The following is a 100,594-nucleotide window of genomic DNA, read 5'->3' as shown; positions in this document are numbered from 1 at the left end:
ATCTGAAAACAAGTATAGCTGTTGACGTTGAGAAGTTCATTGTAACTGGTTTTAAGATTTCAGGTAAACCAGTGCATGATGCAAAACATGCATCGTCATTACTTAGACAATGTCACAAAAGGAGAAAAGCTGATTGTTATCTGATGGATAAAGGATATGATTCTGAGAAGATACATACTCTAATCAATGAAGAATTGAAAGCAGAAGCCATCATACCTGTAAGATACAGAAAAAGGAAGAAGATCAAAGGGAAATGTTCCAGATTGAATATCTGGAACTCCCATTAAATCTGTGATTTAATGGTATACCGTCGTAAAATGAGAGATGAGTTTGATGAAAATGTCTACCATTACAGAAACCTGGTAGAGACGATGTTTTCTGTTTTGAAAAGGAAATATGGGGAAGAACTGAAGGCAACAAAATACAGAAATCAGGCAAAAGAGGTCAAGTTCAAATTATTAATCCATAATATAGACAGGGCAACTTCTATTTCAGTAATTATTCAAATGAGGATTTCTACAGAGCCATTATATCTATGAATGATATGGAGATGGTAATTTGAACAAGAATACAATCGAATGGATAATCATCGGAATTATATTTGTAATAATAATCACAGTAGCATTTTATATGGGTCAACTACTATGGGGTGTAGGTGCAATAGCTATTGTTTTCTGGCTTTTCATGTTATCTGACTGCCTTCAACGAAGCACAGAAAAATTTCCGCGAGCAGGAGAATATGAGAAGTTAATCTGGTCAATCGTCCTAATTTTCTTGAATTTTATAGGTGCAATACTTTATTACTATATGGTCAAGCTACAGGATAATACTATAAAAATCTCCGAAGATTCGACTTATTGAAAAGTACAAAGAGACTGTGATAAGAAAGGAATTCTATAGAGCCGAAGTTTCTCTAACATTTGAAGGGAGAGCTCTCGGTTGAAGCCGAATATCCGGTGATGATTGAAATCACTAGAAAAGAAGCATAAATGGGATGTCTATGAATGATAGTAAAAATCTAAAGTTCTGACCATTGCCCGGTAGGCATTACTCTTACAAATAAAGATTCAGTACAAAATCAATGTTTACCTTTTACGTTTTGTGATAATCGATCCCGGCGTTATAATATTGTTATTGTTGCTTACAAACCGGCATTCCACACACAACAGTAATCCTACTCGACTAATCAAATTCACTTTATGGATCATTTCATCTTTTGTAGTAGTTTTGACAATCTTGTAGTACGTGATGGGAAGCACTGGCGCTTTCAAATACTCTGGTTTTTCAGGAATATATCTGTTTCAGCGATTCCAGTTGTTAATTGAAGTGATGAACATCCATATATCAAGTTAAATTGAATTAGGGCAAATAATATATACCATTACGTCGAATGAGAATTTGCAATGTGGAGTTTCGATGAATATTAACCAACCACAACTCCACATTGGCCCAGAGGCAGGCTCAAGTTTGTTGTTTACAGTATATAAGCGTAGCTTTGCCTCTGGGGTAGATTGAAAGAGGTAAGAAGAAATGAACAAAAATAAACTTGGAACGTTGTTTGTGGCAATGCTAATATTGGGCGTTGCATTTACACCGGCAGTATGTGCAGCTGAAGAAAACGATTTTCAGCGATCGTTGTTGAAATTCAATGATTCCGGCAAAAAGAAAGTTATCACTTCTGAATTTAGTATTAACAGCCACAATGGATTGCACAATATTCAAAATGGATCAATAGTTCACTATTCATCTGATGGAAGAACGACTGTTTTTGATTCTGAGGGAAAACAGTCCTTCTTTGCAATTGCTGAAGAAACTGGTAATATTTCCACACCATCTGGAATGAAAGCAGCAACACATGTGTTTGAAGTTCCATCTGGATCTGAGATTAGTACAAAAGAAAACATTACTAATGTTTACCAAAATGGAGTAAAAATCCTCACTGTAATCAATGATGACAATAAAAAAACTGAAACAATTCCAGCTTATACTGGATGGCTTGAATACTCAGTCGATAGAAATGTTGATGATCTTTCAATGTTTAGAGCAGATTGGATCGTTCCTTCAGAGCCTTCAAACCCAGACGATGATGCAATAAACTTCCTTTTTAATGCAATTGTACCTTATGGAGAGAGTGGGATCATTCAACCTGTCTTAGAGTGGAATCAGGCAGGTAGCGATCGATGGACTGGTGCATCATGGACTGGTGCAAATGGTGTTTATTTCCATAGCAATAGGATTAATGTTGATGCTGGTGACACGATTGAAGGTCTTATGCTATGGGATGATTACCATAATAGATGGTACATTGGCTTTGAAGATGTTACGGACAACAATTTTGTGTACATATACTCTACAGATGCTGATGATACAAATCTTGATGTTTTCACAACACTGGAAACATATAATGTAGATGACAACGCTGACTTGCCAAGTGATACAACTTTCTACAATATGTTGTTCAAGGATGAGAATGATAATACAATCACCGTTTATTGGGATGAAAAGTATGGTTCTGGTATACCTTCTGCCATTAATGGATTAGATGTTGTCATTTATTCATCATCTCAAGTCAAATTGAGAACATAAATTTAAAATAAATTAATATATTCAAGGTAATGAAGATAAAAATAGTTTCATCATCTCTTATATTTTTGATAATTATAAAATTAAAAAATAAAGTAGACAAAGAGAATATCGGAGGAAAAGAACTTGTTTACAGATTTTGTTTGTACTAAAAATATTAAATTTAATGTTATTTGTCTGACTATTTTTTTGCTTATCAGTAGCTTCGCTGGATGTATAGGCCCTGAATCAGTTGAAAAATCTTCTCAGATATCAAATGGTGTTGATACATCTGTAAATGAAGAAGTGGAGGATTTAGATATTAATTACTCTGCGATTGAAGTACTTCCACCTTATGATGAATCGGAGTCTGAATGGCTCAAAACAGATCCTTCTAATATAGCCAAGATTGCACTCAATGACATCCGTGCGAGACAGGTAATTCAGGAAGGAGGAACAATTATGGGTGTGGTTTATTCCTGTCATCCAACTCCAGAGGATTATGACGGCCCAGGATGTGCTCCTGCTTTAAGAATTAGATCAGGAAACAAGATAATTGATTTCTTAATTGATGAAGAAAAAGGAGTAGTCGTTGAGACAGTTACAGAGATAAGACAAAATGGTTCTACTGTTAGTATAGATTGAAAGCTTTGTTCAGTCATATATTGGATATTACATTATTTACTCATATGAAGATTCTACTGATGGGTAAGAAGTTATACAAATCTTGCACATGATACAAAACATGCAAGAAAATTATTAAAACAATGCCACTAAAAGATAAAAGCTGATTGATAAAGGATATGATTCCGAGAAGATACATGCTCTAATAAATGAAGAATTGAAAGCAGCCAGCATAATCCCTGTAAGATGCAGAAAAATGAAAAGATCAAATGAAAATACCGTAGAAAAATGATAAATGAATTTGATGAAGAGATCTATCATTACAGAAATCTGGTAGAAACGATGTTTTCTGTTTTGAAAAGGAAATATGGGGAAGAACTGAGGGCAAGGAAATAAAGAAATCAGGTGAAAGAGATCAAGTTCAAATTATTAATCCATAATATAGACAGGGCTATCTCTATTTCAGTAATTATTTAAACGAGAATTTCTACAGAGACCGTTTACCTTTTACGTTTTGTGATAATCGATCTTTCATCTTTTGTAGTATCTTTGACAATCTTGTAGCACCTGATGGGAAGCACTGGTGCTTTTAAATATTCTGGTTTTTCAGGAACATATCTGTTTCAGCGATTTCAGTTGGTAATCGAAGTGATGGACACCCAAATGTCAAGTTAAATTGAGTTGGGGCAAATAATATATACTATCACGTCGAATGAGAATTTACAATGTGGAGTTCCAATGAATGTTAACCAACCAGAACTCCACATTGGCCCAAAGGCAGGCTCAAGTTTGCTGTTAACAGTATATAAGTGCAGCTTTGCCTCGGGGATTAAATACAAGAGGTGAAATAATGCGAAATTTAAAGATTGGATACTCAATAGTATTGGCAGCAATATTATTGGTAAATCTGGCACTGATACCCGTATCAGCCACAGTAAATGACAGTAAAATGGAGAATGAAACTTCGGATATTCCGGAATTTGAAGAATGGGTAAAACCCATGGATCTTTCGGAATACAACGGACATAAACCTCAGGTAAAACAGGAACCTCTGTCGCCGGAGGAACTCGAAAAAACAAATCCTTTCATAATTGCCTTGAATGAATCGGAAAAAAAAGAACTCAATAGTATTCCTAAAGAAACCACATCCCCGAAAGCAAAATTCGAATCAGGCGGGCAGATTTCAATTAATATACCTGCAAAGGCAACGCAACTGTCTGAAAGTGAAGATAAGACAAGATCAGATCCTGATGTAAAAATCACGGAAATAACTTATCAGTGGTATTGGGTACAGGACACCACATTCAATAATTACGTTACCATCCATAATTACGGCACCTCAACTGCAAGCGGAAAAGTTCTCTTCTGGTCAGCAGAAGATGGCTATGGTTACTACAAATCATTCAGTAATCTGGCTCCAGGTTCCAACATGACAGTAACTGTTCCCTTCCAGCCAACAAGTACGCAGAGTTCCATAGGTATAAAACCTATTGCTCTTGAAGTGCGGGTTGATCCGGATGATACATCTACTCATTTTGTATGGATGCCGTATGATGGAATTGAAAAATACAATAATGATGCAAATCATCTAGCTGATCCTGATAATGGAGTGAACCTGAATACAAGTGATATTTACCACTTCCCATTCAATGAAGGCTATAATATCATATTTGAAGCTGCAGTTGCAGGGGATAACAGTACAACCCCCTATGATACTGCAAACCAAATTACAGATTATGTTTATGATGTTATGCATTATGATGAAGAAATGGTCATAAATAGAAGTTATACTGCTTCCGATTTATGGGTAATTAGTCACACAAATGCCAGTGGGTACTATATTGGTGTTTGTGACGAGTATGCTACCCTTTTTAATGCATTTAATAGAGCGCTTGGAGTACCTTCCAAACAGTACTATATGAATATGACTAACACTTCAGGGAACAGAAGTGCACATGAAATAGCAGAAATTTGGGATGGGCAGGAATGGATACACTCTGATCCAACATGGAAATCCTTTGACAATCCAGACATCTACATTTCCCAAAATTACTCAAGCATGTATTTCTGGAATCTAAAGGACGCAGATGATGATCTTGATCCGAGTGATCCCAGTGGAGACGGATTGTTGCATTACAAATTCGATTTTGACAGAGAATATTTGGGATTGTTGAACAAGTATAATTAATAATAGTCAAAATGCAGAGTAAATCTTGAATAAACACAGATCTGAAACTTCTGTGTTTATTCGTGTTTATTTCAACGATTGAAGCTATCTTATCTACACTTTTTCCTAGGTGTATGCATGAAAAAAATAGAACTAATCATAGCCTATCTACTTATAATAACATTGGTAGTTACGCCTGCGTTTGCCGAAGATCTCACTCCTCCTCCTGGAGATGGTTTTAGTAGAGCAGAAATCTTTCGTTTACAACATATGTATCTGATAGAAGAAAATCAAGAAATTATGGATTTTATAAATACATTTGGGATCAGTGATTATGAAATAGCATATATTAACCGTACTCATAGATACAAATACATAATTCCAAAAGGAAATTGTTCGAAAAAACTAGTATTTCTTGAAATAAGTAAAGGAAGCGACGAAAAATGGAAAAGAGAGATTGTATGGGTCCGGCAGATAGGGATGAATGAGACGATTCCTTTTGAACCATCAGGTCCTCTGGATGATTTTTTCACTGCTCATCCCGAGGCTGAAAATAATGATACGATAGTCTCTTTTATCAACTCCTATGATCCACGGAAATGGAAAGAAACACCTACAGACATGAACCAGACTTCTTCACTGGTTTATCTGGTAGCCGACAGGGATGTTTTCAGGGAACTTATGTTCATGGAACAAAAGGGCAATATCAGCTGGGTCAAGACATTCAATGAGTTACAGGTATCCGTGGATAAGGAACAGGCACTCCATATAGCTGCAAAGGAGATGAATTCGTCGGTGTCTCCGGTAGATATCCATGTTGTATTCCGGGATTCACATCCTTTCTGGGTTGTGACTTACATAACAGGTCCCGCTGTCACTACCTTTTATATCGATACTGATGAAGGTGAAATTTACTATTACCTGAAGGATGCAGAGACTGATGAGCCGGGGCAATCTTCATACAAAGTTCCCGGTTTTAGTGGAATGTTTACTTTGATTGCATTTGGAGTGTCTCTTTGGATAGCAAGGGAAAGGGGAAAGAGTTGATTGTGTTTATATATTAATTACACTCAGTGATTGATCTCATGAATAGTCTTGATTACAAGTAATCCAGAAATAATAACGTAGAATCTGAATTATTATCTGAAAAAATAGACAAAAAAAGAAGTTGATGCATAGCCTTGAAAAGCTATGCATCATATACTTGTCTTTACTTTACATTCCACCCATTCCTGGTGGCATTCCACCGCCGCCCATTCCTGGTGGCATTCCACCGCCACCCATTCCTGGTGGCATGCCGCCTTCGCCACCGCCGCTTGATGGGGATGGGTTGGAGGATGCAATTACATCGTCGATCCTCAGGATCATTATGGATGCTTCTGCTGCAGCATTGATTGCCTGGGTCTTTATTCTCAGGGGTTCAACGACACCTGCATCCCACATATCAATGACTTTTCCACTGTAGACATCAAGACCGGCGGTCTTGGCGCCCTTTTCATGGTGGGAGCGAAGTTCTACAAGCATGTCGATTGGGTCCAGACCAGCGTTTTCTGCAAGGGTCCTTGGAATAACTTCAAGGGACTCTGCGAATGCTTTAACTGCCAGCTGTTCCCTGCCGCTGAGAGATGACGCGTAATCCTGCAGCTGGAGGGCCACTTCTACCTCTGGACCGCCGCCGCCGGATACGAGTTTTTCATCCTCTATGGCTACACCGACTACGCGCAGAGCATCATGGAGTGCTCTTTCAATATTGTCGACTACATGTTCGGTTCCGCCGCGCAGGAGGATAGATACGGATCTTGGGTTGACACAGCCGGTAATAAAGACCATGTTGTCGCCAGCAACCTTCCTTTCTTCCACAACTTCGGTCTTTCCAAGATCATCTGCGGTCATTTCCTCGATGTTGGTAACCAGTTTACCACCAGTGGAACGTACGAGTTTTTCCATGTCACTCTTTTTGACACGTCTGACTGCAAAGATTCCTTCCTTGGCAAGGAAGTGCTGCGCCATGTCATCAATACCTTTCTGGCAGAAGACAACGTTTGCACCGCTTGCGACGATTTTGTCTACAAGTCCTTTTAGCATCTTTTCTTCCTGATCAAGGAAAGACTGGAGCTGGTCAGGAGAGGTGATGGATATTTCCGCGTCGACTTCAGTTTCTTTGAGTTCGATGGCACTGTTGATAAGTGCAATCTTTGCATCGGTGACTTTCTTTGGCATGTTGGAATGTACACGCTCTTTGTCAAGGATCATACCTTCAATGAGTTCTGAATCCTCTATACTGCCACCGACCTTCTTTTCAACCTTTATATTGTCGATATCAATTGTCTGGCTATCAGTCTTGTCTGCAATGCTTGCGACAGCGGATACGGCGATTTCGCTGAGTACATCTTTGGAAGCCTCTGCACCCTTTCCTGTCATGGCAGTATTGGAGATGTTTATCAGGGTGTCCTTGTTATCGATTGTAACATTCTGTGCAAGTTCCTTGAGCAATTCGCCAGCTTTCTCAGCTGCCATCCTGTATCCGGATGCGATGATTGTTGGATGTACATCCTGCTCGATCATGTCTTCTGCCTTTTTGAGCAATTCACCGGTGATTACAGCAGCAGTGGTTGTTCCATCTCCTACTTCATCATCCTGGGTTTTGGAAACTTCCACGATCATCTTGGCAGCAGGGTGCTCGATATCCATTTCCTTGAGGATGGTCGCACCGTCATTTGTGATCACTACGTCACCAAGGGAGTCTACAAGCATCTTGTCCATTCCCTTTGGTCCGAGTGTAGTCCTGACAGCTTCAGCCACAGCTTTTGCAGCCATTATGTTGTTGCTCTGGGCATCCCTGCCCCTGGTTCTCTGATTTCCGTCTCTTAAAATAAAAATTGGCTGTCCGCCAGCCATCTGTCCTGCCATTACTTTTACCTCCGTATTATATACATCAAATTGATATTCCCTGCATTATACAGGTCGTTTGTACATGTTTGTGGTTCTATATAAATGTTGCTGCAATGGAAGATCCCTTAGTCTATTGGAAATTACATTCAAAAAAATAATATAATAAAAAAAAGAAAATCAGCGAACAATGGCTTTCTGGGATCTTCTTTTGAATCTCCTCTTTGTACCTGCAGAAGAATATCTCTGTGCAGGTGCAGTGTGTGCCTTGTTAGCTTTGGCTTTTTTAACTTTGATTGTGTTGCCTTTGCGTCCCTTAATTTTTACCCATTCAATACTTCCGGTTTTGCCCATAATTATCACTCTCTATGATATTGATTATTTGAATATGTGGATTACTTTAGAGGGAATGCTAGTTATTAAAGGTTGCGGAAAAAAAGAAGTGAGGATTGTTTATCCTCACTGAGTGCCAAGTACTTCATCGTACTTCTCAGGATGCTCTGCGAGCCAGTCGGCTGCAGCCTGTTGAGGAGATTTTCCTTCATCGATAGCGATCATTATTGATTCGATTTCGGATAGGTCCATCTCAAAATTCTGGATGAGCTGATAGAATTCGGGCCTGTCTTCTGCAAAGCCGGTTCTGGTAAGAATAATCAGGTCATCGCTTCCTCCATATATTCCCTTTGGGTCCTCAAGGAATTTCAGCCCTTCCATGCGGGCAAAGGTCCAGTGTGGTCTCCAGAGGGTTGCAACAATCCATTCCTCATTGTCAACTTTATCCTGGAGTGTTGTGGCCATTCCTACAGTACTGCTGGAATAGAGCTCATACTCTTCCAGATTATACTCTTCCATAACGGTTTCAGTATTTTGCATTATGCCCGCACCCGGCTCAATACCGGTGATCTTGCCGTCAAATTTGCTGGCATTGCCCTGTAAATCCTCAATTGAAGTAATGCCGGCGTCATAAACATAATCCGGAACTCCAAGACCACATTTTGCACCTGTAGCTACAACCTGTGCCTTATTCAGATTGTCACCGTATTGTTCCCAGTAGGGACCCTGTGTAGCCGGCAGCCAGGCAAGGATAAGGACATCCACATCACCCTGTGCAGTTGCCTGATACAGACCACCCAGATCAGCGGATACAGTTTCGTATTCATAGCCTCCCTCATCAAGGATGTGCAAAAATACATTTCCAGTTGCACGTGAGTCATCCCACTGGACGACTCCAATTCGTACTGGTTCTTCTGTAGTCTCTTCACCAGGAGTTTCATCGCTCTGGGAGGTGCAACCTGCACCGATTAAAGCGATTGCCACTATAAGGCATGCTAATATTGAGGATTCTGATTAACGTTCCTCTTGCCTAACTTGAATGAATTTTGTTCCTATTATTGCTCTATTGTCCTGTTTTCCATGCAATTTCCTGAAATTTATGCTTATTTTTAGATAGCTTCCGCTCTCAGGCTATCACCTTTTTTCTTTTTAATGTCCTCATTTGATGCAAATTGAAACAAAACGCCGTCATCATCATTTTCAGATTTACTCTTTTAACCGTCGTAACCATCACCTTTCCCGCTCTGAAGACGCCTTTTGTCACCGCATACACCCTTTCACAAGGCATCCTCTTTACACTAATCCTGTCATTACGCATAATCTGCCTGATATTCAACGGTTTACCTCTCACCGCTCTTTGCATCGTTGCTGCAAATCCCTTTGCCTCAACTCCAAAATATCCCTTATCCCTATACACAACTTCTCCCTTTTCTGACAGATCGACTTGAGAATCATGTACTGATGCCACAGTCGTTTCAAACCTTCGAATCAATTCATTTTCCTTATCAATAATCGTATGCAGTTTGTATCCAAAATATGATTTGCCATGTTTTTTTGACCAATTTCCATCCCTGCTTCTTCTTGTTTTCGCTTCATCTCCTCTCAACTTATCCTGATTGGCATGTCCAGGTTCTGCAACAATAAAGGTTGCATCCTGAATCATTCCCTTCTTAATTTCCAATCCTCTACAATCGATCTGTCTTTGTAGTTCTCCCCAGATTTGCTCTTCAAGTTCCAATTTTGTAATCCTATCCCTGAATGCCCATACAGTTGTGTCATCAGGTATTCGTTTTGGAAACCCCAGGAATTTTCTGAACGAAATGCGATCAATGCATTGTCGTTCAAGTTCTGGATCAGAAAGGCCATGCCATTGTTGTAATACAAGCATTTTGAACATCATTATAACATCATTTTCAGGTCGACCACCTTTGTCTGTCCTGTTGATATACATTGATTCCAGAATGGGACGAAATGTTTTCCAGTCGATCAACTTATCAATTTCAGATAGTTTGTCACCAGCAGCTACCAAACGGTCATATTCCTGTTTCAGAGTGAAATTACTGAATGTACTCATGCAAGTAAATTTATCTTGATTAAATATAAATATTGTTGTTTAGTTTGGCTGGTAGAGGGGAGTTAATCGGAAATCTCTATTTTCAAAAGCTTATATCTCAAACTAATCACCTCTTTTTATTCAAAAATAAAATAGATGGCACGATAAAAAAATAGGAATAAAGGTTAAATTACCCTTATTCAGTTCCAAGCCATTCATTAACTTTATCGGGGTTGTCGTTAACCCATTTCTCAGCAGCTTCTTCGGCACTCATGCCCTGGTCTATATAGGACATGACCTTTTCATTATCGGCAACAGTCCATTTGAATCTGGTGAGTATTTCATATGCTTGAGGTTTGTCTTCTTTAAGGTCTGGTCTTGCGATGGTCACAATATCGTCTGATCCATAGACATCTTTTGGATCATCCAGATATTTCAAATCCCAGCGTGCAAATGCCCAGTGTGGATTCCACAGGGTTACAACGATTGGTTTTTCATCGGTTATGGCACTTGTAAGTGCGGATGTCATTCCAGGGCCACTGCTGGCTTGCAGGGTGTATCCGTCAAGACCATATTCCTGAATGGCTTCTTCGGTTTGGGACATGATACCTGCACCAGGGTCTATACCGGTTATTGTGCCTCCAAACTTTGATTCATTACCTTTGAGTTCGGGGATTGTATCAATATCAACATATTGAGGTACAACAAGTCCGGTTTTGACATTTGGCGTATTTACATTGACTTTTTCAATCTGGTCTCCATATTGTTCCCAGTAGTTTGACTGGGTGTTCGGTAACCATGCACATACTGAGAAATCAGCATCACCATTTGCGATAGCCTGGTACATTATACCGGCTGCAACATTGTTGAGTTCAACTTCATATCCAGCTTTCTGGAATACTTCCTGAACTACATTTGTTGTTGCAACTGCACTTGCCCATTGCACATATGCAATTGTTACACTTTTATCTTCGACCTGTGTCTGGTTTCCATCACCAGTATCGCCTTCGTCTCCCTGCTGGGCACAGCCTGCAGCAAAGAGGGAAAGCACTAACAGAATTCCTACTAAAATTGCTTTGTATTTATTATCCATATTTTTAATTCCTCCTGTGTGATTGGATAAAAAGAATGAAGGCTCTGGCACTTACTTTGGTGTAAGGTGCTGTGTGAGCCTGTCAAGGACAATTGCTATTATGACAATTCCAAGGCCTGCTTCGAATCCAACTCCTATATCAACCCTCTGGATTCCTATCAATACCTGGTATCCAAGGCCACGGGCTCCGATCATTGAAGCAATAACGACCATTGAAAGGGCAAGCATTATGCATTGGTTAACACCGGCCATTATTGTCTTTAAAGCTACAGGTATTTCTACCTTGATAAGTTTTTGCCATGGAGTTGACCCAAAAGCATCGGCAACTTCTACCAGTTCTTTGGGAACCTGGGTAATTCCAAGGGTTGTAAGCCTGATTGCAGGGGGCATGGAGAAAACAACGGTTGCAATCATACCCGGAACATTACCAAGTCCAAAGAAGATAACTGCCGGGATAAGGTAAACAAATGAAGGCATGGTCTGCATAAGATCTAGAATAGGTCTCAGTATCCTGTAAAGAGTTTCACTTTTTGCTCCAAGTATACCCAACGGAATACCTATTATTAGGGCCAGTGCAGCAGACGAAATTACAAGAGCAATGGTCTCCATGGAGTATTCCCAGAGATCCATACTCAGTATCACTATGAATCCAAGGCCAGTGCCTAAAGCGAGTTTCCAATCCTTTCGCCCAACTACGTATGCAATAGCTGCAATAATCACAACAAACAAGAGGGGAGGCACTGCCATCAGCACATCTTTGAAAATATCAATGATAAATCCAAAGAGGGCACTGAATGCATCAAGGGCGAAGCCAAAAGTATCACTAATCCAGTAGACTGCAGATTCGACAACGCTGCCTATGGGTAATTGTGGTACTATCATTGTGTTACCTCCTCAACTTGTTCTTCATCATCCTCTTCTGTGGTCTTAAGTGCAGCAAGAATACTGCCTCTGACAACCACGCCTACAAGTTTGTCATTTTCATTAACAATCGCAATTGGCTGGTCAGTTTCCGCCCGGATTGATATAAGATCTTGAAGCGGAGTATCCATTGTAGTTTTCGGGAATTCCTTTATGATTACATCTTCTATGGTCTTTCCGGCTTTCTGTGCCCGGACCGCATCATCGACTTTCAGGAATCCCTGAAGACGCTTGGCTTTATCCACCACGTATATAGAGGATATGCCGTGCTTTTCCATGAGTTTCAGGGCAACTTGTAGACCGGATTTGAGTGATACAACCGGGTCAGGCCTCTTCATTACATTCTCAGCAGTAAGGATCTTAGTTTTGTCCACACCGGCAACGAACCTGGATACATAATCGTTCGCAGGGTTTGAGAGGATCTCTTCAGCAGTCCCGATCTGGGCAATTTCTCCATCTTTCATCAAGGCAATACGGTCACCGAGCTTGAGGGCCTCATCAAGGTCATGTGATACGAAAACAATTGTTTTCTGCATCTTTTCCTCAAGTTCAAGCAACTCGTCCTGCATCTCACTGCGGATAAGCGGGTCAAGGGCACTGAATGCTTCATCCATTAAAAGTATCTCAGGATCTGTTGCAAGGGCTCTCGCAAGTCCGACCCTCTGCTGCATACCTCCACTCAACTGGGATGGTTTACTGAATTCATGACCTTTCAGTCCAACAGTTTCTATTGCGACTGATGCCTTTTCATGTCTCTCCTCCTTTGAGAAATCCTGTATTTCAAGACCATAAGCAACATTATCAATGATGGTTCTGTGTGGCAAAAGGGCGAAATTCTGGAAGACCATGCTGATCTGCTTTTCCCTGATCAACCTGAGTCTCTCACTGGAGGCCTTTGTAACATCCTCATCGCCAATAGTTATCAATCCGGATGTGGGTTCAATGAGCCGGTTTAGGCAACGTAGAAGAGTTGACTTACCGGAGCCTGAAAGGCCCATAAGTACAAAAATTTCTCCTTCATACACATCAAAACTCACATTATACAGTCCTACGGTCTGGCCAGTCTTGTTGAAGATTTCATCTTTTGAAAGACCTTCTTCAACATAGGACAAAGCTTTCTTTGGATGCTTACCAAATATCTTCGTTAAGTTGCTAACTACAATTTTCTTCATTCTTTCCTCAGAAATAAAAATAACCCCTTTTTTTTTATAGGTTATTTAGTAAAAGATTATAACAATCTTTTTTGTAAACATACTTCAATATTAAACAGGGAATAATCGTTTGGAATTCAAATTATAAATGGCTTAATTCTTTTTATACTTTATGGTGATACATTTTCTATGAAAAAATGGCGCTATCTGCTGAAAATTCCAGTCTATGTGAATGATTATATATTGTCAGGGACCTCTTTTAGCATTAAATGTCACTTGAACCGATTCACATAAAAGCCATACAAGAAATCGCATCCGGTATTGAAATGGATGTAGAGCAGGAAAATGAAGATAGCGATGCTAATGATCTTCTTGATTTTTTGAAAGAACTAAAATACGGCTCCAGAATTGTTTTGAAATCCATCGGGAGGCTATACAGGGGAAAGGTAGACATGGCCCGAATGTCACAATCAAAAGACCCTGTTGAAAGAACTCTTTCTTCTGATAGTGGAAGCACCAACACTTTTTTCTTTGATTCGGGGCTTGCACTGGATTTCTGCCATTGTGCGATGGCTTCCTCGCCAAGCGATCTTGATATCCATTCCAAAAGAACAATAGTTGCTGCTACTTATTCCTCTTCTGCAAATGTTACTATCAACACTTCACAGGACTGGAGATTATTTGATAGGGACAATGGCAGAAGTCGCCTGGTAAAAATTGAGGCAGGTCTGCTGGAGACCAGGGAAAAACGCCTCGTTCACAATATTGCTCTTTACCTTTCCGAGTCCGAACATATTCTCTGGATGAAAGATATTTTTACAAAAGAGGATTTTTTCATAATGGATGGACCCATATATCCTAAACAGCTAATGTACTGGATGGTTGTCCCCTCTGAAGAAGTCAGAATAAGATATGACCCCTCAGCATTGAAAATATTGCAAAATTATATTGACATCATGGATCATGCAATGGATAATAGTATTCCACTGGTAGGATTTGTGAAAAATCCTGAAGATATGCAGATCGTACAAACGCTTAAAAAACAGGAAATGGATCTGGATATACCCTGGCTGGTAGATGCCCAGTTTTTCAAAAACGTCCTTCATCCTTCTGCTGAAGACTCACGCAATTGTATTACGTATACAAACTGGTTCATACAACCCAACCAGTTCTATGAGAATATGCTCCAGACCACAAGTCCCTTGATGGATAGTTCTCTTTCCCACAAGTATGCTGCAGAGGATTATGCATTAACATTTTTTGTAATTTATGTTCCTGCTATGAATGTTCTTTTTAAAGTAGAGTCTCCTTATGGTCTGACAAAAGATGATGATATGAGGCACCTGCTCACCCGCAAAGTATTATATGACATTTCAATAGGCGGTATCCCACCGACACTCTCCAAGGTGGATTCGATAGCAAAGATACGCACAAAAGAAAGGAAACAGATTCTTGGGCAATTCAGTAAACTCAGGGTTGATACGAAATACAACGATATACGCTGGAGTGATACAGATGGATAATGATGACGACATACTTGCTTATGCCACAGGTAATAAAGGGGGCAATGTATCCTCGAAAGAACCGGTTGAAGATTTTGAGGAATATGTTCCTGATACAGTGGATAATCCGGATGGGTCATCCTTTGATAATGCGCTGGGTACAATTACAACAGGAATTGACCCGCTGGAAATAACTGAATCAGGTGCACGACTTACTGGTTATATTACTTCTTCGCACAGGCCGAATGTCAGGCTTGGTACATATGTACTGGTTCCCTACGGAGATGAAGATCTGTTTGCAAGGGTCTGGAAACTGCAGTACCTTCAGGAATTTGAAGTTGATGATGCGACAGAGTTGCATTCCCGGCGCATGTTAAAGGCCAATAATACCAATGAGATAGATTACAAATTCCTTGCATATCTTGACCCTCTATGTATCCTGTCTCCAGCAAAGGCAGGCCTAATGCGTCGCATGGCCGACAGGCTCCCCCGCCCCAATACTCCAATACTACCGGTTTCTGAAAAACTCAAGATCCAGACAGGTCTCAACATTCCGACTGAAGGTATTTTTCTGGGACATTTGAGTGTGGGGGGTGAACTTGTCAGGACACATGCTTCTCCTCCAACAGTTGCCTACTATCTGCGCAACGATTATTCAATGGGTGATCCTCTCATGTTCCGTCATATGCTGGTGTGCGGAAGTACCGGTACGGGAAAAACCTTCCTTACAAAAAATATTCTGCGTCAATTCCTAGCATCGGATAATCAGTATCTTGTAAGGGGTGAGCAGGGCAGGAAGAAAAACCCATGTCTTGTGATAATGGATCCGCAGGATGAATATTCCCAGTTGTTTGAAGAAAATGCGGATATAGGATATGCCGATGAAGTAACCTTTGCAGAAGAGGGCGTCTTGCATGGAGGACATCAGGATACAAGGACATTCCTGGCAAGTGTGGACGGCCAGTCCTATCCGGGTAAATCCCGTGCACAACAAATGGAATTTACAATTCCTTTCGAACTTGTAAGGAATAATTCCTGGTTGATATCAGCAGCTGAATTGACGGAAAACCAGTATATAGGCCTTGAGCTGTTGCTTGAGGATTATTTCAAGACTCCTGCAAATCATACCTATCAGGGATTTACAGTTTTCATTGCGGATGAAGGCACACGTTCTGTTTATGTGGATAGTGGGAAAATCCATGAATCCTCCTATGATGCCATTGTGCGTAAGGTCAAAAATCGCTCTTTCAGCAGGGTATTCGACCAGCCGGCAAAACCGATAACCGAAATACTTGATGAGGTTTTCAAGCCTGGCAGGGTCAGTGTATTTCCGACTGAATATATAAATAATAGCCGTATCAGGGACCTCATTACTCTCACCTTGATGACAATTGTAGTGGATAACAAACTCAGTACATCAGGCAATGATTCTGTTAAGAAAACTCCCGTATTACTGGCTCTTGATGAAGCACACAGGTATCTTTCCGGTGCGATGTCGGCTCATTCAAGACGTATCGTATCCAGATTTGCAGATGCAGCAAGGCAGGGGCGCAAGGAAACACTTGGTCTTTTCCTGATTACCCAGGATCCACAGGATATCGATGACACCGTGCTCAAGCAGATAAATAGTCGGATCATTCTCAATCTCTCAAACGACAATGCCATAAATGCATTAAATGTTCCACTGGAATTTGAAAAAAGGATTCCTTATCTTCGCAAGGGACAGATGATAATTCAGAGTCCGGATAACAGTGATATTGTGGAGGTCACCGGCCTGCATAAATGTGTGGTAAAACACGCCTGATCAGGCACAGGGGAGGGTGATCCCGAAAATGCTCCCCTTTCTATCTTCCCTGTCTTCAACACCAGTCTGGCCGCCATGTAGTTCCGTTGTCTTTTTTGCAATTGCAAGTCCAAGCCCGGTTCCTTTTATACTGACAGATGACCCTGCTCTTTCGAATCTTTCAAATATGACTTCTCTTTTATCATCGGGTACTCCCTCCCCTCATCGATGAAACGTATTTTCCACATATCATTGTCTTCAGAGATTTCTGATTAACTCCTCCCCTCACCCAAACTAAATAACAATATTTATATTCTATCAAGATAAATTTAATCATACGAATACCTTCAGTAATTTCACCCTGAAACACAGAATATGACCGTTTGATAGCTGCTGGTGAAAACTATCTGAAAGACAAGTTGATTGACTGGAAACCATTTCGTCCCATACTGGAATCAATGTATATCAACAGGACAGACAAAGGTGGTCGACCTGAAAATGATGTTGTAATGATGTTCAAAATGCTTGTGTTACAACAATGGCATGGTCTTTTTTGATCCAGAATGAACGACAATGTATTGATCGCATTTCATTCAGAAAGTTCCTGGATCATGTTGAATCAGAGATTTAACAGGAGTTGCAGATTTTCAATCTGCAACATTTTCCAAAACGAATACCTGATGACACAACTGTATGGTCATTCAGGGAAAGGATTGGAAATTAAAAAGGGAATGATTCAGGATGCAACCTTTATTGTTGCAGAACCTGGACATGCCAATCAGGAGAAAATGAGAGGTGATGAGGCAAAAACAAGAAGAAGAAGCAGGGATGGGAATTGGTCAAAAAAAGGAGAAGTGGTGTATAGGGATAAGGGATATTTCGAAGTGGCGGCAAAAGGATTTGCAGCAACGATGCAAAGAGCGGCAAGAGGAAAGCCACTGAATATCAAACAGATTATGCGCAATGACAGGAGTAGTGTACAGAGGATGCCCTGTGAAAGGGTGTATGCGGTGACAAAAGGCGTATTCAAAGCGGGAAAGGTGATGGTTACGGCGTTTTGTTTCAATTTGCATCAAATGAGGACGTTAAAAAGAAAAAAGGTGGTGGACTGAGGGCGTAAGCTATCTAAAAATAAGCAGATATTTCAGAATAATTGCCCGGGAAACAGGCTAGTAGAGTAATAATAAGAACAAATTTTATAGAAGTTCTGGAAGAGGAACGTTTATCAGAATCCTCCGCATTATATCTGATAGGAGGGAATAAGAGTGATATTCAAATTCCAGAAGCCAAGCAACAATACAAAAACCAACATAAGGGCTATCCAGTCGTTTTTTTTCATTTTTAATTCGAAAAGGGATGTCCTGTAGTTGCCCTGATAACATCTGCTTTCCATTCCCATAGATATATCGTCCATCATCCTGAAGGCTCCCCTGAGCAAAGGTATCGCCAGTGAGACCAATCCTGAAATCCTCTTTTGCCTTCCCAGCCCCCTGCAGAGCTGTGCCTGGTATACTTCTTTCAGGAACCTGTTCAAAACAGGAACCAGATGAATGGAGAGGGACATCATGGTGGCAATTTCAAACGAAGTCGCTCCTAAGACCTTGCCGGACAGGGGGCGAAGTAGCCTTTCAATTCCCGCAGTCATATGAGCAGGAGAAGTCGTAGCCGTCAACAGGGAGGCAAATTGTATCAAAAGAATAAAACGCCCCACAATCCTCAGGCCCTCAAAAAGGCCTTCTGTGGTGGCTGAAAACCCATACAAATCTATAAAAATATTCCCGGGTATCAGAAATAGCTGGAATATAAAAATTAAGATTAAGAAGGGGGCAATTGGACGAAGGTTTCGCAGCAGTGCAATCCGCACAGACGAAAGATCGTACAAAACTATGAAAAATGCAAATAGCAGGACCAGACCTGTAAGATGCAACCTGAAGATCAAAATGCTGGTCAGCATCGTAGCTATTAGTTTTGTGCGGGGATCAAGCTTGTGCAAGAAGGAATCTCCGGGGACAAAACTCAAAAAATAATCAGGCATTATCCACATCTCCGGTTTCTAAGTATTCCAATTGCTTGATTGCACTTTTCACTGTAAACGTAGCCGGGTTCACTGGTAAACCCCTTGCATGCAGCCTCTTCATCAAAGCGGTTATAGGCGGTAGAGGAAGACTATCATCCAAAAGGTACTGCTGCCTTTGACCATCAAAACAAATTATTCCATCCCGCAGGTAGATAATTCGCGGAGCTACTCCCAGCAGTTTATCAAGGTGATGAGAAATTACGATGATTCCTAATCCCATATTCTGCAAGGTCTGTAGAATATGAGGGAGGCGCGTTTTTCCCTTTGTATCAAGCCCTGCAAAAGGTTCATCGAGCACCATATATCGGGGAGACTGGGCAACTATTCCTGCCAGAGACACCAATTTCTGTTCCCCTCCACTAATCCCGAAGGGAGATGCTTCAAGGAGGGATTTATCCAGACCCACTATATTTACTGCCTTGTTGACCTGCCTTTCAATATCCCTTCTATCAAAACCAAAATTAGAAGGACCAAAAGCAATATCATCATAAACCGTTTTTTCAAAGAGTTGTCTGGAAGAATGCTGAAACAGGACACCTACCATTTCTCTGACTTTTTTAACATGGAATGGACAACCATCAATTTGCACAATACCTTTGTCCGGTTCTAGCAGACCAACAAGCAGACGCAACAAGGTTGATTTGCCCGCGCCTACAGGCCCCGTCAACCCCACGATTTCACCGGGTTTTATGCACATGGATACATTTTGTAAAACTAAATTTTGCCCGTATGAAAAATTCAAATTCTTGACTTCAATTGCCAGATAGATTCCTCCAGTGTATTAACATCAGGGTTTGAAACATCGATCTCTTTCAGACCATTATTCCGCAGCCACAGGGCAAGTTCAGTAAGAGGAGGAATTGAAATACCGGAGTTTGACACAGCAGGGGAATCAAAAAACAAAGAGGATTTGCCATCATAAACAATCCTGCCCTTTTCAAAAGCTATAACCCTTTCAGCAAGATGTACCTCCTCCAGATTGTGAGTGACCATTATTATCGTCTTGCCCTTTTCATGAAGCCTGGCAATGGTTGCAAGCACCTGTTGTTTTGAGAGGGGGTCCAGCATGGACGTTACCTCGTCAAATATCACACATTCAGGCTCCATGACAAGGACACCTGCAAGGGCTGCAAGTTGCATCTGTCCGCCGCTTAGTTCCAGAGGAGATTTGCCGGCCAGATGGGATATCCCCAGCTCTGCAAGAGAACGATCTGTTTTGTTACGAATTGCTGATGAAGGGTAGGCCAGGTTCTCAAGACCAAAAGCCACGTCTTCCTCTACAGTGGCACCTACGAATTGGGTCAGAGGGTTCTGGAAAACCATACCAATTTTCCTGCGTATAGCAGTTAGATTGGAGATAGTAAATGTATCCATATCCCACACTTCCACCATACCTTCATCCGGCAGCAGTAAACCATTCAGATGTCTGACAAAGGTAGACTTACCACTACCGTTACCGCCTACTACGGCAACGAATTCACCGCTGTCAATCGACACATTGATGCTGTCAAGAACACGTTGATTTTCTTTGAAACCAAAGCTTAAATCTTTAATCTCTATCATACCAAAGATTCCGTCTTGAGGTAGCGATAAATAATGGTCGCGGCTGCAATCTTGATGATAGCTCCCGGGATAAAGGGAGCAACACCTAATACAAATGCTTCCTGCACCCCCAGGGAGGCCACATACATCAGCTGGAAATAGCCGGGAACGTAAATAGCAATCATACCGACAAGAAAAATGGCCACCATACCGGCAATGGATCTGTTCTGGAATTTCTCAAAGAGGTAACCAATTACAAGCGCTGCCAGAATAAAACCAATGATATAGCCCCCTGTGGGACCAACCAGCACACCGAGTCCGGAACTGCCCCCTGAAAACACAGGTAACCCTACAATACCGAGTAAAACATAGATGAACATACTTAGCATACCCCATCGAGCACCCAGTACCGCCCCTGCAAGAATTACAAATAATGTCTGCAGGGTAACAGGTACCAAACCCACCGGAATACTGATGTAAGCACCTACGGCGGTCATGGAAGCAAAAAGGGCTGCATAGACCATTTTCCTGACTGGGGGATCGGATAAATCATTGCTGTTAACCATGTGCTCTCAATGGTTAACAATATTTTTAAATTTTACCCTGAAAAGTAATCACATTAAAAAAAAAGAAGGTGATAGAAACCACCTTATCTTACATATCCATGTCCATATCAGGCATTTCGGGGGATGCCTGATTGGAGTGAGGAGATGCTGCAACAACGTCATCGATTCTAAGAACCATGACAGCTGCTTCTGTGCCGGCGTTAATTGCCTGTGTCTTGGCACGGAGGGGTTCGATTACATCGTTTTCCCACATGTCAACAATTTCACCGGTATATACATTAAGCCCCATTCTCTTGTTGCCTTCTTCGTGCTTGGAACGCAGTTCAACAAGTTTGTTTATTGGATCATAGCCTGAGTTTTCAGCAAGGGTCTCAGGAATTACTTCAAATGCTTCTGCGAATTTGGCAACTGCAAGCTGTTCCCTGCCACTGAGGGAAGATGCATACTCACCAAGACGCATGGAGAGTTCTACTTCCGGAGATCCGCCGCCTGCAACTACTTTGCCGTCTTCCAGAGCCACAGCGACTACGTGAAGAGCATCGTCAATTGCATGCTGGAGAGAATCTACAACGTGCTGGGTACCCCCATGAAGGATTATTGAAACAGCTTTCTTTTCCCTGCATCCTGTGACATAGGTCATCTTGTTGCCTTTTATATCACGTTCTTCTACAAGTTCTGCAGAACCCAGGTCATCGGCAGTAATTTCATCGATATCCTGAATATTGGTTGCACCGGTAGCTTCACAGATACGATCCAGATCGCTCTTTTTGAGCCTCTTGGCGGCATATACGCCAGCCTTTTCGAGGTAATATTGTGCAAGGTCATCGATTCCTTTCTGGCAGAATACAACATTTGCACCGGAATTCAGAATCTTGTCGGTCATCTGTTTGACCATCTTTTCTTCCTGGTCCAAAAACATCTGCATCTGATCCGGGGAAGATATCTTGATCTCGGCATCCATCTCGGTCTTTTTGAATTCAACCGGAATACTGAGGACAAGGATTTTTGCATCCTCTACCTTTTCGGGCATATTGGGATGTGTGCGGGCTTTATCAAGAACAAGGCCTTTTACAAGTTTGGACTCACCAACACTTTCACCAGCCTGCTTTTCTATCTTGATGTCACTTACATCTGCAACATAGCCATCATCCGTTTCTTCTCCTATGAGAGATACGGCTTCAACGGTAAGCTCTGCAAGCATTTCCTTGTGAGATTCTGCACCTTTGCCGGTAATTGCGGTTTTTGCCACTTTTTTGAGGGCTTCAGTATCGTCACGGGAAATATCTATACTTATACTTTTTACGATTTCAACCGCCTTTTTGGATGCCTGCCTGTAACCTGTTGCAATAATTGTGGGGTGTACACCTTTCTTGAGAAGTTCCTCTGCCTTGGAAAGGAATTCACCGGCCAGTACGGCTGCTGTTGTCGTACCGTCTCCGACTTCATCATCCTGGGTCTTGGCCACCTCAACGATCATTTTGGCCGTGGGGTGTTCAATGTCCATTTCCTTGAGAATGGTTGCACCGTCATTGGTGATTACCACATCACCCATTGAATCCACAAGCATCTTGTCCATACCCTTGGGACCAAGGGTAGTACGGACTGCGTTGGCAACTGCCTTGCCTGCCAGAATATTGTTGCTCTGGGCATCTCTGCCCCTTGTTACCTGACTTCCGTCTGCTAAAATGTATATCGGCTGTCCTGCCAAACTTTGACCTCCTTATATAATTATGATCCAGTAAATTGCATCAAGAAAAGAGCACTATGTACTCTCAACCTGTTCGTTCTAGATGATTGAACTTCTATATAAAGGTTGCTTGAACGATTGAGAAAAAGATATCGAAAATATACAGGAGACGGGTACAGTATTAACTAATATCTTATAAATAAGAAGGGGTAAAGTAGAGGAGAAGGCCTGATATGCCTACAACCGATGGTATAGGTATTTCTGAGCTACTTCCCGGCAATATTCAGTCTTCAGTCCTTCATTCCCTGCAAGTAAACTGTTTCCACAACCCCTAGATTGTCAACTACCCCTCCCTTATGGAAGGTGCTTGAATGTCAATTAAGCATTCGTCCGGGTGGCTGACAAGCACCCCTGAGATTCCAGGATATACCTGTAATCCCGTGTTTTGTGTTCAATATTCATTGCACCGATTAGGTTAGGTCTGCATTAGTTTCATAACCACATTTTTCACATCGGAAAGATAATCGATTATGATTATTCTTAGATGTGTGGTTACACCGAATACATGTTTGAGACTATTAGTAGAAATGACAACAAAAAAGGGAGATACTCATCAGAGGCACCACCGAGTAGGGTTTAATTAACCCACACGGAAAAAGTGCCTCCGAAAAGTACAATGTACGTCCCGACTGAGACTTGAACTCAGGTCTAAGGCTCCGCAGGCCCCAAGGATATCCGCTACCCTACCGGGACACTCATTGACTTGGGTTCCTAATTATCTTCTCGAATATAAATGTTTGGTGGTAAAGCGTTAAACCACCAACAAAAGTTAAATCCATCAAGCATGTGATTGATAGAACATGACAATGACTATAGGCCTTGCAGGAAAGCCAAATGCAGGCAAATCAACATTCTTCAAAGCCGCAACCATGGCAGAGGTGGATATCGCCAATTACCCATTCACCACCATTGATGCCAATCGTGGGATCACCTACGTTCGCACAACCTGCCCGTGTATCGAGCGGGAGAAAAGATGTGGTAACTGTGAAGACGGGATACGCTTTGTACCAATCGAGATCATCGATGTGGCCGGTCTTGTGCCCGATGCCCACCAGGGTCGCGGGCTGGGAAATGCCTTTCTGGACGAACTGAGCCAGGCCCAGGCAATCATTCACGTAATTGATGCCTCCGGCGCCACAGATATAGAGGGCAACCCTGGCGATATCGGCAGCCATGATCCCCTGGAGGATGTCGATTTCCTCAACAGGGAGATTACCATGTGGATGAAAGGTATCCTGTGTCGCAACTGGGAACGCCTGGCACGCAAAATAAAAGCAGAGAATCTAAAGGTAGAGGAAGCAATTGCAAACCAGCTCATGGGAGCCGGGGTCTGTGAAGAACATGTGAACATAGCAATAGACCAGCTCGGCAAACGCGAATATATCAAATGGGAAGATGAAGATATGTGCCAGCTCTGTGAGTACATCCGACTGCTCAGCAAACCTGTCATCATCGCCGCGAACAAACTGGATGTAGCCCCACCGGAAAATGTCGAAAACCTTGAAAAACTTGAGATTATAGTCGTACCCACAAGTGCTGCAGCCGAATTGGCCATCCGAAATGCGGCCAGTACCGGAGCAATTGATTACAAACCAGGTGATGAAGACTTTGCCATAGAGGGAAGCGACCTGAGTGAAAAACAGATAAAGGGACTGGAAAAACTTAAAAATTTCGTGGTATCCCGCAAACCCCATGGATGTGGAGTACAGGAATGCATCAACCGGGCAGTCTTTGACCAGCTCGACCTAATTGTAGTTTACCCTGTCGAAGATGAAGGGCACTGGACCGACAAGAAAGGTCGCATGCTTCCTGATGCCTACCTGGTCAAAAAAGGATCCACTGCGCATGAACTTGCATACAAGGTGCATACCGACATTGGGGACCGTTTCCTTTATGCTGTAGACGGGCGCACCCGGATGAGACTCGGAGACAAATATGAACTCAAGGACGGAGATGTTATAAAGATAGTCTCAACTGCCAAATGACATCTCAGAAGGAGGGCTTCGGGTTGCTACATAAATTGTACGAAAACCATCTCCTGAAAAAAATACAACAGGAACATCAAAATCCACCTTCCTCTCTTGCAATAGTCCTGCCTGAAACAGATCTACTCCAAAAAAATAGTAGCCAAAAAACACTCCAATTCATAAACTGGTGCCAGGAGTTTGACATCAAGAAAATCTATTTTAATGTGGATATTCTGGATGAAAAAGCCGATCTCAAAAACAAGATGATTTACAGATTGGTTCAGGTCATTGAAAGAATATGCGTCAAACTGCCCCCTAAAACAGGCTATGACGTATATGGAGAAGACGGCAGTACATTACTCACAAAATCCGGAAAAGACCCCAGTATCATTTTTGTACTGGGATATGGCGGAAAAAAAGAGATTACCTCTTCTGTCAGGACAATCCTCTGTGATGTCGAAAAAGGAAACATAGAACCGGAAGATATTGATGAAAATATTCTGGAATCCCATCTGACAATAGAAGGAGAACCGGATTTGATAATACGCTCGGGAGGAAGACATCTTTCAGATTTCCTTATATGGCAATCCGTCTATTCAGAACTGTATTTCACAGATATTAACTGGAACCGTTTCAGGAGAATTGATTTTTTACGCATTATCAGGGATTTCCAGAAAAGGAAACGCCGCTATGGAAAATAAGGAAGTGTTTACATGGTAGCCTATGCTGTAATTGTCTGCACCAAATGCCGCTTGCAATGCCAGGTTACAGAAGACCGGGGTCAAAAAACCATAAAATGCCAGAGATGTGGTGCAACCTTGCAGTTTCGTAAATTGAGGAAATTCCACAGGACAGAAATACTCGATGAAGCAATAGCGGCACGAACAGCTCTTCAGGCACAGCTACAGGGATCCGATTCAAAAAAAGTCAGCCAGATTCTATCAGATGCAAGCATTGATCAGCTCCAGCCAAGCCCGCCTACTCAAAAAAGATCTGCAAATCCTTCTAAATATATCATAAATGCTCTTGAAAAACAGGAAAAAATTCAGATCAGACAGTTATTCCAGATGGCTGAAGAGGCAGGTTTTGAGAGAGAAAAAATCGAAAAAACTCTTGAAAACCTGAAAAATTCGGGAGACATCTACACCCCCGGTAAAGGCTATCTAAAACTTGCCTGACTTGGAACATGCGAACAGGGTGGCATAAGTTATATTTAGGGAAAATACATAATAGGGTGGTTCAGACAAACCGTTTTCGACCTGCCCTTAAATAAAAATCCTGGATGTAAGGTATCAAAATGTCCGACAATACACTTGATATAATAGAACTTTTGTTGACGGCCCAGATATACAACCAGAATCAAGTATTGGATGTCAACGACCTTCCAAAACCCATAAGGAAGCACTACTGGAAAAAAGAGGCCAAAGGAGTACCCCGACCCATTCATGTATCCCTCACTGACGTGAATAAACTGTATGGAGAAAGTGAAACTAAAAAAGTATTAAAGGGCCTTCCCTTCGTAGAAATCGATGAAGTTGGTTACAAGATCAAATTAACTTCTCTTGATATGGCCATTAGCTGGTTCGAAAAACAGGACACTTTCAGTCGTATCGAAGAAAATCCTGCACTGGCCTATTACTTTGAGAAAGCTGAAAAAGAAGGAGTCAGCTACAGTAAAACACGGGACAGCACCAAACCCAAGGAAGTAGACAGGGAATGGATAGACTCCCTCAAAGCCGAGGTAATGGAGGAAGAAGGCGGGGAAGATATGCTCAAACTGGCACAACTCCTGGCCCCGGAAGATATACAACAGGGCATGTCCGAACTAATCCTCACAAAAAAACAGAAATCCGAAGTTGACAAGATAGTCAAAGCCATCAAATTTAGGGATTACCTGAAAGAAATTGGGCTGTACGATGTGGGCAAGGTATTGCTGGTTGGTCCCCCGGGCACCGGGAAAACATCAGTTGCAAGAGCACTCTCCGAAATGTTATCCATTCCTTTTGTTGAAGTAAAATTATCCATGATTACAGACCAGTATCTTGGTGAAACAGCAAAGAACATTGACAGGGTATTTGAACTGGCAAAAAAACTCAATCCCTGCATTCTTTTTGTGGATGAATTCGACTTTATTGCAAAAACCCGGACCTCGGATGAACATGCGGCCCTGAAAAGAGCTGTCAACACACTCCTCAAGGCAATCGATGAAATAAGTCTAACAAGGGACGGAGTACTCCTGATCGCTGCTACCAACCATCCTCACATGCTGGACTCAGCTGCATGGAGAAGATTTGATGAAATACTTGAATTCCCTTTTCCGGATTATGAGATGAGGAAAAATATCCTTGACATTGTCACAAGGCATATCGAAGGGGACTTTGACACTGCAGCAATTGCCGAAATTACAGAAGGTTATAGTGGATCCGACCTGAGAGTGGTAATCCGGGAGGGCGTCCTGGATGCCCTGCTAGAGGAGCGTCGGGAACTCAGTAACAAAGACCTTCTTGATGCAGTGGAATCATTCAACAGTCGTTCACATATAAAATCCGAAAAATACCTTCAGCAGTATGACAGGGTGTCTTAAGTGAAAGTGACATTACTGGGCACAGGAGATGCTCCCGGTACACCGGTTATCGGCTGTAACTGTCCCACCTGCCAGGATGGACAAAAGGGTGGGAAAAGCAACCGTCTCAGATGTTCTATTCTTGTAGAATCAAAGACCGGTACAATTTTGCTGGACACAGGGCCCGACCTGCGCCAGCAATTGCTTGAGCACAATATAAAGCACGTGGACGGAGTGATATGGACTCACGGTCATTATGATCATTTTACCGGTTTTGGGGAATTCCACAGGGTGCAAAGGAAGGTAGATGTATACGGGCTTGCTGAAACCCTTGACTACATCCTGGAATACCTGGCTTTTTTGAAACCCAGGAGAAACAACGTAAAAATCAATGAGACCTTTGAAATTATAGGGCTTAAGGTTACTCTTTTTGAAGTCAAGCACAGGCCGGTGAGCAATCCTGTAGGCGTAATCATAGAAGAAGATGGTAAAAAAGTGGTATTCACGGGAGATTGCGAAGGGCAAATCCCTCAAAAAAGTCTTGAATTGATTGACAGTCCTGACCTTTTGATAGCCGATGCAATTGTACCGGATTCAGATGTGTTGCATATCAAAAAACATATGGATGCAAAAGATGCACTGGAACTTGCCCAAAAGATAAAGGCAAAAGAAGTCGTTTTTACCCACATGAGCCACTTCTTCAAACCCCATTCTACCGCAGCACAGAAATTCCCTATGGGATACGATGGAATGCAATTTGTGATATAACCTTCAACGATTTTTATCTTTTTTCCAGTTTTCTTCTGCTATCCGTATCGTTTCATTCAGTTTTTTACGATTACGCAGATAATTCCCAATGACCAGAAGCACGCCTACACCAAGTATTGATGTACCGATCAGCAGGTTACGGGGTGCATCTTCTGAATAATATTTGAGATAGAGAGTCTTAAACTTAATATTTTCTTGCTCTTCTTCATCGGAAGGTAAAAAACCTTTTGCCATAGAAGACAATGATGAAGAAGTATTCTGACGTAGGTTATCCCAGACAAGTACTTCCCTGCCCTGTTCATCGACATACCTGGAATCGGGTGCTGGTTCAACCTTCCCTATAAACTGGTTGCCTGTTGTATACCCTTCTGGAAGGACCACCCTTACAGTGGAAAGGTGTGATGGTACATACATAAAATCCTGCCCCATAGGCACCTCCATTGTATAGGCCACAAACCCTGTAAGACTTTGATTGAAGGAAATTACCTGTTTGGTCTGCCCGGACTCGGATTCTTCAGAAAGGGTATAGTCTATCGAATCCATTGGACCCGAGGTGGACAACTGTCTGACTGTTGCAGCTGGGTTACCGTTATATCCTCCCGGTTTGGCCACAATTACAATGTTTGAAAGTACATCGGTACCTGGATTTGTAATATCTTCCAGGGGAACTACCTCAAGACGATCTACATTCTCAAGTACATAAACCGCTTTTACAGGTGAATCGGGGAAAAGGTAGAAAGTAGTCGTATTAATTCCGCACTCACATGAAACATTAGCAATGAACGGGTCCAGTGTATACTCCGATGCATTGGCTGTTTCAGTGGTTTCATCAACAGGTATAATGTCATCGATGCAACCACTAAAATAGATGGCTGAAGTGAGAATCAGAAATAGGACTACCACTTGTTTTCGCATTATACTATCCACCGACAGATTATTTAAAAAAGTTATCGGTGTCCAAGAAAGGAAGGGATTGCCCCTTCACTCATTCTTCGACTATCGTAAGGAAAACACCCATGCTTTCAAGGGCTGCAGCAACCTCATTATAGGCTACATAGAGTTCCTTCTTCTGGGCACCCATTTCCGATACAGGAGGTTCCGAGGCAAACCAGATCTCTTTATCTGTGGTACCACGTGTTATGGATACGCAGGAAAGCATATCCGCCTGTACAAGGCGATATACAGAATTCATACCGGTAGGAGTTAGCCAGGCAACGTAGGAAGAGCGCAGGGATTCAACGAATCTGTGCCAGTTCACGGAAGCCGAACTTTCCAGCCGCACATGCAGATGTGCTCTTTCACCGGCGAGTTGCTCATCGATTTTCTTGAGGAACTTCTGGAATTTGGGATCGTCGTCCTCAACTGTAACTGTTGCTTCAGCTGCCAGGTTCTTTGCCTCTTCCTTGAAGAAGGGAGCAAGATTGACAGCACTGGATGGTTTTGTTAACAGGGATACTCCGAAAAAGGCAACTGCACTAAGGCCCATGCCAGCAATGACACCGTGGTTCATCAGGACCGGGTGAACCGTCTGGAGATATGCAGGAGCCATTGGAGCTGTCATGTAAATATCATACACAATCAGGCTTATCTGGACGACTGCACCTACAATAAGGCCTGCCATGGCACCTTCCTTGGTAGCACGCTTCCAGTAAAGACCTCCCATCAATGGGAAGAAGTAGGAAGCACTGGCAATGTATGTGGCTATATGAATAGCTTCAAGGATACTGGTAATGAAAAACGAACCCACAGTAGCTGCAAGGACTATAAAAAGTACACTGAGCCTGTTAACCGCAAGCATCTGTTTCATGGTGGCATCCGGTTTAATGAAACGTTGATAGATATCACGGGACACACAGGATGCACCGGAAGTTGCAAAGGTATCCGTACAGGACATAGCAGCAGCAGCAAGGCCTATCGCACTCAGGGCAATAACCAGCTGGGAAAAGTTTTCAAGCACAAATACAAGCAATGCCGGTTCTGCCTGAGCCATTCCCATAGGGAAACCTGCAGCCGGTATTTCCGGGTAAATGGAACTCAGAGCGATAGCAATTACCGCACAACCCGCAAATACAATTGTTATCAAGAGGGTACCCAGAAGCATTCCATTACGTGCGGATTTAGAATCACGCGCAGCCCATACTTTCTGCCAGGGGTCCTGCTCGGTGATCCAGCCGGGAACGATTGCAAACAAAAATATCAATACCATCGGGATTCCGATAGACAGCGGATTCCACCAGCCAGAAGAGACACTGGAGAATAATTCGCCTGTATTGGCAGGGGCATCAACAGCACCACCTGTAGCTGCTCCTACAGCAACAATTGCGATGACTATAGTGAACACAGAAAGGAAAAGGAACTGCACCACATCGGTCCAGACAACCGCACTAAGACCTCCTAAAGTAACATAAACAGAGACTGCCAGAGCAACAATCAGGGCTGCATACAGTGGATCAAAACCATAGAATATCTCAAGTACGAGAGCGAAACCTTTGATATCAGCCACTGCAAAAAGAATCATGACGATAGTAATTATAATACCTATCGGCGCCCTGATTGCCGCACTGTAACGTTGCTCAAGTAATTCTGCCTGGGTTATTGCAGGCAGATTCTTTATCTTCTTCACAAAGATAGCAATTATCAGAAGAGCAAGAATGTTGGGAGCCACAAATCCCCATATAGATCCCATTCCCTGCAGCATGAAGAATGCAATAACTGAAAGCAGGCCTCCTGCCGTCAACCAGGATGCTGCTGAGGAGAATCCTACACCGATCGTCCCGATACGTCTGCCGGCAAGCCAGAAATCGGTTACTGTGTTTTGTCTTTTGGTAAAATACCAGCCTATACCGATCAGTCCAGCTAAGTAGACTGCCAATAATATCAAGAATAATTGAGAACTTTCCATAATAATACCTCCAATCTTATGAAGATTTACTAAATAGCATCGGCTTATTGATGGTACATAGATGATTTAGTATATAAACCTTTTAAAAAAAAGCCCACTGGCGACACCCATATAAGTTCCCTTTCAAAACAAAATGTTATGAAAATAATTACCCTTACAACAGATTTCAAGGATCTCTATCCTGCCTCCATGAAAGCGGTTATCCTGAACATGTGCGAAGATCCAACATTCATCGACCTGACACATGATATAAATCAGGGAGATATATTATCTGCGGCTTTTGCCCTTTACACCACCACACACTTTTTTCCTTCAGGTACAATCCATCTGGCAGTGGTGGACCCCGGGGTCGGTACCGGCAGAAAAGCTATAATTGTACGCGCAGCAAATCAGTACTTTGTCGGACCGGATAACGGACTGCTCATCCCTGCTGCCCGACGGATTGGCGATGTTGAGGTTTTCGAGATTGGAGAAAAAGCCATGCTGGACAAAATATCCAATACATTCCATGGCAGGGACATATTCGCCCCTGCGGCCGGTTTGCTGGCATCTGGCCATGAAGCAGAGGATATAGGCCAACCCATAGAAACCTTTGAAAAACTTAATTTCGGAAAAGCCAATGCATCTGTGGACAAACTTTATGGAAAAGTCCTATACATCGACAGTTTTGGAAATGTAATAACAAATATTCCGACAAAGATGCTGGAAGACTTTGCCAGACCTGCAGAAAAGTTAGTAGTTAAGGGAAATATAGCGTCTTATTCCCTGACTTATGGCAGAGTACAAAAAAATGAATTGCTGATCCTTACAGGCAGCCACAGCTTTCTGGAAATAGCTATCAATGGTGGAAATGCTGCGCAAAGACTGGATATTACAGGTCATCCGGAAATCCGGATAGAAAAATGATCACATCCATTCGTAATGACGCAACGCCTCCAGATTGTAATCATACAGTAAGCTGTTTTCGGCATAACCGAAGAAAAGGCATTTATCGCATTCATTCACGATTTTTGTCATGGTCGCTGTACTTGCCTCCCAGGCATTTTCCACACCCTTTCTGATATCAGCAAGGGGTTGGCGATGAACCCGGCATGTTTCCACCATACCATCACAACCCACATTCAGTATAATATCAGGAGCATGGCATTTGAAAGATGGTTTTCTGTTACGTACCATTTTGAGATAGGTTAGGGAATTAATAATCGGATAGCCCTGTGATTTCATCTCTATCAGTGAATCCAGAGCTTTGCGATATGCTTCACGGTCTTTAACCTCCATGTTCTCCCATACATCATCCTTAATATTTTCAAATTCATACAGAGGTTCAAAAGAAATCCTGGCACCAATTTCTGCTGCAAAATACACAAGGTCGGTTAGTTCATCCACGTTTTTAGAGCTTATAACACAATTCAACAGAACAGGACGTTCCATTATCTCAACACTTTTTTTGATCCCGGGAAGGATGCGGGATATATCGATGCCCCTTATCTCTCTGTAACTTTCCAGCCCGTCTACCGAAATAGAAAGTAAATCAAGGTTTGAAAGATCAGGCAGGCGTTTTTCCAGAAGCAGACCATTGGTTACCAGAGAAGTCATTATGCCTTTTGAATGAGCATGTTCCAGAATAGCAGGAAGATCTTCCCGAAGGAGAGGTTCCGTTGTCCAGGCATTGTAGACACCTATACCAAAATCTGCAGCCTCATCAAGCATTTGGGCAATTTCTTCAAATGTCATCTCTGCTTTTTCTTCCTGCCAGTATTCACAGAAAGGACATTGCATATTGCAACGGGAAGTTACACCGTGTGACAGAACATAGGGACGCCTACGTATTTTCATTTGCCATATCGGATGAAGGGTAGACACAATCGAGAAACGGGACATTGACCACAACCTTGTTGGTCAATACAGATAAAGTCGACTGTTTATTTTAAAAAAGTAAAAAGATGTCCGCCGTAGCGGACAAAGTGAGGAAATTATCCAAAGAGTGCACCAAGACCGGCCATGCCGCTCTCTTCTGCCTCGTCTTCGTCCTCTTCTTCCTCAGCCTCAGCTGCCTCTTCTGTAGTTTCAGCAGGTGCTGCTGCTGGTGCTGCTGCAGGTGCTGCTGCAACTGCTGCGGTGCTCATAGCTTCTTCGATGTCTACATCTTCAAGAGCTGCAATGAGAGCTTTTGCACGTGCTTCGTCTACATCGGTACCTGCTGCCTCAAGGACAGCTTTTACTGCATCTTCAGTAACATCTTTTCCAGCGTTGTGGAGTAAAAGTGCTGCATATATATATTCCATTGTGAATCACCTGTAATTAATCTTAAATCTCATCCGAAAAGTGCTCCAAGACCGGCCATACCGTTCTCTTCTGCATCCTCTTCTTCCTCTTCTACTTCTTCCTCAGCTGCTTCTTCAGCAGGCTGTTTTTCAACTGTTGTAGCCGCACTTTGTGCTGCTGCACCCAGAACGGATTTGAGATCCTCGTCCACTGCATCTTCATTGTTTGCAGATACAGCAGATGCGAGTGAAATCATCTGGGAATGTGCTTTTCCAAGCAGGGAATCCATGATCTCTGGTTCCAGTACTGTTGCATTGATACCAAGGTTTATTGCTTGGGAAGATGCCTTGGAGATCAAAGTACTGATCGTAGCGGTTGTTGGGTATGCTACATTGACTGCCAGATTGAACGCCTGTCTGGATGCTGCGGCAATGTCGGAGAAGTATTTATCATTGTCAATTGCCAGTACATCGGGAGTATAGATCGAACCATCTTCAAAAACTGCATGAAGGTCAAGTCCCACTTCTATAGGGAATATCTCAAGCCTTGCAAGCATTGAAGCAAGCTTCTGGGATACTACATTACCCTCTTCTGTAACAACCTTGCTTTGGCTGACTACAACTTTACCGGCATCGATGGCTGCCGGGATTCCAGCACTCTGGAGATCTCCGAGAATGGGACCCGGCGGGAAACTGGTTGGACCTTTTTCCACCTTTATATCCTGAGGAGCAATAGCACCTGCCTTTATTGGCGAAGGGGTCTTGCTCTGCTCAAGCAACTTATAGAGTTTGAAAGGATTCTCATTGGTGAAAATTAGTGCACATTGTTGATTAAGATAATCAATCATTTCAGAACAATCTTTAGAGGAGCCTTCCAGTGCCCTGTTGACAAGAGTGTTCCTGGATACTTTGAGGACTGCCACATCTTTCAGTTCACGTCTCATAGCCTGGAGTTGTTTGGCCGGGATACCTCCCACACCTACAATACCAAACAATGGATATTTTTCGATGAGAGCCTTTATATCCTCTATTTCCTGTTTTTTCCATTGAGGGATATGTTCACTGTGGTGAAGCTCTTCTTCCATCATACCACCCTCAAAGATTTGCCCATTGTGGTTGTAACATATATGGACTTGAGATTCTGTTTTCCTTTATCAAGTACAGACTCAACCCTGTTCACAATGTTTTCAATATTCTCTGCAATTCTTTCTGCATCCATGTCCCTTCTTCCCACTGCAACGTGGAAAGTGAGTTTATCCTTGGAACGAATGCGAATAGAATTCTTAGAGGATTTAATCATGTCCGCCACGTTTTTATCTGGCGTAAGTGGGACAGGCATCTTACCTCTGGGACCGAGAATTGCACCAAGGGTTTTACCGATAAGTGGCATGTACTGCACTTCAGCAATGAAGAAGTCACATTCATTAGCAATGGAACGTGCGCGACTTTTGTCATCTGCGAGGTCATTAATATCTTCCTCGGTGAAAACATAGTCACAGCCCGCTTCCTTTGCCTGAAGGCCTACTTCACCCTTTGCAAAAACAGCGATCTTAAGGTCCTTTCCAAGGCCATTGGGTAAATAAATTTCTTCATCTACACGATATTTGGGCTGGCTCATGTCAAGGTTTTTTAAATTGATGGCAAGATCCACACTTTCCGCAAAATTGCGCTGTGGGGATTCCTCAAATAACCTTTCGACTGTGTTTAATATAGATTCTTCTACCATACTTACCTCCCGTAGTGATCATCAGCCACAAAGGCCTCCTACGGAACGATTTATTGTCATCTATACGGGCTCACCAATATAGGACAATTATTTTTAAACCTATCGGTCAAATGAAAAGCATGGGGTTACCATGCTTCAGAGGCAAGTGCCTCATCAAATTTACCTTCATCAATTGCCTTCTGGCAATTCCGGGGATCCATTCCTTCACCGGTAACTCCCATTGGTACACATGTACCGAGAACTTCCTTGATGGCTGATTTCATTTCATAGGAAAGGAGGTCGTCCTTTTTCATACGGGCTATCTTGGCAAGCTGAGTGATACTGAGATTTCCTACAATTTCACTGCCACCTTCTTCACCTGCACCCTTGCTTATACCAGCTTCCTGAAGGACAAGGGCGGCGGTTGGAGGAGTCCCTACTTCGATCTCCACACTTTTATCATCACCCACAATGACCTTTACAGGAACCTGCATTCCATTGTAATCACTGGTCTTTTCATTTATAGTGTCAACAACTTCCTTAATGTTCACACCCAATGGCCCGAGAGCCGGACCCAATGGAGGACCCGGGTTTGCTTTACCGCCGGGAACCAATGCTTCAACAACACTTGACATTAATCATCACCTTTTAATTTTGATTGAAATAATTATTTTTAATTGGCTTTACTCATCTTCTTTGCGGAGTATTCTCACTGTATCCCCACGAATAGTAATGGGGATAGGTACCACAGCATCGAAAAGCTCGACAGTGATTTCTTCATGTCCTTCATCAACACGCTTGACACGTGCTTTTTCTCCCTTGAAAGGACCTGAAGTAACCTCTATGATCGCGCCTTCCGTGATTCCTGTAACCGTTGGTTTGGGAGTCAGGAAATGCATGATTTCTTCCATGCTCGATTGACCCTTCACAACGGCCCTTGCGTGGGGAACCGTCTGAATAGCCTGTTCGACCTCACCTGAATTCGAAGATTCCGCAAGTACATAACCCTTAAGCTCATCCGGTGCAAGAAGGGCCCGTATATCCAGATTCTCCTTTTTGGCCACTTTGGCCAGCATTCCGGCAACTGAGCGTTCCTGATTTGCAGTCGTCTTTATCACGAATATAGCGCTATCTTCACTCATAGAGTTACACCCATGTCGGCAATTCGGTCAGCAATATATAGACCACAAAGCCAACAAAGCCGATTGCTACAATCCCTGCACCTGCAACTTTTGAGATCATGAGGAACTCTTCCCGGGCAGGCTTTCTGGAAAGTTTCAGCACCCTGTAATAGGACTTCAGGATCTGGCTGACACTGCGATTGTTCATTGCTGATTTTAATATGTTCTCTGCCAAAATATCCACAACCGATAAACGTTGAATAATTGGTATGAAAGTAGTTAAAGTAAAATTATGCTATAAAACTATAGCGCCACTCACATAACCTTATATGCAAAATATCTTTCGACTGGAGGAATATGATATCCAAAATAGAAAATGCAGGAAATCATCCCACAAAGTCTATTCCATATCTCCTTGTAACGTTCTTTGCTCCGCCCGGGCCATATATTTGCGGTGATTTGACACCAGTCACAACTATCATTGTGCGCACTGTGTGTTCCAGATCCGGATCGACCTGTGCACCCCATATGAGTCTTGCACCAGGGTCTATCCTGCTATAGACTTCCTGAACTACTCCTTCTGCTTCTGAAACAGTCATGTCCTGACCACCGACAACATTAACAAGTGCAGAGGTTGCACCGGAGATATCCACGTCAAGAAGTGGACTGCGTAATGCTTTCTGTACGGATTCACTGGCCTTACTATCACCATCAGCCTCTCCCAGACCGATCATGGCAACGCCACCGTTCTGCATGACGGTACGTACATCGGCAAAGTCAAGGTTAACAAGACCGGGTTTGGTTATCAGTTCGGTAATTCCCTTTACAGCCCTCATTAACACTTCATCCGAAACCTTGAATGCGGCCTGCAAAGGCAAACGTGGCACTACTTCCAGAAGTTTGTCATTGGGTACTACAATTACAGTATCGGCAACATCCCTGAGTCTTTCCAGTCCTGCTTCAGCATTGGTACGGCGCACCTCTCCCTCTACTGCAAAAGGCAGAGTTACAACAGCAATGGTAAGAGCACCTGCATCCCTGGCAGCCTCTGCTACCACAGCTGCGGAACCGGTCCCGGTACCTCCACCAAGCCCTGCTGTGATGAATACCATGTCGGTACCCTCGACCACTTCAGTGAGTTCATCAATACTTTCAAGTGCAGCATCCTCTCCAATTTGAGGGAGACTGCCGGCACCCAGACCACGGGTCTTTTTCTTGCCGATCAGTATCTTATTATCACAACTAACATCCAAGAGGTGTTGAGCATCAGTATTGAGGGCTACAAGTTGTGCTCCCTTAATTCCCTCATTCGTCATCCTCTGGACGCTGTTCGAACCTCCTCCGCCACATCCAATAACTTTAATATTGGTATGCATACCTTTCAAAACTGCTTCTATCTCCGCATTGACATCCTTCGGTTCCGATGCTTCGGCACTTACTTGTCTTTCTTCTGCTGAGCGAGCTAATGCCTCTTCAACAATGGATTTCATACTCAATTTCCTCCACGAGCACAAAGATAATCATGAATTCAACGAATCATATTTTTCAGGACAAGATCTTTTGTAATTGTCTCATGAACCATATCCGGATGGATAATATTTCCATCAACCTCAACAGGAATTCCCCTGGCAAGTTTACCAAACAGAGGTCCTCCGGGAACGCCTATACTCTCCGCTTTTATCGGATTGAATTTCCGGTAGGTAAGATACAATAGATTGTCCTCTCTAATATACTCAATTTCATAATGTTCTTTTAGTATTTTAATGCATTCATCTATAATCTGAGTCTGCAAGTCTTCTGCATCTTTCTTTTCAAATAACAGGAAAGAACCTCTATACGTTCCGTTGTCCCTCTGCAGATATACAAGCGGAAATTTCTGCAGCATATTCAGGAAACTGTCCGGGTTACTCTTCCAGGTATAGTGGACAAGTCTTTCATCTATGACCAATTCAACTGGATCCGGGACTACATCGGGTGAAGAATTTTCCAGATCATTTCTGAGAACATCTGTAAATAACGGTGGTGTAGTGGGCTCTATGCCCCTGGATCTTATCAGGATATTCTTGAAAATAGCCCAGGGGATATTTCCAATCTGCTGAATATCACTCTCCCTCAAAACCAGCAGCCCATTTTGCCGGGTAAGGTCATGCAGATGCTCTTTGTCAGAAGAAGAAATGGCTTTCCTGTCCATATAAACAAAATCCGCACCCGACTTACCCACTGCCTGGCTAAAAAGAGATTCATCAACAAATTCCAGCTGGTAGGAAGGAATATTATGGCCAAAGGTCACATTATTGCTAAGAACAATCTCAGATTGTCTGGCTGCATAATGCCCACCCCCAAATCCCAGAGCTATTGGCAATTTCCGGGAATTGAAGGTAAGTATGGCCCGGGCAAGTACTTCTGCGGCCCCTTTATCATCCCACTGCGCGGGACCACTGCCAATCTCTGCATAGATGGAAGGAACTTGCAGGTCTGTAGGCCCGTGATGTGTGGATTCCATAGACACATCATAATCCATACCTGCAGAATAGGACTGTATCTGCATCAGTAAAGGTTTCAGGGCAGAGGAATAAGCAATTGAAAGTTTTCCGGGATAGCCACCAAATTTTGCCTCCGAAGGATTGCCTGTAAAGTGGGCGGTAAGAAGTTTACGGCCATCATCACTTTTATGTTTGGAAGCAAAAATGAAACATGAAGGAAGAAATCCAAGTTGGCCCAGTTTGTCGTCCAGTCCATCCTGAAAGATATGGTGGATGGAAACTTCCACAAGCAGGAACTTTCCGGATTCATATATGCTGGTTATATCCTCATAAAGAGGCTCAAAGGATTGCTTTTCCCATTCCTCCATTTCCAGAAGGCGGGACATTATGTTCATACTCGCAGCATCCATACTGGAGCATACAATAGTTGGTTTTGAAGTTGATATTTGTGACATGATAACAGACCGGTTATAATTTATTTAGAAGCCATCTTTATACCTTACCCTTTTGCCTGACAGATCTTTTTCAGGTCAAACACCCATCTGCTGACACCACGTGCTACATTGCCGCATCTTCGCACACCAATTATTTCGTAACCTGCATCCTGAAAGGCTTGTTTTGATTTTTCGATATCTTCGGCTACCTTAAAAGTATAGAAATGCATCACACCTCCTTTTTTCAAAAGGGGAGAGAGTAAAGAAAAGAAATGATCCTGCCCATAAGGAGTAGGAACTATGAGCCTGTCAAACTTCATGTCAAGAATAACCGGAATATCCCGGGCATCTGCATTTATGGGATAGATATTTCCCTTAAAGTTATTCAACCGTATATTCTCGGCCAGCCAGTGACATGCATGCCGGTTCTTTTCGATACAAAAAACACGTATATCCCTTATAGCAGCAGGGATTGCAAACGGACCCACCCCACAAAAGGGAACCAGTACATCTTCCCCGGGAAGAACCAGGGATGTTACCCTGTGCCTTTCATAACCCAGCCGGGGATTGAAAAATACTTCCGAGAGATCCAAACGATAGCGATATTTGAATTCGCCGTGTGTGGTTACAGTACTGCCACCCAGCAAACTTTCAAAATCTGAAACACGATGATCGCCTTTGACCCGACTTACTTTGTTAAGTACAGTCCGGATATTGCCCCTCATGGATACAATTTTTGTTGCAATCATTTCAGAATAATCCCGCAGCTCAGGAGGAATACTGACAATTGCAATGTCACCCACCACATCAAATCGATTAGGGATATATTCTATAAGGTCTGCAGGAACTTCCGTTTCCACAAGAGTTTTGAGACTGGTTTTACTCATGTTTTCACTTGACTATTAAACGATGATTACTTATTTAAATTAATTAATTCAATATTGTCAAGAGGAGCGGATTTAATATGCCAGTTGCAAAATACAAAGGAGTCGTACTTGCAGATAGTAATGCTACCGAGAGAGTGGAAGGAAATCATTATTTCCCACCGGAATCGGTCAATATGGAATATTTCAGAGACAGCGATACAGTAACTGTCTGCCCCTGGAAAGGCAAGGCCAGTTATTATGATATTGTTCTCGAAGACAGCACACTGAAGGACGGTGCGTGGAATTACCCGCAACCAAAACCTGCAGCATCAAACATTAAAGGATACCTGGCCTTTGATACAAGAGGCGGAGTGGAAATTACCGACTGATTCAAGCATTTTACCTCCCTGATGATGAAATTTTAACCTTAGATTTGTTTAGAAGGATTTCAGGGATCGGATGTGCATGAATTCGTAAAAGCCAAAATCAGACAGCTCCCTGCCGACCCCGCTTTGCTTCATACCCCCAAAGGGCATGCATGCTTCCGGATTGAAGAAACCGTTTATCCCGACAACTCCTGCCTGAATCCTTTTTCCGATTTCCAGCAGGTGAGCTGAATCACCTCCCCAGATACTTGCACCCAGCCCATAGGGAGTGGCGTTTGCGACCTTTATCGCTTCAGCTTCATCTTTCACGGAGATCAGAGGAGCAACAGGGCCGAACGTTTCCTGACGCATTACATCCATATTAGCAGTTATTCCGGAAAGCACAACCGGTGAATAGAAAAATCCCGCACCTTCAATCAGTCCACCGTCAAGTTCAACCTTTGCGCCTTTTTCAATGGAGTCTGCCACCTGAGAACCCAATCTGTGCATTTCTTCTGCCCGGACAAGTGGACCTATATCTGTATCCTCTTCCAGCGGATCACCTATCTTCATACTACGCGTTTGCTCAATGAAGTGTCTTTTAAATTCCTCCATCAAAGACTCTTCCACTACAAAACGCTTGGCAGCAATACAGGTTTGACCGGCATTGATAAATCTCGCAGCAACCGCTGCCTTTGCAGCCTTCTGTACGTCAGCTCCTTCAAGGACAACGAAAGGATCACTACCTCCGAGTTCAAGCACGTATTTCTTCAGGGATGAAGCCGCCTCCACAGCCACCCGGCGTCCGGCTTCAGTTCCACCCGTAAAGGACACAGCGGCAATTTTGTCGGAGGAGATCAGGGATGAAGCTGTCTTGCCATCAATCAGGAGAGTTTGGAATACACCATCCGGCAATCCGGCCTGCTGCATTATTTCTTCGATTTTCAGGGCACATGCCGGTACTCTGGATGAATGTTTGAGCAGGATGGTATTACCACCGGCCAGAATATGGGAAGCCGCACTGAGCACCTGCCAGAAAGGAAAATTCCAGGGTTTTATGCACAGAACCGGACCCATCGGTTCAAAGAATACACTGGAATAGGTTGCATCGGTATCTTCCACACGTGACTCCATCAGGGAAGGTGTCCTGTCAGCATAGTAATCAAATGTCCGGGCACATTTTTCAATCTCGCCCAATGACTGTTTGATGGGTTTTCCCATCTCCCGGGTGATCAGCTGTGCACATTCCTGCTTGCGCCGGCGCAGCACCTTCGCAACCTGCCGCAGATAATCACACCGCCCATAGACATCAAGGGATTTCCACTCCAGAAATGCCTGATATGAGTTTTCAAGGCTGTCCCGGACATCTTTTGACCTGTACATCGGGAAGGATTCTACCAGCTCCCCGGTTGATGGATTGATTGATTCCATGGATGGCATGCAGAAAAGTATGTATTTGCAATATAAGGAACTTTGCCAACCTTTAGTTCTTCTTGTTATTTATGTCACAATATCTTCTGCTGGCTTCCGAACCCAGACTGCGCCGGTAATCCGATCGAATCTGCTTTCTGGAAGTCCTGACCATCAATTCTTCCACTTCCTCTTCAGAAAGGCATTCTTCGGTATCATTGTTGTGAGTTGGTGCATCGGACATGATTGTTTCGATTTGATCCTGTGAAATATTATAGTTTTTGGAGGAACTTTGATAAAATATAATAACTGTATATGGTTACAATACCTATAAATCCTTCCACATCCCATCCAAATAACTATGCAGCAGTTACTCGACACGGCTGAAAAGATCCGTACAATGGAGATTCGCGGGGCAGGCAGGATTGCCGCTGCAGCTGCTAAGGCACTGCGGGATTATGTGGAAACACTGGAAACTTCGTCCTTTGAAGAATTTGTAGCGAAAGTAGAAAAAGCCAAATCCGTTCTTATTGAAACCCGACCCACAGCTGTCTCCCTGCCCAATGCGGTAATGCTGGCGGGCAGTTATAATGCAGAAACTGTGGAAGAAGCACGCAGCCAGATCCTGGATAACGCCACAGAATTTATCCGAAACGCCGACACAGCCCTTGATAGCATAGGGGAGATCGGTGCTAAACGCCTCCGTGACGGGGATACAGTCATGACCCATTGTAATTCCCACGCAGCCCTTGCAATCATAAAAACCGCACACAACCAGGGAAAAAGAATAAAAGTTTATGCAACCGAGTCCCGCCCTCGCAGACAGGGATTCATCACAATAAAAGAGCTCAGTGACGCCGGAATAGACACAACCCTCATCGTAGATTCCGCAGTGCGATATACAATGAAAAATGTGGACACTGTCATTGTGGGTGCAGATTCAATTACCGTAAATGGTGCTCTTGTTAATAAGATAGGTACATCACAGCTGGCCCTGGCAGCCCATGAAGCCCGTGTAAACTTCATATCCGCAGCCGAGACCTACAAATTCAGCCCCTCTACCCTTTTTGGCGACCTGGTGGAAATCGAGGAACGCGACCCTGAAGAAGTCATTTCCAAAGACAAACTTGGTGATATGCCAGATGTAAAAATAAGCAACCCTGCCTTTGATGTCACACCATCAGAATACATTGACCTGATCGTGACCGAAGCGGGAGCATTCCCCCCACAGATGGCTTATGTGATAATAAAAGAACACCTGGGCTGGAAACTGGATAAAATAGGATGAATCAATCCAGTTTTCCCACAGCCGCCAGGTACACCACGAAATGTTTGTCCCCGTCAAGACCAAGCAGGGAATTCAGTTCATCATCCTTAAAAGCTGCAACTGCACAAACACCACAATTTACCGTCTGCGATGCAAGATAGAGATTCTGGCAGACATGTCCCGCATCCAGATGCAAATAACGGTAACCCCTCTCACCATATCGCCAGGTCATCCTTTCAGAAATAGCAACCCATATGAAAACAGCCCCACAGTTACGCACGAAAGGCTGGTCCAGACAGGCACGGGCCACCTTTGCCATAATGTCCTCATCCTGTTGTTCCTCAACAATCGAATGTTCCAGGGCAAGATAGCGGTACAGACCCTGCTCCAACCCTTCCACATTACCAATCGAAAGATAGGTTTCAAAAGCATGTCTTGCGCCCGCTGAAGGAACGGTACGGAAAGTGGCCACATCATTTACTGCTTTTTTTATCCCCTGAGTGGCCCAAAGCAACCAGGCAAGATCCTGCAGGGAAATGGAAGAATCTGTGAAATTCCTTACACTGCGACGGGTTTCAATTGCCCTTTTGAGATTAACTGAATCCGTTTCCAAACCGCCAATTTCGGGAAAGGATATCAGGGACTTGTCTGCACCTGGTGCTATTTCGAGAGGCGGAGGGGAATGGCCCAGCATCTGAGGAGAGGGGTCCAATTCACCAAATTTGGTTGCATCCATGAAATTCCTGCCTACTCCTGTCATCCAATACACCTTCAATACGCAAGTTTGCCAAAGGGAGATTTTTCATAGTAACTCACAAAACTCTCGGCAATATTATCATTCTGTACTTTCGAGCCAAATAACAGGTTTGTGATAGAGGGTTTGTTCACATAGTAGATAGTGGGTTCTCCTTCAATTCCCCCCATATCAGCAGCCCTATCGATAGCATCATAGAAATTGCCGTACTCATCGATAAGCCCTATACGTTTGGCAGATACACCTGTGTAAATTCTCCCGTCTGCTATATCCTTTACTTCACTGACCGTCATATTGCGTCCCTGGGCCACATCCTGTACGAAAAGATTGTAATTTTCCATTATTACACGATCTGCATATTCTTTCTCTTCGTCAGTTAGACCGCGCCATGTTCCGCCCATATCCTTGAACTCACCTGATTTAGCAACATGGTAATCGATGCCTTCTTCCTCGTAATAAGCAGACATGTTACGGAAGGTCCAGATTACCCCTATGCTACCTGTCATAGTATTTCGATTTGCAACTATCAAATCGGTACTTGAAGATACATGATAGGCAGCACTGGCAGCCACATCTCCCATGGAAGTTACAACCGGCACACCTGCCTGCTGGGCTTTTCTTATCTCCGTATTGATTTCTTCAGAGGCTGAGCCGGAACCACCACCACTGTTGATCCGCAACACAATGGCTTTTACACTATTGTCATCAACTGCCTTACGTATACTTGCACAAATATTCTCGGATGTAGCATACCCCAGTCCTGAAGGGACACTACCGGTCAGCATTGTACCCTGGATATAGATTACAGCCACCCTATTATTGTCGGGATAAAAATCCCCTCCGGCTGAATAATATATTATTGCAAAACTCGAACCGATTATCAAAAACAGGACCGCAATAAGGGCGGCATACTTACCAAAGTTACTTTTTTTTTCAGGCGGTGTATGGGGAACATCCATCCGGCCTTTGCCAGGTTCATCAGGAGGGGACAAAAGAGGCGATCCGGATACGGGCTGTTCCTGCACAGGCTCTTCATACGGATCATCTTCTAATTCCGTATAAAATGATTTATCACTGCCTGCAAGAAACCGCTCATTGCCCGATAAACTTTCGCCCTCTTCATTATTGGTGGGATCGTTTTCGTTCATTGTATTCCTCGATATAAAAGCAAATATTCTCCTGAATATTCAAATACCTTCTGACACGCCTTACCTTCCTTAAGACAGGGAGCGAAATGTATTTTATAATTGTCACCTATCCATTGCAAACACATTGTTACCGATAATATTGATACAAACGGAGAAATAACATGTCACGCTTTTCACCCGATAAACCCATACTTGTGACCTGTGGATTACCCTATGCCAACGGAATGGCTCACATCGGTCACCTAAGGACCTACATCCCTGCAGACATATTTGTACGCTCATTAAAAAAAATGGGCCATGAGGTTACATTTGTTTGTGGTTCGGATACCCATGGCACCCCCATCGTCTTCAATGCTGAGGAACAGAATACTACTCCTCAGGCTCTGATCAAGAAATACCATACCCATTTTGATGAGACATTCAAGTCAATGGGTATCGAATTCGATGCCTTCGGTACAACCGATGACCCAACAAACCATAACCGCACTCATGATATAGTGAACCGTTTAATAGAAAACGATTACGTATATCCCAAAACTATAGAGGTTGCATATTGCGCCGGATGTAATCGATTCCTCCCCGACAGGTATGTGGAAGGAGAATGCCCGCACTGCGCAGAAAGTGCCCGGGGTGATGAATGCGATCAGGGATGCGGAAAACATCTGGAACCCGGAGAACTCAAAAATCCCGTCTGTACCATCTGTGGCGGGGTTGCCGAGTATAAGGAACAGGAACACTTCTTTTTCAAATTATCCCAGTTCAATGATTATTTGCTTGAATATCTTGACAAACTTGACGGTACATCCAATGCCCGCAACTATGCCCTGGGATGGGTAAAACAGGGACTTGATGACTGGTGCATTACCCGCAATCTCGAATGGGGTGTCAAGTTCCCGGGGCGTGATGACCTGGTCGTCTATGTATGGGTGGATGCACCTATAGGCTATATCGCCTTCACTGAAGAATGGGCAAACGCAACCGGTGACAGCTGGGAAAAATACTGGAAAGATGATGGTGAAATAGTACATTTTATCGGTGGTGACATAATCTACCATCACTGTATATTCCTGCCTGCCATGCTCAAAGGTGCTGACTATTCACCCGCCTCATCTGTGGTAGCATCAGGTATGGTAAAGATAGAGAACAAAACCTTCTCAAAAAGCCGTGGTTATGTTGTATGGGTCGGTGATGACTACATGGAACAGGGTTTCCATCCGGACCTGTTGCGTTATTATCTGGCAAGTTACACATCCCATACCAAAGAACTCAATTTCTCCTGGAAGGTATTCCAGGAAAAAACCAATACAGAACTTGTAGGAGTCTTCGGCAATTTCCTCTACCGCACATTGCTCTTTGCCTACAAGAACTTCAAGGCCGTTCCCGAAGGAAAACTGGATGATGAAGTCATGGAAACCATCCAGAATACCATTGATAAAGCAAGTGAGGCAATGGAAAAGTATGAGTTCAAGAAATATGCAGACAGCGTGATGACCCTTGCTTCCTATGGAAATATCTATTTCCAGTCCAGAGAACCCTGGAACCTGGTAAAAGAAGACAAAGAAGAATGTGGCCGCGTACTCAAAAACTGCATGCAGATCGGCAAAGCCCTTACTCTGCTTTATGAACCTCTGATACCTGAAAAGGCCGGAAATGCCTGGAAACAGCTCGGTATGCAGAGCAATGTACACACAGCACTCTACAGCCAGGGTACCGTGCCTGTTGAATCGGGTACACCCCTTAGCAAACCCTCCATCCTTTTCAAGAAAATAGAGGATGAAACCATCGAAAAGATGGAAGCCATTGCATCACAGCGGGTCAGAGAAGCCAATGAAAAACAAAACCGCAAGAAAGGAGAACAAATAATGACAGATAGCGAAGAAATCACCTTCGAAGATTTCGGTAAACTCGATATGCGTGTAGGAACCATTGTCGAAGCTGAAAAGGTCGAAAAGGCCGACAAATTACTCAGGCTCGAAGTTGATATCGGAGAAGAAACGCCACGCCAGATAGTTGCCGGAATTGCCCTGACCCATAGCCCCGAAGAAGTAAAGGGCAGACAGGTAATCGTACTGGCCAATCTCAAACCTGCCAAACTCTGCGGTGTCAAATCTTTCGGCATGGTGCTTGCCGGAGTGGACGAAGACGGTGGTGCAATTCTGCTTGCACCGGAAAAAGAAGCAAAGAATGGAACCCAGATTGGATGATGGAGTTTATTCCATCACCAGTTCCAGATAGGACTTACGGATGGAATCTTCAGGTTGCAGGCCGAATTTTTCCATCATCGCAAAAATGCGTTTTTTACTTTCCTCCATATCAGCATCAGAGATTATCTCAAACTCTATGAACTGACCCAGGGAATCCACCTCGTCCAGACACAGGGTGATGTCACCTATTTTGAAAACATCCCTCACCTTCTGGACCCTCGCAGTTTCTTTGAAACCAAGTCTTTCCAGAATCTGTATCATGGCTTCTGCTTCCACAGGAGTCTGGATTTCCTCACGACTTTTGGTGGTATCATCGAGTTTTTTACCCTTGTAGGTCAAAACCTGCCTGTCATTAACAGAACGTATACGCAAAGCTTCGTCCGTTTCTGCAAAATCGCAGTGCGGAGCATTGTAGTAAATATCAAAATGCTCCTCTGCCTCCAGGAATTTTGCATCAAGCCCCTCAAGAACTTCACGGGCATAAGACAGGTCGATACGGGATTTTACTTCTACCTCAAGCATCTCATCACGCCGGTGTGAATTTAGTACCGTAATGGAGCATACCTTTATCCCCGCTTTCACCCAGTTTGCGGAACACAGGTCTTACCTTCATACCGACTTTCACATCCCCTGGTTGTGCTATGATCTGGGATGTAAGACGTGGACCTTCTTCCAGTTTCACAATACCCAGCACATAGGGTGTCTGGTGTTCAAACCCTTCAGCTGCTGAATGGATTATCGTATATGTTACAAGTTCACCTTTGCCGCTGAACTTGTATTCCTCCATCTCCCCGTTCCTTCTGCAAAACGGACAGGTAGTCCTCGGAGGATAATAGTATTCATCACAGTTTCTACAATGGTTACCTACGAGATTATATCTCTGTACCTGCTGTCTCCAGAATCTTGCAACAGACATCTAGAATCACCTCTCCCTGCCTAATATATGTACAAGTGCAGTCGCACCGGACCCTCCTACATTATGGGCCAGTCCGATCTTTGCACCCTCTACCTGTCTTTTCCCTGCCTCTCCACGAAGCTGGTTGACAATTTCTGCAGCCTGTTTGATACCGGTAGCACCCACAGGATGACCACATGCCTTCAAGCCACCGGAAGTATTTACTGGGATCTTGCCACCAATCGCGGTATTGCCGTCTTCAACAAATCTGCCACCCTGTCCTTTCTTGACAAATCCAAGATCTTCGATGGCACATATTTCTGCAATGGTAAAACAATCATGCACCTCTGCCACATCGATATCATCCGGTCCGATTCCTGCCATCTCATAGGCTCTTTTTGCAGCATAGACACTCGCATCAAGAGTGGTAATGTCGCGGCGGTCATGCAGGGCTATAGTATCACTTGCCTGTCCAGACCCCTTTACGTATATCGGAGTGTCGGTGTATTTGTGGGCTTCTTCGGCAGGAGCCAGCACAAGAGCGGCTGCACCGTCAGTAATCGGAGAGCAATCAAAGATGTGCAAGGGGTCAGCGACCATAATGGAATTAAGCACTTTATCCACTGTGATATTATTCCTGTACTGGGCGATTGGATTATTGGTACCATTCTTATGATTTTTCACAGCAACCTGTGCGAGCTGTTCACTGGTTGTTCCGTATTGCTGCATATGCATACGGGCTATCATGGCATACAGACCCGGGAAGGTGGCACCCATCATGCCCTCCCACTCCCGGTCAGCTGCTGCCGCAAGGGCTGAAGAAGCGCCAACGGAGGAAACGTCTGTCATTTTTTCAACGCCTGCAGCTACCACTATATCATTGTAACCGGATGCAACGGACTGTATCCCCTGCCTGAAAGCCAGTCCCCCTGAAGCACAGGCGGCCTCCACACGGGTGGAAGGAACATGCAAACCGGCTGCCAGACCGGAATAATCAGCGATCAGGGCACCGATATGTTCCTGTTCAACAAACTGTCCGCCGCTCATATTACCGACAAACATACTGTCGATACTTTCTCCACCAACTCCGGCATCCTCAAGAGCTCCGACTCCAGCCTCAACAACTATATCACGGAAAGAGCGCTCCCACATCTCACCAAATTTGGTAGTATAACTTCCGATAATTGCAACGTCTCTCATTTTTATACCCTCATGCACGTTTTATCTTGCCTTTATGCTTTGCATACATTGCATAATCCATGTAGACAGGATTTGCAAGCAATTCCTCTACCAGGGGAGCTTTATCCCTGATCTTATCGATCTTATCCGTTACCCTGAAACTGAAGGCATCTGCCCCTGCACCCGAACCAAAGGCTGTGGCAAATATCCTGTCTCCAGGCTTTGCCTGATCAAGAGTAGCTGCAATACCCATCAGGCATGAAGCGGAATAAGTATTACCCAATCTTGTGACCACAAGGCCGGGAGCAATTTTTTCCTTACTGAATCCCAGCATTTTTGCCACCCTGGAGGGGAACTTACCATTGGGTTGATGGAACACTGCATAATCGTAATCCTCAGCTGAAGTGCCAAGTTTATTCATCAGACCTTTTGCGGCACCCAGGACGTGTTTGAAATAACCGGGTTCTCCGGTGAAACGTCCGCCGTGTTCGGGATAAGGCATACCTTCACGCCTCCAGAAATCAGGAGTGTCAGTCGTGAAAGAATAGGTATCTTCGATTATTGCCACCATTTCTTCTTCTTTGTTGCCTATAATATAAGCCGCACCGCCAGCAGCAGCGGTATATTCCAGTGCGTCCCCGGGTGCACCCTGTGATACGTCCGAACCTATCGCAAGCCCCAGATCTGCCATACCGGATTGTACCAATCCCATGCATGCCTGCATACCGGCACTTCCTGCTTTACAGGCAAATTCAAGATCCGCTGCAGTCATCTCAGGGGTCGCTTCCACCGCTTCAGCTACTATTGTACTGGTGGGTTTGACCGCATAGGGATGACTTTCAGATCCTGTATATATTGCCTCGATCCTGGAAGGATCAAGGCTGCTGCGACAAATTGCAGCCCTTGCAGCCTCGACTGCAATTGTTACAGTATCCTCGTCCAGATCCGGGACAGATTTTTCATTCACCATGAGGCCTGCACTGAGTATATCTGCATTATCACCCCATACCTTTGCTATATCCTCCACTTTTATCCTGAATTTGGGGATATATGTACCGTATGAAACAATCCCTACGCTCATTGCTTAAATCACCTTTTGATCAAAAATAAATATCATTCCATTACCTGGTATTGACTGTAGTGTTTTAATGCCTCGATCAATTCATCAAGGTCCATAGTCGTTGCCAGCAAAGGGATCCTGTCAACTTCTGCCATTTTTTTGGCCATTGGATCCACCTCCCTGATACTAAGCCCATGCAGAACCACTGCTGCGGGTTTCAGGTTTGTGACCCTGATTGCTACCATGGGGGATTTCCCTGTAGACACTTTTGTGAATATCATGGCACGTTCTGTGCTCCATCCATAAAGTTTCTGGAATTCATGGGAAGACAGTTCAAGAATTGCCTTCTTGCTGTCTACCACCGTAAAACCATACAGGGGTTTTTCCACACCCCGGTTGGCCACATCCGCCTCGATAAGAGTGGCCAGTTTTGCAAGCTGCATTGGATATGTGTATTCGTAAGTTGCATAGACCGCTTTTGATACCTGATCACTGTACAGCATGCCTTCATAGGCATGTATCTTGTGGCCTCCGCTTTCTGAATCAATATTTATCAGAGCATCCACAATCTTGCTAACGATAAGGGTTCCCGGAGACTTTCGCCTTCCACTTTCATAGTCACTTATCACAGATGGCGAAACACCCAGATATGAAGATATATCTGTCTGGGCTATCTCGAAATTGAGTCTCCATTTTTTCAGAGCCTCCCCGGGCTTATCCGAAAGAGTGATCTCACCAGCCATTTTTTCAGCCAGGCGATGACGTAAGTTTTCCTTTGATGCATCCTCGGTCATGTGCTACAATTACTTCAATACCAGCATGCATATATATTTAACGAATGCCGATTCGTCTATTGCCGATGCCCAGACATTCATTCAACTTAAATATTATGCAATTTGTTAACTTCTAAATATGTGTGCAATGTTCTGCGAAACAAATTCCAATGTTTCAGAAGTAGTCCTCTACACGAAATGCCCCCGAAAGATATACTTTGCCAGCAGGAATGAAACAATAGCAGATGACATTAAAAAACCTTACATCCGTCATTTACTGCTAAAAGAACTGGCTCTTTCCTGTGCAGAGGTTGCCAGATCAAAACAGGAAATACTCCCAATGCTGCAAACGCGGGTAGAAGAAATAGTACAGGAAATAATTACCATCTATTCCGACGAATTGGAGGACATTGATGAAAACCAATTCAAAGATGCTGTGGAAGATGTATACGAAGCGTTACCTGCAATAGCAGCCAATTTAAAGAACCTATCCGATGAAGAAATGATTGAACTCATAACACCCGTTGAAATCGAACCCCTGATGCATTCGGACAAATTAAACTTAAGTGGTGCACCATCGGCAATCGTCTTTCATGATGAACAGAAGATGCCTCTGCTCATAAAGAGCGGTAATGCTCCAGAGCAGGGTGTTTGGAAAAATGATCGGATACCTCTGGCAGCTTACTCCATACTTGCAGAAGAAAGATACGACCAACCGGTAAATTCCGCAGTGCTTTTTTATGCCTCACAGGGACAGGCAAGACCTGTGAAAATACGACCAGCCGAGCGCAGAGAGGTGCTCAATATCCTCAAACGGATCGAAAAGATAAAGAACGGAAAAATGCCACAGGCAAAGCGGGGAAAACTGTGCGGATACTGTCCCTACGAACAAATGTGCCAATCACAGGGCAACTCCCTGGCTTCAAAGTTCTTCTGAGAACGACCACAATATTATTTAACCAGTACAGGATTTCCAGCATAGATGTCACAACCTGTATTCCATGGAGATTTGCTGCTGCAATGGTGCCACAGCTGCAATGTACCGGTTCTTGGTAAAAAGTGTGCCTGCGGGGATGAATGTGTTAAAGTGAATGTTACACCCCCGGGAGATATAAGACCGGCTTTTTTGCACGATATTAAACACATAAACCGAATATCAAAACAACAATTCAACAACCCGCTTCTTGACACGGAAAGGGTAGTGCTACTCAACAAGGCACCCTACGAAGACCGCATGGATGAGATTATTGTTGATGGCGAAGTAATTGCAAGCATACGTTATGAGATCGGCAAACTTGAATGGGTACTTCTTCCCCGGCTGGAAGCCGGTCGCAGAATTTTGGCAGGCACAGAAACCCTTACAGGTTACGTGACCATTGAGGAAGATGTGAAAAAATTCCTGCACAAAGGTGCAAACCTGCTTGCTCCGGGAGTGCTGGATGCTGACCCGGGGATACAGAAAGATGACGAGGTCATAATAATAACCCCTGCGGGAGAAGTCGTTGCCACCGGGCGTGCCCGAATGAATGGCCGGGAAATGATGGAAGCCAAAAAAGGCACTGCAGTCAAACCCAGGTGGAAAGCGGATACTACTTTAAAAGTCCATGACAGAAAACCTTCAGGCTGGGCCGATGTTATCCGGGCAAACCGATTCATTATGGATGGAGCAATTGCAGAAGCCCACACCTTTATCCAGAAAACCATTGAAACAAAGGATCTGCCTATCTCCGTATCTTATTCCGGAGGCAAGGACAGTCTTGCAGTGGTCCAGCTTGTGGATGAGTGCGTCAGAGATTATGAAATGATGTTTGCCGATACAGGGCTTGAATTCCCTGAAACACTGGAAAACATCCGGCATGTGGGAAATTTATATTCAAAAGATGTCAAATCCATAAGTGTGGGGGATGCCTTCTGGGAATCCTTAGATGCATTCGGCCCGCCTGCAGTGGAAATGCGATGGTGCTGCAAAGTCTGTAAACTCGGCCCCATAAGCCGGTTGATAGAGGAGAATTACGAAAAAGGCTGCCTGACCTTTGTGGGCCAGCGCAAATATGAATCCACCACCCGGGCCCGTAGTAATCGTGTCTGGAAAAATCCCTGGGTGGGCAACCAGACCGCAGCCTCACCGATACAGGACTGGACTGCCCTGCACATCTGGCTCTACATATTCATGAATGAACTGCCCTACAACCCTCTCTATGAGAAAGGGTTTGACAGGATGGGATGCTGGCTGTGTCCCTCGTCTTCCCTGGGGGATTTGAAACGCCTGAAAAAGACACATCCCCATTACGAAGAAAAACTGATGAAACATTTGTACGCCTATGCCGGGAAAACCGGCATCGATAAAGAGTGGGCCGATTATGGGTTCTGGAGATGGAAAACTCTTCCTGCCAACATAAAAAAAATAGCTGAGGAACTGGGAATTAATACCTCTCCCACAAAATACGACCCTACCAAATTGACATTCACCTCAAGTGTGGGCCATCGGCCCTGCACCACCGGCGAAATGACAGCTGAGGGAAGTTTCTCCACAGCACTTGATATGGAAAAAATAAGGAAAAGCGGCATGTTGCTTGCTATTGGTGAGGTGAAGTATACAGACGAGATGGCAATGATAACCCGGAAAAAAGATACAGCACAGGTCTTTGCCACAGGGTCGGTAAGAGTCAGGGCATCCTCCAAATCCGATGCCGGAAAACTCCTCAAGGATACGGAAAACTCAATACGCCGGGCCATGGGCTGTACGGGTTGCGGGGTGTGTATCAGCAAATGTAACCGCAATGCAATCCGGATTAAAAACAAAATTGCCTATATAGGGGATAAGTGCACCCACTGCGGCAAATGTATCGAGGTCTGCCCTGTGGTGAAATTTGTACGGGACTGAAAAAGGTTGATATAATTAAAGAGGAAGACATACATTTCTCTGTATGGAACTGACATGATCGATGGTTACATCGACACCATATGCAAGAGCCATGTTCTCTTTTGTAATTACTTCTTCAGCAGTCCCCTGGTCTATGAAATCATTCTCAAGCATTATAGCTACCTTCTTCGAGCCTATAAAACCATGATCCGGAAAGTGCGTGCTCATAATTACAGATGTTCCCTGAGAGGCAAGTCTTTCAATTAGGTTCAGGACACGTACCTGATTCCCGAAATCCAAATGGGAGGTAGGTTCATCCAGAAGCAAAATTTCCGGCTCCTGTGCCAGAGCCCTTGCAATAAGAGCAAGCTGTCTTTCGCCACCACTTACTTCTGTAACAGGCCTATCCCTCAAATGAGATATCCCCACTTTATTGATGGCATTCTCAGCTATTGTGAGGTCCTTTTCCCCAGGGGAGGAGAAGAAGGGAAGATGAGGTGCTCTTCCAAGCATTACAAAATCCAGTATAGAAAAGGGAAATACCGATTGATCTGACTGTGGAACGTAACCTATCTTTTGAGCAATCTCTGTTCTGCTCATCGAAGAGATGTCTTTTCCCTCAATAAAGACGCTGCCCTCACTTAATTTCAATACATTGCCAAGGCATTTTAGCAGTGTTGATTTACCAATCCCATTGGGACCAAGTATACATAAAGTCTCACCCTTTTTTAAAAAAAAGGAAATATCCTCAAATACATTCTCCTTACCACCATACGAATACGAAGCATTGTCTACCCTTAATATCATGACCAACCAACCTTCTTTTTTTGTAAAAGATAAGCAAAAAATGGTGCCCCTATCAGTGCCGTAAGAACTCCCAGAGGAATTTCTATACTCATTAATGTCCTTGCGAGGTCATCTACGACCAAAAGAAAAGATGCACCGAGGAAAACTGACATTGGTAACAGTTTTTTGTAACTTGGACCAACCAGCATCCGCGAGATATGGGGTACTACAAGGCCTACCCATCCAATAATACCGCTGATACTAATTGCAGAAGTAGTGACCAGAGTCGCACAAATAACGATCAGTATTGTCATTTTCTTAGTATCTATACCCAGTGACCTGGCTTCTTCCTCTCCCAAAGAGATAACATTGATGCGCCACCCAATAAGAATGAGAACAAGCATGCCGGCAAGAATTGCAGGTGAAGCATAGATTAGATCCTCGACCCTGACAGATGAGAGACTTCCCATAAGCCAGAATACCATCTCAGGAAGTTTATCATATGGATCTGCGACATATTTTACCAGTGAGGTCAGAGCAGTGAAAACTGCACCTACAATAATACCTGAAAGCACAAGGACCAGTGTGACCGTTGCCTTGCAGGACTTGCTGAGGCTGTAAGCTAGAAAAGCTGCAAGTATTCCAAAAGAAAATGCCATTAACTGGATAACAAATATATTCTCACTTATCAGGATACCCAGGCAGGCACCAAATCCAGCCCCGGATGCCACTCCTAAAATATAGGGAGATACCAGCGGATTGCGGAAAAGGCCTTGAAAAGAAGCTCCGGATATAGATAATCCAGCCCCTACAAGCATAGCTGCAATTATCCTTGGAAGACGTATCTGAAATATGACAGTTCCCACATTTGACGGCTCCACATTTCCTAATGATAGAAGCCAGAAAATAATGCTAGTCATTATAGTTTGTGGAGGGATTGAATACCTTCCCATAAAAAGGGAAAGTACAAAGAGAAATATCATAAGGAAAAATGCGAGGAATATCTGTGTATTACCCTCAGAGATTCTCTTATGAATCCCCAATTTCAAACCTGTGATTCTTCCAATATCATATGACATTTATATCTCATTTCCTAAAATCGGTTCGATAAAGTGGGGTCATTGCCTGGATGAAACACTGTAAAAAGACCTGTTGTGCCTTGAAGAATCAAAGGACACACCATAGAACCTTTTATAGAACTGATTTGCCTCTTTATCAATATCAAAATTAAAAATATCAGGATGTAACTTATTTGCTATGTACATCAGCCCCAATATCCATCTAGGACTTCCGAAATCCCATAATGGACGAAGACCGTATATCCTCCTGTTTTTTAGGGCATCTGCAGATAGGCCATGTTTTTTACAATAGGCGTATGAATCGGAAACCGGGGTTGAAAGGAAGCCTGATATGAATATGAACTCAGGGTTCATCCCGACAAATTCATTATGAGAAATACCAACCCCGGGTTTTCCCTCCCTGTCGATCAGCTTGTTTACACTTTCCCCGCCTGCAGCTTCAACAAGATTATTCTCAATTCGCTCCCCATTGAGTGCAAAAAGGGGATATCCCATACAATAATAAACCCGTGGCCTTTCAATGTCATTTGTCACAGACCGTATGAAATCCAGTTTCTCCCTCATATAAGCCACAAGTTCCATTCCTTCCTTATTCTTGTCTGCAAGGGCGGCAAAATGCTCAATTACATCAAAATAGGAGTCAAGGTCCTGAGAACTGGTATGAAGCTGCTCCAAATATCCTGTTTCCATGACATTGGCCCATATTTCTGCAAGTTCATGATCATCTTTTATCCCAAGGCAGACAAGAATAGCATGGATCATCTCCAGCGCCCGGGTGATCCTGTATCCTCCCATAAATCCCGGTTCATGATGAGAAACTTCACTTACTTCTCCTCTGAATAAACCCGCAGTAGAACATTTACACCCTCCTTGAGGCAGGTAGGATAAAGTACGTGAGCCCATGGGACCAAAGAACTCCCTCTGGAAAATGATTTTACTGCATTCTGGACATACCGTGTTCAAATGATCGGTACCCGGAGAATTGAAAAGATACACATAATTTAAGTGCTGGCTTAATTTGTCACACAGACCTTCACTTTCCCTTATCGTTGGTTCGATCTGAGGGGCTGCATCTCCAAAAGGTACAAACCTCATAACCTGAAACGGTATATCCCTTGAAAGGGAGGAAACAAATTTTGCAGTATTTATGACTTCATCCTCTGAACCCTTGATGTAAATGGTAGAAACCTCAACATGAACATCACTTTCTTTGAGTAATTTCAGATTCCTGAAAACAGGCTCAGAACCTCTGGCACCGCACGAAATATACCTTTCATCTGAATAACCCTTTATACCGATATTTACGAAATCTATCAAAGGGATTAGTTCTTTCAATGCGTTTTCGGTATAATATCCGTTAGTGGAGCAACCGATTAAAAGATTGTTCTGCCTGGCCTTTTTAGCAAGGTCCCGGAATGTAAAATAGGAGACAGCCGGATCATTGAGACAAAAAACAATTCCTATGCAGTCTTCATCAAGGGCTTTATTGATAACGTTCTCATTGCTAATTCCACTTTTTTTATTAGTGGAAAGAAGACGGGATGCCAGGATCTCCGAGATGCAGCCTTCACATTTGAAATTGCAGCCAACGGTACAAACCTGCAGAAACTTACCCCGCGGATAGAAATGGAGGAGGGGGACTGTCTCAATGGAAACCGGAAACATTGTGAAGTAGTTGTTTGGAAATCTCTCGATGATCTGACCATTTTTGTTGATATACATACGACATTGACCACTCTTTCCCTCTGCAAGATCGCAGCCAATTTCACATATGTTGCACTTCATAGGTCAGTCCACCTTATTGAAACATATCCAGAAACCGGATTCATCATCTATGATCCTGTAATGGTCAATTTCAGCAACATGCAGTGCTTTTTTAAAAGAATCCAGATTGGTCTTGTTCAATCTTTTTTCGACACACTGTGACCATGCAGGGTCCCTTTTTTCCATGGCCTGTGTGATCTTTGACTTAAGTTGCGCTGTGCCGAAACCGCCTCCAATATAGGCCATACCACCGGGTTTTAGTACACGATATATTTCCCTGAAAGCTAGGGACACATTCTGCCAGAAGAATAGAGAACCGCGGCTTACGACCAGCTCAGCAAAACAATCGTCAAAAGGCATATCATGAATGTCACCGAAAATAGGGATCACGTTTTCGTTCAAATCACACGATTCAATCTTTTTCTTTGCTATAGCAAGCATTTTTTCAGAAAAATCCATTGCATAGACCTTGCCATCGACAAGCTTACTAAGGGCTATCGCAAGTGATGCAGGTCCGCTGCCCACATCTATGAAAGTCCCGCTCATGATCTGGCATCTGTTGGTTATCTGCTGTGAAATAACAGGATATATAGGAGCAAAGATATTGGCAGCAATATCTTCGAAATTTTCGGCATATTCATCATGAAACCCAACTTGACCAGTTACTTCATCTGTCATTAAATTGCACCTTCTTCGTCTGAGACTATCGGCAAAATTTTAATTTCCTGCTGCAGCCGGGTTCAATAACCCATCGATCTCATCTTCCGACAGTTCATAATGATAGAACTCTGAATAGAATTCCTTTACATGGCCCCTGAGATCAAGATCGCTGAACTCTTGAGGGTAGAGCACTTTAGCTGTCCAGGGAATGCCGATTATCCTGTTAATACCCGGAGGCCTGTCAAACCAGCAAAAAGGAGCATCAGGGTAAAGATATACCTCATCGTTTTTTACCGCAGTGATGTCCTGCCAGAGAGGGTCTTCATATACATTTTTGTAAAAATTAGGGTCACCTGTGATGATAACCTCTGGATCCCATTGTAATACCTGTTCGATGGATACCTCTGATCTTCCATAACCCTGTTCAATGGGACATTCTGCTACATTGATACCACCACATATCTCTATCAACTGACTGTGCGGAGAACCTTGCGGATCCGTAAGCAGACCATTGGTACCTTCTGCATAATAGACACTCTTCCTTTCATCTTCAGGTATTTGTGAGACCTTTACAGTGACATTGTTAAGTGTTCTTTTGTAAAAAGAGATCAATTGACCTGCTCTCTCTTCTTCTCCGAGAACATACCCCATGAATTTGATTGACTTTGCATATGCCATAGCATCAATTGTCGATTCAATACCCACAACAGGAATAGTACCGAATTTTTTCTGTCTTTCATTGATGGTAGAATTAACATCCCCTCCACTGTTGTAGCCTTCAAAGATGATATCGGGACCCATGGATATTATGGTTTCATAATTTCCATCCTGCTTACCAAACCAACCGCCAATCACAGGAAGGGCCTGATACTCAGGTTTCAGATATGTTTGCGACCCCTGAGGCATAAAATTCCAGCCTGCTAATTTTTGCGGAGCCAGCATGTAGATAAGCATTGTTGCAGGAGGAGAAGTGGCAACTGCCTTGTCAACGTCAGCCGGGATTTCAACGGTCCTTCCTGCCATATCAGTTATCGATCTTGTGCTCTGTGCAGAAACTTCCTCTTGATCAACACATGCGCTTGTGCATACAGCAAACAAGATCACAAATATCAATAGAATATACCTGAATTTTTTATGCATGAGAGTTCCCCTATGATGAAATTGTTTTATTTCCATAACATGCGACGATATGTTCGGATGAACATAACGATACATAAAGTTTTCTTAATTCAGCGAAGTTACTGCTAATTCCATAGAAATTTCTGACAGAATCACGCATAACCAAACTGGTTATTCTGAAAAAATAACAGGAAAACTCAATACACCGGGCTCTGGGCTGTATGGGTTGTAGAGTGTATATCGGCAAATGTTCTCACAATGCAATACAGGATAAAAACAAAATTACCCATATCGGGATAAGTGCACCCACTGCGGCAAATGCATAGAGGTGTGTCCTGTGGTGAAATTTTCTGAATAAGAGCCTGATTTTATGATGAAGATTCAGATGGCACCACTTATTACAAGATACAGATAAGTTCCACCCAAAAATACCGCCAACCAGAGAACCAATTCAATTCTCATATATCTTTTACTCTTCCAGCTCCACCTATTGGTGACAAATAAAGCTCCTAATGCCAACGTTATGATACCCAACGAACCATGGACTAGAACTAATGGTGGAATTGAACCTGTGCCAATTATAGAAAGATAAGCAGAATAGGCCATATACAACACAGATAGTATTGCCAGAGAATAGCCAACATTGATTATCTTTCCATGTTTTGATATTCCTTCCTTCATGGATGTGCTCTTTTTCAAAGCAATAAAACCTATAATAATCAGCAATAAGGCTACTATTTGCAAGATCAATGAAAATACACGAAGTTCAGACATTGTTAATCCAAGTATGATGACACCCCCCACTAAGTACCAAACTGAATCTATTTTATACATAGGATTACCAGCCCAGAGATTATAAGTTTTTGGAGAACAATAGTTAGTAGAATTAATCACTAATTTTGTAGCATTGGGTTAATTAGTACCCAAAAATACAGCAAAAACCGGATATAGACCTGAAAAGGTAGGCTTACATATGACTATCCCTGAAAAGAATTACAGAATTCTGGAAGAAAAGGCCACAGAACTTGGGGCAAAAAGTGTCAGACTGATACCTGCAGAAAATATAATTGTTGAGAACCGGACAATTCTGAAGTGTATATTTGGATGCAATGGTTACGGCAGTCAGGTATGCCCTCCTTTTATACCGACAGTGGATGAATTCAGGCAAATGCTGATGGAGTACAAATGGACCCTGCTTGTCGACTGGAAATCAGACAATCGGTTTTCCAGGGAAATAAGTGAGAATTTCATTAAATACATTGTCACTTCCCCTGAGGATGAAGAAACCAGACAGCAACATCAGGAAACATTAAAGACTGTAATGGAGGAACGCAAGGAAAGAATCCAGCCGGGAAGTATAGAACTTGAGAAGCTCGCCTGGAAACTGGGATATAATACTGCTCTTGCCACTTTTCCGGGCATGTGCACATGGTGTGCCAACAGCGATTATACCGATGTCAACTGTGCAAGTTCCCAGGGAGAATGCCATCATCCGACCATTCGCAGACCCTGCCTGATGGGGCTTGGTGTTAGGCTTGACAAAACACTGGATAAACTGAGCATACCTTTCCAGAAATTCCCCATGAACGATACAATCCCCTCCCAGTATACGTTGATATTGCTGGATTAATGGTCAAATATTTACTACACCCCGAAGAGACCAGAACCTTTATTAGTAATATATTACAACCTGACTTGGTGATTTTTTGGTGAAAAGGGCATTGCTGAGCGTTTCCGACAAAACGGGAATAGTGGATTTTGCACGCGGGCTCAAACAACTTGATATAGAGATCATTTCAACCGGAGGCACGGCACGTATGCTCCGGGATGCAGGAATAGAAACAATTGACGTATCAGAGATCACCGGATTTCCTGAGATGATGGGAGGCAGGGTAAAGACACTCCACCCAAAGATTCACGGTGGCCTGCTTTGCCTGCGGGAAAATCCGGAACACGTCAGCGACGCTGAAGACCTTTCTATTGAACTTATCGACATGGTGGCCGTAAATCTCTATCCCTTCGAGATAACCATATCCAGAAAAGGGGTTAATCTGGAAGAGGCCATCGAGAACATTGATATCGGCGGGCCCTCCATGCTCAGGTCGGCTGCCAAGAACTACAAATCTGTTACAGTGCTGAGTGACCCGCAAGATTACGGACATATTCTCAAGGAACTGCGCTCAAGCGGAGTAGTCTCACAGGAAAGCCGGGAAAGAATGGCAGTCAAGGCATTCCGTCATACTGCAAACTATGACAGTACAATTGATACATACTTAAGCCGCACCTTACTGGGAGAAGATACCCTGCGGCTTAATTTCACAGGTGGCAGAGAACTGCGTTATGGAGAGAACTGGCATCAGGAAGCATTATTTTTCTCCCAGCCAGAAATAGAGGGACCTGCCCTTGCAAACTGTCGCCAGCTGCATGGCAAGGAACTATCTTACAACAATTATGTGGACGGGGACAACGCCCTCCAGACGGTCAAGGAATTGGGACACGAAAAACCTGCAGTATGTATCGTCAAACACAATAATCCCTGTGGATTGGCAACCGGAAACACACTCCTGCAGGCCCTGCAGGCTGCCTGGGACGGTGATCCGATATCCGCCTTTGGAAGTATCATATGCACCAATGTCGCGATGGATCTCGAATCCGCCAAATTCCTCAAGGGCAAGTTCGTGGAGATCATTATCGCTCCGGAATTCAAACACGATGCACTGGACTTTTTGAAGAGCAAGAGCAAGAATTTGCGCCTGCTGGAGCTGCCTTCATTCAATGAATCCTTTGATGCGGAATTTACCTACAAGTATATTACAGGAGGAATGCTCAAACAGTCCCGCAATATCGGATTGTACGAGAAATGGGAATGTGTCACCGAGACCGAGTATCCCGAGGAGAAAAGGGGGCTGTCCGAATTCTGTATTGCAGCCTGCAAATGTACCAAATCCAATGCTGTCAATCTTTCATGGGAATATGAGGATGGGTGCTACATGATGCTGGCAATGGGTGCCGGCCAACCCAATCGTGTGGATTCCATCCGCAAATTATGTGCCACCAAGGCAAGGGAAAACCTGAAAGAGATCTATGACAGGGAACAGCCTGAAATGGACTTTGAGGAGTACTGCAACAATATTCTCTCAGAATGTGTCCTTGCTTCTGATGCCTTCTTCCCCTTCGATGACAGCATCATCCATGCCGCCGAAAACAATATCAAATATATTGTCTCCCCGGGCGGCTCAATCCGGGACAATGAAGTTATAGACACCGCCAACCGGCTGGGCGTCTCCCTCGTATTTACCGGAATGAGGCACTTTTTGCATTGAAAAAATCAGTGGGAATTATCCCACGATATTTTTACCCTTGACGAGCGACCCACCTGAACCAGCTCGTCCCCTTTTTTTTCCAGTATTTCTTCCAGATGGGAGCGCAGTATCTGTTCCTGCTCATTAGTGGCAATCTTGTAATGGGGTTTGTAATGCTGAACCGCCTCATCCAGGGAAGAAAACCGGGTCTCATGTATCAATTCAAAATTTTCCATGTCCGGATAGATTCCCATCCTGTAGAGCACATTGTAGAGCACATCACATTTGGGAGAGGGATAATATTGTCTGCCGTGTAACTGCGGCCAGATACGTGAATAATTCTTATCCCAGGAGGTCGCACCTGCAAACCAGTAGATGTAAACCTTGCCACTGCTTAACTGCTGGATCTTTTCAATAGCCTCCCTGATATCGGGCACGTGCAGAGAATAGGACGCTACAATTACATCATAAGGAGAATCCAGTTCCTCCAGGGACGCGTCCTCCCAGTTTTTCTGGATACATGTGACATTGTTGAGATGGTAATGTTTGATATTTTCCTTCAGGACTTCTGTCATCCCTTCAGCCGGCTCCACTGCAGTTACATGGGACACCCTTTGCGCCAGGGGAATTGCCATTGAACCCGGACCGGCACCTATGTCCAGTATCCGGGAATCGCTGTCATGCTTTATCTCCCGCAGGGTCTTTTCCAGCCGTTTACCACTTTTGCGGGAGGATTGCCAGAAGCGTCTGGCATTTTCATAGGTGCCCCAGCGATCCGGCTGTTGAACCTGTTCATCCGCCTCGTTATGCAATTTCATCTGCTCGATCCAGACATCTGCCCAATCAATCTCATCATACAACATGCATGTGAAAAGGAGAGAAGAAGTAAAAAAGATTGGGTTTTATTCCTCGTAAAGGTAGCCGCCGGAGCGCCAGGCATTGAAACCGGCTTCCATATTATAAACATCACAGTAGCCCGCATCCAGAAGAATATTCGATGCCGTCACACTCCGCCTGCCACTGCGACAGTAAACAAGAATCGCAGTATCCGAAGGCACCTCATCCAACCGGTTTTCCAGTTCAGAAACAGGGATCAGGTAGGAATTCTCCAGGTGACCGTCATCATATTCGGACTGGGTACGTACATCCAGAATGAAAACATCCCCTGTCTCAATCAGATTGAATGCTTCTGCTGCAGAAACATCGGAATAGTCACAGGTTTCAGGTTGTGGTGTGGTGTTGTCAGATTCCTGCTGTACACATCCGGCCATAGTCAGAGTTACCAGTACACAAAGTAACACAATAATTGTATTTTTGTTCATAATTCATTCCCGCCTGCAAAAATAATCCCCATCAAGCGCAAACTGATGATAGACATAACAGTCATTACACATACATTCCTGTCGGGTCTCACCGGATGCAGGACCCCGCACACAGAACATATAACCTTCACCCGGATAGGATGGACAATCCTTGCATAAACAGGCCTTGGAATGATGATACGATGGACAGACACCGAAATATTTGCCCAGCCCCTGTCTCAATTCTTCCTGATCTGCCACCTGCAAACCTCATTCAGTTTTTCTTGCAACTACGCCGAGATGATCGATATGCAACGGTGCAAGTTTCTGTTTCTTGACAAGTTCCAATTTTGAATTATCTTGCTCCAGTAATGTTTTGAGCTGCTGTTTAAAAACCGTATCAGGTTTTGCAGTGGAATCCACACTCCGGGCCTTGATGCTCATCAACAGGTAACCGCCGGGTTTGAGGAAGTGCTGCACATTGGACAGGGCAATGGATGCCTGGTCCGGCTGGGCCACATCCTGAAAGACCACATCAACAGGCTCCACAACATTTGCATAGGACCCGGGTTTGGAAGCATCGGCAAGCAGAGGGATTATATTTGGCCTTTCTTCGCAGATAGGTAACATGTCCCGCATTGTACGGGGTGAGAATTCCACTGCATAGACCACTCCCTGCTGCACAATATCCGAAACATGACTGACAGTGGTACCTGTAGCCGAGCCCAGGTAAAGCACCTTCGATGTGTTTGTAAAGGGCGAGGGAAGTTTTTTGAGCAGCATTGCCGCAAGTTTACTTCTTTTGGGCTCCCAGACACGGTACTCTGTCTGTTCAACCTGCACCAGGCGTTCCCCGTACACTTCAAGTCCGGGAGAAAGATTTCTGGTAGCAAGGAACCTTTTCTTGCCCTGCTGTAGCGTGAAAATGTTTTCATGGAAGGTTTTGGCCTTCATTTATTCCCCTCCCTGATGGATCGGACCTTACGATCCAGTTTTTCTTTAATTGCAGGATTCAGCTGGCCGGAAAAAGCATCCACCCTGCTTGCAATACTCAGGCTTGAAGCAAGAGCACGGGCCATTTTTCCCCGGATTTTGGGATGGGAATTCTTGATTAAAGGATGATTGAAAATAATACCGTGTTTGGGAGAAGTAGCCTTGCCCCTGAGATGTTTGAATAAAGCCTGGTTTGCACCCATTACCTGAATGGTGCTTGACGGCATCCGGGAGAGAGATTGCAATCCGCCGGCCATACTGATCAATCGAGCACCCAGATTGGCTCCTGCAACCTCCTCCAGATTGGGAGCGAGTTGTTCCATGTTTTTGTGAATATAGGCTTCTATCACATGACGCCTCTCATACAGAGAAGTGAGATCCGCTGCAAAAGCCTTTATGATAGTTCCGTCCTCTGCATCCATTTCCATACCCACAGACGAGCGGGCAGTCTCATGGAACTGCGAATCCTGCGGCAGGTCCTGCCTGAGCCCGTTTTCAGCTACGAACTTGGCCAGGTTTTCGGTAAGCATGCCTGCTTCGGGAAAATGCTCGCCGTACCATATGCCCAATCTCTCAGCCAGCAGGTTGGCCGCCTCGTCAATATCATCCAGTGCTTCCACGGCATGGATTATTCGCAAATCCGGAGAATAGGAGTTCTTTATCTTAAGCCGCGTGGCTGCAATACAGGTTTGCTGCAACAGGGAATAATATTCAGTTTCCCCTGCTGCGAATCCGCATTCAATGGCATTTTGAACGGGATCAAAACCTGCCGGCGGGATTTGTTGGGGATCTGTCTGAAAGACAAGCAATCTTTCTGCCAGCTGCTGCACATCCTGCGTACAGGGACTGCACTCAGCCACATTTCCATCTTCATTGATTTCAATATCTGCAAACCAGGTTTTCACATTCAAGGTTAATCCATCCTGATATCCGCACCGGTGTTATTGGGAGTTGTAAGCAAAACCTTGCCTCCTATATTCTCATCCAGGAATTTTTGCATTTCCCGGACAATACGTTTTCCCTGAATTTCATTTTCAACAAAACCGCAAATTGCAGGCCCAAAGGAACTCATCCCGACACCATGGGTACCGGCCATTCTCATCTGTTCAATTACGTCTTGCACCTGCTGGCTCTGCAGAGAGATCTCTTGCTTTTTGAATCCCAGTGTCTGCAGACTATCAAGTGCACTGCCGAAGTTCTCAATATCTTTTTCAATAACTGCCGGAATCATTTGCATCAATACGATGTGGGAGATCGTCTGTACATCCTCCAGGGGAACAGGACAGACCTGCCTGAAAATATCCACTTCCTGTGCATCATGCGCTCCCTGCCTGTCAGGAAGAGCCAGCACTATGGGCCAGTCCGGAAAGTCATGTCTGAAAACTACCGGAGCGGGAGGGGCCGGACTGGCAGAGGAGGGAGAAAAAGCACCTTTATCAGAAAAACGATGTCCACAATCCACAAGGAAACCGCCTTCCTCAAAAGCCGCCACACCAATTCCGGAAGTACCACCCCGGCCCACTTTTTGGGCCAGATGTCTGACCGAAAGGCCCAGTTCGAAAAGTTCGTTGATCGCAGCCGCAGTACACAAAGCCACCTGTGTGCCCGAACCCAGGCCTACATGGGCAGGCATGTCCTCATCAAGATAGATACTGATTCCTTCTCCTTCAGGCAGCAGGGCAGAAATCGCAGCTCGCACTTTGTCGTACAGTAATGAGCTGCCGGTAATCTCTACTTGATCACTTTTTTCAGCAGTAAGATGAATGTGGGGATACTGCAGACTAACCCCCACTCCCCCATCAACCCGGCCCAGGGAAGCATTGAGGTCAATCAGGGAGAGGTGCAGCCTTGAAGGGGATGTGATCTCGATCATAGTACCTTGGAACTAATTCACAATCATATATATATGTGTCAGGACAACTCTTCCATATCCGAAAAGAAATTGAGCAGGGAATATTTCACTTTGCCGGGTTCCACATCAAGGAATTCCTTTCTCTCATCTTCGGGAAATGAGGGGTATACCGAATATTTTCCCAGTCTTTTAACCGAATCCGTCATGAACCTGCCATCCAGCAGTATCCTGACACCGTAATCGGTCGGTGAACGTACCACTCTGCCCATGGCCTGTCTGATCTTGCGTATCGTGGGAACCTGTACAGCATACTCCCACCCGGCACCATAACCGAATTCATGATCATAGGCAGATTCCACCGCATGCATCCTGTCATTCAGGGCCGAATAACCTACACCGACCACCACAACAACCCGACCCCGGCCATTGCGGTAATCCACTCCTTCACTGAGGGTACCCCAGAGATAGGTGAAAAGGACAGCTTTGCCTCCCTGCTCTCCTATCTGGAAGAATTGTTTGCGTATATCCTGGGCAGATACCCCGGTTTCATCAAGGAACAGTTCGACATCAAGCACACCATCGAATTTGCGGAAATAGCGTTTTGCCTCAAAAGCATTCGGGAAAAAGATGATCACATTGCCCCCGGCATTTTCAATCGTATCCTGTAACACCTGTTCTAATATATGCAGATTCTGAGGATCGTCCCGTATCCGAGAATACTGGGGAGGTACGGATACTGCGAGGGTCAATCTGCGTTCTTCAGGAAATGTCAGACCATAGGCCAGATCGCATGTCTGCCGTGTGATGCCCAGGGTGCTTTTGATCATATCAAAGGGACGCAGGGTTGCAGACATCAGGATTGCCGAATAGATTGAATCCAGCAGCGGACCTGTAACGTTTTTCGGGATACAGGTGAATAGTTCCAGCCGACCGTATATCTCCCCACCCTGATCCCGGCGGACATTGAGTACGGGATAATAATTCTCATTGTTGCAGAGTTTGAGATACTGGGAGAAAAATTCTGCTGTGGGTTTTAAGTGGGACCTTTTCAGGATCGGAGTCTGGCCCTGTTTGTATTGTTCATGATAGGCATTATCCAGTAAACCTCCCACTTCAGCAGCAATCCCTAGCAATTCCTGTACCTGTTTTTCCTCCCCATAACCGGTCTCTTTCATCCGCCTCATAAAACGGGCATATACCACATCATTTCTTTCATAGGGGTCACTTATGCGTATATCGTACCAGTTGCGCCCCACCCGCTGGCGTTCCCCAAACTTAAAACGGTTATCATAGGTATCCCTGACCACTTCCAGGAGAATGGAGAGCACGGCTTCCACATCCTCAACCGGCATGGAGGTGAAAAGATCACTTTTTTCATTGGCATTGAGTTCAGCCAGGGCACTTTCAATGGCATGTTCGGTCAAAGTAATGGATGAATGAGATCTGGCAGCGTTTTCTATATTATGGGCTTCATCAAATATCGCAATGATGTCTTCGGGTTCTTTGTCCATCCAGCGCAGCATTGTGGAAAATATCTTATCATTGAGGATATGATGAAAATTGGCTATGACAAGGTCGGCATTTTTCAATTCCCGCTTGAGAAGTTCATAACCACACATGCCGTTCTCAGCGGCGTAATCATTGACCTCTTCGGGATCGCGTACATCCTGGAAAAGCCACTTCTGGAATTTTTCATCCTCTGCCCTTAAAACCTCATACAGGGGATCACATGAACGTTTTCTCAGGGAACTAGCTTTTTCCTCGAGTTTTTCCCGCTCCTCATCGACAGCATCCCTCAGAGAAGCATGCGCCGCTTCGCCCGAGGATTTATACTCGTCCCAGGCAGCCTTCGATTCCTGTTTTTTGAGATTTATTTCCTTTTCGATCTCCATGAGATCGTAGGTATTATCCCGTTTGGCCTCGCATTCATCATATCCCTGTTTCAGGGGACACATGCCCATCTTACCCTTGAAAACAAGGACCTTGATGTCATGGGTACGCTTGATCTGGCGGGCTTCATCTATGAACTGTAACATCTGTTGATGGACATTTGTGGCAATGAACACGGTTTTGTCCAATTGTTTTCCCACATGCAGCGAGGGAACCAGAGCACTCAGGGTCTTCCCGGTCCCGCAGGCTCCCTCAAAAAGCACCAGATTTTCTTCCAGCAGGGAGCGGTGAATTTTCTCCATTGCGTCCTTCTGGTTGGGATAACATTGCTCCAGGGGGAAATACTGGATATAATTGTCAGGGGTGCTCATGGCTTTCCCTAAAGCTCCTCCTATTAAAAAGATATTGGATTGGAAGTTAATGTGTGTCAGGAAGCGGTCAGGGTTTCTTCTATGATTACTGTGTTGGTGGGCGTATGTATGATTTTTACAGTTATCTGGTCACCTTTTTTCAGGGAGCATGCCCCGTTGTTAATGCGAAACATCATCATTTCCCCGGCAGAAAATTCTGCCTCTTTGATTGCACCGGCAAGCCCACTTACCCCTTTATCTAACATTCCGGTCTCCCCTTCAATATTGGAAGAGTCAAGTGAATTCTGTACAGGCAGACCAACAATACGGGCATGTTTCCCGCAAACTTCAGTGGCATCCACCACAACCTCCATATCAGAAACTGTAATAGACTCCCCGCCTTCATGATAGAGATATACTTTTTGATCCACAGACCCATCCACATCACGTACCAGTTCCCCACTTGAATGTGCCACAAACGGTGCAGGCTCCTGCATTTCAAAGGCTGTGGCAAAGAAGATCAGAGTGACTCCAAGAACAATAGTTATGGCAATCATTAACATGATGCCGACAACAGGAGAAATTGCTTTTTCATCTTTCATTGTATCATATATCCAAATTGAGAGTGTGTTTACAATATCATTATATTACTCCAAAATAAATATATCTGTTAAATTTAAAAGATTCTGCAATCATTCCGTACTCATACGAAGTAAGAGTGAAATCAGATGCTATAAATCCTAATCGATAACTTTTTATTTTAGTTATTTAATGATAGGATGAAGTCTATTAAGACGTTAAAATCAACAGGAGAGACGATATATATGGTAGCAATAATCAATGTTGACGAATGTATAGGTTGCGGAACATGTGTGGACGAATGTCCATCTGAAGCAATCTCAATGAACGATGAAAACATTGCAGTCGTAGACGCTGAAGAGTGTGTGGACTGTGGTGCATGCGTGGACGTCTGTCCAACCGAAGCAATCACAATGGAATAATTAGTCCATTTTCCCTTACTTTTTTGAACAACTTTGCCGGGTAAATCCTATGTCTGAAGAGGGAATCTATTGCGTAACTACTACCTGTTCTTCAGATGCCCGGGGTTTGGGCATAGAGCGATTGTATCAGGCATACCATTTATGAAGGTAGGAAAATGCAGCCTCATCAAATCTTTTTTACAAAAAGGCTGTATTCTTCCCTCATCCCCATTTTGCATATAGTATATTTACATAATACTTCTGAACAATATCCGGAGGACCATTCATGCTAGTAGTAATATCAATAGGCGGATCCATTCTTGCCAGGGACCTGGATCCAGAGAGGTTCGCAAAATACGCCGACATGCTGGAAGAACTTTCGAAAGAACATTCCGTAGTAGTCGTGACCGGCGGGGGTGTTGCCGCCCGCCAGTACATAGAAACTGCCAGGCAGGTCGGAGCAAATGAGGTCACCTGTGATTTTATAGGGATCGATGTTACCCGTCTCAATGCCCAGCTCCTCATAGCTGCCCTGGGCAAAAATGCATATCCAGAACCACCTCAGAGTTACAGGGATGCAGAACTTGCCCTGTCCTCCGGCAAAATCATTGTAATGGGAGGCGTAATCCCGGGACAGACCACCGATACGGTATCCGCTGTACTTGCCGAGTATCTGGGAGCTGAGTTGATGGTGATTGCAACTTCTGTGGATGGCGTATATTCAAAAGACCCGACAACATCCCCTGATGCTATAAAATTTGATGTAATGACTCCAAGAGAACTGCTTGATGTGGTAATGTCCACCGAAATGAAAGCCGGTTCAAAATCCCCTGTCGACCCCCTGGCTGCAAAGATTATCGAGAGATGCAATATTGAAACAATTGTTATGGATGGTTCCAGTGAAGGGGATATTTACAAAGTCGTAATGCAGGAAAAAATAAAGAGTGAACCTGTCGAAGGAGAACGTGTGGGCACACGGATCAAGAGCTGATTGGCCAATTTGCTGGATTATTTATAAATAATAGTATTTTACGGGCTCTGTAGAAAACTATTCTCTACCTCAAGTCAACTTATGCAGGACATGTTCACTTCATCCATGCCATCACCTGATGGCGTTGATACCGGTATCGGGATGATCCTGTATACGGATGTGGGAAGCCTGGAGACCCTTTCCCTCCTGGTCCTTCTTATCATAGCGGTCCATGCCCTTATATCTGCTCTGATGATCCGGGTTGTGGATGGAGGACATCCTCTGGTCGGAGCTACTGATTTTGTGATTATGATGTGGATTGGCGGAGGAAGTGCCGTGGTTAACAGGAAAGGGAATTGCCTCCCTGCTGGCCGTGACCTGAAAATCAGGAATTGGATTGTACGTAGTACACCAGAAATTCTGTTACTTCTGCCGTTGTAGAGTTGCCACCCAGATCAGCAGTCTTTATATTTTCATTAACAGAAGTCTCCACCGCTTCCCTGACAATGCGGGCCTGTTCAGGCCTATTCAGCCAGTCCAGCAGCATGGCCACTGAAAGTACAGCTGCAATCGGATTGGCCACACCTCTGCCTGCAATATCGGGAGCACTGCCGTGTACCGGTTCAAAAAAGGCCTGTTTTTCTCCAATATTGGCACTTGGCAGCAGACCCAGACTTCCCACAAGCGCCCCGCCGAGATCACTGAGGATATCCCCGTACAGATTGGGAGCCACCACCACATCATATTTTTCGGGGGAGCGCACCATATCATAGGCCATGGCGTCTACGAGCATGGCGTCGTGAATTACGTTGTGGGTGTGGGCAACGTCCCTGCAGGTATTGAGGAACAGGGAATCCGCCTTGATCACATTGGATTTATGGACAATGGTCAGATGATTGGCTCGTCTGGCTGCATACTCACAGGCCACCTGTGCAATGCGTTCAGAAGCTCGGCGGGTTATTATACGCTTGCTCCAGGCTTCATTCTCGCCCACTTCCTCGATGGATGAATACAATCCTTCAGTGTTTTCCCGCACCACCAGGATATCAAAATCAGTGTTGCCCGTGGCACCTTTTATTCCCTTTATGGGTTTTAAGGGCCGTATATTGGCATAGAGATCCAGTTCCCTGCGGATGGTCAGCAGTACACTTTTGTAATTGGGATCTGCCGGAGTTGTAACCGCTCCGAACAGAATACAGTCACAATCTTCCAGGATTTCGATATCTGCATCCGTGATCGCCTGGCCGGTCTTTTCCCATTTGCCAAGCCCAAGTTCCAGAGGGATTTTTTCTATAGGCAGATCGAAGCAATCCAGCACCTGCAAGGCCGCAGGAATTACCTCCCTGCCTACACCATCCCCTTCAATTACAGCCAGTTTCATGCGTAATCCTTCCTTATCCTGTCCACAAGTTCCCTGATCATGTTTGCCACATCAAATTCGGAAGCACCCCAGTGCACGGTTGCCCCGGGATAACCATTGATTGTAACCTGCCCGGCATTCTCAGCCCTGCAACAGCGGGCGATGAAGGGCCCTGTGGGTCTGACAATATCACTTGTGAAGGGACAGAGGCTGATAAAATCATATTCCAGCCCCGGGAAGCGGGATTCGAAAAGAGAGCGGGAAATTTCGCAACCCACAAGTAAAGAGCCGGGTTTTTCGATCACATCATTATCCAGACATTTGCCTTCAAGGCCAGAGGAAGAACAGGGGAAGACCGTATCCGGACCACTGAAGCGGGTCAGATCGATCGTGTTTTCTTTGAACGTGATTGTGAGGTCGCCGAATATGCCCGAAGTTTCCAGCCGGCGCACGACATCGGTCAGCCAGGAAGGGTGAGGAGGAGCGATATCCAGGATTTCAAGTTCCAGAATTGCAGAGGGTGCAGGTTCATGGACAAAGGTCACATGATTGTCGATTCCCGTAAAGATGACCGTGGTTATACCGTTTTTACACAATTCTGCAGCCTTTTGAATCAGGAGGGAGCGATCCTTGATATTGAGTTTCTCCGGGAAACTTACAATATTTTCCGGTTTTGTGATCAGGTCCACAGATTCGGCTTTCCGCAACAGGCCTTCACCGCTGTGTTCCACCTGATAGAGCCATTTGTTCCCATTACATTTCTCCACAAGCATGTAGTGGGTCAAAAAATAGATGGGCTCTTTTGAATCCTCATCTGGATGGATATGGGTTACACCCACATGCTTGTATTCTTGAGGGAATATCATGGATTTAGCCCTGCTGCTGTTTTCTGCGATGCTCGACAAGCCCGCCGTCACTCAGTATTTCCAGCAGGAAATCGGGAATCTGCTGGCCCCTGTAAATTCTGTCTGCCACTTTCACAGTGCCTTCAGAGAGATTAATTTCCAATTCATCGCCTTCCCCACATTCCACATCTGCCTCGATCAATGGCAGACCTACATTGATGGAATTACGGAAAAAGATACGTCCGAAGGATTTAGCAACCACACAGCCCACACCTGCATGTTTGAGCGCCAGGGGAGCCTGTTCTCTGGAAGAGCCACAGCCAAAATTGTTGCCGCCGACAATAATGTCACCGGGAGATACTTTGTTTGAAAATTCGGGGTCGATGCCTTCCATGGCATGATCGGCAAAGACCTGCATATCGGTGGTGCGCAGGTATTTACCCGGGATTATTACATCGGTGTCCACATCGTCACCGAAGATCCATGCTTTACCTTTAATCACTTTGTCCAATCCTCTCACCTGCTTAGGGATACCTCTTATCTATTATTTGTAGATAGCGAATTATGCTGATTGTAGTTGTATGCAAAGTGTGCTCATTTCTTCTGATTGGATCTTTTCTTAATGTATAAAGCAATCTCCAACTATCCGAGCCTTTTTCATAGCTCAATGCCTCGAGATATCGCTTTGTTGAGCCCGGGGTGATCATTGTGTATCCAGGTAATACCTTTGATACTTACTGCAATCTTATCGCTTTCTTCCAGATATTCCAGAATGGTTGTGAGTGTATTATGATTGACCTGTTTGGGCAATTTCCTTTTCAATTCGGCAACAGATATTATGCTCTCATCCATATTCTGGAGGGTTTCTTCTACCATTTTGATGGTATTCAAAGTCGGTGAACGGCTTTGTTTATTTAACGGTGCTGTCGTGTTCGTAAGTAATCTCCCCTTCTTATTATTATTCGATACCCAATTGATATCAATTGATAAATAATAAATACGCAACCATAACTATATAGCACTTTTGCTGCTTTAATCCAACGTTGACAGTCAAAGTTAATAAAAAAGTTACTGGCTTTGTTGTATTAGATCAAAAATACAACAAAAGTAAAGACCATATAAGATTATTCCGAGTCATGGAAAATCTGCATATTTGAGGAGGTAGTTGAGTATTTGCTTCAGTCGCTTTTTTCCATCACAAAAACAATCAGCTTGTCACCATCAATACTCAAAATCACCCTGTATTCCCCTATTCTTAGTGAGTATAGAGGAGATTTCGGGGAACCTTTGAGTTTTTTCACATGAACCTTGGGATTGTCCTTTATTTCCTTAATGGCAGCAACTATCCTTTTTGCCAGATCAACAGGTAATTTCTGTAAATCTTTTCTTGCACCCGGCGAATACAGGATAGTATACATTAGCGAAGCTCCAGTTCAGCTTCTATTTCTTCCTGTGTGTAATATTTTCCTTCCTTGAGATCGTGAAGAGCTTCTTCAACTCTTTTAAGAGTATCTTCACTCAAAGGCTCCTCATCATAAGCCATCCCAACAAGTCTGGAAAGAACCTCATTATATGACTCCCTGGGAAACAGTTTCAGGTTATCAAGATTGTTTTTTACTTCAGAATCCACTTTAATTGTAGTTGTTGTCATATACTTGAGTATACTATATAAATTAAACGTGATGAGAAATCGGACTAAATGAGCCAGTATCAATAAATTTCCTTGACCCTTCCGACACTGCCATCTTCCAGTTGTACTTTTATGCCGTGGGGATGGGATGAAGATTTGGTGAGAATTCTTTTGACAATACCTCTGGTTATTTTACCACTCTTCTGATCCTGCTTTAGAACGATTCCTACGTTTAACCCTGGCTTGATATTCTTTCTGTTAGTGCCTGCATTCATGGTCTGAAGGTGAGCCTGTAGGCATATAAGGGTGTTTATTGATGGAAAAAAGTGGCAATTAGAGTAGGTTATTCTATTTTGTGGAGAATCTGCATTATTTGAGGCTCTATTTGAGGGATTTCTTCAGTAGCTGTTTTCCAGAGAATATCCATATCAATTCCAAAATAGGCATGTATCATTTTATCACGCATTCCTGCTATATTTCTCCATGGAATAGAAGGATATTCGGTTTTAATTGATTCTGGAATGTTTTTTGTTGCCTCACCTATGACCTCAATTGCTCTGATTACAGCAAACTGGGTCTTTTCATCTTCAATGAACTGCCAATAGGTCAAATCACCTGTAAATTCACCCACTTTATCCATAGCGTAGAGAATATCTTTGAAATAATCAGTAGTTTGACGTTCATTCTTCATACCGGTGTGGCCTCATTCAGTATATTTTTCCCGATATTTGGCTTTAAAGCCTTTTTGTGCACAAGATCAACTTTAATTCCTAAAGTATCAGAAAGATAGTTTTCAAGTTCAATGAACTCGAGCAATCCCGGGGTTTCGCTGAATTCTACCAGTATATCAAGGTCACTACTACTTGTTTGTTCTCCCCTGACATAAGAGCCGAATATGGCAAGAGAGCGAACATTATATTTTTCCTTTAACTCCGGCAGCATTTTATGGAGGTGCTTTTTGTAAGTATCAATTGCATTGTTTTGTGAGACCATAGGTACCTGATTGTTTTGTTTTAATTATATTAATTGATATCGACAACAAAAAAAAAGAAATTAAAAAATCAGAAAATGGAGAATAGAGGCCTTAGACCTCTATTTCTCCACCATTCAAAACAGCCGATTCGCTTACCCGTACGGATTCGGTGGTATTCCCGAAGGAAACCTTGTATGAACCTGTGGGTGCGGTATCGAATTGCGTCTGGCCTGTCATTGGGCCTTCCGTCGAGTAGGGCACCACGAATTCATAGGTGCCATTCGTGGCTGTGGTGGACCGGGAATACTCAAAGGTCCGACCGGTGGTGGTGCGGATGGTATTTGTGATGGTTACCTTTTCACCTGCAGGTGCCTGTCCTGTGATAGTGGCACCGTCCACATATTCGAATATCTTCACATAACCAGTATTCACCATTTCGAGATTACCACCAAAGAGGACATTGTAGACCTGTTTGAAGCCAGTTTCAGCGGTATTGGCAGCAGGGGTCTCATGCACCATGCGGTACTGCTCAAGACCATTCCCGTCAAAGATGTGCAGCCGGGCTTCCATGGTGTTGAAGTAACGTTCTCCGGGAACAGTCTGGGTACCCCGGGCGGTCTGGGCCTGTACATAGTAATTATCGGTATCCAGAGTCCAGGCAGCCATGGCATAAAATTTGCCGGTGGCCATCGCCACATCGGAGACCACGTAACGTGCCCCTGCCTTTTCAGGGTCGGGATGGACGGCTTCCAGTACTGCTGTAGCCTCTGCTTCAGAGGGGGCGGTAAAGAAGGTGGATGCACCTGGTCTGTTCTCTTCATCCATACTGTTGCGCCTGCCACCGATACCCTGCTGGAAAGGATTGGCGTTGGGAATCCTGTGGCCGATCACTTCTATCCAGTGGCCGTAGTCCCACCAGGACATCACACCGTAGGCTTCATCGGGATAGGGATAAAGTTCACCTTCAGGAGGTTGCTCATAACTTTCATAGTAATCCAGACCGGGATCCGGTGTATTGTATTTCATCCACTGCGTGGCCTCGATCCAGTAACCATTGGGCCCGCCTGTACCCTGATTCTGCTGTGTGGAGAGGTCATAGGACGGATAGGCCAGTACCAGCACCACCAGTACCAATGCCAGGGCATGGACCGGTTTGATCTGTTTGAGCCAGTCGCTTATACTGGATGTCGCTTGTGCAAAGGGACTCCGGATATCTTTCCAGCCTGCCAGGTCCAGCACCTTGATTCCCAGATAAGCCGAAAGGATGGCTGCATTGACCGAGTAGTAGTAGGCGAAACGGTTCTGCTGCAGCATGGCCCAGATGATCATCACAGACCAGACGATCAGGAAGGTCTGCTCCCGGTTGTTGCGCCGATAGATGGCAATATAGGCCAAAATTAGCAGGGCAAAGAAGGAGAGGATGCCTGTCAGGGCAAAGTTATACCACAGGGGTTGCAGGGAGAACTGTCCACCACGCATCAGAAGAGGGGAGGCTTCAGCGATGGTGAGACCGCCGCCGGTGCGCATGAAGTAACTGAAGACACTGGTCACCAGAGCATAGGCAGATTCGGAGACCACACGGGCCAGCAGGATACCCGCGCCGAACAGGACCGCAATGGATAGTGGGTAATAATAACGGTTCAGTTGTTTTTCCCTCATGTAATACGAGATAATGGATAGTATGGGGAATGCCACAAAACCAGCAAGTAGACCTTTTATCTGGAGGTCTTTAGTTCCTCCGATCGCAGGAGTGAGCAGAACCATTACCAATGCCACGATAAAGATTGCCATTCCACCGATAGCCAGATACTCCGTGGAGCGACCATGCATGTGGTCAATGATGTGCTGAGCCGTGATGTAGACACCGATTATGAAACTGAAGAACAGGGCCCCTTTCCAGGCTAGAGTGTAGGCACCCAGGAAAAACCCTGTAAGCAGGAAATAGGGAAGAATAGGGCGGATTTGTGAAAAACCATTCTCCCTGAGATGGGATAATGTAAAATCACTGGATTCACTGCGTCTCAATCCTGCAATCAAAAACATTGCCACAACCGTGCTGAGCAATGCCTCAGCGATGTGGTGATCGTTAAAACCAATTATAGCACGTGAGAGGAACTGCCCCGGAGCCAGTGCAATGAGAAAGGCTGCGAGCAGTCCGATGCGGCGATCATTGAAGGCCCATTTGCCGACAAAGTATGTGGGAATGACAACAAGGGAGCCGAGGAAAGATGGATAATAGGCACAGATAGTCTGTGTGAGTTCAGTGGAGGGATCGCCGAAACCGATAATCCAGATCAATGTGGCAAGCACCATGTCAAAGAGAGGGGCAAAGACCTGATCTGTGCCGTGAGGGTATTGGGTATAGGCGTCAAACCAGAGCATCGAGGGGAAATTATGCAGAATGGATTCCACATTTCTCAGGTGATACCAGGGATCATTGCCCCCGAAACGCACGAAGTTCTCTGAGATGAATACGCTTTCTGCAGGGACGGTTCGGATGTACAGTGCCAACAGGAAAAACAGTAGAATTCCTGTAAAAGGTAAAATGGAAGATTTTAATTTTTCATGATAATCTATACTCATAGCCCACACTTCTTGAAATGATTGATAAGATGATTGATGCAATTGTATTGTTCAATCCAATTTAAAAGTTTTGAGAAAATGGAAACATAAACGATGACTGAAATCAGGAAAAGAATTTCTCATAGATAGATGAACTTAAATAGTAACAATTTAACTTATACCAAAGTATATTTTGTTGATAACCAATACAACTAAAAAAGGAGTATAAATTTTGATTGATTTTTATTTTGCTATATGCCTGAAGCCAAAAAAAAGATCTGAAAATTGGAATCTTGTGCTAGCTAATCTCCAAAAAACCCTATATTCAATCAAACGCTCAACCAATCAGAATTACCATATACTGATTTCAACTTATGATCCTGATGATCTGACTAATGTAATTGATACAAACAAAACAAAATTAATTACTCCTAATTTTGACCCACCTTCATCAGTTCGAGAAGCGGATATGGACAAAACGAAAAATAGACGTTTAATAGGGTCCTATATAGGAAGTATAGAAAAGGAACCGTTTTACGTTATGTTTTTAGATGCTGATGATCTGGTGCACAAAAATCTTGTTGATTTTGTTTTGTCTGACAATAACCACAGAGGATACATAATATCTGAAGGTTACGTTCTTGACATTTTTGAAAGAGAATTAAGACGAAAAAATGAATTCAATATGATATGTGGATCATGTTATATAGGTTATTTTTATCCGGAAGAAATGCCAGAATCGACAGATGATACTGAATGCTATTTTTCTGAACATCGAGGCCACCGTAACAATGTAGAGATTGCTACTAAATATCAAAGAAAACCTGATTCAATCCCTTTTCCCAGTGTTGTGTACATCAAAGGACATGAAGAATCCTTAGAAACCATTAAAAGAAAATGGAAAATGCAAAGGAACAAAATGTTGAAATTTTTTGTACTATTCGCTTCAGTCGATAGGGCATATCGTATGATGGGATATAAAATAAATCCTGCAAAATTTAGAAAAGAAAATAAAGAAGCTAAAAAATTGCTACAAGAAGAATTTGGATTAAATATTCACCACCCTTTAAAAGTAATAATCCTTGAAAAAAGAAAATTAATATTTTTACGTTCAGTTTTAAAAAAATGCTATGATTTTGCATACAGAAAAATCCAATATGGAAGTAAAGACTAAAATACAATTAAATTTTTAAAAATTAGATATTTTCTACATGTTCTTGATTTTGAAATGATCAGAAGACCTATTTATGAATATTTCAAGAAAAGAACTTCTCATAGACATAACCAAAGGGTTTCATGCCTTTATTCAAGATGTCAATAACATAAATTCCCACCTTCTCCCAAACAGGCAATGAATTCCAGAGAGATGAATCTTTCCTGAAAGTAAACAGGCTCCAGGATTGATCATCTGAACCGGAAAGAGAATATGCTGCATTTTTGTTCATTTTTCTGGACAGCTGCGGATAGCGAGCAGATAGTTGATAGAAACCCCGCCCAATCCTGAATGATTTTTTAAGCAATTTTTTCAGCGATGTCCTTGCCGGGTGATACATGACAATATCCGAATCATAATATAATTTGTATCCTGCATCAAAAACACGGTTGCCAAACTCATAATCCCCGCTGGATATCAAATTCGGGTCAAAGACACCCACATGTTCAAAAATCTCTTTTCGGACTATAAGACAACATGTCGGAGCAAAATGCCTTTTGTAAATATATTCATCCATGGGAAATCCTGACAGCTTATTGTGCAGGGCCGAAAGGGAATTACTTTCAGAATATATCTCCACCCTGCAACCCAGATAATCCGCATTGTGTTCGGCCATGGAGTGGTTTACCTTTTGCAACCAATCTTTTTCCACTGTCATATCGGAGTCGATAAAGGCTATAATCGAGCCTTTGGCAATTTCAAGTGCCTTGTTGCGGGCTGCATAGGAGCTCTGGACGGTATCTTCGACAACAAGTTTTACTGAATCGCCACAGTACTTCTCTGCAATGTCCGGGGTATTATCCGTGGAACCGTTGTCCGCAACTATGATTTCAAAATTTCCCGTATACTGCTGTGCCACCAGGGATTGCAGCGTGTCCTCCAGGCCGGAGGGATCATTGTACACCGGAATGATCACGGATATAAACGGATTCTCGTTTTGTTGAGAGGAGTCTGGCATCTTAATCAGTCATATTCCATGATAAATACATATAAGTTTATAAGTAGACACTAATATGAATTCATCCATATTAATACGATGTTATCATCTACATAAACTTGTATAAATAAATATACGATGATATAATAGATTTGTCAATTAAAGAAGCGCATATATTGTAACACAAATAACTGGTGAGGAAATACATTTGGCAAATGAAAAAGAAATAAAAATTGCTTATATCTATTACTCTTTGCAATTTTTTGTAAAACAAGATAAAGAATTACTATTAAAGCATTTTGAAGTATATGATTTTAATTTCAAATCGATATTTGATATACCGAGTTTGATAAAAACAATTAGAAAATCAGATATTACGTATTCCTGGTTTGCTGGAGGACATGCATTTTTAGCGGTTCTATTTTCAAAAATGTTTCGGAAAAAGTCAATTGTTATTGCAGGTGGTGGGGATGTTGCTTCAGAGCCTGAAATCGATTATGGTTTCATGAGACCATATAAACGAAGTCGATATTTTGCTAAATTTGCACTAAAGTATGCAGATGTTGTATTGGCAGTATCCGAATTCACAAAAAAAGAAGTCCTAAAGTATTCTAAACCTAAATATTTAGATGTAGTCTATAATGGCATTGATACTGATTACTATAAACCAAATTTCAAAAAGGAAGATATGGTAATAACTGTAGGTCGTATATCAGAAGATTATATCACACGAAAAGGGTATGAAAATTTTATTCGATGTGCTCAAAAACTACAAAATTTACAATTTGTTATAATTGGCAAAATCACGGATGATTCTATAAGTAAACTTAAAAAAATAGCACCTAGAAATGTAATATTTACTGGATATGTATCTGATGAGGAACTTTTGGAATATTATCAGAAAGCCAAAATATATTGTCAGTTATCTTACTATGAGTCTTTTGGCATGGGATTAACAGAGGCGATGGCTTGTGAGTGTATACCGGTTGTGGCAAATAGGGCTGCACTTCCCGAAGTTGTCGGAGATAGCGGATATATTGTTCCCTATAATGATACAGATGCTACTATTGAAGCAGTTAAAACAGCTATGCATAGAAAAGGATTGGTTTCAAGAAAAAGAATAGAAAATTTATTTGAATTATCATTTCGGGAAAAGAAATTGATTGATATACTTGTTAATTCTAAAATTGGTAAATAAAATAAACTTCATTCCAGAAGTCAAAAAGGAATGGGTCAAAATGAAGGAAAACATTGCATTTGAAGATATTAGAAATGCCGTCATTCAAAAAATGATAGCGGAACTTAAAAATGAAGGCAATATATATGATAAAAAATTCCCGGGCTATGCAATCTTTAAAAGATGTGTGTTCCTTTTTATAATTGTCAAATTAATGGTATTTAGATTCAAAATACCTTCCTCAAAGAGTCGAAATCAGCCATGTGGATTCATATATGACCATGGTAACTTAGAATATACTAAATTTTTTAGAGATATTTTGGAATTTGACTTTAAATATACCTATTTCCATGTCCCTTTTATAGGATACGTTTTTTATCTTATTGCTACACACTATAACAAAAAGACATATTTATTTCAACAAATTAAATTTATTTTGCGGCAAATAATCGGAGTAATACGCATATCTTTAACAGAAAGATATAACTATCCATTAAAATATTATGAACGTTTATTGGATTTTTATTTGCAATGCTTTAATCACCTTACTCTTTTTAACGTATACCCGCCTTCTTTTGTATTTACAGTAGATGATTTTGTTCCTAGCAGAATTGGTCTTTGCTATGTTGCAAATTTTATGAAGGTTCCAATAATATATGGACAGATCGATATGTACAATTTTTCGGTCCCTCCTACAAAAGTAGATATTGCTTTAGTAAACTCAAAAGAAGCAATAGAATACTTCAATGATGGATTAACTATAGTACATCAAAAAGAGAAAATTGATTATAAAATAAATATAAGGAAGATACCATCAAACCCAAAAATAATTGGATTGGTACCGAATAACTTTTATGTTAAAGAAAAACTTATATCTGCTATCGCCTTAATTATACAAAAACATCCTAATTCCACCCTATATATAAAATACCATCCAAATACAAAAACAAAAGACAAACCTTTATTCTCTTCAAACAAAATTGTAGAAGCAAAGGAAGAAACACTTGAATCCTATTCAAACAAATGTGATTATATTATTGCTTCAAACACAACTGCCCAGATGAAAGTGCTTCTCAAAGGATGTCCTGTAATACACATCTCAGGAATAGATAGAAATAAATTTGACTTAAATGGATATGTGAAAAAAAAAGTCATATTTGGCTGCAAAATTGAAGAATTAAAGGCAATTGATATTGAATCAGTCAATGAATTTTATTCAAATCCATGCTGGAAAGTAAATATTACAAAAATGTACCAAAACAATTCTAATAAAAGTATTGTAAGTCGAGAATATTTGAAAAAATACATAAAGCAAATGAATGTGTTGTGGTATTAGAGAAAAATATGAATGAGCAATATAGATAATAAATACCTATAATAAATGAGTTGCAAATTTTTCTGAATGTGAAGAACTAAAGAATGTAATTCTGAATCCAGATATAGGTAGTCCTTCAGCAGATCCTTCTTATTTCTGGGAGCCAGAATGGAAATCCAGGATAGAGGAGTTATAGGTGGATTGTCGCAGAAGTGAAAGTCGATTTATCTGTGATGTATAAGGGACTTAAAGAATAAGATTTCTTCATCCCTGAATGTCTTTAATGCATACATCAGTACAAAGTATATAGCAGCACACAATACAATAATCAATAATATATTGTGCAATTCCGTTGGTTTATAGAGAATTATTGGTATGGCCATTACTGAAGAGGAAAATATACTCTTTAATATTGGTCGCAAGCTCATATCAAATGAAAGAAACTTGTGGGAGTAAATTGTAATTATAATGAAACTGAAAGCAAATGCCAATAAAGTCGTAAAAGCGGCTCCTATAATTCCAATATAAGGTACAAGAAGGAAATTCAATACAAGATTCAGGATGCCGGCAATTATCCAAACCTTGCCATTTATATGTGTTTGTTTTTCAAGAATTATAATTTGAGCTGTTATCGCGCGTGCTCCAAAGAAGAGCATACTTACAGCTATAAAAGGTGTTACTAAATATCCTTTCTCTGCAATTTCCGGTGTTGAAAGTATTGTTAACAAAGGTTTGGACAACAGCGACAAGCCAAATGTTGCAGGTATTGCAACTATCATGAAGTATTTGAAAGAATACGTAAGTATAATTTTAACATTATCAATTTGATTTTTGTCATAATTCTCAGAAAGAATGGAAGGCAGCAAAAAAGAAATCGACGACACAAACATTTTCACAATATTTCCTAGAGAATATCCTGGAGAATAATAACCCACAGAGGAAACACCAAGTAATATTCCTATTACATAACGATCACTGGAGTTTACCACCCAGCTGGAAAGATTACCTGGAATAGTCGGAATTCCGAAATTCAGAAATTCTTTTAAATTATGGAAATGAGGAACTTTAAAACCCACATCATTATAAACAAGAATAGATAGAATAAATAATAATGTACAATTAATAATCAATAAACCAGACACTGCTCCAATTATCCCCTGCCCACTGAATACAAAATAGCCAACGATTACAATCATCAATAAAGTTTTACTCAGCATTATAGAAGAATACTTCTTTATGTACTGTTTTGCCCGGAGATAATTGATAAGGAATAATATCAAGCACTCTAAAAAAACTATCAACACTAAGATATGTGTGACAATCAAATTACCTTCAAATAACAAACCAGCAATCTGTTCTGAAAACAAATATAGTACAATTGAAGCTATAATGGTTGAAAACAGAACTATGCTGAACAGGGAATAAAATGTTTCTTGCAAATCCTCTTTGGACTCCAGAGCAGGTATAAAACGTACCATCGTATAAGGAAGACCAAGTAAAACAACATTTGGAACTATTCCAATAGTCACCATTATTTGTGCCCAAATTCCATAATTCTCAATTGAAAGATTTTTGGTCAGTATTGGTAGTAGAATTAACCCCTGCAAACCTACGATTAACTGAGTCAAACCTACTAATCCTACTCTGCGTACAAAAAGGTGGAATTGGGTCATTGAAAACAAATCAAATACTTTCTATCTCTATAAAATGTTGATGGATAAGTTATTTATCGTGAAAATGTATTTGCAAAAATAATAATAGTAAAACATTCCTAGAAGGTCATATATGACAGCCTACCCAAAAATTTTAGCAATAATCCCTGCGAGAGGTGGAAGTAAAGGTATTCCAAAAAAAAATATAAAATTATTAGCTGGAAAACCACTCATCGCACATACAATAGAGTCTTCGCTTAATTCTAAATATATAACTAAAGTAGTTGTTTCAACGGAAGACGAAATTATTTCAAAAATTTCAAAACTTCATGGCGCAGAAGTGATCGAAAGAAAAAATGAATTAGCAGAAGACCATGTTCCACTCGATCCAGTAATATATCATACATTAAGTGAATTTGAAAAAAAAGGCTTACGATATGATGTAATTGCTACAATACAACCAACTTCTCCATTGATTAAAACAAAAACTATTGATGAAGCTATTGAAACATTCATAGAACAAGATTGTGACACATTAATTACTGTAAAGGCAGAACCTCATTTATATTGGACAAAACAAGACGACGTCTTTATTCCACTTTATAGTGAAAGAAAGAATAGGCAATATTTGGAGCCCCTTTATAAGGAAACTGGTTCAATGCTTATATCAAAAAGGGAAATTGTTTCAGAAAGCAATAGAATAGGAAATAAACTACACCTATATGAAGTACCTTCAAATGAAGCAATTGATATCGATAATTATCAAGATTGGCTTATTGCAGAAAATGAATTGAACAAAAAAACAATTGTTTTTAGAGTTGATGGGAGTCCGGAAATTGGTATGGGTCATGTGTTCCGTGCTTTGACTCTTGCAGATAAAATGTTTCTAAATCATAATGTATATTTCCTGATGGATAATGACAAAAAACTAGGAATAGAGAAAATCAAATCTTCTTATTATCCATTAATAGTATTCAATGATAAAAAAGAAATGTATAAGAAATTGAATGAACTAAATCCAGATATAGTCATCAATGATATATTGGATACAGAACCAAAGTACATCTCTGAATTAAAGGCAATGGGTTATTTTGTTGTCAACTATGAGGACCTTGGTGAAGGTTCTGATTATGCAGATCTTGTTATAAATTCATTATATGAAAATACATGTCCTCCAGATAACCATTATTATGGATACAAATATGTATGCTTAAGAGATGAATTTCAACAAATCTCTTCTAAAGTTGTTACTGAGTCTGTGAATTGTATATTAATTACTTTTGGAGGAACTGATCCAAACAATCTTACTTTAAGGACACTTAAGGCGATAAGCAAACTCAACAATATTAAAGACATTAAAATAAATGTAATCATAGGCATGGGTTATAGTTCAAAAGAAGAATTATCCGCTTACGCAGAAAAGCTGGTCCAAGAAGGGTTCCAGATAAATATAAAAGAAAATGTACTAATGATGGCATATGAAATCTATAATGCAGATATCGTAATTACGTCAAATGGTAGAACAATATACGAAATTACAAGTATAGGAACACCTTTTATATCGATTGCTCAAAATGAAAGAGAATCTAAACACTTATTTGTACATTTCCTTAGAGGGATAATGTATCTTGGGATGGCATATAAGATATCTGAAGATGATATATATATGGCATTAACCGATTTGCTAAATAATCCTCAACTTCGCAAGAAAGTAAACAAAAATTTACTGAAGATAAACCTCCTTGATGGAGTAGATAAAAACATAAAATTGATAGAGGAAAAGTACACAGAGTGGGGGTCAAAATGAAATCAATTCAAATTGCTAATACAATAATTGCTGATAGCTCTAAACCATTTATCATTGCAGAAATCGGTGTAAACTATTATGATATTGCAGATAAATTAGATATAAGCCCACTTAAAGCAGCTAAACTTATGGTAAAAAAAGCTGCTAATGCGGGTGCTGATGCTGTAAAATTTCAGACATATAAGGCCGAAAAACTCGCATCAAAAAATTCTCCTGCCTATTGGGATCAAAATGAAGAGATAACTGATTCCCAATATGCATTGTTTAGTAAATTTGACAAATTTGGGCAAACAGAATACAAAGAACTTGCCGACTATTGCAATTCTCATGGAGTTATATTTTTATCTACACCTTTCGATTTTGAATCTGCAGACTACCTAGATGAACTAATGCCAATATATAAAATTTCATCTTCAGATATAACTAACTTGCCATTTATTGAATATCTAGCAAAAAAAAGAAAAACTATATTTTTGTCCACTGGTGCTTCTACATTGGGAGAAATTGAAGCCGCAGTTAATACGGTTTTGAAAACTGGAAATAAAGATATTTGTTTAATGCACTGTGTATTAGATTACCCTACAAATTATGAGGATGCTAATTTAAATATGATCAAACATTTAGAAGTCGTTTTTCCAAATTGTTTGATCGGTTACTCAGACCATACACGTCCTGATGATGCGATGTTAACTGTTACTACAGCTTATTTGTATGGAGCAAATGTGATAGAAAAACACTTCACACTTGATAAAGAGTTGGCAGGAAATGATCATTATCATGCAATGGACCCCACGGACCTTGAAAAGTTCACTCACAATATCAACTTACTTCAAAAAATTAATGGGCAATATTATAAGCAACCATTGGAATGCGAACAGGAATCTAGAAAGCAGGCCCGAAGAAGTATTGTTGCCACAGTCAATATGGAAAAAGGTGAATTTATTACTAGGAACAAAGTAACTTTCAAAAGGCCCGGAACTGGTATATCTCCTGCTGATCTGGACAAAGTTATAGGCAGAAAAGTTACAGAAAAGATTGAAAAAGATTCAATTTTAACATATGAAAAAATCTGATTTGATAATTATGGATAAAAAAAATAAAATTGGCATCCTGCATGGAGCTATTACCAATTCAGGCGATTACCTGATCTATAATCGTGGAATGAAATTAATAAATGAATTTTTAGGAGATTTGGATATAGAATTTGTTCCTATTGAGAGATGGAAGCCCTTTGAAAAAAGATATGATATTTTACTATTATTAGGCGGGCCTATAATATCTTCTACTTTACATTCACAAGCAAAAAACATTGAAAACTATTTGAAAACAAATAATGTTCCGGTAATTTGTATAGGTATTGGAATAAACGGGAAAAACATGCATGGGTCTAAAAAATTCTCATTGGACAAACAGTCTTCTGCGTTTTGGAAGATGATATATAGTTCTTCTAAGTTATTTTCTGTAAGGGACAAAGAGACTCAATTAATGTTGAAGCGATATGATATTGATGCAAAATTAACGGGATGTCCTGCGTTTTTTGATTTAGATTTTATTCAAAAGAATATCACAGAAGAAAATATAAGGAAAGATGACAATGGAAAGTCTTCTATTAAAAGAATTGCATTGACCATCCCAAATTTGAATATAAAAACTCCACGTTCCTTTTTAAAAAGTTTGTTTTTTGTATATTATATATACTTTAAACTTAAAATCAACAAATTAAATACAAATATTATAATAATATTCCAACATCCAATATCTTCAATTGCAAATAAAATATTAGCTAAATTATCTAATTTATTAGGTATAGATGTTATTGATGCCTCAAAGAGAGGTTTAGATGAAATAGAATTAATTCAAAATTCCGATTTACACATCGGTAGCCGCCTTCATGCAAATATTTTCTTTATATCTACGGGCAAACCTTCCTATCTATTTAATGTCGACAAAAGAACAAAAGGATTTTTGTCCACAATATCAGTGCCCTCAAATAATTTTACAATTAATGGTATACGCAAACTTGTTGATATATGTATAAGGGATATAAAGACCCCTATGTATTTGGAAGAACAAACGATTAAAACAGAAACGGATATTCTGAGGTACTATTCAGAAATGAAACTATATTTACAAGATGTTAGAAAATATATCCAACAATCTCTGTAAATATAAATTAATTTCTATTAAATTGGCAAATTTAAAATATTGTACCTGTAGATGGTTTTACTAAGCCAATAATGTTGAAATTTAAAAGCGGAAAACTCACACCCTCCTCCCTCCCGCATCCGCAAGTTTCTCAATAACCCTCTCCGCAACCTCATCGATCCGACCTTTCCGTTTACGTCTCTCATACTCTCCAACAATATGATCAACCGCCGCACTTTTCCTGCACTTCCTCTCCTTCATCACCCTGTGGATTACCAAAAGAGTATTCCTGTCCACGGTTGTATGGATAATCGCCCTCAGAAAGCCACCTCCTGCAAGAAGATCAGTCCTTGTCCTCCTCGTATAGTTCATTCAGTTCTCTGGACAATTCGTTGGTCTTCTCCAGCACCTCCGGTGAATTGGCAATCTTGGCAAGATTTACCTGCGTGCGGGAATCGTTATGGTTCACATTGACCTCCACACCCTTTTCGCTAAGTTCCGGACAACTGCGCTCCAGCCACCAGGCAGCCGCCCGCCAGTTTTTAGTTGCGGCCTTCTGGATAATGGCAACATTGCGTGCTATGACCTCGGCGCGGGCCTCTTGACCTCGCAATAAAAATAAAATTTGATTTGTGGCTCAGATATGATAGCCACAATTTGAGGTGTTGATAACACTAAATTAATCAAAATATTTCATGCCCGTTCTTATCCCCTCTGCCAATCCCCTTATACACAAACCCTGCATCAATAAAAGCATCCGGCTCCACCACATTCCTGCCATCCACGATAACAGAATGAGTCTGTCCGGACAACTCCTGCAACTGCCCGGGATACAGAGAATAAATACGGCCTGTGGCCTGCAAAGATCACGCTATGTACACACACACTACGGAAGGATACTCCTGCTCTAAAAGTTAAATATATACATAACATCCCAAACAATTATATCCCATTCACACCCAAATCCAGACCAATGAACTCCCTACTCATCGCAGCAATAATATTCACCGCCATCCCGGTTATTACATATCTTATTTACGTCCTGGCCATCCTTAGATCCCCCAACTCAAAAATCCACACGCCTAATTCCCAGCCTCCGATCACAGTGGTAATTCCCACCTACAATGAAAGCGAGGTCATCGAACACCGCATCAAAAACCTTGTGGAAATGGATTATCCTGCAGAAAATATTCATGTGATTGTAGTGGATGACCAGTCCACAGACAATACAGTCGGCCTGGCTGCAGAGGCTTTTAAAAAGTATGACCTATCCGGCGAAGTGATCGTGAAGGAAAAACGTACCGGTACCAATGCCTCGGTGAACATGGGAGTAGGAGAGGCAACTACCGATTTTGTGGTGACAACGGATGCAGATGTCACCTTTGAGCCTGATGCGGTAAACCACGCCCTGGGCCGGTTGCTCAGCGATGAGAAGATTGGAGCGGTCTGCGGGGAACTGGAACCCATCGCTCGCAGGGATTCCTTTACCACCCATTCCGAGAAGGCTTACAGGGATGTTTATGGGAAGATGTGTTCCTGGGAAAGCGGCCTGCATTCCACCTACTGTTTCAATGGCCCCCTTATTGTGCTGAGGAAAAAAGCCTTTTCTCCGATTCCCGAAACAAAGGGTGCATCCGATGCAGGCATGGCGCTGCGCATCATCCGCAATGGCTACCGTTGCCTCTACGAATCCTCTGCCCGGTTCTCTGAATATATCACTAATGATATAGCCCAGCAGCGCCGCCAGAAACTCAGGCGTTCGGCACGATTGCAGGAAGCCACTCTGCACAATCTCGGTCTAATCTCACCAAAATATGGAAAATTCGGAATGTTCGTGCTGCCCCTGAGATTTATTATGTTCTTCATAGCCCCTGCCTCATTTTTCCTGGCAGTGATACTCTGGTCGGTTGTGCTGGGTGGGATCAATATTTTCTGGGGCATCGGAATATGGGTTCTTTTTGGCCTGGCACTGCTCTCAGGGCAATGGAAATCCAATCTTGTATCTTCATTTATCTGGCACCAGATCTACCTGCTGGTAAGTCTGGTCTACATGTCCAAGGGAGTCCACGTCTGGCAGGCGATTGAAAGGAAGAAAGTATAAGCAGCGATACAAATATCTCTCCTGATTTACATCAATTAGTTTGCAGAAATATTTCAAAGGTAAGGGAAATATAGAACAAAACCAGCCAACATTGATGATCAAAATAATCACCACAGTAACCTTTTTGGCAATGATTATTGTCAATTCACTGGGCCAATGCTCTCCCGATCAATGAACTCACTACCGGCCAGATATCGGATTTCTATCCCAACCTCTTTGCCCTGGCAGGCTGGACCTTTGCAATCTGGGGACTCATCTATATGCTGCTGGCAGGATATACACTATATCAGCTTGGAGTATTTCAGGACAATACGGATACTGCCAGAGGTAAATTACTAAATAAAATAGGAATTCTCTTCTCAATTTCCTCCATTGCCAACGCCACTGTTCTTCTTGTCAGTCTGAACTGGCAGGGTTTTGGTTTAAGTGAACCCACATGGGCATCTATAATAATCATTCTTGGCTTTCTTATAGGAGCCGTGACAATGCTGAAAAACAGGGATGTTGCCTATGGCCTTGTTATTGTGTGGGCATATGCGAGCATATTGTCCAAACACATCTCAACTGATGGTTTTGGAGGGCAGTATCCCCTGATTATCCACAATTGTCTGCATTGGATTGCTACTTCTTGCCGAAGCCTATCTTTTGATTTCAAAAAAAGGGAATGAGAAAATGAGGTTTTTAGCACAAAGGTCCTGATGTGCTGCAGGGAATACATTCCATAAAATCAATAACCGCTTCAGCCCAGCTTCTCCAAATGCCCCAGAATATCGTCCCTCATCCCTTCATCCTTCAGGGCAAAATCCAGTACAGCCTTCACATACTCCACCTTGTTGCCGGAATCATAACGCTGGCCGGTGAACTGGTGCGCATAAACCTTCTGTGAATCATTGAGCAACCTGATCCCGTCGGTCAGCTGGAGCTCGCCATCCACGCCTTTGGAAATCTGTTCTATGCAATCGAAGATCTCCGGAGTGAAAACGTAACGCCCGATGGCACCGATATTGGAGGGAGCCTCCCTCACAGAGGGTTTTTCCACGATATCATCCAGGGCATACAGATGGTCATCCACAGGACTGCCGCTTATTATGCCGTAACTGCTGACCTTATCCTGTGGCACTTCCTCCACCGCGATCGTGGAGCGACCGTATTTGCGGAAGACATCGATCAACTGACGTGTGCAGGGTTTTTCATTGACAATGATATCATCGCCCAGCAGCACTGCGAAAGGATCGCCACTGACATGCTTGCGAGCGGTCATTATGGCATCCCCCAGTCCATTGGGCTCCTTCTGGCGGATGTAGTGGATATCCACCATGGAAGAGATCTCCTGTACCATTTCCAGCATATCATACTTGCCACGGGCCTGCAGATGCATCTCCAGTTCAGGACAGCCGTCAAAATAATCCTCAATCGCCCGCTTGTTGCGCCCGGTTACAAATATGATGTCATCTATCCCGGATTCAATGGCTTCCTGCACCACATAATGGATAACAGGAGTGTCAATTATCGGCAGCATCTCTTTGGGCATTGATTTTGTAACCGGCAGGAAACGGGTCCCCAGCCCCGCCACCGGTATCACGGCCTTTTTCACATCCATTTCAGTATCCTCTGGTAACATTTTCTGTTAGATCTGATGTGTCCAATTGATATTAGGTTTTGGTCTTTAAATGATAATTTGGGGTGATCGCAACGCTGCTGCCCGACCTGATCGATAAAACACCGGGTCGGTTTTTGTAGGCAGACTCCTGAGATACTGCTCTGGCCGTTTATGGGATGGGGTTTCCCGGCCATATCGATGGTTTTTGTCTTGGAATTTTTCGGGACCATGATCTGCTTGGTGGGTGCTGTGTGATGGTACAGTAGGGTGAAATGATACAGATAATGTCTGTATATTTTGTCGACTGTATTCGATAAAATAGTAGGAATTTATCGTATATGGAAGACAAGCCCGGATTTATCAATCAGGGATTGCAGGCATCTATATCTACCAGCTGGTTCTGGCTGCCTGATGATGAATTCACTTTTTATTGCCACAACAATTATTGTGTAAACAATAATGTGTGAAATCAATCCTTTACATATTAGCCAGAAATTTCCTTCCAGACAAAGACTATTTGGGCTATCCAGAAGATATGAATCAATATGTTACCGGACAGTTGTAATTTCTGCCCTGCCAGGGCAAATTGATTGAGAAAGACACCGACGTGGAAATCCAGAAAGCAGATGGGAAACGTGTTTCTTTGAGAGTACCTGCCTATGTGTGTGATACCTGCGGGGAGGTTTACTATACGCCGGAGGTTTCCAGGAAACTGGATAGGATTGCTTACAGCAGTTAAGTGGCGATTATCATTATACTGACAAGATACAGATAGATATCGTGTCCATTTTCATTCACGTAATATAAATAACGTGTGAACAAATTTACCCATAATGCTTGATTTAACTGAATTGAAGAGAACATTTGTTTTAAAATCCAGTATTGCTGTGATATCGTACAGAGACTGAAAAGCTATCTGAATATTTACTGTCCGGACAAACAGCATCTGTATTGTGTGGAAGTAGAAAATAATTGCGAGGAGATACGTGCCACAAATGGACCTCTATACTTTCATAGAATGTTTAGCAAACATTGACAAATCCCGACTGCATTATACTGCTCATTTTATTAAACGGTGGGAAGCACGATTAAGTTATTATTTTAGTGAAATTGAAGATATATATGATGTAATAGCAAATCAGACACCGGTAGGCATCATAATCCAGGATGAGGGAAAATTTAAAGTACATTATACGATAGATGTTGTATACGACTTAATCATTGTTTTATCCATTAAACGATTAAATCCATTTGAGATTTCATTGGTAACTTCATACAAACAGCGTGCAAACAGAAGAGTGAGAGAAGATGAAAAAAGTGATTAATATCAATAGTAAGAGCGACTACTGGGATTATGACTCACTCAACGATAGTTTTTTTGTATTTTCAAAAGGAGTCCAATACAAGTCTTCTATAGAAATTGATGGTGTTTTATTGGATGTTGGAATGGACAATTCGATTGTCGGGATTGAAATACTTGATGCAGCCAAAAGATTTGGAATTTCCAAATATGACATGAAGAATCTTAAGCAGATCAAGGCAGATATCAAGGTTTCAGAAGAATCTATCAATATTAAACTATTATTGGAAGTTTCTAAACGAAATCACGAATTGCCATTAAAATTATCGATTACCGGGGCAAATGAGATGAAGTTGCCATCTACAAGTTCTGGCACGATGGCTGTGGCTGCCTGAAATCCGTTCAGATGTGCGGATATTTTTGTATCATGCTAAGTTACTGCTGTGATATCTCACAAAGAGTCAACTACACCCTAATGAAAGGGACTTGAATGTCAATTAACATTGGTCCAGCCGGCTGACAAGAACCCCTGAGATTCCAGGATATACCTGAAATACCGTTTTTTTTGTGTTCAATGTACATTCCACCTCAGCCCTCCATTATTTCCACAACATTTACAGCCAAAACCCAAAAGATGAATTTATAAAATGGGGTGTAAGAAAATGGCATCGAATAAAATGTACCTATTTGTTCTTCTGATGATAATTGGCGCAATGGCATTAAGTGGTTGTTCAAGCGGAGACCCGGGTGTTGATGATATACCCTCTGAATATGAAGAAACTAGAAGTATTAATCTGGGAGATAACATTTCATTGACCCAGTATGAAATAGAGACACAGGATTCTTCTCAGGTTTTAAATGACCTGCAACAAACGGCAGAAAGTGAAGGCTGGGAAGTTATAGCTGACTGGGAAGGAGATTTTGCAGGATATAAAGTAGGAGTTGCTCTTGAAAAAGACGATAGAATTATGGGCATAAATACAGCTGTTAATGGTAATATCACGACTGCTACAGTAATTACCGGTCCAAGAAAAGGAGTTAACGTCGCCGACATGAACAATGATGAGACAAGTTCCCAGGTTGCTGAAGAAGAACCTGATGCTCCCCCTACCACGGATGTAGATGGCCAGGACTTTGCAGATGCACCCAGGTATCCCGACTCTGTAAGGACAGACTATACTTCACTCACGACAGGTTCAGATGTTACTCAGGAAAAAGTGCAATATTTAACTTCTGATAATCCCGAAGATGTCAAAATTTTCTACGAAAATGAGCTGGAGGCACAGGGATGGGAAAATATTCAATCCCAAATGTTAACTGAAAAAGGGGATGTCAGGATATATGTGACAGCCACCAAAGACAGTAAAACTTTAGAAATTGGTACGCAACCCAGTTCGGATTATGATGATATGGATGAAATTTTAATCTACGTGGAAACAAGGACAGCTTAAAATGAGTGAAACACGTATTGGGCTTGAGGAAAATATCGCTGGTGTTTTGACCTATCTCCTGGGTTTTATTACCGGCATTATTTTTCTTTTAATCGAGAAAGAGAACAAATCTGTGAGATTCAATGCAGCACAGTCGATCGTTGTCTTTGGTGGTCTTTCCATACTGAACATCATAGTGTCAATGGTCCCGGTTCTAGGAGGAGTGATATCTTCCCTGATAGGTTTGGTCAGTATAGTATTGTGGGGATATCTGATATACATGACCTATACCGGGAATTTAGTAAGGCTTCCTGTGGCTTCAGAGTATGCGAATAAAATTATTGCTAATGATGTGTAAGTGTTTCCGCGTTTGGAATGCTTCACCCCTTCCTTTTTATAATTAGCACTGCACCCGCGGTCAGTGCTACAGCAAATATGACAGTTTATCCGGATGCCTGTGGACCTGTGTCCGTTAGGAAAAGAGAAGAAACAGGAAGCCCCTTTCGTAAGGGAGGGGTTCACCATCAGTACCATTATCAATATACGAAACACAATCATAAGAAACATGTTCCGTAAATTTGTTGATTGGGCCGTTTTTACTCCCCGGATGCGGGAAGTCACAGAGGGAGAAAGAGTGATTCTGATTGGTCTGGAAGATAAAGACTTACAGGAAAAGTTTCAATAAATCATTCTGAATTTCTTTTTGTTTGTACAAATGAACATTTCCAATTATTTTAAGGACATTGCTGGAGTCCATTGTGAATATTTTGTTCACCCGAACCCAGCTACCCTGGCGAAGTGAGCCTTCAAATAAATCGCTATCTGAAACATAGACAGCACAATTGTCTGCAGGTTTTCTGGATGTAATCTGGCACAGTATCACGTCCCGCCTCATCTGATCAGAAACAGCGATCGCCGGCCTGAGTTTGGTATTATTGTTGTCTGTAAAAGGGAAAGGAATGATAACTATGCTTCCTTTATAAATCATCGATTACTTCCCCAGATAGTCTTTCAAATGATCCCAGGCAGCATCTTCTTCAGGAGTGTCCCATTCTTTTGAAAGGGATTCCTGGGAAGCGATAGCACAACTTAATCCTTCTTCGATGAAAGACAAAGGTCGAATCTCAATGTGGTCATCATACACAAAAACGGCTGCTTTGTCGCCTATCTTCATGCCGGAATTTCTGTATGCACCGGGAATTGTAATTTGCCCTTTTTTGCTGACAGTCACACTTTTTACATCTATTAAAGTCATAAAATACCCATATGTCTTACAAGTAAGATAGTATATACCTCTTTCGAGAAAAAGACTTACAACATCTCAAATAATGAAAGTGCAAAAGGTTGGACCGGATGTGTATTATTCACTGAAGGAAAAGGGCGGGTTTGTGGACTGGTATCCTGAAAGCAGGAACATTTCGCCCTGATAAGCCGGGCAGGTTTTACTCCACGGATGGAGGAGGTCGCAGAGAAAGATGGAGTGATTCTGATTGGTCTGGAGGATATGTTACAGACTAATCGCTCTGTAGAAAACCTACCACAGTAATAAACATACACCTGATATTAGAGAGGATATGGGACCGGAGAATATAGAGGGGGATTGTGGTGTATTGGGGGTACAATGATGTTTTTAGCCCGGTCCCTTTCACTTAATGATGACACAAAAATATTAGTTATGTTATATAAGTGTGACTGTTTTCATTCATGAGCCGATTTATGTCAACTACCCCCTTACGGAAGGAGTCTTCTGTTTCAAAAGAGATGAATCATATTAGCACCCGATGAATATGTATACCTGCACAACCCTATATGTTTGATTGCAAAGAGGGGGGATCAGATGCCAATAACAATAGAAGAAGTATTAAACCGGGGCTTTACTGCCTGGACGAAGAATTTGAAGATATCAGTTCCGTTCATTCTTTCTGTTATCATAATAGGTATTATCTGGATAGCTTACATGTTTTTGTTTATAGCAGCAGTAGTACCATCTGTAGCGCCACTGATGGCCGACCCTGTCATGGACGATATTATTGAAGCAATCACTCCACATATTGTGTACTTAGGTGGAGGATTTGCGATATTGCTGATAATCAGCTCTTTAATAGAAGTGTTTTTTACAGCCGGTGCGGTAGGCATGGCAAAAGATGTAGCACTAACTGGCAGGACCAGTTATGAAGAGATGATCAACTCCGGCAAGAAACATTTTTTCAATTTATTCCTGTTCCAGATATTGTTTTATCTGATAATGCTGGCAGGCGTTGTATTTGTCATACCCGGTATTTTACAGGTGGGCGACCTCACCAATATTGATGCGATAATGCAAAATCTGTTAGTACTGGGTGCTGGATTTTTGCTATGGATTATTTATGGTATTGCAGTAAGTATCATATTAGCAGTATCCTACTACGCACTTGTTGTTAACGATCTCGGACCGATTCAGGCTCTAAAGACCGGGTACAGGTTCTTTCTTAATAACAAGGCCGCTGTTGTGATATTGTGGTTACTTACCATTGTGGTGGTTGTTGCACTCAATTCTCTTGGTACATTGTTTGCCTCATTTGAGTATCTTTCAATTATATGGAGTATCATAAGCACTGTGCTGAGTATTGTGGTAATACCTGCAGTATTCACTTTGTGGTGGACTTTCCTGTACATGGGAAAAACCGGCCAGGATGTACGGGATCCCAAAAAGATTGATGAGCCTGAAATCAGTGAACCGGAATCAACTGAGTGAGATCTTAATTCAAATTTTGATCTAAGATCTCCTTTCTATTTTTAAATAATCGAGGAAGGAGTGCTAATGATAAATTATTGTTTATTGCTATCAAATCTCTCCTCAAAGATTTCTGCGATTTTATATGAGAGGCTATTTAGATAGACGGTGCCCCAGAAAGCCACTACAATTGCTCCTATCAAATTGAATAGCATATCCCCCATTGTATCGTGAATACCATGCTGGGCAAGAAAAGCGCCTATTTCAAGCATCAATGCCAATTCATCAGTTATGAATTCCAAAATCTCCCATATTACACCTGTTGAAAGGATAAACAGGGGAATGAATACAAACATCGTTCCCGGAGGCATATGGATTTCCGGATCATAAATATCAATAGCCCTTACAATTACATATCCTGCAGCCGCAATTGTACTTGAAGATACGGCATGGGTCAGATTATCCCATCTGGCAAGGTTATCATATAACCAAAATGTACCAAGAGCATCAAGGAATACTGCAATAGTTATCCACAAAGCTAATGACGGATCAAGATGAAGATTATATCTCTGTCTCATAAATGCAGGCACAAAAGTAATTATCAGTGCTAAAAATGCACGTAGCAATATATGCAGATCCCTTGAGAGAACACCAAGTATTAATAGTATTACAAGACATGCCTGTAAAAATCTTGTTATATTCTTTTGTTTCTGGACAGATAAACCCAACCGCTTTCTAATAACCTTCGGCGGTTCTGAATGGATGTATTTCTGGGATACATCCATACCCCCATCTGGAAATATGATGCTGGAAGTGCCTTTTCCTATCATGGTTTTGAAATACCATCCAAACAAAACGCCTGCAACAATACCAGCAATCAGTGCATAAATGAATTCATACATTACTGCAGTATTGATCACATCCACCGAGCGGCCATCAAGGAGAAATGTAGTTCCAATCATTACGTCCAGCGCCCATCTCATGAAATGCCACATACCGGTTACAGCAAGTGTCGTAATTATCACAAGGTAAATTGCAAACTTAGGATTCATTCGCACTGAAGTAAACCAGTTTATTTCAGCCACAATTAAAAGGGAGAGCGTAGCGACCGAAATATACACAGGAATCCGTGTAAGGAAAAAATAATAGGCTGTTGTATTTCCAACAATAGGGATCAGTACCAGGAGCAATAGTAACCAGTATGGCATTACAGATGGTTTACAGAAAAATAATCCTGGCAAAATAACGATAATTACTATAAAGATGATCAGAATTGTCCATGTATAACGTCCTTCAAAAAAATTCACGGTTGCCAGGAATATAAGTACCAGTACGATAGCCCAGGATAAAACAGTGTTTAAGCGGGTATCATGTAGAAGATAAATCAGTTCATCCTTGTTATCCATCATTGGAATATCTCCTGTCATTGGAAGATAAAAAGGTAAATTTATAGTTATTTTGTAAATTTAGAATGTTAACAACCTGACAGATTTGCACAACTAACGTTTGGGGGGAGTGTGTCAGCAGACGTTGCAGACTATCCTTTAACATAAGAATTGAATTTGAAATACCTGAACAGAGAAGGGGTTTTCTCTGCCAGTCTTTTTTGAGGTAACTTCGAACGAATTCGAACCTTAGACAATTTTTTAATACCTAGCGGTACATCTAGTATATGAATAAAGGAGAAGATAAAATGGCTCAGGAAAATAATAAAGATAAGTCATATTACGTAATCATTGCACTTTCAGTAGTTCTGGTGCTAATGGCAGCTACGTTGTATGCAGAATCGGTGGGTGGATCTGACAGTGATTCAGAAAATACTCTGCAGATGAATGGAAATGCGGAAATGATGGTTGTGCCCGACACTGCAACCCTGAACATTGGTGCAGAGGTCATGGCCCCTACTGCAGAAGAAGCGAGTCAGGAGAATGCAGCTATTATGAATGCGGTTATCGAGGAACTTAAGGACCTTGGCCTGGAGAAGGAAGATATCCGGACATCACGTGTTTCTGTGAGACCTGAATACAATTATGAAGAAGGGACACGAACAATTGAAGGGTATTCGGCTTCCAATAGTGTGCAGATTACCACTACAAATCTCGATATTCTCGGGGAGATGATTGACAGGTCTGCATCTGCAGGAGCAAATCAGATCGGAGGAATTTCTTTTAGTGTTTCTGATGAAAAACAGAAAGAATTGCATGAGGACCTGATCACCGAAGCTGTGGCCGACGCGTCATCAAAGGCCGAAGTACTGGCTGAAAACCTGGGTGTGGAGATTGTAGGTGTAAAGTCATCATCGATATCCGATGGTACTCAGCCAAGAACATATTATGAGGAAAGTTTGGCAATGGGTCCTGCCGTACCGGCGCCAACACCAATTGAGCCGGGTGAGTCCAGGGTTTCAATGTCAGTCCGGGTTACATACATTGTTCAGTAAGATTTTTGAGAAATTGATTAGAACTGCCACAAAAACAGAATTTTGGGGTTGTAGAATGGCGACTTTGCCTTCTACAATCTTCCGGGGTAACTATTATTTTAAGAAGGATGGGCAGAAAAGATACTGCGATAAGGGCTCTGCAGATTCCTCTAACTTTCACTGATTCATTTTTCATAAAAGGAAGTCCCCAGTGTGATTTTAGCCATTAAAGCCACAGAGGGGATGGATCTGTTATTTCCTGAGAATGAAGAGAAATATGTCAAATCCATAAAAAGGAAAGCCAAAAGAAAAGGAATGACTCACTCAGAGATCGATTTCCTGCTGCTTAGAAGTGGCGAGGCACCGGA

The 100,594-nt window shown here is 42.6% G+C and carries 104 protein-coding genes, 1 tRNA gene and 6 pseudogenes; 42 read left to right on the top strand and 69 right to left on the bottom strand.

What is annotated here, in order from left to right; translation table 11 throughout:
- The 7 genes and pseudogenes from CP947_RS07475 to CP947_RS07445 form a co-directional block, all read left to right on the top strand.
- Window positions 1-539: pseudogene (locus tag CP947_RS07475) on the top strand (transposase); the annotation flags it as partial.
- 91 nt (window positions 540-630) lie between these two features.
- On the top strand, window positions 631-861 hold the full coding sequence (locus CP947_RS10790) for a PLD nuclease N-terminal domain-containing protein (RefSeq protein WP_258082576.1): 231 nt from the start codon (window positions 631-633) through the stop codon (window positions 859-861).
- A 669-nt stretch (window positions 862-1,530) separates the two neighbouring features.
- Window positions 1,531-2,586: a hypothetical protein gene (locus CP947_RS07465; protein ID WP_096712591.1), complete on the top strand. Its 1,056-nt coding sequence runs from the start codon at window positions 1,531-1,533 to the stop codon at window positions 2,584-2,586.
- Window positions 2,587-2,709: 123 nt separating this feature from the next.
- A complete protein-coding gene (locus CP947_RS07460; protein ID WP_241646061.1) occupies window positions 2,710-3,207 on the top strand; it encodes a hypothetical protein in 498 nt (165 codons plus the stop codon).
- 87 nt (window positions 3,208-3,294) lie between these two features.
- Window positions 3,295-3,663: pseudogene (locus tag CP947_RS07455) on the top strand (transposase); the annotation flags it as partial.
- A 373-nt stretch (window positions 3,664-4,036) separates the two neighbouring features.
- Window positions 4,037-5,374 (top strand): transglutaminase-like domain-containing protein, encoded by a 1,338-nt coding sequence (locus CP947_RS07450; RefSeq protein ID WP_096712590.1) that lies wholly within the window; start codon window positions 4,037-4,039, stop codon window positions 5,372-5,374.
- 117 nt (window positions 5,375-5,491) lie between these two features.
- Window positions 5,492-6,400 carry a hypothetical protein gene (locus CP947_RS07445; protein WP_096712589.1) on the top strand — a complete coding sequence of 303 codons (909 nt, stop codon included), beginning with the start codon at window positions 5,492-5,494 and terminating at the stop codon, window positions 6,398-6,400.
- Between the two features lie 168 nt (window positions 6,401-6,568).
- Here the strand turns inward: CP947_RS07445 and thsA (CP947_RS07440) are convergent, their stop codons facing one another.
- The 7 genes from thsA (CP947_RS07440) to CP947_RS07415 all read right to left on the bottom strand — a co-directional run bounded on the left by thsA (CP947_RS07440) (window position 6,569) and on the right by CP947_RS07415 (window position 13,814).
- Window positions 6,569-8,263, bottom strand: coding sequence for a thermosome subunit alpha (gene thsA / locus CP947_RS07440; RefSeq protein ID WP_096712588.1), 1,695 nt, complete (start codon window positions 8,261-8,263; stop codon window positions 6,569-6,571).
- A 159-nt stretch (window positions 8,264-8,422) separates the two neighbouring features.
- Window positions 8,423-8,596, bottom strand: coding sequence for a DUF5350 family protein (locus CP947_RS10555; protein ID WP_013036811.1), 174 nt, complete (start codon window positions 8,594-8,596; stop codon window positions 8,423-8,425).
- Window positions 8,597-8,701: 105 nt separating this feature from the next.
- Window positions 8,702-9,559: a glycine betaine ABC transporter substrate-binding protein gene (locus CP947_RS07435; protein WP_164909083.1), complete on the bottom strand. Its 858-nt coding sequence runs from the start codon at window positions 9,557-9,559 to the stop codon at window positions 8,702-8,704.
- A 142-nt stretch (window positions 9,560-9,701) separates the two neighbouring features.
- The gene (locus CP947_RS07430; RefSeq protein ID WP_096712586.1) at window positions 9,702-10,649 is read right to left on the bottom strand and encodes an IS5 family transposase; all 948 of its coding nucleotides are present in this window, start codon (window positions 10,647-10,649) and stop codon (window positions 9,702-9,704) included.
- A gap of 175 nt (window positions 10,650-10,824) precedes the next feature.
- A complete protein-coding gene (locus CP947_RS07425; RefSeq protein WP_096712585.1) occupies window positions 10,825-11,721 on the bottom strand; it encodes a glycine betaine ABC transporter substrate-binding protein in 897 nt (298 codons plus the stop codon).
- 51 nt (window positions 11,722-11,772) lie between these two features.
- Entirely contained in the window at window positions 11,773-12,603 is an 831-nt protein-coding gene (locus CP947_RS07420) for an ABC transporter permease (protein WP_096712584.1), read from the bottom strand.
- Window positions 12,600-13,814 carry a quaternary amine ABC transporter ATP-binding protein gene (locus CP947_RS07415; protein WP_096712583.1) on the bottom strand — a complete coding sequence of 405 codons (1,215 nt, stop codon included), beginning with the start codon at window positions 13,812-13,814 and terminating at the stop codon, window positions 12,600-12,602. The genes CP947_RS07420 and CP947_RS07415 overlap by 4 nt, the downstream gene beginning before the upstream one ends.
- Before the next feature lie 248 nt (window positions 13,815-14,062).
- Between CP947_RS07415 and CP947_RS07410 the strand changes: the two genes are divergently transcribed.
- Window positions 14,063-15,316 (top strand): DNA double-strand break repair nuclease NurA, encoded by a 1,254-nt coding sequence (locus CP947_RS07410; RefSeq protein ID WP_096712582.1) that lies wholly within the window; start codon window positions 14,063-14,065, stop codon window positions 15,314-15,316.
- Window positions 15,309-17,099: an ATP-binding protein gene (locus tag CP947_RS07405; RefSeq protein ID WP_096712581.1), complete on the top strand. Its 1,791-nt coding sequence runs from the start codon at window positions 15,309-15,311 to the stop codon at window positions 17,097-17,099. Before CP947_RS07410 ends, CP947_RS07405 begins: the two co-directional genes overlap by 8 nt.
- On the opposite strand, the pseudogene CP947_RS11055 reads toward CP947_RS07405, so the two are convergent.
- Window positions 17,100-17,288, bottom strand: a pseudogene (locus tag CP947_RS11055) (sensor histidine kinase); the annotation flags it as partial.
- A gap of 173 nt (window positions 17,289-17,461) precedes the next feature.
- Between CP947_RS11055 and CP947_RS07395 the strand changes: the two are divergent.
- Window positions 17,462-18,190, top strand: a pseudogene (locus CP947_RS07395) (transposase).
- 128 nt (window positions 18,191-18,318) lie between these two features.
- On the opposite strand, the gene CP947_RS07390 reads toward CP947_RS07395, so the two are convergent.
- The 7 genes and pseudogenes from CP947_RS07390 to CP947_RS07360 form a co-directional block, all read right to left on the bottom strand.
- On the bottom strand, window positions 18,319-19,113 hold the full coding sequence (locus CP947_RS07390) for an energy-coupling factor transporter transmembrane component T family protein (RefSeq protein WP_164909059.1): 795 nt from the start codon (window positions 19,111-19,113) through the stop codon (window positions 18,319-18,321).
- Window positions 19,106-19,855, bottom strand: a pseudogene (locus tag CP947_RS07385) (ATP-binding cassette domain-containing protein); the annotation flags it as partial. The gene CP947_RS07390 and the pseudogene CP947_RS07385, both read right to left, overlap by 8 nt.
- A gap of 38 nt (window positions 19,856-19,893) precedes the next feature.
- Window positions 19,894-20,718, bottom strand: coding sequence for an ATP-binding cassette domain-containing protein (locus tag CP947_RS07380; RefSeq protein ID WP_096712578.1), 825 nt, complete (start codon window positions 20,716-20,718; stop codon window positions 19,894-19,896).
- Window positions 20,715-21,263 (bottom strand): biotin transporter BioY, encoded by a 549-nt coding sequence (locus CP947_RS07375; protein WP_096712577.1) that lies wholly within the window; start codon window positions 21,261-21,263, stop codon window positions 20,715-20,717. Before CP947_RS07375 ends, CP947_RS07380 begins: the two co-directional genes overlap by 4 nt.
- Window positions 21,264-21,351: 88 nt before the next feature.
- Window positions 21,352-22,971 (bottom strand): thermosome subunit alpha, encoded by a 1,620-nt coding sequence (thsA, locus tag CP947_RS07370; RefSeq protein ID WP_096712576.1) that lies wholly within the window; start codon window positions 22,969-22,971, stop codon window positions 21,352-21,354.
- Window positions 22,972-23,420: 449 nt separating this feature from the next.
- A complete protein-coding gene (locus CP947_RS10935) occupies window positions 23,421-23,513 on the bottom strand; it encodes a hypothetical protein (RefSeq protein WP_292343112.1) in 93 nt (30 codons plus the stop codon).
- A 118-nt stretch (window positions 23,514-23,631) separates the two neighbouring features.
- Window positions 23,632-23,703: transfer RNA gene (locus CP947_RS07360), tRNA-Arg, on the bottom strand.
- Between the two features lie 107 nt (window positions 23,704-23,810).
- Here CP947_RS07360 and CP947_RS07355 point away from each other — a divergent pair.
- The 5 genes from CP947_RS07355 to CP947_RS07335 all read left to right on the top strand — a co-directional run bounded on the left by CP947_RS07355 (window position 23,811) and on the right by CP947_RS07335 (window position 28,308).
- Window positions 23,811-24,995, top strand: a complete 1,185-nt coding sequence (locus tag CP947_RS07355; protein ID WP_096712575.1) for a redox-regulated ATPase YchF — start codon at window positions 23,811-23,813, stop codon at window positions 24,993-24,995.
- A gap of 23 nt (window positions 24,996-25,018) precedes the next feature.
- Window positions 25,019-25,678 carry an undecaprenyl diphosphate synthase family protein gene (locus CP947_RS07350; RefSeq protein WP_165868976.1) on the top strand — a complete coding sequence of 220 codons (660 nt, stop codon included), beginning with the start codon at window positions 25,019-25,021 and terminating at the stop codon, window positions 25,676-25,678.
- Window positions 25,679-25,690: 12 nt separating this feature from the next.
- On the top strand, window positions 25,691-26,155 hold the full coding sequence (locus tag CP947_RS07345; protein ID WP_096712573.1) for a DUF5817 domain-containing protein: 465 nt from the start codon (window positions 25,691-25,693) through the stop codon (window positions 26,153-26,155).
- Between the two features lie 119 nt (window positions 26,156-26,274).
- The gene (locus tag CP947_RS07340; RefSeq protein WP_096712572.1) at window positions 26,275-27,561 is read left to right on the top strand and encodes an ATP-binding protein; all 1,287 of its coding nucleotides are present in this window, start codon (window positions 26,275-26,277) and stop codon (window positions 27,559-27,561) included.
- A complete protein-coding gene (locus CP947_RS07335; protein WP_096712571.1) occupies window positions 27,562-28,308 on the top strand; it encodes an MBL fold metallo-hydrolase in 747 nt (248 codons plus the stop codon). It abuts the gene before it with no gap.
- Window positions 28,309-28,311: 3 nt separating this feature from the next.
- Here the strand turns inward: CP947_RS07335 and CP947_RS07330 are convergent, their stop codons facing one another.
- Complete coding sequence (locus CP947_RS07330; protein WP_096712570.1) at window positions 28,312-29,223, bottom strand: DUF5803 family protein; 912 nt, start codon at window positions 29,221-29,223, stop codon at window positions 28,312-28,314.
- Between the two features lie 70 nt (window positions 29,224-29,293).
- Window positions 29,294-31,210, bottom strand: coding sequence for a sodium:solute symporter family protein (locus CP947_RS07325; RefSeq protein ID WP_096712569.1), 1,917 nt, complete (start codon window positions 31,208-31,210; stop codon window positions 29,294-29,296).
- Between the two features lie 138 nt (window positions 31,211-31,348).
- Here CP947_RS07325 and CP947_RS07320 point away from each other — a divergent pair, with 138 nt between their 5' ends.
- Window positions 31,349-32,116: an SAM hydrolase/SAM-dependent halogenase family protein gene (locus CP947_RS07320; protein WP_096712568.1), complete on the top strand. Its 768-nt coding sequence runs from the start codon at window positions 31,349-31,351 to the stop codon at window positions 32,114-32,116.
- On the opposite strand, the gene CP947_RS07315 is transcribed toward CP947_RS07320, so the two are convergent.
- The 10 genes from CP947_RS07315 to CP947_RS07270 form a co-directional block, all read right to left on the bottom strand.
- Window positions 32,117-33,046: a radical SAM protein gene (locus CP947_RS07315; RefSeq protein WP_241645997.1), complete on the bottom strand. Its 930-nt coding sequence runs from the start codon at window positions 33,044-33,046 to the stop codon at window positions 32,117-32,119.
- A 137-nt stretch (window positions 33,047-33,183) separates the two neighbouring features.
- The gene (rpl12p, locus tag CP947_RS07310) at window positions 33,184-33,495 is read right to left on the bottom strand and encodes a 50S ribosomal protein P1 (protein ID WP_096712566.1); all 312 of its coding nucleotides are present in this window, start codon (window positions 33,493-33,495) and stop codon (window positions 33,184-33,186) included.
- A 29-nt stretch (window positions 33,496-33,524) separates the two neighbouring features.
- On the bottom strand, window positions 33,525-34,559 hold the full coding sequence (locus CP947_RS07305; protein WP_096712565.1) for a 50S ribosomal protein L10: 1,035 nt from the start codon (window positions 34,557-34,559) through the stop codon (window positions 33,525-33,527).
- Entirely contained in the window at window positions 34,559-35,200 is a 642-nt protein-coding gene (locus CP947_RS07300; RefSeq protein WP_096712564.1) for a 50S ribosomal protein L1, read from the bottom strand. Before CP947_RS07300 ends, CP947_RS07305 begins: the two co-directional genes overlap by 1 nt.
- Before the next feature lie 125 nt (window positions 35,201-35,325).
- Window positions 35,326-35,814, bottom strand: coding sequence for a 50S ribosomal protein L11 (locus tag CP947_RS07295; RefSeq protein WP_096712563.1), 489 nt, complete (start codon window positions 35,812-35,814; stop codon window positions 35,326-35,328).
- Between the two features lie 48 nt (window positions 35,815-35,862).
- Complete coding sequence (locus tag CP947_RS07290) at window positions 35,863-36,321, bottom strand: transcription elongation factor Spt5 (protein ID WP_096712562.1); 459 nt, start codon at window positions 36,319-36,321, stop codon at window positions 35,863-35,865.
- 4 nt (window positions 36,322-36,325) lie between these two features.
- On the bottom strand, window positions 36,326-36,523 hold the full coding sequence (locus CP947_RS07285; protein WP_370448644.1) for a protein translocase SEC61 complex subunit gamma: 198 nt from the start codon (window positions 36,521-36,523) through the stop codon (window positions 36,326-36,328).
- A gap of 163 nt (window positions 36,524-36,686) precedes the next feature.
- Window positions 36,687-37,790, bottom strand: a complete 1,104-nt coding sequence (gene ftsZ / locus CP947_RS07280) for a cell division protein FtsZ (RefSeq protein ID WP_096712561.1) — start codon at window positions 37,788-37,790, stop codon at window positions 36,687-36,689.
- Window positions 37,791-37,828: 38 nt separating this feature from the next.
- Window positions 37,829-39,238, bottom strand: coding sequence for a D-aminoacyl-tRNA deacylase (locus CP947_RS07275; protein WP_096712560.1), 1,410 nt, complete (start codon window positions 39,236-39,238; stop codon window positions 37,829-37,831).
- A 44-nt stretch (window positions 39,239-39,282) separates the two neighbouring features.
- A complete protein-coding gene (locus CP947_RS07270; protein WP_096712559.1) occupies window positions 39,283-40,104 on the bottom strand; it encodes a class I SAM-dependent methyltransferase in 822 nt (273 codons plus the stop codon).
- Between the two features lie 77 nt (window positions 40,105-40,181).
- On the opposite strand from CP947_RS07270, the gene CP947_RS07265 reads away from it, so the two are divergent.
- Window positions 40,182-40,472 carry a DUF427 domain-containing protein gene (locus CP947_RS07265; RefSeq protein ID WP_096712558.1) on the top strand — a complete coding sequence of 97 codons (291 nt, stop codon included), beginning with the start codon at window positions 40,182-40,184 and terminating at the stop codon, window positions 40,470-40,472.
- A 48-nt stretch (window positions 40,473-40,520) separates the two neighbouring features.
- On the opposite strand, the gene CP947_RS07260 is transcribed toward CP947_RS07265, so the two are convergent.
- Both CP947_RS07260 and CP947_RS10550 read right to left on the bottom strand, forming a co-directional pair.
- Window positions 40,521-41,879 carry an aldehyde dehydrogenase family protein gene (locus tag CP947_RS07260; protein WP_341539141.1) on the bottom strand — a complete coding sequence of 453 codons (1,359 nt, stop codon included), beginning with the start codon at window positions 41,877-41,879 and terminating at the stop codon, window positions 40,521-40,523.
- 52 nt (window positions 41,880-41,931) lie between these two features.
- A complete protein-coding gene (locus tag CP947_RS10550; RefSeq protein WP_164909057.1) occupies window positions 41,932-42,102 on the bottom strand; it encodes a hypothetical protein in 171 nt (56 codons plus the stop codon).
- Window positions 42,103-42,219: 117 nt separating this feature from the next.
- On the opposite strand from CP947_RS10550, the gene CP947_RS07255 reads away from it, so the two are divergent.
- Window positions 42,220-43,146, top strand: a complete 927-nt coding sequence (locus tag CP947_RS07255) for a ribose 1,5-bisphosphate isomerase (RefSeq protein WP_096712556.1) — start codon at window positions 42,220-42,222, stop codon at window positions 43,144-43,146.
- Between the two features lies 1 nt (window position 43,147).
- On the opposite strand, the gene CP947_RS07250 is transcribed toward CP947_RS07255, so the two are convergent.
- Window positions 43,148-43,885, bottom strand: a complete 738-nt coding sequence (locus CP947_RS07250) for a SagB/ThcOx family dehydrogenase (protein ID WP_096712555.1) — start codon at window positions 43,883-43,885, stop codon at window positions 43,148-43,150.
- An 11-nt stretch (window positions 43,886-43,896) separates the two neighbouring features.
- The gene (sppA, locus tag CP947_RS07245; protein WP_096712554.1) at window positions 43,897-45,027 is read right to left on the bottom strand and encodes a signal peptide peptidase SppA; all 1,131 of its coding nucleotides are present in this window, start codon (window positions 45,025-45,027) and stop codon (window positions 43,897-43,899) included.
- A gap of 161 nt (window positions 45,028-45,188) precedes the next feature.
- On the opposite strand from sppA, the gene metG reads away from it, so the two are divergent.
- Window positions 45,189-47,231 carry a methionine--tRNA ligase gene (gene metG / locus CP947_RS07240; protein ID WP_096712553.1) on the top strand — a complete coding sequence of 681 codons (2,043 nt, stop codon included), beginning with the start codon at window positions 45,189-45,191 and terminating at the stop codon, window positions 47,229-47,231.
- A 6-nt stretch (window positions 47,232-47,237) separates the two neighbouring features.
- On the opposite strand, the gene cyaB is transcribed toward metG, so the two are convergent.
- Genes cyaB through CP947_RS07215 form a run of 5 tightly spaced genes read right to left on the bottom strand, consistent with a single transcriptional unit; the run spans window position 47,238 to window position 51,159 of the window.
- The gene (cyaB, locus tag CP947_RS07235; protein ID WP_096712552.1) at window positions 47,238-47,753 is read right to left on the bottom strand and encodes a class IV adenylate cyclase; all 516 of its coding nucleotides are present in this window, start codon (window positions 47,751-47,753) and stop codon (window positions 47,238-47,240) included.
- Between the two features lie 4 nt (window positions 47,754-47,757).
- On the bottom strand, window positions 47,758-48,147 hold the full coding sequence (locus CP947_RS07230; protein ID WP_096712551.1) for a Zn-ribbon domain-containing OB-fold protein: 390 nt from the start codon (window positions 48,145-48,147) through the stop codon (window positions 47,758-47,760).
- 6 nt (window positions 48,148-48,153) lie between these two features.
- Complete coding sequence (locus CP947_RS07225) at window positions 48,154-49,326, bottom strand: thiolase domain-containing protein (RefSeq protein WP_096712550.1); 1,173 nt, start codon at window positions 49,324-49,326, stop codon at window positions 48,154-48,156.
- A 10-nt stretch (window positions 49,327-49,336) separates the two neighbouring features.
- Complete coding sequence (locus CP947_RS07220; protein WP_096712549.1) at window positions 49,337-50,386, bottom strand: hydroxymethylglutaryl-CoA synthase; 1,050 nt, start codon at window positions 50,384-50,386, stop codon at window positions 49,337-49,339.
- Window positions 50,387-50,418: 32 nt separating this feature from the next.
- On the bottom strand, window positions 50,419-51,159 hold the full coding sequence (locus CP947_RS07215; protein ID WP_096712548.1) for a helix-turn-helix domain-containing protein: 741 nt from the start codon (window positions 51,157-51,159) through the stop codon (window positions 50,419-50,421).
- A 127-nt stretch (window positions 51,160-51,286) separates the two neighbouring features.
- Here CP947_RS07215 and cas4 point away from each other — a divergent pair, with 127 nt between their 5' ends.
- Window positions 51,287-52,075, top strand: a complete 789-nt coding sequence (gene cas4, locus CP947_RS07210; protein WP_165868977.1) for a CRISPR-associated protein Cas4 — start codon at window positions 51,287-51,289, stop codon at window positions 52,073-52,075.
- Window positions 52,076-52,120: 45 nt separating this feature from the next.
- Window positions 52,121-54,022 (top strand): phosphoadenosine phosphosulfate reductase domain-containing protein, encoded by a 1,902-nt coding sequence (locus tag CP947_RS07205; protein WP_096712546.1) that lies wholly within the window; start codon window positions 52,121-52,123, stop codon window positions 54,020-54,022.
- 15 nt (window positions 54,023-54,037) lie between these two features.
- On the opposite strand, the gene CP947_RS07200 is transcribed toward CP947_RS07205, so the two are convergent.
- The 5 genes from CP947_RS07200 to CP947_RS07180 form a co-directional block, all read right to left on the bottom strand.
- Window positions 54,038-54,808, bottom strand: a complete 771-nt coding sequence (locus CP947_RS07200) for an ABC transporter ATP-binding protein (RefSeq protein WP_096712545.1) — start codon at window positions 54,806-54,808, stop codon at window positions 54,038-54,040.
- Window positions 54,805-55,770: a FecCD family ABC transporter permease gene (locus CP947_RS07195; protein ID WP_253247331.1), complete on the bottom strand. Its 966-nt coding sequence runs from the start codon at window positions 55,768-55,770 to the stop codon at window positions 54,805-54,807. Before CP947_RS07195 ends, CP947_RS07200 begins: the two co-directional genes overlap by 4 nt.
- Window positions 55,771-55,905: 135 nt before the next feature.
- Window positions 55,906-57,651 carry a radical SAM protein gene (locus CP947_RS07190; RefSeq protein ID WP_096712543.1) on the bottom strand — a complete coding sequence of 582 codons (1,746 nt, stop codon included), beginning with the start codon at window positions 57,649-57,651 and terminating at the stop codon, window positions 55,906-55,908.
- 3 nt (window positions 57,652-57,654) lie between these two features.
- The gene (locus CP947_RS07185) at window positions 57,655-58,308 is read right to left on the bottom strand and encodes a class I SAM-dependent methyltransferase (protein WP_096712542.1); all 654 of its coding nucleotides are present in this window, start codon (window positions 58,306-58,308) and stop codon (window positions 57,655-57,657) included.
- A 39-nt stretch (window positions 58,309-58,347) separates the two neighbouring features.
- Entirely contained in the window at window positions 58,348-59,430 is a 1,083-nt protein-coding gene (locus CP947_RS07180) for an ABC transporter substrate-binding protein (RefSeq protein WP_096712541.1), read from the bottom strand.
- A 292-nt stretch (window positions 59,431-59,722) separates the two neighbouring features.
- On the opposite strand from CP947_RS07180, the pseudogene CP947_RS11050 reads away from it, so the two are divergent.
- Window positions 59,723-59,767 (top strand): annotated as a pseudogene (locus CP947_RS11050) (hypothetical protein); the annotation flags it as partial.
- Window positions 59,768-59,790: 23 nt separating this feature from the next.
- On the opposite strand, the gene CP947_RS10785 reads toward CP947_RS11050, so the two are convergent.
- The gene (locus tag CP947_RS10785) at window positions 59,791-60,243 is read right to left on the bottom strand and encodes a hypothetical protein (protein ID WP_243641497.1); all 453 of its coding nucleotides are present in this window, start codon (window positions 60,241-60,243) and stop codon (window positions 59,791-59,793) included.
- Between the two features lie 139 nt (window positions 60,244-60,382).
- Here CP947_RS10785 and CP947_RS07165 point away from each other — a divergent pair, with 139 nt between their 5' ends.
- Both CP947_RS07165 and purH read left to right on the top strand, forming a co-directional pair.
- Window positions 60,383-61,039 carry a DUF2284 domain-containing protein gene (locus CP947_RS07165; protein WP_096712540.1) on the top strand — a complete coding sequence of 219 codons (657 nt, stop codon included), beginning with the start codon at window positions 60,383-60,385 and terminating at the stop codon, window positions 61,037-61,039.
- Between the two features lie 76 nt (window positions 61,040-61,115).
- Window positions 61,116-62,732 (top strand): bifunctional phosphoribosylaminoimidazolecarboxamide formyltransferase/IMP cyclohydrolase, encoded by a 1,617-nt coding sequence (purH, locus tag CP947_RS07160; RefSeq protein ID WP_096712539.1) that lies wholly within the window; start codon window positions 61,116-61,118, stop codon window positions 62,730-62,732.
- Window positions 62,733-62,737: 5 nt separating this feature from the next.
- Here purH and CP947_RS07155 read toward each other — a convergent pair whose 3' ends face one another.
- Genes CP947_RS07155 through CP947_RS07120 form a run of 8 tightly spaced genes read right to left on the bottom strand, consistent with a single transcriptional unit; the run spans window position 62,738 to window position 69,699 of the window.
- Complete coding sequence (locus tag CP947_RS07155; RefSeq protein ID WP_096712538.1) at window positions 62,738-63,574, bottom strand: class I SAM-dependent methyltransferase; 837 nt, start codon at window positions 63,572-63,574, stop codon at window positions 62,738-62,740.
- A gap of 39 nt (window positions 63,575-63,613) precedes the next feature.
- A complete protein-coding gene (locus CP947_RS07150; RefSeq protein WP_096712537.1) occupies window positions 63,614-64,033 on the bottom strand; it encodes a rhodanese-like domain-containing protein in 420 nt (139 codons plus the stop codon).
- Between the two features lie 3 nt (window positions 64,034-64,036).
- Entirely contained in the window at window positions 64,037-64,273 is a 237-nt protein-coding gene (locus CP947_RS07145) for a DUF2769 domain-containing protein (protein WP_096712536.1), read from the bottom strand.
- Between the two features lie 9 nt (window positions 64,274-64,282).
- Window positions 64,283-64,966, bottom strand: coding sequence for a fibrillarin-like rRNA/tRNA 2'-O-methyltransferase (locus tag CP947_RS07140; RefSeq protein ID WP_096712535.1), 684 nt, complete (start codon window positions 64,964-64,966; stop codon window positions 64,283-64,285).
- On the bottom strand, window positions 64,963-65,910 hold the full coding sequence (locus tag CP947_RS07135) for an NOP5/NOP56 family protein (RefSeq protein WP_241645999.1): 948 nt from the start codon (window positions 65,908-65,910) through the stop codon (window positions 64,963-64,965). The genes CP947_RS07140 and CP947_RS07135 overlap by 4 nt, the downstream gene beginning before the upstream one ends.
- An 8-nt stretch (window positions 65,911-65,918) precedes the next feature.
- A complete protein-coding gene (locus CP947_RS07130; RefSeq protein ID WP_096712533.1) occupies window positions 65,919-66,878 on the bottom strand; it encodes a beta-ribofuranosylaminobenzene 5'-phosphate synthase in 960 nt (319 codons plus the stop codon).
- Window positions 66,879-66,916: 38 nt separating this feature from the next.
- Window positions 66,917-69,118, bottom strand: coding sequence for an ATP-dependent DNA helicase (locus CP947_RS07125; protein ID WP_096712532.1), 2,202 nt, complete (start codon window positions 69,116-69,118; stop codon window positions 66,917-66,919).
- 56 nt (window positions 69,119-69,174) lie between these two features.
- The gene (locus CP947_RS07120; RefSeq protein ID WP_096712531.1) at window positions 69,175-69,699 is read right to left on the bottom strand and encodes a type IV pilin; all 525 of its coding nucleotides are present in this window, start codon (window positions 69,697-69,699) and stop codon (window positions 69,175-69,177) included.
- Window positions 69,700-69,921: 222 nt separating this feature from the next.
- Between CP947_RS07120 and CP947_RS07115 the strand changes: the two genes are divergently transcribed.
- From CP947_RS07115 to CP947_RS10400, 3 genes are all read left to right on the top strand, one after another.
- On the top strand, window positions 69,922-70,098 hold the full coding sequence (locus tag CP947_RS07115; protein WP_096712530.1) for a 4Fe-4S binding protein: 177 nt from the start codon (window positions 69,922-69,924) through the stop codon (window positions 70,096-70,098).
- 265 nt (window positions 70,099-70,363) lie between these two features.
- Window positions 70,364-71,068, top strand: a complete 705-nt coding sequence (gene pyrH, locus CP947_RS07110; RefSeq protein WP_096712529.1) for a UMP kinase — start codon at window positions 70,364-70,366, stop codon at window positions 71,066-71,068.
- 81 nt (window positions 71,069-71,149) lie between these two features.
- Window positions 71,150-71,488 carry a hypothetical protein gene (locus CP947_RS10400; RefSeq protein WP_132130913.1) on the top strand — a complete coding sequence of 113 codons (339 nt, stop codon included), beginning with the start codon at window positions 71,150-71,152 and terminating at the stop codon, window positions 71,486-71,488.
- On the opposite strand, the gene CP947_RS07105 is transcribed toward CP947_RS10400, so the two are convergent.
- From CP947_RS07105 to CP947_RS07060, 10 genes are all read right to left on the bottom strand, one after another.
- Window positions 71,433-72,428, bottom strand: coding sequence for an isocitrate/isopropylmalate dehydrogenase family protein (locus tag CP947_RS07105; RefSeq protein WP_096712528.1), 996 nt, complete (start codon window positions 72,426-72,428; stop codon window positions 71,433-71,435). The two genes, CP947_RS10400 and CP947_RS07105, sit on opposite strands and share 56 nt — an antisense overlap.
- On the bottom strand, window positions 72,425-73,273 hold the full coding sequence (locus CP947_RS07100) for a DUF7714 family protein (protein WP_096712527.1): 849 nt from the start codon (window positions 73,271-73,273) through the stop codon (window positions 72,425-72,427). Before CP947_RS07100 ends, CP947_RS07105 begins: the two co-directional genes overlap by 4 nt.
- A 4-nt stretch (window positions 73,274-73,277) precedes the next feature.
- On the bottom strand, window positions 73,278-73,763 hold the full coding sequence (locus CP947_RS07095; RefSeq protein WP_164909055.1) for a 3-isopropylmalate dehydratase small subunit: 486 nt from the start codon (window positions 73,761-73,763) through the stop codon (window positions 73,278-73,280).
- 146 nt (window positions 73,764-73,909) lie between these two features.
- The gene (locus CP947_RS07090; RefSeq protein ID WP_096712594.1) at window positions 73,910-74,128 is read right to left on the bottom strand and encodes a hypothetical protein; all 219 of its coding nucleotides are present in this window, start codon (window positions 74,126-74,128) and stop codon (window positions 73,910-73,912) included.
- A gap of 302 nt (window positions 74,129-74,430) precedes the next feature.
- The gene (locus CP947_RS07085; protein WP_096712526.1) at window positions 74,431-74,670 is read right to left on the bottom strand and encodes a type II toxin-antitoxin system RelE family toxin; all 240 of its coding nucleotides are present in this window, start codon (window positions 74,668-74,670) and stop codon (window positions 74,431-74,433) included.
- A complete protein-coding gene (locus CP947_RS07080) occupies window positions 74,670-74,903 on the bottom strand; it encodes a DUF7557 family protein (RefSeq protein ID WP_096712525.1) in 234 nt (77 codons plus the stop codon). The genes CP947_RS07085 and CP947_RS07080 overlap by 1 nt, the downstream gene beginning before the upstream one ends.
- Window positions 74,904-74,962: 59 nt before the next feature.
- Complete coding sequence (locus CP947_RS07075) at window positions 74,963-75,157, bottom strand: YwbE family protein (RefSeq protein ID WP_096712524.1); 195 nt, start codon at window positions 75,155-75,157, stop codon at window positions 74,963-74,965.
- 68 nt (window positions 75,158-75,225) lie between these two features.
- Window positions 75,226-75,573: a HepT-like ribonuclease domain-containing protein gene (locus CP947_RS07070; RefSeq protein WP_096712523.1), complete on the bottom strand. Its 348-nt coding sequence runs from the start codon at window positions 75,571-75,573 to the stop codon at window positions 75,226-75,228.
- The gene (locus tag CP947_RS07065) at window positions 75,570-75,875 is read right to left on the bottom strand and encodes a nucleotidyltransferase family protein (protein WP_096712522.1); all 306 of its coding nucleotides are present in this window, start codon (window positions 75,873-75,875) and stop codon (window positions 75,570-75,572) included. Before CP947_RS07065 ends, CP947_RS07070 begins: the two co-directional genes overlap by 4 nt.
- Before the next feature lie 91 nt (window positions 75,876-75,966).
- Complete coding sequence (locus tag CP947_RS07060; RefSeq protein WP_096712521.1) at window positions 75,967-78,438, bottom strand: oligosaccharyl transferase, archaeosortase A system-associated; 2,472 nt, start codon at window positions 78,436-78,438, stop codon at window positions 75,967-75,969.
- A gap of 211 nt (window positions 78,439-78,649) precedes the next feature.
- Here CP947_RS07060 and CP947_RS07055 point away from each other — a divergent pair, with 211 nt between their 5' ends.
- Entirely contained in the window at window positions 78,650-79,591 is a 942-nt protein-coding gene (locus CP947_RS07055; protein WP_096712520.1) for a glycosyltransferase family protein, read from the top strand.
- An 82-nt stretch (window positions 79,592-79,673) separates the two neighbouring features.
- On the opposite strand, the gene CP947_RS07050 is transcribed toward CP947_RS07055, so the two are convergent.
- Window positions 79,674-80,588, bottom strand: a complete 915-nt coding sequence (locus CP947_RS07050; protein WP_096712519.1) for a glycosyltransferase — start codon at window positions 80,586-80,588, stop codon at window positions 79,674-79,676.
- Window positions 80,589-80,775: 187 nt separating this feature from the next.
- Here CP947_RS07050 and CP947_RS07045 point away from each other — a divergent pair, with 187 nt between their 5' ends.
- Window positions 80,776-81,765, top strand: coding sequence for a glycosyltransferase family 4 protein (locus CP947_RS07045; RefSeq protein ID WP_096712518.1), 990 nt, complete (start codon window positions 80,776-80,778; stop codon window positions 81,763-81,765).
- The gene (locus tag CP947_RS07040; protein WP_096712517.1) at window positions 81,755-83,080 is read left to right on the top strand and encodes a hypothetical protein; all 1,326 of its coding nucleotides are present in this window, start codon (window positions 81,755-81,757) and stop codon (window positions 83,078-83,080) included. Before CP947_RS07045 ends, CP947_RS07040 begins: the two co-directional genes overlap by 11 nt.
- A 203-nt stretch (window positions 83,081-83,283) precedes the next feature.
- Here the strand turns inward: CP947_RS07040 and CP947_RS07035 are convergent, their stop codons facing one another.
- Window positions 83,284-84,732: an oligosaccharide flippase family protein gene (locus CP947_RS07035; protein WP_096712516.1), complete on the bottom strand. Its 1,449-nt coding sequence runs from the start codon at window positions 84,730-84,732 to the stop codon at window positions 83,284-83,286.
- Window positions 84,733-84,844: 112 nt separating this feature from the next.
- Between CP947_RS07035 and CP947_RS07030 the strand changes: the two genes are divergently transcribed.
- Genes CP947_RS07030 through CP947_RS07020 form a run of 3 tightly spaced genes read left to right on the top strand, consistent with a single transcriptional unit; the run spans window position 84,845 to window position 88,684 of the window.
- Window positions 84,845-86,518 (top strand): cytidylyltransferase domain-containing protein, encoded by a 1,674-nt coding sequence (locus CP947_RS07030; RefSeq protein WP_096712515.1) that lies wholly within the window; start codon window positions 84,845-84,847, stop codon window positions 86,516-86,518.
- Window positions 86,515-87,591, top strand: coding sequence for an N-acetylneuraminate synthase family protein (locus tag CP947_RS07025; RefSeq protein WP_096712514.1), 1,077 nt, complete (start codon window positions 86,515-86,517; stop codon window positions 87,589-87,591). The genes CP947_RS07030 and CP947_RS07025 overlap by 4 nt, the downstream gene beginning before the upstream one ends.
- Window positions 87,578-88,684, top strand: a complete 1,107-nt coding sequence (locus CP947_RS07020; RefSeq protein WP_096712513.1) for a polysaccharide pyruvyl transferase family protein — start codon at window positions 87,578-87,580, stop codon at window positions 88,682-88,684. Before CP947_RS07025 ends, CP947_RS07020 begins: the two co-directional genes overlap by 14 nt.
- Before the next feature lie 96 nt (window positions 88,685-88,780).
- Here the strand turns inward: CP947_RS07020 and CP947_RS07015 are convergent, their stop codons facing one another.
- From CP947_RS07015 to CP947_RS10930, 3 genes are all read right to left on the bottom strand, one after another.
- A complete protein-coding gene (locus CP947_RS07015) occupies window positions 88,781-89,035 on the bottom strand; it encodes a hypothetical protein (RefSeq protein ID WP_096712512.1) in 255 nt (84 codons plus the stop codon).
- On the bottom strand, window positions 89,007-89,276 hold the full coding sequence (locus CP947_RS07010) for a hypothetical protein (RefSeq protein ID WP_096712511.1): 270 nt from the start codon (window positions 89,274-89,276) through the stop codon (window positions 89,007-89,009). Before CP947_RS07010 ends, CP947_RS07015 begins: the two co-directional genes overlap by 29 nt.
- Before the next feature lie 70 nt (window positions 89,277-89,346).
- Window positions 89,347-89,475, bottom strand: coding sequence for a hypothetical protein (locus CP947_RS10930; protein WP_279387847.1), 129 nt, complete (start codon window positions 89,473-89,475; stop codon window positions 89,347-89,349).
- Between the two features lie 161 nt (window positions 89,476-89,636).
- On the opposite strand from CP947_RS10930, the gene CP947_RS07000 reads away from it, so the two are divergent.
- Both CP947_RS07000 and CP947_RS06995 read left to right on the top strand, forming a co-directional pair.
- Window positions 89,637-90,764, top strand: coding sequence for a glycosyltransferase (locus CP947_RS07000; protein ID WP_096712509.1), 1,128 nt, complete (start codon window positions 89,637-89,639; stop codon window positions 90,762-90,764).
- Between the two features lie 137 nt (window positions 90,765-90,901).
- Window positions 90,902-91,432, top strand: coding sequence for a hypothetical protein (locus CP947_RS06995; RefSeq protein ID WP_243641500.1), 531 nt, complete (start codon window positions 90,902-90,904; stop codon window positions 91,430-91,432).
- 71 nt (window positions 91,433-91,503) lie between these two features.
- Here CP947_RS06995 and galU read toward each other — a convergent pair whose 3' ends face one another.
- Window positions 91,504-92,364 carry a UTP--glucose-1-phosphate uridylyltransferase GalU gene (galU, locus tag CP947_RS06990; RefSeq protein ID WP_096712508.1) on the bottom strand — a complete coding sequence of 287 codons (861 nt, stop codon included), beginning with the start codon at window positions 92,362-92,364 and terminating at the stop codon, window positions 91,504-91,506.
- A 586-nt stretch (window positions 92,365-92,950) separates the two neighbouring features.
- On the opposite strand from galU, the gene CP947_RS06985 reads away from it, so the two are divergent.
- The 5 genes from CP947_RS06985 (at window position 92,951) to CP947_RS06965 (ending at window position 95,452) form a co-directional block, all read left to right on the top strand.
- Window positions 92,951-93,103, top strand: a complete 153-nt coding sequence (locus tag CP947_RS06985; RefSeq protein ID WP_164909091.1) for a YgiT-type zinc finger protein — start codon at window positions 92,951-92,953, stop codon at window positions 93,101-93,103.
- 247 nt (window positions 93,104-93,350) lie between these two features.
- On the top strand, window positions 93,351-93,689 hold the full coding sequence (locus CP947_RS06980) for a hypothetical protein (protein ID WP_128754781.1): 339 nt from the start codon (window positions 93,351-93,353) through the stop codon (window positions 93,687-93,689).
- Window positions 93,673-94,059 (top strand): DUF2283 domain-containing protein, encoded by a 387-nt coding sequence (locus CP947_RS06975; RefSeq protein ID WP_096712505.1) that lies wholly within the window; start codon window positions 93,673-93,675, stop codon window positions 94,057-94,059. Before CP947_RS06980 ends, CP947_RS06975 begins: the two co-directional genes overlap by 17 nt.
- Before the next feature lie 267 nt (window positions 94,060-94,326).
- Window positions 94,327-95,115, top strand: a complete 789-nt coding sequence (locus CP947_RS06970) for a hypothetical protein (RefSeq protein WP_096712504.1) — start codon at window positions 94,327-94,329, stop codon at window positions 95,113-95,115.
- A gap of 1 nt (window position 95,116) precedes the next feature.
- On the top strand, window positions 95,117-95,452 hold the full coding sequence (locus tag CP947_RS06965; protein WP_096712503.1) for a DUF4870 domain-containing protein: 336 nt from the start codon (window positions 95,117-95,119) through the stop codon (window positions 95,450-95,452).
- A 306-nt stretch (window positions 95,453-95,758) separates the two neighbouring features.
- Here CP947_RS06965 and CP947_RS06955 read toward each other — a convergent pair whose 3' ends face one another.
- Entirely contained in the window at window positions 95,759-96,082 is a 324-nt protein-coding gene (locus tag CP947_RS06955) for a type II toxin-antitoxin system PemK/MazF family toxin (protein ID WP_096712501.1), read from the bottom strand.
- A gap of 3 nt (window positions 96,083-96,085) precedes the next feature.
- Window positions 96,086-96,349: an AbrB/MazE/SpoVT family DNA-binding domain-containing protein gene (locus tag CP947_RS06950; protein ID WP_096712500.1), complete on the bottom strand. Its 264-nt coding sequence runs from the start codon at window positions 96,347-96,349 to the stop codon at window positions 96,086-96,088.
- Between the two features lie 582 nt (window positions 96,350-96,931).
- Between CP947_RS06950 and CP947_RS06945 the strand changes: the two genes are divergently transcribed.
- Entirely contained in the window at window positions 96,932-97,828 is an 897-nt protein-coding gene (locus CP947_RS06945) for a DUF7847 domain-containing protein (RefSeq protein ID WP_096712499.1), read from the top strand.
- A 74-nt stretch (window positions 97,829-97,902) separates the two neighbouring features.
- On the opposite strand, the gene CP947_RS06940 is transcribed toward CP947_RS06945, so the two are convergent.
- The gene (locus CP947_RS06940; RefSeq protein ID WP_096712498.1) at window positions 97,903-99,216 is read right to left on the bottom strand and encodes a hypothetical protein; all 1,314 of its coding nucleotides are present in this window, start codon (window positions 99,214-99,216) and stop codon (window positions 97,903-97,905) included.
- Window positions 99,217-99,500: 284 nt separating this feature from the next.
- Between CP947_RS06940 and CP947_RS06935 the strand changes: the two genes are divergently transcribed.
- Entirely contained in the window at window positions 99,501-100,247 is a 747-nt protein-coding gene (locus CP947_RS06935; RefSeq protein ID WP_096712593.1) for an SIMPL domain-containing protein, read from the top strand.
- Window positions 100,248-100,594 lie beyond the last annotated feature (347 nt).

The sequence above is a fragment of the Methanohalophilus euhalobius genome (assembly GCF_900215215.1).
In the GTDB taxonomy this organism is placed as follows: Archaea; Halobacteriota; Methanosarcinia; order Methanosarcinales; family Methanosarcinaceae; genus Methanohalophilus; species Methanohalophilus euhalobius.
The sequence above is the reverse complement of the archived record's forward strand: the minus strand, read 5'-3'. Positions and strand labels throughout refer to the sequence as shown.

Bases quoted from the DNA above. Each gene is read 5' to 3' on its own strand.
- CP947_RS10790 (WP_258082576.1), top strand. From the start codon at position 631: ATGGGTCAACTACTATGGGGTGTAGGTGCAATAGCTATTGTTTTCTGG.
- CP947_RS07465 (WP_096712591.1), top strand. From the start codon at position 1,531: ATGAACAAAAATAAACTTGGAACGTTGTTTGTGGCAATGCTAATATTG.
- CP947_RS07450 (WP_096712590.1), top strand. From the start codon at position 4,037: ATGCGAAATTTAAAGATTGGATACTCAATAGTATTGGCAGCAATATTA.
- CP947_RS07445 (WP_096712589.1), top strand. From the start codon at position 5,492: ATGAAAAAAATAGAACTAATCATAGCCTATCTACTTATAATAACATTG.
- thsA (WP_096712588.1), bottom strand. From the start codon at position 8,263: ATGGCAGGACAGATGGCTGGCGGACAGCCAATTTTTATTTTAAGAGAC.
- CP947_RS10555 (WP_013036811.1), bottom strand. From the start codon at position 8,596: ATGGGCAAAACCGGAAGTATTGAATGGGTAAAAATTAAGGGACGCAAA.
- CP947_RS07430 (WP_096712586.1), bottom strand. From the start codon at position 10,649: ATGAGTACATTCAGTAATTTCACTCTGAAACAGGAATATGACCGTTTG.
- CP947_RS07425 (WP_096712585.1), bottom strand. From the start codon at position 11,721: ATGGATAATAAATACAAAGCAATTTTAGTAGGAATTCTGTTAGTGCTT.
- CP947_RS07420 (WP_096712584.1), bottom strand. From the start codon at position 12,603: ATGATAGTACCACAATTACCCATAGGCAGCGTTGTCGAATCTGCAGTC.
- CP947_RS07415 (WP_096712583.1), bottom strand. From the start codon at position 13,814: ATGAAGAAAATTGTAGTTAGCAACTTAACGAAGATATTTGGTAAGCAT.
- CP947_RS07410 (WP_096712582.1), top strand. From the start codon at position 14,063: ATGTCACTTGAACCGATTCACATAAAAGCCATACAAGAAATCGCATCC.
- CP947_RS07405 (WP_096712581.1), top strand. From the start codon at position 15,309: ATGGATAATGATGACGACATACTTGCTTATGCCACAGGTAATAAAGGG.
- CP947_RS07390 (WP_164909059.1), bottom strand. From the start codon at position 19,113: ATGCCTGATTATTTTTTGAGTTTTGTCCCCGGAGATTCCTTCTTGCAC.
- CP947_RS07380 (WP_096712578.1), bottom strand. From the start codon at position 20,718: ATGATAGAGATTAAAGATTTAAGCTTTGGTTTCAAAGAAAATCAACGT.
- CP947_RS07375 (WP_096712577.1), bottom strand. From the start codon at position 21,263: ATGGTTAACAGCAATGATTTATCCGATCCCCCAGTCAGGAAAATGGTC.
- CP947_RS07355 (WP_096712575.1), top strand. From the start codon at position 23,811: ATGACAATGACTATAGGCCTTGCAGGAAAGCCAAATGCAGGCAAATCA.
- CP947_RS07345 (WP_096712573.1), top strand. From the start codon at position 25,691: ATGGTAGCCTATGCTGTAATTGTCTGCACCAAATGCCGCTTGCAATGC.
- CP947_RS07340 (WP_096712572.1), top strand. From the start codon at position 26,275: ATGTCCGACAATACACTTGATATAATAGAACTTTTGTTGACGGCCCAG.
- CP947_RS07330 (WP_096712570.1), bottom strand. From the start codon at position 29,223: ATGCGAAAACAAGTGGTAGTCCTATTTCTGATTCTCACTTCAGCCATC.
- CP947_RS07325 (WP_096712569.1), bottom strand. From the start codon at position 31,210: ATGGAAAGTTCTCAATTATTCTTGATATTATTGGCAGTCTACTTAGCT.
- CP947_RS07320 (WP_096712568.1), top strand. From the start codon at position 31,349: ATGAAAATAATTACCCTTACAACAGATTTCAAGGATCTCTATCCTGCC.
- CP947_RS07315 (WP_241645997.1), bottom strand. From the start codon at position 33,046: ATGAAAATACGTAGGCGTCCCTATGTTCTGTCACACGGTGTAACTTCC.
- rpl12p (WP_096712566.1), bottom strand. From the start codon at position 33,495: ATGGAATATATATATGCAGCACTTTTACTCCACAACGCTGGAAAAGAT.
- CP947_RS07305 (WP_096712565.1), bottom strand. From the start codon at position 34,559: ATGGAAGAAGAGCTTCACCACAGTGAACATATCCCTCAATGGAAAAAA.
- CP947_RS07300 (WP_096712564.1), bottom strand. From the start codon at position 35,200: ATGGTAGAAGAATCTATATTAAACACAGTCGAAAGGTTATTTGAGGAA.
- CP947_RS07295 (WP_096712563.1), bottom strand. From the start codon at position 35,814: ATGTCAAGTGTTGTTGAAGCATTGGTTCCCGGCGGTAAAGCAAACCCG.
- CP947_RS07290 (WP_096712562.1), bottom strand. From the start codon at position 36,321: ATGAGTGAAGATAGCGCTATATTCGTGATAAAGACGACTGCAAATCAG.
- ftsZ (WP_096712561.1), bottom strand. From the start codon at position 37,790: ATGAAATCCATTGTTGAAGAGGCATTAGCTCGCTCAGCAGAAGAAAGA.
- CP947_RS07275 (WP_096712560.1), bottom strand. From the start codon at position 39,238: ATGTCACAAATATCAACTTCAAAACCAACTATTGTATGCTCCAGTATG.
- CP947_RS07270 (WP_096712559.1), bottom strand. From the start codon at position 40,104: ATGAGTAAAACCAGTCTCAAAACTCTTGTGGAAACGGAAGTTCCTGCA.
- CP947_RS07265 (WP_096712558.1), top strand. From the start codon at position 40,182: ATGCCAGTTGCAAAATACAAAGGAGTCGTACTTGCAGATAGTAATGCT.
- CP947_RS07260 (WP_341539141.1), bottom strand. From the start codon at position 41,879: ATGGAATCAATCAATCCATCAACCGGGGAGCTGGTAGAATCCTTCCCG.
- CP947_RS10550 (WP_164909057.1), bottom strand. From the start codon at position 42,102: ATGTCCGATGCACCAACTCACAACAATGATACCGAAGAATGCCTTTCT.
- CP947_RS07255 (WP_096712556.1), top strand. From the start codon at position 42,220: ATGCAGCAGTTACTCGACACGGCTGAAAAGATCCGTACAATGGAGATT.
- CP947_RS07250 (WP_096712555.1), bottom strand. From the start codon at position 43,885: ATGACAGGAGTAGGCAGGAATTTCATGGATGCAACCAAATTTGGTGAA.
- sppA (WP_096712554.1), bottom strand. From the start codon at position 45,027: ATGAACGAAAACGATCCCACCAATAATGAAGAGGGCGAAAGTTTATCG.
- metG (WP_096712553.1), top strand. From the start codon at position 45,189: ATGTCACGCTTTTCACCCGATAAACCCATACTTGTGACCTGTGGATTA.
- cyaB (WP_096712552.1), bottom strand. From the start codon at position 47,753: ATGCTTGAGGTAGAAGTAAAATCCCGTATCGACCTGTCTTATGCCCGT.
- CP947_RS07230 (WP_096712551.1), bottom strand. From the start codon at position 48,147: ATGTCTGTTGCAAGATTCTGGAGACAGCAGGTACAGAGATATAATCTC.
- CP947_RS07225 (WP_096712550.1), bottom strand. From the start codon at position 49,326: ATGAGAGACGTTGCAATTATCGGAAGTTATACTACCAAATTTGGTGAG.
- CP947_RS07220 (WP_096712549.1), bottom strand. From the start codon at position 50,386: ATGAGCGTAGGGATTGTTTCATACGGTACATATATCCCCAAATTCAGG.
- CP947_RS07215 (WP_096712548.1), bottom strand. From the start codon at position 51,159: ATGACCGAGGATGCATCAAAGGAAAACTTACGTCATCGCCTGGCTGAA.
- cas4 (WP_165868977.1), top strand. From the start codon at position 51,287: ATGTTCTGCGAAACAAATTCCAATGTTTCAGAAGTAGTCCTCTACACG.
- CP947_RS07205 (WP_096712546.1), top strand. From the start codon at position 52,121: ATGTCACAACCTGTATTCCATGGAGATTTGCTGCTGCAATGGTGCCAC.
- CP947_RS07200 (WP_096712545.1), bottom strand. From the start codon at position 54,808: ATGATATTAAGGGTAGACAATGCTTCGTATTCGTATGGTGGTAAGGAG.
- CP947_RS07195 (WP_253247331.1), bottom strand. From the start codon at position 55,770: ATGATATTTCTCTTTGTACTTTCCCTTTTTATGGGAAGGTATTCAATC.
- CP947_RS07190 (WP_096712543.1), bottom strand. From the start codon at position 57,651: ATGAAGTGCAACATATGTGAAATTGGCTGCGATCTTGCAGAGGGAAAG.
- CP947_RS07185 (WP_096712542.1), bottom strand. From the start codon at position 58,308: ATGACAGATGAAGTAACTGGTCAAGTTGGGTTTCATGATGAATATGCC.
- CP947_RS07180 (WP_096712541.1), bottom strand. From the start codon at position 59,430: ATGCATAAAAAATTCAGGTATATTCTATTGATATTTGTGATCTTGTTT.
- CP947_RS10785 (WP_243641497.1), bottom strand. From the start codon at position 60,243: ATGTATAAAATAGATTCAGTTTGGTACTTAGTGGGGGGTGTCATCATA.
- CP947_RS07165 (WP_096712540.1), top strand. From the start codon at position 60,383: ATGACTATCCCTGAAAAGAATTACAGAATTCTGGAAGAAAAGGCCACA.
- CP947_RS07155 (WP_096712538.1), bottom strand. From the start codon at position 63,574: ATGTTGTATGATGAGATTGATTGGGCAGATGTCTGGATCGAGCAGATG.
- CP947_RS07150 (WP_096712537.1), bottom strand. From the start codon at position 64,033: ATGAACAAAAATACAATTATTGTGTTACTTTGTGTACTGGTAACTCTG.
- CP947_RS07140 (WP_096712535.1), bottom strand. From the start codon at position 64,966: ATGAAGGCCAAAACCTTCCATGAAAACATTTTCACGCTACAGCAGGGC.
- CP947_RS07130 (WP_096712533.1), bottom strand. From the start codon at position 66,878: ATGATCGAGATCACATCCCCTTCAAGGCTGCACCTCTCCCTGATTGAC.
- CP947_RS07125 (WP_096712532.1), bottom strand. From the start codon at position 69,118: ATGAGCACCCCTGACAATTATATCCAGTATTTCCCCCTGGAGCAATGT.
- CP947_RS07120 (WP_096712531.1), bottom strand. From the start codon at position 69,699: ATGAAAGATGAAAAAGCAATTTCTCCTGTTGTCGGCATCATGTTAATG.
- CP947_RS07115 (WP_096712530.1), top strand. From the start codon at position 69,922: ATGGTAGCAATAATCAATGTTGACGAATGTATAGGTTGCGGAACATGT.
- pyrH (WP_096712529.1), top strand. From the start codon at position 70,364: ATGCTAGTAGTAATATCAATAGGCGGATCCATTCTTGCCAGGGACCTG.
- CP947_RS10400 (WP_132130913.1), top strand. From the start codon at position 71,150: ATGCAGGACATGTTCACTTCATCCATGCCATCACCTGATGGCGTTGAT.
- CP947_RS07105 (WP_096712528.1), bottom strand. From the start codon at position 72,428: ATGAAACTGGCTGTAATTGAAGGGGATGGTGTAGGCAGGGAGGTAATT.
- CP947_RS07100 (WP_096712527.1), bottom strand. From the start codon at position 73,273: ATGATATTCCCTCAAGAATACAAGCATGTGGGTGTAACCCATATCCAT.
- CP947_RS07090 (WP_096712594.1), bottom strand. From the start codon at position 74,128: ATGGTAGAAGAAACCCTCCAGAATATGGATGAGAGCATAATATCTGTT.
- CP947_RS07085 (WP_096712526.1), bottom strand. From the start codon at position 74,670: ATGTATACTATCCTGTATTCGCCGGGTGCAAGAAAAGATTTACAGAAA.
- CP947_RS07080 (WP_096712525.1), bottom strand. From the start codon at position 74,903: ATGACAACAACTACAATTAAAGTGGATTCTGAAGTAAAAAACAATCTT.
- CP947_RS07075 (WP_096712524.1), bottom strand. From the start codon at position 75,157: ATGAATGCAGGCACTAACAGAAAGAATATCAAGCCAGGGTTAAACGTA.
- CP947_RS07070 (WP_096712523.1), bottom strand. From the start codon at position 75,573: ATGAAGAATGAACGTCAAACTACTGATTATTTCAAAGATATTCTCTAC.
- CP947_RS07065 (WP_096712522.1), bottom strand. From the start codon at position 75,875: ATGGTCTCACAAAACAATGCAATTGATACTTACAAAAAGCACCTCCAT.
- CP947_RS07060 (WP_096712521.1), bottom strand. From the start codon at position 78,438: ATGAGTATAGATTATCATGAAAAATTAAAATCTTCCATTTTACCTTTT.
- CP947_RS07050 (WP_096712519.1), bottom strand. From the start codon at position 80,588: ATGCCAGACTCCTCTCAACAAAACGAGAATCCGTTTATATCCGTGATC.
- CP947_RS07035 (WP_096712516.1), bottom strand. From the start codon at position 84,732: ATGACCCAATTCCACCTTTTTGTACGCAGAGTAGGATTAGTAGGTTTG.
- CP947_RS07030 (WP_096712515.1), top strand. From the start codon at position 84,845: ATGACAGCCTACCCAAAAATTTTAGCAATAATCCCTGCGAGAGGTGGA.
- CP947_RS07025 (WP_096712514.1), top strand. From the start codon at position 86,515: ATGAAATCAATTCAAATTGCTAATACAATAATTGCTGATAGCTCTAAA.
- CP947_RS07020 (WP_096712513.1), top strand. From the start codon at position 87,578: ATGAAAAAATCTGATTTGATAATTATGGATAAAAAAAATAAAATTGGC.
- CP947_RS07015 (WP_096712512.1), bottom strand. From the start codon at position 89,035: ATGAACTATACGAGGAGGACAAGGACTGATCTTCTTGCAGGAGGTGGC.
- CP947_RS07000 (WP_096712509.1), top strand. From the start codon at position 89,637: ATGAACTCCCTACTCATCGCAGCAATAATATTCACCGCCATCCCGGTT.
- galU (WP_096712508.1), bottom strand. From the start codon at position 92,364: ATGGATGTGAAAAAGGCCGTGATACCGGTGGCGGGGCTGGGGACCCGT.
- CP947_RS06975 (WP_096712505.1), top strand. From the start codon at position 93,673: ATGAAAAAAGTGATTAATATCAATAGTAAGAGCGACTACTGGGATTAT.
- CP947_RS06970 (WP_096712504.1), top strand. From the start codon at position 94,327: ATGGCATCGAATAAAATGTACCTATTTGTTCTTCTGATGATAATTGGC.
- CP947_RS06965 (WP_096712503.1), top strand. From the start codon at position 95,117: ATGAGTGAAACACGTATTGGGCTTGAGGAAAATATCGCTGGTGTTTTG.
- CP947_RS06955 (WP_096712501.1), bottom strand. From the start codon at position 96,082: ATGATTTATAAAGGAAGCATAGTTATCATTCCTTTCCCTTTTACAGAC.
- CP947_RS06950 (WP_096712500.1), bottom strand. From the start codon at position 96,349: ATGACTTTAATAGATGTAAAAAGTGTGACTGTCAGCAAAAAAGGGCAA.
- CP947_RS06945 (WP_096712499.1), top strand. From the start codon at position 96,932: ATGCCAATAACAATAGAAGAAGTATTAAACCGGGGCTTTACTGCCTGG.
- CP947_RS06940 (WP_096712498.1), bottom strand. From the start codon at position 99,216: ATGATGGATAACAAGGATGAACTGATTTATCTTCTACATGATACCCGC.
- CP947_RS06935 (WP_096712593.1), top strand. From the start codon at position 99,501: ATGGCTCAGGAAAATAATAAAGATAAGTCATATTACGTAATCATTGCA.